General features: G+C 56.1%; 99 protein-coding genes, 2 tRNA genes and 1 riboswitch (2 of these 102 running past the window's edge). Of the genes, 48 read left to right on the forward strand and 53 right to left on the reverse strand.

Annotated elements, in window-relative coordinates; genetic code table 11:
* From ACZ5DH_RS03525 to ACZ5DH_RS03540, 4 genes are all read left to right on the forward strand, one after another.
* On the forward strand, positions 1–963 hold the 3' portion of the coding sequence (locus ACZ5DH_RS03525) for a protein-disulfide reductase DsbD family protein (protein ID WP_464255775.1). It extends 960 nt beyond the left edge of the window; the window shows 963 of its 1,923 coding nt (coding positions 961–1,923); the start codon falls outside the window, past its left edge; the stop codon is at positions 961–963.
* Between the two features lie 128 nt (positions 964–1,091).
* Entirely contained in the window at positions 1,092–1,568 is a 477-nt protein-coding gene (locus tag ACZ5DH_RS03530) for a chemotaxis protein CheW (RefSeq protein WP_464255776.1), read from the forward strand.
* Positions 1,569–2,004: 436 nt separating this feature from the next.
* Positions 2,005–2,241, forward strand: coding sequence for a hypothetical protein (locus ACZ5DH_RS03535; protein ID WP_464255777.1), 237 nt, complete (start codon positions 2,005–2,007; stop codon positions 2,239–2,241).
* The gene (locus ACZ5DH_RS03540) at positions 2,242–2,454 is read left to right on the forward strand and encodes a hypothetical protein (protein ID WP_464255778.1); all 213 of its coding nucleotides are present in this window, start codon (positions 2,242–2,244) and stop codon (positions 2,452–2,454) included.
* 48 nt (positions 2,455–2,502) lie between these two features.
* Here the strand turns inward: ACZ5DH_RS03540 and ACZ5DH_RS03545 are convergent, their stop codons facing one another.
* The 3 genes from ACZ5DH_RS03545 to ACZ5DH_RS03555 form a co-directional block, all read right to left on the reverse strand.
* Complete coding sequence (locus ACZ5DH_RS03545) at positions 2,503–2,733, reverse strand: hypothetical protein (protein ID WP_320351197.1); 231 nt, start codon at positions 2,731–2,733, stop codon at positions 2,503–2,505.
* Between the two features lie 80 nt (positions 2,734–2,813).
* Positions 2,814–5,642: a TIGR03960 family B12-binding radical SAM protein gene (locus ACZ5DH_RS03550; RefSeq protein ID WP_464255779.1), complete on the reverse strand. Its 2,829-nt coding sequence runs from the start codon at positions 5,640–5,642 to the stop codon at positions 2,814–2,816.
* A gap of 87 nt (positions 5,643–5,729) precedes the next feature.
* A complete protein-coding gene (locus ACZ5DH_RS03555; RefSeq protein ID WP_464255780.1) occupies positions 5,730–6,071 on the reverse strand; it encodes a hypothetical protein in 342 nt (113 codons plus the stop codon).
* Positions 6,072–6,171: 100 nt separating this feature from the next.
* On the opposite strand from ACZ5DH_RS03555, the gene rnc reads away from it, so the two are divergent.
* Entirely contained in the window at positions 6,172–6,903 is a 732-nt protein-coding gene (gene rnc, locus ACZ5DH_RS03560) for a ribonuclease III (protein ID WP_464255781.1), read from the forward strand.
* Positions 6,904–7,029: 126 nt separating this feature from the next.
* Here the strand turns inward: rnc and ACZ5DH_RS03565 are convergent, their stop codons facing one another.
* On the reverse strand, positions 7,030–7,935 hold the full coding sequence (locus ACZ5DH_RS03565; RefSeq protein WP_464255782.1) for a flagellin N-terminal helical domain-containing protein: 906 nt from the start codon (positions 7,933–7,935) through the stop codon (positions 7,030–7,032).
* 1,257 nt (positions 7,936–9,192) lie between these two features.
* Here ACZ5DH_RS03565 and ACZ5DH_RS03570 point away from each other — a divergent pair.
* From ACZ5DH_RS03570 to ACZ5DH_RS03585, 4 genes are all read left to right on the forward strand, one after another.
* Positions 9,193–10,635 (forward strand): putative sulfate exporter family transporter, encoded by a 1,443-nt coding sequence (locus ACZ5DH_RS03570; RefSeq protein WP_464255783.1) that lies wholly within the window; start codon positions 9,193–9,195, stop codon positions 10,633–10,635.
* Between the two features lie 17 nt (positions 10,636–10,652).
* Positions 10,653–10,817 (forward strand): bacteriocin-type signal sequence, encoded by a 165-nt coding sequence (locus tag ACZ5DH_RS03575; protein ID WP_464255784.1) that lies wholly within the window; start codon positions 10,653–10,655, stop codon positions 10,815–10,817.
* A 76-nt stretch (positions 10,818–10,893) separates the two neighbouring features.
* Positions 10,894–11,124 (forward strand): hypothetical protein, encoded by a 231-nt coding sequence (locus tag ACZ5DH_RS03580; protein WP_179979402.1) that lies wholly within the window; start codon positions 10,894–10,896, stop codon positions 11,122–11,124.
* Positions 11,121–11,564, forward strand: a complete 444-nt coding sequence (locus ACZ5DH_RS03585; protein ID WP_464255785.1) for a 2-thiouracil desulfurase family protein — start codon at positions 11,121–11,123, stop codon at positions 11,562–11,564. Before ACZ5DH_RS03580 ends, ACZ5DH_RS03585 begins: the two co-directional genes overlap by 4 nt.
* Positions 11,565–11,843: 279 nt before the next feature.
* Here the strand turns inward: ACZ5DH_RS03585 and ACZ5DH_RS03590 are convergent, their stop codons facing one another.
* The 3 genes from ACZ5DH_RS03590 to ACZ5DH_RS03600 all read right to left on the reverse strand — a co-directional run bounded on the left by ACZ5DH_RS03590 (position 11,844) and on the right by ACZ5DH_RS03600 (position 15,050).
* On the reverse strand, positions 11,844–12,329 hold the full coding sequence (locus ACZ5DH_RS03590) for a HyaD/HybD family hydrogenase maturation endopeptidase (protein ID WP_464255786.1): 486 nt from the start codon (positions 12,327–12,329) through the stop codon (positions 11,844–11,846).
* A 76-nt stretch (positions 12,330–12,405) separates the two neighbouring features.
* The gene (locus tag ACZ5DH_RS03595) at positions 12,406–14,082 is read right to left on the reverse strand and encodes a nickel-dependent hydrogenase large subunit (protein WP_464255787.1); all 1,677 of its coding nucleotides are present in this window, start codon (positions 14,080–14,082) and stop codon (positions 12,406–12,408) included.
* Between the two features lie 11 nt (positions 14,083–14,093).
* Entirely contained in the window at positions 14,094–15,050 is a 957-nt protein-coding gene (locus ACZ5DH_RS03600; protein WP_464255788.1) for a hydrogenase small subunit, read from the reverse strand.
* A gap of 819 nt (positions 15,051–15,869) precedes the next feature.
* Between ACZ5DH_RS03600 and ACZ5DH_RS03605 the strand changes: the two genes are divergently transcribed.
* Entirely contained in the window at positions 15,870–17,135 is a 1,266-nt protein-coding gene (locus ACZ5DH_RS03605) for an O-acetylhomoserine aminocarboxypropyltransferase/cysteine synthase family protein (protein WP_464255789.1), read from the forward strand.
* A 188-nt stretch (positions 17,136–17,323) separates the two neighbouring features.
* On the opposite strand, the gene ACZ5DH_RS03610 is transcribed toward ACZ5DH_RS03605, so the two are convergent.
* The 3 genes from ACZ5DH_RS03610 to ACZ5DH_RS03620 all read right to left on the reverse strand — a co-directional run bounded on the left by ACZ5DH_RS03610 (position 17,324) and on the right by ACZ5DH_RS03620 (position 20,645).
* A complete protein-coding gene (locus ACZ5DH_RS03610; protein ID WP_464255790.1) occupies positions 17,324–18,286 on the reverse strand; it encodes a D-alanyl-D-alanine carboxypeptidase family protein in 963 nt (320 codons plus the stop codon).
* Complete coding sequence (locus tag ACZ5DH_RS03615) at positions 18,279–19,385, reverse strand: AI-2E family transporter (protein WP_464255791.1); 1,107 nt, start codon at positions 19,383–19,385, stop codon at positions 18,279–18,281. The genes ACZ5DH_RS03610 and ACZ5DH_RS03615 overlap by 8 nt, the downstream gene beginning before the upstream one ends.
* Positions 19,386–19,529: 144 nt before the next feature.
* The gene (locus ACZ5DH_RS03620) at positions 19,530–20,645 is read right to left on the reverse strand and encodes a glycosyltransferase family 2 protein (RefSeq protein WP_464255792.1); all 1,116 of its coding nucleotides are present in this window, start codon (positions 20,643–20,645) and stop codon (positions 19,530–19,532) included.
* Positions 20,646–20,789: 144 nt separating this feature from the next.
* On the opposite strand from ACZ5DH_RS03620, the gene ACZ5DH_RS03625 reads away from it, so the two are divergent.
* Positions 20,790–23,810 (forward strand): glycosyltransferase, encoded by a 3,021-nt coding sequence (locus ACZ5DH_RS03625; RefSeq protein ID WP_464255793.1) that lies wholly within the window; start codon positions 20,790–20,792, stop codon positions 23,808–23,810.
* A gap of 347 nt (positions 23,811–24,157) precedes the next feature.
* Here the strand turns inward: ACZ5DH_RS03625 and greA are convergent, their stop codons facing one another.
* On the reverse strand, positions 24,158–24,646 hold the full coding sequence (gene greA, locus ACZ5DH_RS03630) for a transcription elongation factor GreA (RefSeq protein WP_464255794.1): 489 nt from the start codon (positions 24,644–24,646) through the stop codon (positions 24,158–24,160).
* Positions 24,647–25,102: 456 nt separating this feature from the next.
* Here greA and ACZ5DH_RS03635 point away from each other — a divergent pair, with 456 nt between their 5' ends.
* Positions 25,103–26,656: a putative bifunctional lysylphosphatidylglycerol flippase/synthetase gene (locus ACZ5DH_RS03635; RefSeq protein WP_464255795.1), complete on the forward strand. Its 1,554-nt coding sequence runs from the start codon at positions 25,103–25,105 to the stop codon at positions 26,654–26,656.
* An 876-nt stretch (positions 26,657–27,532) separates the two neighbouring features.
* Here ACZ5DH_RS03635 and ACZ5DH_RS03640 read toward each other — a convergent pair.
* Positions 27,533–28,318, reverse strand: coding sequence for a DeoR/GlpR family DNA-binding transcription regulator (locus tag ACZ5DH_RS03640; protein WP_464255796.1), 786 nt, complete (start codon positions 28,316–28,318; stop codon positions 27,533–27,535).
* Between the two features lie 309 nt (positions 28,319–28,627).
* Between ACZ5DH_RS03640 and ACZ5DH_RS03645 the strand changes: the two genes are divergently transcribed.
* The 3 genes from ACZ5DH_RS03645 to ACZ5DH_RS03655 all read left to right on the forward strand — a co-directional run bounded on the left by ACZ5DH_RS03645 (position 28,628) and on the right by ACZ5DH_RS03655 (position 29,476).
* Positions 28,628–29,077, forward strand: a complete 450-nt coding sequence (locus ACZ5DH_RS03645) for a 2-keto-3-deoxygluconate permease (RefSeq protein ID WP_464255797.1) — start codon at positions 28,628–28,630, stop codon at positions 29,075–29,077.
* Between the two features lie 79 nt (positions 29,078–29,156).
* On the forward strand, positions 29,157–29,348 hold the full coding sequence (locus ACZ5DH_RS03650) for a hypothetical protein (RefSeq protein WP_464255798.1): 192 nt from the start codon (positions 29,157–29,159) through the stop codon (positions 29,346–29,348).
* Between the two features lie 11 nt (positions 29,349–29,359).
* Complete coding sequence (locus ACZ5DH_RS03655; protein WP_464255799.1) at positions 29,360–29,476, forward strand: 4-hydroxythreonine-4-phosphate dehydrogenase PdxA; 117 nt, start codon at positions 29,360–29,362, stop codon at positions 29,474–29,476.
* A gap of 451 nt (positions 29,477–29,927) precedes the next feature.
* Here ACZ5DH_RS03655 and ACZ5DH_RS03660 read toward each other — a convergent pair whose 3' ends face one another.
* The 7 genes from ACZ5DH_RS03660 to ACZ5DH_RS03690 form a co-directional block, all read right to left on the reverse strand.
* Complete coding sequence (locus ACZ5DH_RS03660) at positions 29,928–30,329, reverse strand: hypothetical protein (protein WP_464255800.1); 402 nt, start codon at positions 30,327–30,329, stop codon at positions 29,928–29,930.
* Between the two features lie 882 nt (positions 30,330–31,211).
* Positions 31,212–31,303: transfer RNA gene (locus tag ACZ5DH_RS03665), tRNA-Ser, on the reverse strand.
* Positions 31,304–31,584: 281 nt separating this feature from the next.
* Positions 31,585–31,725 carry a hypothetical protein gene (locus ACZ5DH_RS03670; protein WP_464255801.1) on the reverse strand — a complete coding sequence of 47 codons (141 nt, stop codon included), beginning with the start codon at positions 31,723–31,725 and terminating at the stop codon, positions 31,585–31,587.
* An 11-nt stretch (positions 31,726–31,736) separates the two neighbouring features.
* Positions 31,737–32,507 (reverse strand): enoyl-ACP reductase FabI, encoded by a 771-nt coding sequence (locus ACZ5DH_RS03675; protein WP_464255802.1) that lies wholly within the window; start codon positions 32,505–32,507, stop codon positions 31,737–31,739.
* Positions 32,508–32,866: 359 nt separating this feature from the next.
* A complete protein-coding gene (locus tag ACZ5DH_RS03680) occupies positions 32,867–33,748 on the reverse strand; it encodes a phosphoribosylaminoimidazolesuccinocarboxamide synthase (RefSeq protein WP_464255803.1) in 882 nt (293 codons plus the stop codon).
* 27 nt (positions 33,749–33,775) lie between these two features.
* The gene (gene hisD, locus ACZ5DH_RS03685; protein ID WP_464255804.1) at positions 33,776–35,080 is read right to left on the reverse strand and encodes a histidinol dehydrogenase; all 1,305 of its coding nucleotides are present in this window, start codon (positions 35,078–35,080) and stop codon (positions 33,776–33,778) included.
* A 146-nt stretch (positions 35,081–35,226) separates the two neighbouring features.
* Positions 35,227–36,510, reverse strand: a complete 1,284-nt coding sequence (locus tag ACZ5DH_RS03690; RefSeq protein ID WP_464255805.1) for a hypothetical protein — start codon at positions 36,508–36,510, stop codon at positions 35,227–35,229.
* 336 nt (positions 36,511–36,846) lie between these two features.
* Between ACZ5DH_RS03690 and grpE the strand changes: the two genes are divergently transcribed.
* Positions 36,847–37,470 carry a nucleotide exchange factor GrpE gene (grpE, locus tag ACZ5DH_RS03695; RefSeq protein ID WP_464255806.1) on the forward strand — a complete coding sequence of 208 codons (624 nt, stop codon included), beginning with the start codon at positions 36,847–36,849 and terminating at the stop codon, positions 37,468–37,470.
* Positions 37,471–37,725: 255 nt separating this feature from the next.
* On the opposite strand, the gene ACZ5DH_RS03700 is transcribed toward grpE, so the two are convergent.
* The 6 genes from ACZ5DH_RS03700 to ACZ5DH_RS03725 all read right to left on the reverse strand — a co-directional run bounded on the left by ACZ5DH_RS03700 (position 37,726) and on the right by ACZ5DH_RS03725 (position 42,714).
* Positions 37,726–37,860 (reverse strand): hypothetical protein, encoded by a 135-nt coding sequence (locus tag ACZ5DH_RS03700; RefSeq protein ID WP_464255807.1) that lies wholly within the window; start codon positions 37,858–37,860, stop codon positions 37,726–37,728.
* A 182-nt stretch (positions 37,861–38,042) separates the two neighbouring features.
* Positions 38,043–39,116, reverse strand: coding sequence for an HD domain-containing phosphohydrolase (locus ACZ5DH_RS03705; RefSeq protein ID WP_464255808.1), 1,074 nt, complete (start codon positions 39,114–39,116; stop codon positions 38,043–38,045).
* Positions 39,113–39,709: a PqiC family protein gene (locus tag ACZ5DH_RS03710; RefSeq protein ID WP_464255809.1), complete on the reverse strand. Its 597-nt coding sequence runs from the start codon at positions 39,707–39,709 to the stop codon at positions 39,113–39,115. Before ACZ5DH_RS03710 ends, ACZ5DH_RS03705 begins: the two co-directional genes overlap by 4 nt.
* Positions 39,709–40,677, reverse strand: a complete 969-nt coding sequence (locus tag ACZ5DH_RS03715; RefSeq protein ID WP_464255810.1) for an MlaD family protein — start codon at positions 40,675–40,677, stop codon at positions 39,709–39,711. The genes ACZ5DH_RS03710 and ACZ5DH_RS03715 overlap by 1 nt, the downstream gene beginning before the upstream one ends.
* On the reverse strand, positions 40,674–41,432 hold the full coding sequence (locus ACZ5DH_RS03720; RefSeq protein ID WP_464256496.1) for an ABC transporter ATP-binding protein: 759 nt from the start codon (positions 41,430–41,432) through the stop codon (positions 40,674–40,676). The genes ACZ5DH_RS03715 and ACZ5DH_RS03720 overlap by 4 nt, the downstream gene beginning before the upstream one ends.
* Before the next feature lie 172 nt (positions 41,433–41,604).
* The gene (locus tag ACZ5DH_RS03725; protein ID WP_464255811.1) at positions 41,605–42,714 is read right to left on the reverse strand and encodes an MlaE family ABC transporter permease; all 1,110 of its coding nucleotides are present in this window, start codon (positions 42,712–42,714) and stop codon (positions 41,605–41,607) included.
* 108 nt (positions 42,715–42,822) lie between these two features.
* Here ACZ5DH_RS03725 and ACZ5DH_RS03730 point away from each other — a divergent pair, with 108 nt between their 5' ends.
* Positions 42,823–45,591 carry a DNA polymerase I gene (locus ACZ5DH_RS03730; protein ID WP_464255812.1) on the forward strand — a complete coding sequence of 923 codons (2,769 nt, stop codon included), beginning with the start codon at positions 42,823–42,825 and terminating at the stop codon, positions 45,589–45,591.
* Positions 45,592–45,849: 258 nt separating this feature from the next.
* Here ACZ5DH_RS03730 and ACZ5DH_RS03735 read toward each other — a convergent pair whose 3' ends face one another.
* The gene (locus tag ACZ5DH_RS03735; RefSeq protein ID WP_464255813.1) at positions 45,850–46,131 is read right to left on the reverse strand and encodes a hypothetical protein; all 282 of its coding nucleotides are present in this window, start codon (positions 46,129–46,131) and stop codon (positions 45,850–45,852) included.
* Between ACZ5DH_RS03735 and ACZ5DH_RS03740 the strand changes: the two genes are divergently transcribed.
* Together ACZ5DH_RS03740 and ACZ5DH_RS03745 are read left to right on the forward strand one after the other, a co-directional pair.
* The gene (locus tag ACZ5DH_RS03740; RefSeq protein ID WP_464255814.1) at positions 46,123–46,956 is read left to right on the forward strand and encodes an AraC family transcriptional regulator; all 834 of its coding nucleotides are present in this window, start codon (positions 46,123–46,125) and stop codon (positions 46,954–46,956) included. The genes ACZ5DH_RS03735 and ACZ5DH_RS03740 overlap by 9 nt on opposite strands.
* Positions 46,957–46,996: 40 nt before the next feature.
* Positions 46,997–47,638, forward strand: a complete 642-nt coding sequence (locus ACZ5DH_RS03745) for a LysE family translocator (RefSeq protein WP_464255815.1) — start codon at positions 46,997–46,999, stop codon at positions 47,636–47,638.
* Between the two features lie 609 nt (positions 47,639–48,247).
* Here the strand turns inward: ACZ5DH_RS03745 and ACZ5DH_RS03750 are convergent.
* Complete coding sequence (locus ACZ5DH_RS03750; protein ID WP_464255816.1) at positions 48,248–49,033, reverse strand: translation initiation factor 2; 786 nt, start codon at positions 49,031–49,033, stop codon at positions 48,248–48,250.
* A gap of 20 nt (positions 49,034–49,053) precedes the next feature.
* On the reverse strand, positions 49,054–50,295 hold the full coding sequence (locus tag ACZ5DH_RS03755) for an HD domain-containing protein (RefSeq protein WP_464255817.1): 1,242 nt from the start codon (positions 50,293–50,295) through the stop codon (positions 49,054–49,056).
* 263 nt (positions 50,296–50,558) lie between these two features.
* Between ACZ5DH_RS03755 and rplM the strand changes: the two genes are divergently transcribed.
* The 11 genes from rplM (at position 50,559) to ACZ5DH_RS03810 (ending at position 64,183) form a co-directional block, all read left to right on the forward strand.
* Positions 50,559–50,993 (forward strand): 50S ribosomal protein L13, encoded by a 435-nt coding sequence (gene rplM / locus ACZ5DH_RS03760; RefSeq protein WP_464255818.1) that lies wholly within the window; start codon positions 50,559–50,561, stop codon positions 50,991–50,993.
* Positions 50,994–51,006: 13 nt separating this feature from the next.
* The gene (gene rpsI / locus ACZ5DH_RS03765) at positions 51,007–51,399 is read left to right on the forward strand and encodes a 30S ribosomal protein S9 (protein WP_183718183.1); all 393 of its coding nucleotides are present in this window, start codon (positions 51,007–51,009) and stop codon (positions 51,397–51,399) included.
* 314 nt (positions 51,400–51,713) lie between these two features.
* Entirely contained in the window at positions 51,714–53,507 is a 1,794-nt protein-coding gene (locus ACZ5DH_RS03770) for a YcaO-like family protein (RefSeq protein ID WP_464255819.1), read from the forward strand.
* Positions 53,508–53,626: 119 nt separating this feature from the next.
* Positions 53,627–54,772 carry an ABC transporter substrate-binding protein gene (locus ACZ5DH_RS03775; RefSeq protein ID WP_464255820.1) on the forward strand — a complete coding sequence of 382 codons (1,146 nt, stop codon included), beginning with the start codon at positions 53,627–53,629 and terminating at the stop codon, positions 54,770–54,772.
* Between the two features lie 130 nt (positions 54,773–54,902).
* On the forward strand, positions 54,903–55,796 hold the full coding sequence (locus ACZ5DH_RS03780; RefSeq protein ID WP_464255821.1) for a branched-chain amino acid ABC transporter permease: 894 nt from the start codon (positions 54,903–54,905) through the stop codon (positions 55,794–55,796).
* On the forward strand, positions 55,796–56,836 hold the full coding sequence (locus tag ACZ5DH_RS03785; protein ID WP_291301406.1) for a branched-chain amino acid ABC transporter permease: 1,041 nt from the start codon (positions 55,796–55,798) through the stop codon (positions 56,834–56,836). Before ACZ5DH_RS03780 ends, ACZ5DH_RS03785 begins: the two co-directional genes overlap by 1 nt.
* On the forward strand, positions 56,833–57,654 hold the full coding sequence (locus ACZ5DH_RS03790; protein ID WP_464255822.1) for an ABC transporter ATP-binding protein: 822 nt from the start codon (positions 56,833–56,835) through the stop codon (positions 57,652–57,654). Before ACZ5DH_RS03785 ends, ACZ5DH_RS03790 begins: the two co-directional genes overlap by 4 nt.
* Positions 57,655–57,708: 54 nt before the next feature.
* Positions 57,709–58,431, forward strand: a complete 723-nt coding sequence (locus tag ACZ5DH_RS03795) for an ABC transporter ATP-binding protein (protein WP_464255823.1) — start codon at positions 57,709–57,711, stop codon at positions 58,429–58,431.
* Between the two features lie 382 nt (positions 58,432–58,813).
* Entirely contained in the window at positions 58,814–59,545 is a 732-nt protein-coding gene (locus ACZ5DH_RS03800) for a sulfite exporter TauE/SafE family protein (RefSeq protein ID WP_464255824.1), read from the forward strand.
* 143 nt (positions 59,546–59,688) lie between these two features.
* Positions 59,689–60,996 carry a lactate racemase domain-containing protein gene (locus tag ACZ5DH_RS03805; protein ID WP_464255825.1) on the forward strand — a complete coding sequence of 436 codons (1,308 nt, stop codon included), beginning with the start codon at positions 59,689–59,691 and terminating at the stop codon, positions 60,994–60,996.
* A gap of 553 nt (positions 60,997–61,549) precedes the next feature.
* Positions 61,550–64,183, forward strand: coding sequence for a M16 family metallopeptidase (locus tag ACZ5DH_RS03810; RefSeq protein ID WP_464255826.1), 2,634 nt, complete (start codon positions 61,550–61,552; stop codon positions 64,181–64,183).
* A 412-nt stretch (positions 64,184–64,595) separates the two neighbouring features.
* Here the strand turns inward: ACZ5DH_RS03810 and ACZ5DH_RS03815 are convergent, their stop codons facing one another.
* The 3 genes from ACZ5DH_RS03815 to ACZ5DH_RS03825 are packed head-to-tail and all read right to left on the reverse strand — an operon-like array spanning position 64,596 to position 67,307.
* Complete coding sequence (locus ACZ5DH_RS03815; RefSeq protein WP_464255827.1) at positions 64,596–65,471, reverse strand: DMT family transporter; 876 nt, start codon at positions 65,469–65,471, stop codon at positions 64,596–64,598.
* 40 nt (positions 65,472–65,511) lie between these two features.
* Positions 65,512–66,297: an alkaline phosphatase family protein gene (locus tag ACZ5DH_RS03820; protein ID WP_464255828.1), complete on the reverse strand. Its 786-nt coding sequence runs from the start codon at positions 66,295–66,297 to the stop codon at positions 65,512–65,514.
* Positions 66,297–67,307 carry a polysaccharide deacetylase family protein gene (locus ACZ5DH_RS03825; RefSeq protein WP_464255829.1) on the reverse strand — a complete coding sequence of 337 codons (1,011 nt, stop codon included), beginning with the start codon at positions 67,305–67,307 and terminating at the stop codon, positions 66,297–66,299. The genes ACZ5DH_RS03820 and ACZ5DH_RS03825 overlap by 1 nt, the downstream gene beginning before the upstream one ends.
* Before the next feature lie 213 nt (positions 67,308–67,520).
* On the opposite strand from ACZ5DH_RS03825, the gene ACZ5DH_RS03830 reads away from it, so the two are divergent.
* The 10 genes from ACZ5DH_RS03830 to ACZ5DH_RS03875 all read left to right on the forward strand — a co-directional run bounded on the left by ACZ5DH_RS03830 (position 67,521) and on the right by ACZ5DH_RS03875 (position 79,395).
* Positions 67,521–68,618, forward strand: coding sequence for a glycosyltransferase family 4 protein (locus ACZ5DH_RS03830; protein ID WP_464255830.1), 1,098 nt, complete (start codon positions 67,521–67,523; stop codon positions 68,616–68,618).
* Between the two features lie 185 nt (positions 68,619–68,803).
* Positions 68,804–69,322 (forward strand): hypothetical protein, encoded by a 519-nt coding sequence (locus ACZ5DH_RS03835; protein ID WP_464255831.1) that lies wholly within the window; start codon positions 68,804–68,806, stop codon positions 69,320–69,322.
* A gap of 329 nt (positions 69,323–69,651) precedes the next feature.
* Positions 69,652–70,833, forward strand: a complete 1,182-nt coding sequence (locus tag ACZ5DH_RS03840) for a glycosyltransferase family 21 protein (protein ID WP_464255832.1) — start codon at positions 69,652–69,654, stop codon at positions 70,831–70,833.
* A 258-nt stretch (positions 70,834–71,091) separates the two neighbouring features.
* Complete coding sequence (locus ACZ5DH_RS03845; protein WP_464255833.1) at positions 71,092–72,282, forward strand: ABC transporter permease; 1,191 nt, start codon at positions 71,092–71,094, stop codon at positions 72,280–72,282.
* A gap of 66 nt (positions 72,283–72,348) precedes the next feature.
* Positions 72,349–74,319 (forward strand): glycosyltransferase, encoded by a 1,971-nt coding sequence (locus ACZ5DH_RS03850; protein WP_464255834.1) that lies wholly within the window; start codon positions 72,349–72,351, stop codon positions 74,317–74,319.
* A 38-nt stretch (positions 74,320–74,357) separates the two neighbouring features.
* A complete protein-coding gene (gene rfaE1, locus ACZ5DH_RS03855) occupies positions 74,358–75,824 on the forward strand; it encodes a D-glycero-beta-D-manno-heptose-7-phosphate kinase (protein ID WP_464255835.1) in 1,467 nt (488 codons plus the stop codon).
* A 12-nt stretch (positions 75,825–75,836) separates the two neighbouring features.
* On the forward strand, positions 75,837–76,880 hold the full coding sequence (locus ACZ5DH_RS03860) for a glucokinase (protein WP_464255836.1): 1,044 nt from the start codon (positions 75,837–75,839) through the stop codon (positions 76,878–76,880).
* Between the two features lie 1,114 nt (positions 76,881–77,994).
* Positions 77,995–78,405, forward strand: coding sequence for a Fur family transcriptional regulator (locus tag ACZ5DH_RS03865; protein WP_464256497.1), 411 nt, complete (start codon positions 77,995–77,997; stop codon positions 78,403–78,405).
* A 241-nt stretch (positions 78,406–78,646) separates the two neighbouring features.
* Positions 78,647–79,183 carry a bacterioferritin gene (locus tag ACZ5DH_RS03870; RefSeq protein ID WP_464255837.1) on the forward strand — a complete coding sequence of 179 codons (537 nt, stop codon included), beginning with the start codon at positions 78,647–78,649 and terminating at the stop codon, positions 79,181–79,183.
* Positions 79,184–79,206: 23 nt separating this feature from the next.
* Positions 79,207–79,395, forward strand: a complete 189-nt coding sequence (locus tag ACZ5DH_RS03875) for a rubredoxin (protein WP_179981591.1) — start codon at positions 79,207–79,209, stop codon at positions 79,393–79,395.
* A gap of 238 nt (positions 79,396–79,633) precedes the next feature.
* Here the strand turns inward: ACZ5DH_RS03875 and ACZ5DH_RS03880 are convergent, their stop codons facing one another.
* The 9 genes from ACZ5DH_RS03880 to ACZ5DH_RS03920 form a co-directional block, all read right to left on the reverse strand.
* Positions 79,634–80,539 (reverse strand): rhomboid family intramembrane serine protease, encoded by a 906-nt coding sequence (locus tag ACZ5DH_RS03880; protein ID WP_464255838.1) that lies wholly within the window; start codon positions 80,537–80,539, stop codon positions 79,634–79,636.
* A gap of 128 nt (positions 80,540–80,667) precedes the next feature.
* Entirely contained in the window at positions 80,668–80,877 is a 210-nt protein-coding gene (gene rpmB / locus ACZ5DH_RS03885) for a 50S ribosomal protein L28 (RefSeq protein WP_179981593.1), read from the reverse strand.
* A gap of 211 nt (positions 80,878–81,088) precedes the next feature.
* Positions 81,089–84,166: a chemotaxis protein CheA gene (locus ACZ5DH_RS03890; protein WP_464255839.1), complete on the reverse strand. Its 3,078-nt coding sequence runs from the start codon at positions 84,164–84,166 to the stop codon at positions 81,089–81,091.
* Positions 84,167–84,232: 66 nt separating this feature from the next.
* Positions 84,233–84,601, reverse strand: a complete 369-nt coding sequence (locus ACZ5DH_RS03895; RefSeq protein WP_012625008.1) for a response regulator — start codon at positions 84,599–84,601, stop codon at positions 84,233–84,235.
* 232 nt (positions 84,602–84,833) lie between these two features.
* Entirely contained in the window at positions 84,834–85,553 is a 720-nt protein-coding gene (locus ACZ5DH_RS03900) for a chemotaxis protein CheW (RefSeq protein WP_464255840.1), read from the reverse strand.
* Complete coding sequence (locus tag ACZ5DH_RS03905) at positions 85,547–86,323, reverse strand: ParA family protein (RefSeq protein ID WP_464255841.1); 777 nt, start codon at positions 86,321–86,323, stop codon at positions 85,547–85,549. Before ACZ5DH_RS03905 ends, ACZ5DH_RS03900 begins: the two co-directional genes overlap by 7 nt.
* Positions 86,324–86,330: 7 nt before the next feature.
* On the reverse strand, positions 86,331–87,203 hold the full coding sequence (locus ACZ5DH_RS03910) for a CheR family methyltransferase (protein ID WP_464256498.1): 873 nt from the start codon (positions 87,201–87,203) through the stop codon (positions 86,331–86,333).
* Positions 87,204–87,916: 713 nt separating this feature from the next.
* Positions 87,917–89,848 (reverse strand): HEAT repeat domain-containing protein, encoded by a 1,932-nt coding sequence (locus ACZ5DH_RS03915; protein WP_464255842.1) that lies wholly within the window; start codon positions 89,846–89,848, stop codon positions 87,917–87,919.
* Positions 89,849–89,874: 26 nt separating this feature from the next.
* The gene (locus ACZ5DH_RS03920; protein ID WP_464255843.1) at positions 89,875–90,948 is read right to left on the reverse strand and encodes a protein-glutamate methylesterase/protein-glutamine glutaminase; all 1,074 of its coding nucleotides are present in this window, start codon (positions 90,946–90,948) and stop codon (positions 89,875–89,877) included.
* A gap of 129 nt (positions 90,949–91,077) precedes the next feature.
* Between ACZ5DH_RS03920 and ACZ5DH_RS03925 the strand changes: the two genes are divergently transcribed.
* Positions 91,078–91,155 (forward strand) — tRNA-Pro (locus ACZ5DH_RS03925).
* A 409-nt stretch (positions 91,156–91,564) separates the two neighbouring features.
* Here the strand turns inward: ACZ5DH_RS03925 and ACZ5DH_RS03930 are convergent.
* Entirely contained in the window at positions 91,565–92,398 is an 834-nt protein-coding gene (locus tag ACZ5DH_RS03930) for a hypothetical protein (RefSeq protein WP_464255844.1), read from the reverse strand.
* Between the two features lie 811 nt (positions 92,399–93,209).
* Here ACZ5DH_RS03930 and ACZ5DH_RS03935 point away from each other — a divergent pair.
* Entirely contained in the window at positions 93,210–94,508 is a 1,299-nt protein-coding gene (locus ACZ5DH_RS03935) for an SLC13 family permease (RefSeq protein ID WP_464255845.1), read from the forward strand.
* A gap of 243 nt (positions 94,509–94,751) precedes the next feature.
* On the opposite strand, the gene ACZ5DH_RS03940 is transcribed toward ACZ5DH_RS03935, so the two are convergent.
* The gene (locus tag ACZ5DH_RS03940) at positions 94,752–94,973 is read right to left on the reverse strand and encodes a hypothetical protein (RefSeq protein WP_464255846.1); all 222 of its coding nucleotides are present in this window, start codon (positions 94,971–94,973) and stop codon (positions 94,752–94,754) included.
* A 175-nt stretch (positions 94,974–95,148) separates the two neighbouring features.
* Between ACZ5DH_RS03940 and ACZ5DH_RS03945 the strand changes: the two genes are divergently transcribed.
* From ACZ5DH_RS03945 to ACZ5DH_RS03955, 3 genes are all read left to right on the forward strand, one after another.
* Positions 95,149–95,829, forward strand: coding sequence for a GGDEF domain-containing protein (locus ACZ5DH_RS03945; protein ID WP_464255847.1), 681 nt, complete (start codon positions 95,149–95,151; stop codon positions 95,827–95,829).
* Between the two features lie 876 nt (positions 95,830–96,705).
* Positions 96,706–98,364 (forward strand): hypothetical protein, encoded by a 1,659-nt coding sequence (locus tag ACZ5DH_RS03950; protein ID WP_464255848.1) that lies wholly within the window; start codon positions 96,706–96,708, stop codon positions 98,362–98,364.
* On the forward strand, positions 98,361–99,860 hold the full coding sequence (locus ACZ5DH_RS03955) for a hypothetical protein (RefSeq protein WP_464255849.1): 1,500 nt from the start codon (positions 98,361–98,363) through the stop codon (positions 99,858–99,860). The genes ACZ5DH_RS03950 and ACZ5DH_RS03955 overlap by 4 nt, the downstream gene beginning before the upstream one ends.
* A 273-nt stretch (positions 99,861–100,133) precedes the next feature.
* Here the strand turns inward: ACZ5DH_RS03955 and ACZ5DH_RS03960 are convergent, their stop codons facing one another.
* From ACZ5DH_RS03960 to ACZ5DH_RS03975, 4 genes are all read right to left on the reverse strand, one after another.
* The gene (locus ACZ5DH_RS03960; RefSeq protein WP_464255850.1) at positions 100,134–101,132 is read right to left on the reverse strand and encodes a helix-turn-helix transcriptional regulator; all 999 of its coding nucleotides are present in this window, start codon (positions 101,130–101,132) and stop codon (positions 100,134–100,136) included.
* Positions 101,133–101,163: 31 nt separating this feature from the next.
* Positions 101,164–103,173, reverse strand: a complete 2,010-nt coding sequence (locus ACZ5DH_RS03965) for an AAA family ATPase (RefSeq protein WP_464255851.1) — start codon at positions 103,171–103,173, stop codon at positions 101,164–101,166.
* Between the two features lie 778 nt (positions 103,174–103,951).
* Positions 103,952–104,173 (reverse strand): hypothetical protein, encoded by a 222-nt coding sequence (locus tag ACZ5DH_RS03970; RefSeq protein WP_464255852.1) that lies wholly within the window; start codon positions 104,171–104,173, stop codon positions 103,952–103,954.
* A gap of 20 nt (positions 104,174–104,193) precedes the next feature.
* The gene (locus ACZ5DH_RS03975; RefSeq protein WP_464255853.1) at positions 104,194–104,403 is read right to left on the reverse strand and encodes a hypothetical protein; all 210 of its coding nucleotides are present in this window, start codon (positions 104,401–104,403) and stop codon (positions 104,194–104,196) included.
* A 207-nt stretch (positions 104,404–104,610) separates the two neighbouring features.
* Positions 104,611–104,792: riboswitch (cobalamin riboswitch) on the forward strand.
* Between the two features lie 211 nt (positions 104,793–105,003).
* Between ACZ5DH_RS03975 and ACZ5DH_RS03980 the strand changes: the two genes are divergently transcribed.
* The 3 genes from ACZ5DH_RS03980 (at position 105,004) to nrdG (ending at position 108,162) form a co-directional block, all read left to right on the forward strand.
* Positions 105,004–107,259: an anaerobic ribonucleoside triphosphate reductase gene (locus ACZ5DH_RS03980; protein WP_464255854.1), complete on the forward strand. Its 2,256-nt coding sequence runs from the start codon at positions 105,004–105,006 to the stop codon at positions 107,257–107,259.
* Positions 107,260–107,462: 203 nt separating this feature from the next.
* Positions 107,463–107,633, forward strand: coding sequence for an anaerobic ribonucleoside-triphosphate reductase (gene nrdD / locus ACZ5DH_RS03985; protein WP_183718192.1), 171 nt, complete (start codon positions 107,463–107,465; stop codon positions 107,631–107,633).
* Positions 107,626–108,162, forward strand: a complete 537-nt coding sequence (nrdG, locus tag ACZ5DH_RS03990) for an anaerobic ribonucleoside-triphosphate reductase activating protein (RefSeq protein ID WP_464255855.1) — start codon at positions 107,626–107,628, stop codon at positions 108,160–108,162. The genes nrdD and nrdG overlap by 8 nt, the downstream gene beginning before the upstream one ends.
* 553 nt (positions 108,163–108,715) lie before the next feature.
* On the opposite strand, the gene ACZ5DH_RS03995 is transcribed toward nrdG, so the two are convergent.
* The 7 genes from ACZ5DH_RS03995 to ACZ5DH_RS04025 all read right to left on the reverse strand — a co-directional run.
* Entirely contained in the window at positions 108,716–109,783 is a 1,068-nt protein-coding gene (locus ACZ5DH_RS03995) for a bacteriohemerythrin (protein WP_464255856.1), read from the reverse strand.
* Positions 109,784–110,166: 383 nt separating this feature from the next.
* A complete protein-coding gene (gene nifS / locus ACZ5DH_RS04000; protein ID WP_464255857.1) occupies positions 110,167–111,321 on the reverse strand; it encodes a cysteine desulfurase NifS in 1,155 nt (384 codons plus the stop codon).
* 3 nt (positions 111,322–111,324) lie between these two features.
* Positions 111,325–112,161, reverse strand: a complete 837-nt coding sequence (gene nifU / locus ACZ5DH_RS04005) for a Fe-S cluster assembly protein NifU (protein WP_464255858.1) — start codon at positions 112,159–112,161, stop codon at positions 111,325–111,327.
* On the reverse strand, positions 112,145–112,588 hold the full coding sequence (locus ACZ5DH_RS04010; RefSeq protein WP_464255859.1) for an RrF2 family transcriptional regulator: 444 nt from the start codon (positions 112,586–112,588) through the stop codon (positions 112,145–112,147). Before ACZ5DH_RS04010 ends, nifU begins: the two co-directional genes overlap by 17 nt.
* 36 nt (positions 112,589–112,624) lie before the next feature.
* On the reverse strand, positions 112,625–113,566 hold the full coding sequence (gene metA, locus ACZ5DH_RS04015) for a homoserine O-acetyltransferase MetA (RefSeq protein WP_464255860.1): 942 nt from the start codon (positions 113,564–113,566) through the stop codon (positions 112,625–112,627).
* 192 nt (positions 113,567–113,758) lie between these two features.
* Positions 113,759–114,490, reverse strand: coding sequence for an ATP-binding protein (locus ACZ5DH_RS04020; protein ID WP_464255861.1), 732 nt, complete (start codon positions 114,488–114,490; stop codon positions 113,759–113,761).
* A 3-nt stretch (positions 114,491–114,493) separates the two neighbouring features.
* Positions 114,494–114,608, reverse strand: partial view of an HAD family hydrolase gene (locus ACZ5DH_RS04025; RefSeq protein ID WP_464255862.1) — the 3' portion only. It continues 542 nt past the right edge of the window; only the last 115 of its 657 coding nucleotides appear in the window; the start codon falls outside the window, past its right edge; the stop codon is at positions 114,494–114,496.

Below are 114,608 nucleotides of genomic sequence, written 5' to 3' on the forward strand. Positions count from 1 at the left end.
GATCTCATGTGGGGGCAACTGTACCAGAATCAGGCCGTGCTCCTGGTCATGCTGCTGCTCGTTTTTCTGATGGGTCTGTCCATGCTGGGAGTTTTCACCCTGCCTGTCATTGACCTCAAAACTGGGGCAAACACAAAAAATCCCTGCCTTCAGGCGTATTTCACCGGGCTTGTGTCCACGTTTCTGGCAACGCCCTGCAGCGGGCCGCTTTTGGGCGGCGTGCTCGGCTGGGCCTTTACACAGCCCCTTATGGTGGTCATGGTCGTTTTTTGGGCAGTGGGCCTGGGTATGGCCCTGCCGTATGTGCTTTTCAGCATCTGGCCCGCGCTGGCGCGCATTTTGCCCAAACCGGGAGCCTGGATGCATATTTTTGAGCGCGTGGTGGGCTTTTTTCTGATGGGCACTGCGTTGTACCTGCTTTCCATCCTGCCGGTGGAAAAACACATGCAGGTGTTAAGCGTTCTGCTGGTTGTGGCCCTGTGCGCCTGGCTCTGGGGGCGGTACTGCGGCATATCCGCACCGCCTTTGCGCCGCAGGATTGTGGGGCTTGCCTGCCTGGGACTTTTGCTGGCTTCCTTCATGTGGGTATTGCGCCCTGTGGCGCCCCTGCCGCAATGGCGCGATTTCAGCCCGCAGACGTTTGAGGCTGGCCTGGGCAAAAAACCCATGCTGCTGGAGTTCACCGCCGACTGGTGCCCCAACTGCAAATTTATGGAGGCTACCGTTCTGACGGACGAACGCTTGCGCCGTTTGCAGGCCCGTTACAATATGGAGCTTGTTCGCGTGGACCTCACCAATGCCAATGCCTACGCCGTGCGCCTGTTGGAGGCCCTGGGCAGCAAGAGCATTCCCCTCACGGCGCTTTTTCCCGGAGGCGACATGGCCACAGCCCCTCTGGTGCTGCGTGATGTCTACGGGAGTGAGAGTCTGGAGCAGGCCATGCGCGACGCATTTGGCAGATAGCGATTTTGGGGGCAGACCTATGGAGCTTTACCAATTTGTCGATAAGCCCTATAGTAAACATCGGCAGGCCTAAGGCTGAGGCTGGCGGCCTTTACAGGTTGAGCGGCTGGTTGCAACAAGGAGCGCACATGGATGTAAATCAGAGAAAACAGGAAGACGAACTTCTGCAACTGGTGACTTTCAGCATCGGCGAGGAGGAGTTCGGGGTTAACATCCTGAAAGTGCAGGAAATTATCCGCACTATGGAGATCACCAGGGTACCCCGCGCTCCGGAATTTGTTGAAGGCGTCATCAATTTGCGTGGAAAGGTGATTCCCATCATTGATCTGCGCCGTCGTTTCGGTCTTGCGTCAAAAACGCACGACAAGAACACGCGGATCATTGTTATTGAAATCAACAATATCATCGTAGGCTTTGTGGTCGACGCGGTTTCCGAAGTGCTGCGCATTCCCGCCAGCACGGTTGAGCCGCCGCCGCCCGTGGTGGCCGGAGTGGATTCGGACTATATCAGCGGCGTTGGCAAGCTTCAGGATCGTTTGCTCATCATGCTTGATCTGGACAAGCTGCTTTCCAACGACGATATGGAAAGGCTCGGCGGCATCTAACCGCGCCGGGATAGCAAGCTTTTTTCAGGGCGAAAGCTGATGGCTTTCGCCCTTTTTACATGCACAAGCCTTTTACGCTGCAGGCTCGCTGTTGTCCGCCGGTTCCGGCAAACCCTTTGGGACGAAGCCGGGCAGTGCGTCGCCGCCCTGTGTAGGGCAGTTTACGAATGAAATGAGTTAACTGGTCTGCAAGGATTTTCTTGAAAATCCTTGCCACGAAATGTGAGCAGGCAGGCTTTTGCCTGCCGTACGCGGGTATTTCAAGTCACCGCTCTAGAGCAGATTAACTTTGAAATGTTTCACATTTCAAAGTGTTCATTCAGCCGAAAAATGCGATTTTCGGCTGAATCCACGCCACGTTGTGGCGCGCTGCACTTTCGTGCAGCGTTAGAGCATTTACACTTTTTCAAAGTTGAAATGCTCTAGTAGAGAAATTATGTCCGTATCTATCTCAATTATAAAAACGAACAAGAAGGAATTTCTGGCGCTTCTTTTGTTGGGTGACGAACAGGAAGACATGATTGACCGCTACCTTGAACGTGGCGACCTTTTTGTGCTGCGCAATGGCGAGGTCAGAAGCGTATGCGTGGTCACTCAGGAAGGCGAAGGGGTATTTGAAATAAAAAATCTGGCCACGGATGCCAGATATCAGGGACAGGGCTACGGAGCCTGAATGGTGCGGCACGTATGCGGGTTTTATGGGAACAAAGGGCGCACCATGCTGGTGGGCACGGACGAAAACCCGCGGGTGCTGCGTTTTTATGGGCGGTGCGGATTTGCATATTCGCACCGCCTCAAGGATTTTTTCGTGAAAAATTACCGCCATCCCATTGTGGAAGACGGCATTCTTCTGCGAGGCATGGTCTATCTGAAAAAGAAGCTGTGAGCTTTTTTCCATTGCCATGGCTGCGCCGGTTTTTCCGGCTGGCCCCGCCTATTTGGCTTCGGGCCGGGTATTTATGCGGCGGCTGGAACGCAGGGTCAATTCTTCCACAATGACTTTCTCATAGTCCGGCGCCAGAGAAAAATCGGCATGCAGTTCCGCACAGATCATGTTTTCAATTTGCTGCGTTTCTTCCCATATTTCAAGCAGCTCGTCGTCAGCCAGAGTTTTGACGCGCTGTGCAAAGGGTTCTTCGTCAGCAAAGGGGATACAGGAAGCCATATGTTTTCTCCCGTGGGCAAAGACAAAAAGCCGACACAATGGTAGCCAGCGGACGTTGCATCCCCTTGGAGGGGCCGTTCCTACGGATACAGTTTTTCGTCAGCGAATATTTGCGCAGTTTTTACCAGCTTCAGCCTGGGGCGCAAGGTATCAGGCATTCCCATGGGCTGCAATATAGCCATGACGAAAAGCAGGGGCGACAGATAACCACTACTCCAGTCAGCTACAAATGTCACGGACTCAATGGCATTTTCCTGCTGCTCTGGCGCAGGGGTTTCCCACTGCCGCAACATTGCCCTGATATTGGCGGTGCGGGGGCCTTTTTTTGTGTCGCGCGTAAAATTCAGTTCAGGCAATGCGGCAAAGTCTTCAAAGCACCGGACAACCTGCCCGTATTCTTCGGGGGTTGGCAGGGACAGGCAAAAAGCCTCGGCTATGGCCTGTTCGGTGCGGTGGCTTTTGTCCACGTATTCAACACGCAGGATTTCCATGCCGGGCGGCAGAAGAGGGTTCAGGCGGTCGGCAACTTCCTGCGGCGGAAGAATTTTGTGCAGGGTCAGGGCAAACCATTCCGCCCGGCTTTCCACGCCAACCGGCAGGGCCCGTCCAAAGGACATGAGCGGCATGGGATGAAAACCCTGAGAAAAAGCCATGGGCAGACCTGCCCGGCGCAGGGCGCGGTCAAGAACGGCTTGCAGCTCCAGTTGGCTCAGGTAGGCGCAGCCGCCAGCCTTGCTGTGCCATATCCGGTATTGCGCCGCCTTGACTGTCAGTTCCGCGGTTATTTTTGGGGGGCGGCTGGCGGGCGGTCGGCACACAAGGCGGCCCTCTTCGTCCCGGCTGGGCTGATGGGCGCGCTGGTCGCGCTGCGAAAAAATGAGCCTGTTGCGGTGCTGATGGCTGTCCGGCAGGGGCGTGTCGTGCCGGGCGCCGGCAGACGCGGAATTTTTTTGCGCGTTGTGCGCAAGGGAACCGCAGTCAGTGTCAGCGCTGGTTTGTGCGCCCGCCGGAGCTTCGTTTAGAGGGGCCTCGTTCTGGGGGGCCGCATCACATGATGCCTCGTCCAGAGGAGCGACACAGTTGGGCGAAGGCGTGTGCGGCATGCGCGACGGCCCGGCCTTGGTGTCACAGGCCCCGCACTGGCGGCAGGCCCCGTAGCGGCAGTCATCGGTAACTTTTTCCCCAAGAGCGCGTTGCCATTCACGCAGCAAAAATTCTTCGGAAATGCCCGCCTCAAGATGTCCCCAGGGCAGGGGGCTGCCCGGCTGGCGTTCACCCGTGCATTCCTGCGCGCTCAAGCCGCATTCTTCCAGCGCTTCCAGCCAGGGAGCAAGCGCAAAGTGCTCCATCCAGCTGGTGAAGATGGAACCCTTGCGGTAGGCCTTTTCCACCACATCGGCCATGCGGCGGTCCGCGCGGGACAAAATGCCTTCCAGATGGCTCATGGCGGGTTCGTGCCAGCGCAGTTTAAGGAATTTTTGCCCCTTGAACTGCTGTCGCACCAAATGGACACGCCGCTGGATCTCTTCCTGGCTGATCTGGGGCACCCACTGAAACGGCGTAAAGGGCTTTGGCACAAAGGGTGAAAGGGCCGCCGTGACTTGCAGGCGCGGGCTGCCGCGTCCTGCGGCGTCACGCACCTTGAGGCACGTTTCGGTTATGGCGGCCAGATCTTCGTCCGTTTCGGTCGGAAGGCCGATCATGAAATAGAGCTTTACCTGCCGCCAGCCATGCTCAAGCAGCTTCTGGGCATGCAACAGCAGGTCTTCTTCAGTCACGCCCTTGTTGATGACGTCACGCAGTCGCTGGCTGCCGGCCTCCGGGGCCAGGGTGCAGCCGGTACGGCGCAGGTCGGCCATGCGCTCGATGATTTCGTCGTCAATGGAGCCCACCCGCAACGAAGGCAGGGAAAGGCCGATCTGTTCACGGGCGCAACGGTCCAGCGCGCTGAAGCACAGGGTCTTCAGGGCTGAAAAATCGCCTGTGCTGAGCGACAGAAAAGAAATTTCGTCAAAGCCGGTTTCACTGAGGCAATCGTCCATCAGGGTCTGGATGGTTTCCAGCGAACGCTCGCGCACCGGGCGGTAGACCATGCCCGCGTGGCAAAAGCGGCAGCCGCGCGTACAGCCGCGCGCGATTTCCAGTGACAGCCTGTTATGTACGGCCCCCACAGGTACCACCTGTTTGGCGGGATAGGGGGTGTTGTTGATGTCCGCCACGATGCGGCGGGCTGGCCGCGTATAGTCGGCCATCAGGGGCACGGGCGGGGCGGTCGGCGCTTCAGGCCGGGCCGTGAAGAGAGAGGGCACGTATACGCCGGGAATATGCCGGGCCTCGAGCAGCAGACGTTCACGAGTCCAGCCGGAATCCAGCGCTTTTTCAAGCAGTTCCAGAACGTCAGGCAGGCTTTCTTCGCCATCGCCCAGCACCATGACGTCAATAAAGGGCGTCAGCGGCTCCGCGCTGAGCAGCGCGCCGCCCCCGGCAATGACAAGGGGGCAGGCCGTAAGATCCTGCGGCCGGTCAGCCGTGCGCAGGGGAATGCCAGCCAGATCAAGCATGTAGAGGACGTTGGTATAACAAAGTTCATGCGTGATGGAAAAGCTCAGGCAATGGGTCTGGCCCAGCGGGGTGTCTGATTCCAGCGTGGCCAGTGGCGTATGGTGGGCGCGCAGGATATCACCTGCTTCGCGCTCGGGAGCCATAACCCGTTCAGCCCACCAGTGCGGGCGGCTGTTGACGATATTGTACAGAATCTTTTGCCCCAGATAGGACATGCCGACGTCATAGGTATCAGGAAAGGCCAGGGCCACACGCAGGCGCACGTTCCGGGGGTCTTTTCGGCAGACGTTGTCTTCAATGCCGGCATAGCGGCTGGGTTTGGGCAAAAGCGGCAGCAGGGAACGCATGGTCTTCCTTATGGGGGCAAAAGGCGGAGGGTGCGAAAAGGGCGGCCTTGCGCGCCGCCCTTGAAAAAAGCCAGAACAGGAAACGGACTACTTGATCAGGCCGCTGCCTGAACCACCGAGAGGATCGGAGCTGAACTGCATCCTGCCCAGGCCGCCAGCCACGGTGAGGTTGGTGCAGGCTTCGATGTACTTGTCCTGAAGTTCCTTGGGGGTGCTGGCGTAGCGGTAGAGGAAATTTTTGCCGTCAAGGCTGCCGCTGAACTCGGGTTCAAAGGGGTATCCGTAAGGCAGCATCATCATTTGCACGCCCTGTTGCGTGGGAATGCTCTGGATGGCGGCCACATCATTGAGGCAATCTTTTTCGGCATCGTACTTGCCAATGACAAGTTCGCCCGTTACCAGCTTCATTAAACGAATATCATAAGCCATGCTTTGCTCCTGAGTGTTAATGGCTTTAGGTAGGCACTGGAGCAGCGCATGTCAAGGCATTTTCTGTTGCCTTGGCCGCCGAAAACGCTAAAATAACGCCATGCAGAATTTTGACGTTACACCAGAAAGAACTTCGGATACGGCTTTTGAACTTGTCAAAAAGCGGCTTGGGCACAGTTTTGCCCGGCGGGAATTGCTGGAACTGGCCCTGACGCACAGTTCGTGGGCCAATGAGTGCGCTTGTGGTCAGGAGCACAATGAGCGGCAGGAATTTCTCGGCGATGCCGTGCTTGAACTTTGCGTCTCGTGGGAGCTCTACAAGCGTTTTCCCACCGCGCGTGAAGGCGAGCTCACCAAGATGCGTTCAAACCTTGTGAGCGCCGTGAGCCTTGCTGAAAGAGCGCGCGATCTTGGCCTTGATGTCCTCCTCAAGCTGGGCAGAGGAGAAGAAAATCAGGGAGGCCGCAAGCGCGATGCCGTGCTCAGCGATGCGCTGGAGGCTGTATTGGCGGCTGTTTATGAAGATGGCGGCTTTGAGGCTGCCCAAAAAGCCGTGGCGCGTATATTCGCCGTGCAGTGGCCCGACAGGGCCGGGGACGGAAAAGCCTCAAAAGACTATAAAACCCGGCTACAGGAAGCCTCGCAGCAGCGTTTTGGCCAGGCGCCGCTCTATACGCGCTTGGCCAGTCACGGCCCCGAGCACTCCAAGGTTTTTGAAGTTTCTCTTCGTCTGCCTGACGGCAACCAGTTTGTGGCAAGCGGCAGCAGCTGCAAAAAAGCTGAACAGCAAGCAGCGCGCGACGCGTTGGAAACGCTCGGACACACGGAATAAGCCCTGCGACGGCTGTGTGGGCAAAAACAGTGATTTGGCGGAAGCGCCAGTTGTTTGGCCCGGTCCGGGAGCACGGCCCCCGGACCTCTCATATCTTTGGTCTTCCACAACCTACAGCACGATGACCTAGCCGCCGATGAGCTTCATGGCCATCTGTGGCAGCGAGTTCGCCTGCGAGAGCATGGCCACCGCAGACTGGCTCAGGATCTGATTGCGCACAAACTGCGTCATTTCCGTGGCGACGTCCACATCCGAAATGCGCGATTCGGCAGCCTGCAGATTTTCCGCCTGAGTATTCAGGTTGGTAATGGTATTTTCCAGGCGGTTCTGCATGGCGCCCAGATGCGCGCGGATCTTATCCTTGGAAACAATGGCGTCGGTGATGGCTTCCAAAGCCCGCTGTGCGGCCTGCTGCGTGGAGACGGTGCCGCCATTGCGCAGGTTACCGTTTTCGTCAAGGGCCTGGTTGCCGACGCCAAGGGCCGATGCCGTGCTGGTGCCGATCTTGATGTAGTAATAGTCTTCGGCCGAGTCGTTGCCCGTGCCAAAGTGGATCTTCATCTTGCCCGTGGCCGTCATGCCGCTGCCGTCATGAGTGTCGCCGGACAGAGAGCCGTTGAGCAGATGTATGCCGTTAAAGTCAGTGGCATTGGCGATACGGGTGATTTCCGAGGCCATGGCCTGATATTCGGATTCGATCATCAGGCGCTGGGTGGAATCGTACGTGCCCGTGGCCGCCTGTTCGGCCAGTTCCTTCATACGGGTGAGCTTTTCGTCAATAACGCCCAGAGCACCGTCGGCGGTCTGAATCATTGATATGGCGTCGTTGGCGTTGCGCGCGCCCTGTTGCAAGGTGGCGATGTCGGCCCGCTGCAGTTCGCGAATAGCCAGACCTGCGGCGTCGTCCGCAGCGCTGTTGACGCGCAAACCTGTTGAAAGGCGCTGTACCGACTTGCTCAACTGGGAATAGTGAGCATTCAAATTTCTGGCCGTGTTTGCGGCCATCATGTTGTGGTTAATAACCAAAGACATGGGGCACCTCCTGGTGGTTGCTAAGCTGCTGGGCATTTTGCAATCTGTGTGCCACAAAAAAATATTTTTTTATATCAGCATGTTGTATGTCTGATTTGCCCCTGGGAATTTTTTTCCGCCCTGCGGTGCGAAAATTTTGACGCTCTGGAGCGGGTAATGGCACGGCAAACGGGCAAATTGCGGCCGTTGCGGTAACAACATTTTTCAGCGCAGTCACGCGACATGGCTGTAGAAGCCAAGGCCTCACGGGGCGGGGTCTTTGCTGGAGCATGCCCGGCCCGTACATCAGGTGTGGCCAAGGCCGGGTATGGTGGTGCGCAGACCGGACAACAGAAAGCCGGACATCCAGACGTGCGCGCGGACTTTGGAGCCAACCAGCGCCATGGCTGCTTCGCATGCCGTGCATCCAGGCGCGCGTGGCACTTGGGTTCGACACGTTACGCCGTGCGTCCTGGCATGCGGGCGTGGCGGTGTCGCCTGCGAAAGGCCATGGCCGCAACAGCCAGCCATAATGGACACGCCAGGTCAGAATGGAGGAGGGGGCATCGCCGTCGCAGGAGCTCTGGGAAGATTCGCTGTGGCGATGCGCAATGTGTCGGAGCATTCACGCCAACGTGGGGCCAGGCTGTGACCGGGAATGGGCTGCCTGCCTGTGTCGGTATGTATCATAATCGGATATGCGGAGCAGGGCAGGATGGGTAGCGACAGAACTTGCTTCGTGCAACCCTCTGTCAGCAGGGGCAAGTTTCACGGGCTCGTCGCTGTGTTATAATAACGTGCGACGGTTGTTATCATGAACGGCCCGGTAAAATGGACAGGTCTGGTATTATCTGATCTGTTCCAATGTCGCATGTCCTTTTTTGCGCGTAGGGCGCAATTTTGTGATATTTGTTCGGATTTTTTATGCCTCAAATGAATTGGATAGTTGTTTAAATTTTGTAAAATACACAGTTTCTCCCACAAAAATGGCAGTTGTGGCAGGTAGAAACGCAAGGCGATTCGGTTATAAGTACGTATTGTTAAACTTTGAACTTGTACTTGACAATCTTGATCAGACGGGTAATTTTACGCAGGGTGTCGCCAATTCTTTGTAAAGCGACACCCTTTGGTATTGGTATTCCTCATCTGATGCTGCGGCAAATTTTGCCTTTTTTGCGCAATAGTGCCAGTTGGTACAAGCGCGCAAAAGGGCATTAGGCATTGGTGGGGAAGGTGTGTCAGTGATTACTTGCATCATTCGCATGGAGGACTATGGGTATGGCATCACCAAAGGCAGCATTTAACGAGGATAAAGTAGCTCTGCTTATAGGCTGCCTCGTCTTCGTTTTAGCGCTCGGAAAAATGGTTGGCCTGGACATTATGGGCTGGGTCGTGGGCGTTGGCATGTGGGTCGACAACCCGCTTAACGCCTGGAAAGCGGCAACCTGGAAGTGGCTGCCCGGTTGGGCCTCGCTGCTGGTAAGCTATGCGGTCATTACCGCCCTGATGGCTATGGGCATCAAGCTTATCAAGGGCAATGTGGCCAACTTCGTGCGTGGCTTCACCATCATCTTCTTTATTGCCATTGCTTGCTACACGCTCGGGGCCAATGCCTACATTGCGGCCAACCCCACGCAGCTGGCCAAGCAGGGCATTCCCTGGGCGCTGGGCCTCAGCACTGAGGCAGGCCTTATCGTGGCTCTTGTCGTGGGTATTCTTGTGGGCAACATTACCCCCAAGTTTGCCGAGAGCCTGCGCGAAGCCTGCCGCCCCGAACTTTTTGTTAAAATCGCCATCGTCATCATGGGCGCCGAACTGGGCGTGAAAGCCGCCGATGCCGCCGGTTTTGCCGGTCACATCATTTTCCGCGGTCTCTGCGCCATTGTTGAAGCGTATCTGCTTTACTGGTGCGTCGTTTACTACGTTGCCCGCAGGTACTTCAAGTTCAATAAAGAATGGGCCGCTCCTCTTGCCTCCGGCATCTCCATCTGCGGCGTTTCCGCTGCCATCGCCACGGGCGGCGCCATCCGCGCTCGGCCTGTGGTGCCCATCATGGTTTCCTCGCTGGTTGTGGTGTTCACCTGCATCGAAATGCTCGTGCTGCCCTTTGTGGCGCAGCACTTCCTTTCCAGCGAGCCCCTGGTGGCTGGCGCCTGGATGGGCCTTGCCGTCAAGTCTGACGGCGGCGCCATTGCCAGCGGCGCCATCACCGAATCCCTCATTCTCGCCAAGATGGCCGGTCAGGGCATCAACTGGGAACCGGGCTGGATCGTGATGGTTACCACCACCGTCAAAATCTTCATTGACGTGTTCATCGGCGTGTGGGCTCTGGTGCTCGCTTACGTGTGGACGGCCAAGTTCGACAAGACCCGTGGTGAACGCACCATGACCTGGGGCGATGTTATGGACCGCTTCCCCCGCTTCGTGCTGGGGTACATCGCCACCTTCCTGATCCTGCTGCTCATGTGCCTGTCCTCGCCCGAACTGCACAAGCTCGGCAAGAGCCTGTCCGGCACCATCAACGGATTCCGTGTACTGTTCTTCCTCATGACCTTCTTCACCATTGGTGTTGTGTCCAACTTCCGCAAGCTGCGTGAAGAAGGCATCGGTCGTCTGGCTGTTGTGTATGTGGTGTGCCTGTTCGGCTTCATCATCTGGGTGGGCCTGTTCATTTCCTACGCCTTCTTCCACGGCATGACCCCGCCTGTTATCGGCGGCTAGCATATACGGAGTGAGATATGGAAAATAGCAATGAAGTAAAACTCCATGAAGAAATTGAAAAAATGGAGTATGAACCCCTGGACCCCGTGGAAATGAAGCTCATCAAGGGCGGCGTGGGTCTTGGCATCTTTCTGCTGGTGGCCCTGTTCCTCGTCAGCAAGTTTGTAATGACCACGCACTAGGCACTGCCGTCGCGTAATACATAACACACCGGGAAGAGCCTGCTCTTCCCGGTGTTCGCGTTAATGAGGATCTGCTATGCCGCGCTACCATCTGCGCTTTATGAAGGGGCCCAACTACACGCTTAATCTCGAATATGAAGCTGTGGTTGAAGCGCCTTCCTTTGAACAAGCACTGGCCCCGCATACTGACTGGCCCATCACTGAAAGTTACGACCATGCCACGGCCACGGCCTGGAACCCCGGCACCTGCGTGTATTATCAGGAAATGTGGGAAGCTGCGCTCCTGCCGGAGAACACGCCGGAATGACGCGGCCACGCTTTATCGTCAGCGCCTGCCTTGCTGGTATAGCCTGCCGGTATGATGGCCGTGCCAACACGTGTAATGCGGTTCTGCAAATGGTGGCGGAGGGCAGGGCGGTTCCGGCCTGCCCGGAATGCCTTGGTGGATTGCCCACGCCCCGTAGGCCGAGCGAAATTGTGCACGGCAAGGTTATGACCAGGGACGGGCATGATGTGACCCGGTTCTTCCGGCTTGGAGCACAGGCGGCTACCGAGCTTGCCAGGCAACATGGCTGTACTGCCGCCATACTGAAAAATCGTTCGCCTTCCTGTGGGTATGGGCAGGTTTATGACGGCACCTTCAGCAAATGTCTGTGTGAAGGGGACGGAATATGGGCCGCGCAGTTGCGCGAAGCGGGGTTTGCACTGTTCAGCGAAGAGTGTTTGCCGCCGGAAGAGCAGGGGTAGGGAAAACTGGATTCAGAAACTGCGCAGGCAGATCAGCACACTAGAGCATTTTCACTTTGAAATTGCTCTGGCGACTGCGTGAGCAGGCGCCCGCAGCGAAGGCGTAAGCGCAATTTATTTGCGCTGTTAAGCGCCGAAGCATGCGTGTCTTAAACTTTGAGAATGTCCATTCTCAAAGTTAATCTGGTCTAGGCTGGAAGAAATGCAGTTTCTATGAATAAAAGCCCGGATCAGCACAGTGTCGCCGATCCGGGCTTTCTTGTAAAAATTGGTTTGCCGTCAGATTTTTTCAGCGCTGATGCCCTGAAGCGCTAACTCTGCTACCACCTTCTCACAGAATTCCGGCAGCTTGGCCTGAATTTCGGCAGTGAGGTTCAAGTCCATACTTTTGTAGTCGAGAGGTTGTATGCCGAAAACCACAGCGTTGGGGCGATGGCCCGCCAGTTCGCAGGTCGCAAGGGTGTCCAGCAGGTCGGTCTGGTGCATTGAATCCCTGAAGCTCAGGCTTTGCCGCAAATTTTCGCCTTCAAGCCTGTAGATGGTGCCTGGCTTCTTGGGGCCGAGCACGACATCCAGCACAACCAGAAAATCGCAGTCCATCAGCTCGCTCATGAGCATGAGCCCCTGCGTGCCGCCATCCATAAGGGTCACGTTGTCGGGCCAGCGATAGTGCGCTTCAAGATATTCCACGGCGCGTACGCCGAAGCCTTCGTCGGTCAACAGGATATTGCCTACCCCAAGGATAAGCACGTTCTGCTCGCTCATGTGTCAGCTCGTTTGCTTGAAGAGAAAAAGGGCGGGGGATTTGGCCCCCGCCCTTTTACGTCATGATTATCGTATCTTACAGTACTTTGAATTCATTGACTTCGTTGGTTTCGCCGTCAATGACATGCACCGAGCAGGCGATGCAGGGGTCGAAGGAGTGGATGGTGCGCAGAATTTCCACCGGGCGCTTGGGGTCGGCCACAGGCGTTCCCACAAGGGCTGTTTCGGCGGCGCTGGGCACGTCCTTGTCATCCCGCGGTCCCAGGTTCCATGTGGTGGGCACCACAAGCTGGAAGTTGTCGATCTTGCTGTCCTTGATGGTCATCCAATGCGACAGACCGCCACGGGGGGCGTCCACAAAGCCCACGCCACGACCGGAGACCGGCACGGCGTAGTCTTCAACGATCTGCTTGTCCTTGCCGATGTTGTTTTCATACTCGTTGAGCCAGTTTTCCATCTGCTGGGCGATAACCAGGGTCTGGATACCGCGGGCGGCAGTACGGCCAAGGGTGGAGAACAGGGCTTCGGGGCCCACGTTCAGCTTGGCAAGTACGGCATCAATGGTGGGCTTGATGGTCTTGTGATTGTGACCATACGCCACGAGCATCTGGGCAAGGGGGCCGGTTTCCACGGCATGGTTGTCGTAGCGCGGGGCCTTGTTCCAGGAGTACTTGTCCTTGTCGCCCATAAAGGTGAAGTGCGGATTGGTCTCGCCTTCATAGGGCGCGCGGGTCTGGCCTTCGTACCAGCTGTGCTTGAGCTGCTCGTTGATCTTGTTGGGATCAAAGGGCTGGACGGAACCGACCTTGCGGTCATAGATGACGCCGGGCTTGTACCAGCGGCTGTTGAGGTCGCGTTCGCCGCCGACAGCGGGGAATTCGCCGAAAGCCATGAAGTTGCTGGTGCCGCCGATGCCGGCCCAATCCTTGTAGTAACTGGCCACAAGCAGCAGGTCGGGAATGTACACTTCTTCAATGAACGCGCGGGACTTGGCGTAAATGTCGCGGAATTCCTTGATGCGTTTGGGGGTCAGGGCATCGTAGCAGGTCACGCCGCCAGCCACAGTGAACTGGGTGTGCGGGTTTTTGGCGCCGAAAACGGCCATGCCCTTGGCCACTTCAACCTGCGCGCGCAGGGCCTGCAGATAGTGGGCCGTGCATACGAGGTTGGCTTCGGGGTCCATGTAATAGCCCTGATGCCCGCCAAGGAAGTAGGCGTTGGTGAAGGGGCCGAGCTGGCCGCTGTTCACGAAGGTCTTCAGTTTGGCCTGCACGGCGGCAAAGTCTTCAGCAGTGGCCTTGCGGGGCGAAATGGAAGAAGCCAGTTTGGCGGCCTTGGCCGGGTCGGCCTGAAGGGCGTTGGTTACATCCACAAAGTCCAGGGCGTGCAGGTGATAGAAATGCACCAGATGGTCATGCATGAACTGGTTGGCAAGCACGAGGTTGCGGATATAGGTGGCGTTGGCCGGAATGGGCTTGTTGATGGCGTCTTCAAGGCAGCGCGTGGAAGCAAGGGCGTGGGTGTAGGTACAGACGCCACAGGTGCGCTGTGTGAAGTGCTGGGCGTCGCGCGGATCGCGTCCCTTGAGGATGGTTTCAAGACCGCGGAAAAGGGTGGCGCTGCTGCGGGCTTCCTTGATCTTACCGCCTTCAACTTCAACTTCAATGCGCAGATGCCCTTCGATACGGGTCAACGGGTCCACAACAATGGGGCCAGTGAAGTTGCTCTGGGGCGTTTTGGTGACTTGGCTCATTTTTTATCCCCTTAGTTCTGGTAGAACGGCGTCATATCGTCCCAGAAATTGGGCTCACTGCAACCAATGCAGGGGTGCCCAGCACCAACAGGCCAGTTGGTCTCGTTGAAAAGAACCTTGGGACAGTTGTTGTAGGTCTCCGGTCCTTTGCAGCCCACATCATACAGGCACCAGCCCTTGCGCGCTTCTTCAGAGTTGAAGGAAGGCGCAAATTCGCCAGCGTCGAAATGTTTGCGGCGCTCGCAAAGGTCATGCACGGTCTGGCCGTAGAACATGACGGGGCGGCCCACTTCGTCAAGCTCGATCTTCTGGCCCTTCAGGAAGGCCACGAGGGCTCCAACCATATTGATGGGGTTGGGGGGGCAGCCAGGCACGTTGATGGCTTTGATGCCAATGTTGCCATAGCAGTCGTTGACGCCCTTGGCGCTGGTGGGATTGGGCTTGGCGGCCTGAATGCCGCCGTAGCAGGCACAGGTGCCCACGCTGACCACGGCCTTGGCCTTGGGCAGAATGTCCTTGCAGATGTCATACATGGTGTGGCCGGCAATGTAGCCGTACTTGCCGTCCATGCCAGTGGGAATGGCCCCTTCGACAAGACAGACAAAACCTTCGGGGCTGTTGACGGCGGCATGAAGCGCTTCTTCAGCGGCTTCACCGGCGGCGGCCATAATGGTTTCGTGGTAGTCGAGAGAAATGGTGTCGAGAATGAGGGTATCGATGAAGGGTTGATAGGTGCGCAGCAGCGCTTCAGAACAGCCCGTGCATTCTGCGCCATGCAGATAGACCACAGAGGGGCGACGCCCGGTAAGAGCGGCTGCCACCTCGGAGGCGAAAGCCGGGCCCATGCCCATGGCTACGGCCACCGCTGTGCAGAATTTCATGAAATCGCGGCGGCTGATGCCCTGGCGCTCCAAACGCTCCAAACGCTCTTCTCCGCCTTCTTTGCCCAGACCCACGGCAATACGCATAATAGCCTCCTGGCAAGAGTGAATGAACAACTGCGGCGCAGTCCCCCTGCCACCGGGGCCTGCTGTGCGGCGCGAAAAAAATCACGCCGTTCCGTGTCAGGACAGCGGCGTAGCAACGTCCGGCTCAGGGCCGTGCGCCCGGCGGCGCTGTCAGTGCATAATTCAAGAACAAACTTGATGCGGGAGGGCCGTTGACCTTGGCACGTGCGACATTCATGCCCCTCATGTTTTCGCACAATCAACTGGCCGTCATTTGCAAAAAATTATACGCCGTAACCTGTGCGCGGTCAATAGGGTTGTGGTTTTTTGCGTGCGTATGAACCATGCGACACCCATGCGAAATCTGGCAGGATTTTCGTTCATGCCGCAGCCTGAAAGCGCTTGCGGGCAGATGCCCGTAACGGTGCATGCCAATAAAAAAATAGCCCATGCGCGTATGTTGCAACAGATATTGTATACAGTAGAACAGACAATTGTTGGTTCTAGAGCATTTCAACTTTGAAAAAGTGCAAATGCTCTGACGCTGCGCGAAAGTGCAGCGCGCCACAACGTGGCGTGGATTCAGCCGAGCTTTAGCCGTTGCGACGAAGGAAGCTACGGATAAAGACCCGCTAACGGCTACCGCAAATCGTATTTTTCGGCTGAATGACAACTTTGAAATGCTTCACGTTTCAAAGCTAAGCTCTATAGATAAATTGCGTAGCGGCCCTGCAAAAAGTGCGGTTGCCACCAGCAAGGGCTTGCGCTATTTTTCAAAACCGCGCGGCTTTGGCCCCGGGTAAAAACAATTTCCTTACCACCGCATACTTCGAGGATGGCATGAAAACGGAATCCCTTTGTCTGCACGCCGGATACGAGCCCAAAAACGGCGAACCCCGCGTTGTGCCCATAGCACAGAGCACCACATTCAGATACGAATCCACAGCGGCTGTTGCGAGACTTTTTGATCTTGAGGACGCAGGCTTTTTTTACACCCGTCTTGGCAACCCCACCGTGGACGCGGTGGAACGCAAAATCGCGGCTCTTGAAGGCGGGGTAGGCGCGCTGTGTACTTCGTCCGGCCAGGCCGCCAGCATGCTCTCCCTGCTCAATATCGCGCAAAGCGGCGACCATGTGGTCAGCGCGTCCAGCATATACGGGGGCACCTTCAATCTTTTTGCCGTCACGCTGAAAAAACTGGGCATCGAAGTTACCTTTGTAGACCAGAACGCCTCGGATGAGGAGCTTGAAAAGGCTTTTCGGCCCAATACCCGTGCGGTTTTTGGCGAAACACTGACCAATCCGTCCATGGACGTGCTGGACATCGAGCGCTTCGCGCGGCTGGCGCACCGCCATCGCCTGCCATTGATCATCGACAACACCTTTGCCACGCCCATTTTGTGCCGTCCCTTTGAATACGGCGCGGACATTGTTGTGCATTCCACCACAAAATATATGGATGGGCATGCCCTGCAGATGGGCGGCGTTATCGTGGACAGCGGCAATTTCGACTGGACGAGCGGCAAATTCCCCGAATTTATCGAGCCAGACCCCTCATATCACGGGCTTGTGTATACCAAGACCTTCGGCAAAGCGGCCTATATCGTCAAGGCCCGGGTGCAGCTCATGCGCGACATGGGCTGCTGCCAAAGCCCGCAGGGCGCTTTTTACATCAATCAGGGGCTTGAAACCCTGCCGCTACGCATGGAAAAGCACTGTCGCAATGCCGAAAAGGTGGCCGTCTTTCTTCAGGGGCACGACAAGGTAGAATCCGTCAGTTATCCGCGCCTGCCGGGCAATGCCAACAAGGCGCTGGCCGACAAGTATCTGCCCGAAGGATGCAGCGGCGTCATTTCTTTTGCGCTCAAGGGCGGGCGGGATGCCGGCGCGCGTTTTATCGACAGTCTGAAGATGATTTCTCTTGAGGTGCACGTGGCGGACATCCGTTCCTGCGTTCTGCATCCGGCCAGTTCCACGCACCGGCAGCTGACCGACGAGCAGTTGCGCGATGCCGGCATAGCCCCCGGCACCATCCGTCTGTCTGTGGGGCTTGAGCATGTGGACGACATCCTCGCCGACCTTGGGCAGGCTCTGGAACAGGCGTAACGCTGGAGCATCTGACCTTGAAATGCTCGCTTACGGCAGGCAAAAGCCCGCCTGCTCGCATTTCGTAACAAGGATTTTCCTGAAAAGCCTTGCAGAGCAGTTAGCCCATTTCATTCGTAAACTGCTCTACATACAATAAAGGCGGCGGAAGAAATTCCGCCGCCTTTTATGGTGATGCCGAACCCGCGTCAGCGCTTTCTTTTGCCCGCGAAGATCTGCTGCACCTTTTTGGGGGACGTGGGATACCGGAATCCGGCCTCAATGAGCCTGCGCGCCGCGTTGTCGCGCCCCACCCTGCTGGTGCCGCCCATAACCACGGCCAGCATGCGGGTTTTTCCCCTTTGGGCCGTTACGATAAGATTGTAGCCCGAGGCCACGGTCCATCCGGTTTTGAGTCCGTTGACGCCCGGAACCTGCCCCAGCAAGGCGTTGGTATTGCGCGTCATTCTGCCGCGATAGGTGAACAGGGGCACGTTGTGATAGCGCAGGGCCGAGGGATGCGCGCGAAGATAGGCGCGCGCCAGGGTGGACATGTCCCTGGCCGTGGTTTTTTGCCCGGCGGCCGGCAGACCTGTGGGATTTTTGAATGTGGTGCGCTGCATGCCGACGGCCTTGGCCTTCTGGTTCATGGCCCGGACAAACTGGCGCTCATTGCCGCCCACACGGCGGCTCACAGCCGTGGCCGCGTCATTGCCCGAAACAACGGCCATGCCGGTAAGTAGCTGCGACAGAGGCACCCGTTCGCCTGCGCGCAAATACATGGATGAACCGCCAACAGAGGCTATCTCGGGCGTAATCCTGATTTTTTCCTCAACCTTGATTTTTCCGGCCCGTATCTGATCCATGGCAAGAAACATGCTCATGACCTTGGTGAGTGACGCCGGCGGTATGGCCATATCCGCATTCTTGGCATAGAGCACCGCGCCCGTGTCCATATTGATAAGTATGGCGGATCGGACGGGCATGGCCGCCAAAGATCGGCAGGGCAGGGCGCAGAGCAGGATCAAGCAGACCAGAAACGCGCTGGTCATGTGTATGAGGCTGCGGCGCTGCGTGGCGGAGCCGTGCCCTTCGTCGTCTGCAACATGCCTGATGCCCCGGTGAAGCGTGGCGGCAACCGGGGGGATGGCGCAATAATCTGTTTTAAACATTATACCTGTACGCGCGGTTGGCTTCCTCCACCGCCTGCATGGCAAAAGCCAGCAGAACAGGGCCGACGATAAGTCCTACCGGGCCAAAGCTGGAAAGTCCGCAGAGAATGGAGATAATCAGTACAAAGAACGGGGCCTTGATGCCCTGGCGCAAAAACAGCGGGCGCAGCACGTTGTCCACGCCAGCAACAGCCAGTAAGCCCCACAGCGCCAGGCCGACAGCAGCCATGGTCTTGCCTGTGAACCAGAGTGAAATGCAAAGGGGAACCCACACCAGGGCTGTGCCCACCATGGGTATGGGAGCCACAAGGGTGGCAAGCAATCCCCAGAACGCGGGCTGATTGACGCCAGCCACGGCAAAGGCGATGCCGCACATAAGCCCCTGGGCAAGAGCCACCAGAACGATGCCAAGCATGATGCCGCGCAAAGCTTTGTGGATGGCTGCGATAAAACGCCGGAGCAAGGGCTGGGAAATGTGGAATATCCTGCCGGTAATTTTGCGGATGTGGCGGGAATAGGCCGTGAAGATCACCGTCAGGCTTATGAAAAGAAAGCTGGTCCAGAGCACGGTCATGGTGCCGCCCAGAAAATCCACGCCGCGCGACAGCAGTACGCTCATGGCGCTGTCAAAAAAATTGTCCAGTTTCAGAAGCAGGTCGTTGAAAACGCGTTCCAGGCTGGGGTGTTCCGTCAGGCTTTGCCGCCAGTCCTGTATGTAGGCCACCCATTCCAGCGGCAACTGAAAGTTGTTGGCCTGCAGTTCACGCAGGCGCGTGAACCCGGCCGCCGCCTGAGGCGACACCAGAAGCACCAGCACGGCCACAGGCACCACAAGCGATGCCACCAGCATACTGATATATGCGTAAAGTGGCGCGGAGTGCGAAAGGGAAAGCAGGGTGCGGCGTTTGCGGGAGTCTGGCGTGTTTCTTTCCAGCTTCATGCGCCAGGCCCGCGCTTTTTGGCGAAGCCTGCGGTACTGCGGCAGGGTCAGGCAAGACAGGCAGGCAGCCATGAAAATCGTGACAGGATTGGGCATCAGCAACAGATAGCAGGCCAGTACAGCCAGCAGATAGAGCGAACGGGGCAGTGTCTGTGTCATGCAATAAGCCTTGAGTTGCGTGCGCCTTGGCGGATATGGCCGAAAATCGGCCAAGCGGCGTAAGCCTAGCAAATAGATGTGGGGTCTGCCAAGCTTTCTGTGACGCAAGGAGTACGGTTTGTTGCCCCGAGCCGCCGTCATGGCTCAGAGTGCGGGTATGACGAGGTCGGCTGGCTCAAAATGCGCGCGCAGTGTCTGCGCCATGGTGGAGGGCGGCACCGCCGTACGGGCAAAGGCTTCGCGCCACGCGGTGTGCAACTGTTCGCCGTCAGTGAAATCATTTATGCCGGAGCAGATACACTGGCCGAGAGCGCGGATGCCCCGTGTCAGGTCTGTAGTTTCATCGGACAAGCCGCAGGCGAGGGCACAGGCCTGAAGCATGTGGCACTGTTCCGCCACCCCCGGCTGGTGGGCGGAGTCTTTGCTCTCCAGGGCGAGCGCCAGTGTGAGTTCGGCTTCCTCAAGCAACTGGCGCACATTGTCGGCATGGTGCTGCATCGGGTTTGAGGCGCAGGTGAGCACTCCTGCAAGATGCGCCACCGCGGCGGCGAACAGTCCTTCCGGGGGCAGGCCGTCGGCCTGACGCAAATGGCGGCCTATGGCAAGGTGCACGCGCATATCTGTGCGCTGCCCGCCCACGGTTTGCGCAAGACCTTCCCGCCTATGGATGTATACGGCCATGCCTTCTGTATTACAGGTAAAGCGAAAACCGGCCTGACCGCATTGGAACCAGAAAAACCAGTCCTCGCAGGCGGGAAGGGGGGTGAATCGCAGGCTGGCGAACACGGCGCGCTTGCACATGAAGGTGTGGACAGGTGAAACATTGGAATGCCACAGATGCAGAGGGTATTGCGCGAAGCGCAGGGGCCAGAAGTGCCCTTCGTCCTTTCCTTCCACATAGTTGAGGCACAGGCACACGCTGATGTCCGCATCGTCGCGGGCAAGGGCTTCGATCCCCGAACGCAGGCAGCCCCGGCACAGAAGGTCGTCCGCATCAAGAAATACAATATAGTCGCCTGTGGCGGCATCAATACCCCCATTGCGGGCTCCTGTCTGTCCGGCATGGTCTTGCGTGATGCACCGCACCAGGGGAAAATGGGAGCGCACAAAATCTGCAGTTCCGTCCGTGGAGCCGTCATCCACTACAATGGCTTCCACCTCAAGGTTTTTTTCTCTCTGTCTTTCAAGGCTGGTCAGGGCGCGGGCCACATGGGCGCGGCTGTTGTAGGCGGGGATGATCACTGAAACAAGCGGCGGCATGGTTGGGCTCCGGCGGTGCAATGGCATTCCTCGCGGCAGTAGAGCAGAGTTGCAGCACAGGGTCAAGAAGGTCGGGCCCATGCAAGGCCTTGTCTGGCGGCATGCCGCGTTGCGCCGCATCAGGCTCTGTTATAGGGTGGCCCCATGAGTGCAGTGTGTGAAAACAGGCCATGGCTGACCATTTTGCTCCAGGTATGCCCACCGTTTTTGCCGGAGGCGTGCTGCGCCGCTCTTGAGGCGGCCGGTGCGGGCGGGCAGAACCTTGTGGCGCTTTGCCACGAAAGTGAGCGCGAGCGCGTCCTGGCGGCGGGGCGTGATCTGGTGCGCCGTGGAGCCTTGCACGCCTTTCGCTGCCACAGCCCGCAGGCCGGTGAACATCTGCTGGAAGAAGTCAACCGCGCCGCGCAGCAGGCGCGAACCCCCTATCTTCTGTTTCTCTCGTCAGCTGTATTGCTTGCGCCCGGCAGCCTGCCGCCATTACTGCAAAGGCTGGATGCAGAGCCCGACCTTGCAGGGGTGAATCCGCTCTTCCTCTATGGCCGAAAGGCTTTCAGTTTTTCTGCCGCGTCTTGCTCACCTGAGTGCGACCAGCCGGGCCAGGGCGCGCGCATCGCCCATATGGGCTGCGTGGCCGACTATTTCGGCCAGTTGCAGTATCTTTATGAAGGGCTACCCCTGGATCATCCCCTGGCCGGAAAGCGTCGCCGCTTTCAGGTGGGGCACGCGGGGGCCCTGCTGCTGCGGCGTGAAGACTTTCTGACAGCCGGTGGTTTCAATACCGCGCTGGACAGCCTTTCCCACATGGATTTGTGCCTGAAACTGGCGGCCCCTGTTCCGGATAAACCCTTGCGGGCTTTCAGCAGCGAGCCTTCGTCGGTGGCTGTTCTGAGCGATGACTTTGACGCGTGGAAGGCCTGTGGACTCTGGAACAGCCTGCTTCAGCGTGAACGCCTGAGGGATGACTTGCTGCGTCCTGACCATGCGGCCCTTGCGCGGGCAGACGGTGTGGAATACCGTTGTTCACACTGGTTGTGGGGCCAGGCATACCCGTCCACAGAAACAATGGACGAAAACGCGCCGGATGGGGAAGATGCCGCTCTGGCGATCTGGCTGCGCTGGCGGCACGACCCGCAACCCCGCACCCTGCTGTCTCTGCTCCATATTCTGCCGCCACGGCAGCGCGCCTTTGCCGTGCAGCTTTGCCGCGATCTTCCCTCCAGTCTGCCTTCCACTTTGTCCTGGTATCATTTTGCTGCTGAAAAGCTGCTGGGCTGCGCCAAAAAAGACGGCCTGCCTCTGCTTGCGGCCGGCGCGGCGGAGTGGCTGGCCCATGCAGAAGATTTTCGACGTCATGACCTGCAACCGGGATTGAAGTCCTTACTGGCTGAAGGAATATACAACATTGGGCTGGACAATTGTCCTGCCGCTTTTGACGCCTGGATAGAACTGGTAGAATTGGCAGAACTGGCAGAAAAAGAAAAGGCGGAAGAATCGTGCCGGGCATTGGAGGACATTGCCCACCTGGACGTGGGAGGAACCTGGCCTTCCGTTGCCGTGGTGATGCCTGTTTATAATCCCCGACCAGAACATCTGCGTGCGGCCCTGGATTCAGTGCTGGCTCAGGAATACCCGCACTGGCAGCTCTGCGTGGCCGACGACGCGTCAACTAATTATGAAATTCCTGAAATGCTGCGGGAATATGCTGCGCAGGAAGGGCGAATGCGGCTGACCGTGCGGGAGCAGAACGGGCACATCTCCAGAGCATCCAATACGGCCCTGGAACTGGTGGACGCCCCCTGGACGGGATTTCTGGACCATGACGACCTGCTGTCTTCGCACGCGCTGAGGGAGGTTGCGGCCCTTGTGCGGCAAAAGCCTGAGTTGGTGCTGGTATATTCCGATGAAGATAAGGTGGACGCCAGAGGCGCGCGGCGCACGCCCATTCTCAAGGCGGATTTCGACCCCTGGGTCTGTGCCGTATGGCATTTTTCTGTTTATGCCACAGAAAGGCTGCGTCAGGTCAACGGCCTGAGAGTGGGATTTGAAGGCTCGCAGGATTTTGACCTCAGCCTGCGGGTGGCTGAAAATCTTCGGCCCGAGTGTGTGGCCCATATTCCCCGGGTTCTCTATCATTGGCGCGTTCACGCCCAGAGCGCCAGTGGTTCTTTGGGGGCCAAGCCTTATGTTCTTGAAGCCACGCGACGCGCGCTTGATGAAAGTGCTTGCAGAAGAGGGCTGCGGGCTACGGCTGTGCCCACCATCCGCAACAATTTTTTTGTGCTGCGGCATGAGATTGATCCACGCATGCGGTGCAGCGTTGTTCTGCTCGCTGTGGACAGTCGTCCCGTACAGGCGGTGCTGCGGGAACAACTGGAAAAACTCGCAGGTACCCTTGATCTGGAAGTTCTCTGCCAACCCCTGAGCTCTGGGGCCGCAGAAGCTTTCAGAACCATGCCCGCCACAGTTTCCTTGAACGCGCGTCTTCTGCCCCCGCCTGGGGGAAAGGAGGAAGGGAACTGGCACGCAGCCTGCAATCTGGCCGCACGAGCCGCCTCAGGTCAGGTGCTGTTTTTCCTTGATGCCCATTTGACCCCCCTGCCGGGCAGCCTGCCCGAACAGCTTGCCGTACTGACCCTGCAGGAAACTGCGGGCGCTGTGGGCGGAACCCTGTGGCGTGGTAATGGCCTCTGGCATGCCGGGCTCATGCCGGATGTGACAGGCCTGCCTTTTGCCCTGCACAGGGGTGCTGACAAAGATATGCTTTCGTCCATCTGCTGGGGACAGCTTTTGCTGACACGGCGTACGCTCGCCGCGCCGGAGCAGGCCATGGCCGTGCGCCGCGCCGTTTTTCTTGAGCACGGGGGCTTTGATACTGCCATGGGGCCCTGGGCTGGAGCCGATCTGGGGTTACGGCTGGCCGCAGCTGGAATGCAGAGTCTGATCTGTCCGTGGGGGCAGTGGCGCGTTCCGGCGGAATCCGGAACCGCGCTTGTAGGTGTTGATTGCGCCGGAGATGTGACCGGGCGGCAACGCATTACGCCCCAGACGCGTGAGAGTTTTCTCGCGCGCTGGGGCGGGATCGTGCGCGGGAGCGGCCTGCGTAATGCACTGTTGTACGCGGCTCCCGATCAGGGCTGGGCCCTGAAGCTGAAAAATTTTCTTTAGCGCATTTTGCCTTTGAAAAAGGGTGTACGCCCTAACGCTGCACGAGAGTGCGGCGCACCGTAACATAGCGCGGATTCAGGCAAACATAGTACTTTTCGGCTGAATGGCAAATTGAAATGTGAAGCATTTCAATTTGATCTGATCCAGAGCGATTTGTATTCCACACGGCTCAAACCACGGCACTGTCAGGCGCCCGCCGTGGAGACGTAAGCGCGGTTTCAGCCGCTGCCCTTGGGGCTTGCGGCGTAAACAGCACGCTGGTTGTTCGCGCTGGTGGGCCGAGGTCATGGCTGCAAACCAAACGTTGCGGAGTCTGTTCGCAACGTTGTCCGCGTCAGGCCCGCTGGTTACTTGAGGGCCTCGCTGCCCTTGAAGCTGATGCCGGTGATTTCATAGGTGACGCGGCCGCGCGGAATATCCACGGAAACTTCATCGCCCACTTCCCTGCCCAGCAGGGCTTGCCCCACAGGCGAAAGAAAAGAGATGGAACCCTTGGTGGGGTCGGCCTCATCGGGTCCAAGAATGGTGTAGGTCTTGGCTTCGCCGCTGTCCACGTCTTCCATTTCAACGGTTGCGCCAAAAATGACCTTGTCGCCGCGAAGCTTATCGAGGTCGATAACCTGATAGAGGGCCATGCGCGATTCAATGTACTTGATGCGCGCTTCGGCCATGCCCTGACGCTCGCGCGCGGCGTCATAGCCGGCGTTTTCGCGCAGGTCGCCTTCTTCTCTGGCTTCCTTGATGGCCTGAATAATGGCCGGGCGCTCGCTCTTCAGGCGGGCCAGTTCGTCTTCCAGTGCCTTGTAGCCTTGTACGGAAATGGGGATGCTAGTCATGTCGAACCTCACAACGCAAAAAAAGCGCCGCTGCCCAGGCAGCGGAGCATGCGTTATCCAATAAATGTTTTTTACGAGTAAAATCTGGCTGCCCGGCAAAACTCAGCTGTGCCCGCATGAGCGTTTAGAGCGCTTGAGTTGCCGCCTTGAGGCAAAATATCTGGCCTTGCGACAATCTCGCGGCGTGAATTTTGCCGAAAAATTCACGCCGAGCAGCTAACGTATATAGCGAAACCACTCTGGCCAAGGCGGGAGGGAAAAACCCCTTACCCGGCTTCCACATTACCCTCTGCTCAGATTTCGGTCAAGCCCTGAGAAAAAATTCCAGCCCTGTAAGTAAGATAACGATGTTAATGGTATGCAGTTGACACTTGCGCGGTACTGGCACAGCGTATATGCTAAAAAAATGTTTTCAAAACACTCCGGGCATCAGCCGCAATTCAGCAATAGCAGATTATGAAAAAATACTTACGATATCTCGGGCCTTTATTGATCTCCGCCGTTTTTCTGCTGGCGGTATATCTTTTGTATCACAAGCTCAAAAGCTACAGCGTTGCCCAGATCCGTGAAAGTCTCAACCAGATATCCAGTGCGCGCATTGCCTTGTCGCTCGGGTTGATGGTGATCAACTACATAATTCTGGTGGGGTATGACTGGCTGGCCCTCAAAGCCATCCACAAAAGTCTGCCCTTGCCGCGCGTTGGCCTTGTGTCCTTTGTGGGACAGGCCGTGAGCTACAACTTTGGCGCCCTCTTGGGCGGTACCAGCGTGCGCTACCGGTTTTATTCGGCATGGGGTTTTTCGCTCACGGATATTGTGCGCCTTGTGCTCATGCTGGCCGTAACCTTCTGGGTAGGGGCGCTGGGGCTGTGCGGGGTGATCTTCATGGTTGCGCCGCCCATCATCCCCGATGAGCTGCTGGTCAGGATGCCCCTGAAAGACGTGCGCATTCTTGGCGTGATTCTTTTTGCCATCGCCTGCTCCTATCTGGCCCTCTGTTTCTTCATCCGCAAGCCTGTGCATATTTTCGGCAAGGAATTCGTCTTCCCGCCGCCACGCATAGCCATTGCGCAGGCTCTGGTGGCTGGCGTTGACATTGTGGCCGCGGCTGCCTGCATGTACGTGCTTTTGCCCGGCGACATGGGCATCAGCTTCATCGACTTTTTGCCAAGCTATCTCATGGCCCAGGTGGCAGTGGTGCTGACGCACATTCCTGGCGGGGTGGGCGTGTTTGAACTGGTTATCCTGCACCTTACCCACACATCTCACGAGCAGATGGTTTTTGCCGCCGTGCTGCTGTTCAGGCTCATCTATTTCATTATTCCCCTGCTGGCAGCGGCCCTGCTGCTGGCTGTCTACGAGGTGCGCCAGCGGCGTGACATGCTGCGCAGCACGGGCCGCTGGCTTTCGGTGCTTTCACACACGATTTCGGCCTATATGTGTTTTTCGGCAGGTGTTATTCTGCTGGTGTCGTCCACCTTGCCCCTGGGGCGTCATACCCTTGCCATGCTGCATATCATGGGGCCCTATCATGTAACGACCATAGGGCATTTTGTCAGTTGCCTTTCGGGCGCGGCTTTGCTGTTTGTCTCCTACGGTCTGGAGCGCAGGCAGGCGCGCGCTTTTCGCATGGCTGTCGTCTTGTTGAGCCTGGGCATTGTCGGCGCGCTGCTCAACGGCTTTTCCTGGCTCACGGCGGCAATGGTGTGCGTGGTGCTGCTGGCCCTGTGCATGGCCAAGAGGCGCTTTTACAGAACGTCCTTTTTCTGGCAGGAACCCATACCCCTGTTCTGGCTTGGAGGCGCGTTTGCCGTGCTTGTGCTGGTTGGCGCTCTGGGGTGGACGTTATACCATACGGCATGGAGCCATGCCGCCAACTGGTGGGCCAACGCCGCTCCCAATGCCACGCGCAACACCTATGCCTTTATCGGCATTGCGGTGGGGCTGGTGCTTTCATGGATGTGGCGCTCGGCTTTGCGCGCCCGCGCGCGTCGGCATAAAAAAGCGTGATCAGCAGGCGTTCTGGCTTGTGTGCTGCTGAAAGGCCCGTGGCAAAAGCCACGGGCCTTTTGCTTTGCAATGGAGGGCGGAGCAGACAACCCCTGAGATGATGTGATGGCCGGAAGCCGCTGCCTCTGGAACTCCCGCTTCAGCCCAGAAAAACTTTGCATCAGAGAAGATTAATTTTGAATTACTTCATATTTCAAAGTTTTCATTCAGCCGAAAATGCGATTTGCGGTAGCCGTTAGCGGGTCTTTACCGCTTACGGATAAAGACGGCAATGAGTTACGCAAAATCTTACCCAAAGAGTCGCTGTCGTTATCCGTAAGCCGCTGACGCTGCAACGGCTAACGCGCCCGCAGAGGGCTTGCCTGAACCGTTGACGGAACCGTCTTACGGGGCAGGACAGCATCGCTATGGATGGCGACAGCGATTGTATGGGACAAGCCGTGTCGTTACGCATGCTGTCTTCGCGGCAGTCGTTGGCGAGTCTACGAGCCTTACGAATGGCGACAGCGATTACACAGAACAAGATGTATGGTTACTCATGCTGTCTTTATCCGTAGTTTCCTGCGTCGCAACGGCTGAAGCAAGCGTAGTTTCCTGCGTCACAACGCTTTAAGCATCCGTAGCTTCCTTCGTCGCAACGGCCAAAGCTCGGCTGAATCCACGCCACGTTGTGGCGCTCTGCACCTTCGTGCAGCGTTAGAGCATTTACATTTTTTCAAAGTTAAAATGCTCTATTGTATGATACAATAAGAGTTTGGGGAGGCGTGGGGAGGAGACCCTTTTGCAAAAGAGTCCCTCTCTCACAAGATAGCCCCCACAAAGCACTACAAAGTGAAATTGCGCGATTGCGTCACCGGGGGCGAGGCTGCTGGCGTGTCATTCTTCCCTGGTTTCGTTGTCTGCGCCGGAAGCGTTGACGCACATCAGACTCGCCCCGGCCTGCGCGAAGGGCTGGCAAAGAGCTTCATCCGCGTCAGTGACAAGGGTCCAGGTCAGTGGCAGTTGCGCCCAGACCGGCTGTGGAGCACAGCCCAGTTTGGAGGCGTCAACCAGCACGAATGTGTCCTTGGCCTGGCGCATCATGAGCAGCTTGAGCGATATCTGCTCCAGCGTGGCTTCACACAGGCCACGTTCGGCCAGAAGGCCGTTGCCGCTGGTAAAAGCCTTATCGGCCGTAAGGCAGCGCAGGGCGTCTTCGGCGAAAGGCCCATATGCGCTCATGCTGATCGGCCGGATGGAGCCGCCCAGAAAGATGGTTTTTATGTTGGGCGCATCCGCAAGAATGGCGGTGAGCTTGATATTGTTCGTGATGACGGTGAGTTCTTTGTCATACAGAAAACGGGCCATGGAGGTAATGGTGGAGCCGCCGTCAAGGATGATGGTTTCGCCGTTTTCAACCAGTGCCGCCGCCGCCTGGGCTATGGCCTGTTTGGCAGCGCGGTGCTGCCACTCGCGAACGGGATAGTTTTCTTCCTGAATACAGGGCGCAAGCATTGCGCCGCCGTAGGTGCGGGCCACGGCTTTTTCTTTGGAGAGCCTTTGCAAATCGCGCCGTACAGTGGAAAAAGAAACTCCAAATTTTTCAGCCAATAATTTTATGTCGTTGGCTCCGCTCGCGATGGCTTCGAGCATGGCCGTACGCCGTTCTCTGCTTCGCCGCATAGTTATCCTTCCTGTACGTGATTAGCCGATATATACCTTGAAGTGGGAATAAATGTAAGACTTCTTGGTGTATATAATATGCGCGAATTACGCAAAAATTTTATAAAAACCGCATTTTTCTGGTACAACTAAAAATTATTGCGCATTTTACTCACTCTGCCATGAATTCCTGAGTGTGCCAGAAAACGGGGCATTTTGTATTTTTTGCATGTTCCTTCGGGTTTATTGTGCCATTTTGTTGCGCAAATCAATCATTTTTTTTCTTGCCCCGATATGCGGGATGCGGTTACGCGGCTGGAGGGTGCAGCCATGCAGATCAAAAAGACTATGGAACGGGTTCCTGGTGGGCTGTATATGGCCCTCATGGGGCAATACGGCAGGCCCAGGGATGTTGCCTCATATTCCATTATGTGTCTTGAATCCGGCCTCTTTCTTACCATGGTAACGCTGGGTGTGGCCGGGCTTTCGGTCTTTCCCTGGCAGATGATGGTTGGCGCCGTCTTCCCCCTGGCTCTGGGCATGATTCTAGGCTACTTCGACAAAGATATGAGGGATTTTTTCAAGGCCGCTCCTGCGGGACTCATTCCGTTTTTCGCCTTTGCGCCCGGTACCGGGCTTGATCTTTCCAAGGTCTGGAATGCGGGCCTGCTTGGCGTTGAGCTTGGCATTTGTGTTGTGATAGTCACCGGCGTGGTTCTTTTTGTGGGCGACCGTCTGACCGGAGGCACGGGGGTTCCGCCATGGGCTGACCGCGCATGAGGGAATCAAGTTTTTTGTAAAGCCGCATGAAGCCACGGAGGTTTGGGCAAGAGACCACATCTGCCCCAGCGGCAATCGGGTGGAAAACCTCCATCAGGTCGGAGTAAAAACGTACAGCATCACCCTGGATGTGGTGCGGGGCGGCGCTGACGGGATCATGTCTCTGGTGCGCGACTGCATGGATAAAGGCTTTGACGGCGTTGTTTACGATGCGGAAACGCCAGATGACCTTGCAATCTATTGCCCAGGCTACCTGTCCTTTGGCGGATAACGTTTTTTTCCGTGATCCGGACTTCCGTGGGTCACGGAACAGCCTTTGACATAGCCGGAAAGGGCATAGCCAGTGAATACAGCCTTATTGAGGCTGTGCATCAGGCGGCATTGCTGAGCGCACGATAGAAGCCACCGCCCGCAAGGCGGCAGCGAAAAGATACCCTGATCCCGGCGCTGGCCGAGAGCAGGGTATCTTTGTTTTTGCAGGCGTCTGTTGCCGCAGCCTGTGCGCACAGGCTGACTGACGTGAAAAAAACTTCTTCAGACCGTATGCAACGCCTGTAAAGACCGCCCGGTAATACACGGCCATTTTGAGCATCCACTCTGAGCATCCACCTTGAGCTACGCGGGCGGGCTGCGTCGAGCGCCATCTGCGCCGCCCGGACTTTGCGCCATAAAACCTGAAGATAAAATAGTCTTGCAGGGGCAGAAAGGGGCTGCCGTTTTTGAGCCGGGTAAGCACAGAACATGTTTTCAGGGGTAAAATGTCCTGGCTGTGTGCATGCAGAATTTTTCCGCATGTCGGCGTGCCCGGCAGGTCCGTTTCTTTACAAGCACACGCGTGAGATGCCGTCAGTTACGTGCAAGAAGCCTGTACCGGACGGATGCCTTCGCCTACCGTAATGCCAAGCTTTTTGTTCTTTACTGGGTCAAACACAAAATGGACGGGCTTGTCCCATGTCTGGTCACAATAGAGATACAGCGCCTTGACAAAAAGCTTGTCTGCTCCGCAACGGACTTCCACCCATTGCCCGCACGTAAAGAGCGTTGCTTCATCAGCAGGGGGAACAAAGTCCTCTGTTGCGCCCAGAAGGTGGCTGGTCATATCATCATATGGAAGAATGTTACCTTCTGTCCACAGTGCGCGCCTGTCCAGCGTAACATGCCCACCACGTTCGGCATGCGAATAAAATGTTGCCGTCCATGGTTCTGATTTGGCAGAGCGCACCAGCACCTTGTCGAAAGGCTTCAGTTTCATCGTAGCGCCTTTTGTCAAAAGATAGTGTTTGTAGGGCGATCCATTGCGTATTCAATGGCAAGGCGGACCACCTTTGACGATCCACATACACAATGGTTCCGACAGGCCCGCTTCAACGCATAACTTCGCAAATGCCTGCATTTGTTCCCCCACTGTGAACGCCACGTACCAGTCGCCCACCAGTCGCCAATACGGTTTTACGGTGAAAATGCTCTGGCCCGGGGAAAGGCTGCCCGTTCACGGGCAATCGCCAATAAAAGCAGTCGCCATTATGGGCAGCTTCATAGGAAGACCTGTCCGTTTTTCCGCAACCTGCTGGTTAGAGAGTGCCTTCTGCAAGGTCTTCGCTGTGTATGCGACTGTCATGCTGACTATCAGGCTGTAAATAAACACGCAATTGTTTAACATTATTTATAAACAATTCGAAATTCTGATGCGGATACAGTATTTCGTGCCGGGCCGAGTCCCATCCTGAGTGGCAACGTAAACGGGCCTCTCCGGATGCCTCTGGCAAGATTTCATAACCTGTCCAACAAGTGCTGTGTGCTACAGTGGTTTTCAATGGGTCAGGCAGGGGGATATGGAGTCTCGCATTAAGACAGCATTTCAAGGGTACCCCGTGCTGTATGAGGAAACCAGAGAAGCAGCGAGCCCTCAGGATGTTACGCGGATGCTCTTTGCGAATGAAAAGGGTAAGCCACGCCCGTTACAACGCGTACCAGAGTGGGTAACCCGCGCTTGGCTTTCACAATAAGCGCCTGCCACGCAACCGCCAGAGCAATAGCAAAGTGAAATTGCTCCGGGCACCACGAATGACATCACGAATAGCTGGGATGAGATAAAGAAAAAGGGGCTACTGTTATCCAGTAACCCCTTGAAATATGGCGGAGAGGGAGAGATTCGAACTCTCGGTACGCTATTAACGTACACACGATTTCCAATCGTGCTCCTTAGACCAGCTCGGACACCTCTCCGCATTGCTTCGTCGTGCAAAGCCGAACCTGTATATGGCATATGCACAAAGAAGGCAAGAAAAAAATGCTAAAAATTATGGGCTACTGCCGTTCAACCCTATGCCAGCCGCCTAAGGTTTGCTCTCGGGCGGCGTTTTTTCGTTCTCAGATTTTTTTTCATCCCTCCGCCGGAGGGGTGGCGGGCGAAAGCCCATTCAGCAGATGCCGCCGCCAGTTTTGGTCAGCATCCAGAACAGGCCCCCCACAATGGCCACAGTCAGCAGGATTTTTATAAGCATTGCCTATTCCTGCCCAGGAGTCTTTTTCTTTTTGCGCTCTTCATCCGCCCGCTTTTTTTCAATTTTGGCCGAGCGGTAAAAAACCCAAAGCGCCAGGGCCGACAGCACCGTAATGGCCAAGGCGTTGAGCGTCAGGTTGCCCATAGTTTTTATCCTCAGGCGGTCGCGCCCACCTTGCTGAAGCCGCTGTCCACGTAAATAACCTGCCCCGTAACGGCGTGGGCCAGATCTGAAGCCAGAAAGGCCGCCACACCGCCGACATCGGCGGTAGTCACATTGCGGCGCAGGGGAGAGTTGCTCTCCACCATGTTGAAAATATCCTTGAGGCTGGACACGGCCGAGGCGGCCAGCGTTTTGATGGGCCCGGCGCTGATGGCGTTGACGCGCACGCCCTTGGGGCCGAGATCATACGCCAGGTAGCGCACGGAGGCCTCAAGCGCGGCCTTGGCGACGCCCATGACGTTGTAACCGGGGATGACCTGCGTGGACCCGTGGTAAGTCATGCTGAGCACAGAGGCGTTTTCGGTAAGGAGCGGTTCAAATGCGCGGCACAGCCCGGTAAGGGAATAGGCCGAAACTTCGAGCGCAAGCTTGAAACCATCACGCGACGTGTCCACAAAGCGGCCGCAAAGGTCATCCCGGTTGGCAAAAGCCACGGAATGCACCAGAATGTCCAGATCGCCCCATTTTTCTTTGACAAGGGCCGCAGCGTCGTCAATCTGCCCATCGTCGCACACGTCACACTGGAAGGTAAATTCGCCGCCCAGTTCTTCACTCAGAGGTTCCACGCGCTTTTTAATGGCGTCGCCCACATAGTTGAAAGCAAGGCGCGCGCCCTGAGCTTTGAGGGCAGCGGCGATGCCGTATGCGATGCTTCTATTGTTGGCCAGTCCCATTATCAGGGCTTTCTTTCCTTGCAGCAGCATGAGTCCTCCTAAGAGAATACAGTCCGGCCATGGCCGGCAATGGTTGTTTTTCACCGCTGCCGTCTGTGACGGCGCGGCTGTAATAAAAATCTGTCGGAAGCGCCTGCGGTGTGATTATCCGCTGCGCGGCCCTCGGGGGTGGCCCTGGCTTGCGCGCATGGCAAACCGCCACGGCAGGCCTGAAGCGCCTGGCATACTGCAAGCACGCCTTAAGTCTGCCAGTCGTCGGGCCGCGTTGCGGCAAAAGCCGACGTATGCTCCCCGGCCTTTGCCAGTGCTCGGCGCAATCTGCAGATACGCACAAGCAAAGGCCGGGTCAGCCGATGCGCCGCAACAAGGCGGCGCGTTGGCTGAAGGAATTATTTTGTAAGAATTTCGTAAGCTTCTTTGTATTTATTGGCAGTTGCCGTGATAATTTCTTCAGGCAGCGGCGGAGGCGGAGGCTGCATGTTCCAGGGCTGCTTTTTCAGCCAGTCGCGCAGGTACTGCTTGTCAAAACTGGGCTGACCCTGTCCGGGCTTGTACTGGTCCGCAGGCCAGAAGCGTGAAGAGTCGGGCGTGAGCACTTCATCAATAAGATGCAGCTTGCCGTCAATCATGCCGAATTCAAATTTGGTGTCGGCCACGATGATTCCACGGCCAGCAGCATACGCGCGGCCTGCCTCATAGATGGCCAAAGACGTTTCTTCAACCTTGCGGGCCAGGTCTTCACCCATAAGCTGCGCAGCCTGGGCCACGCTGATGTTTTCGTCATGCTGCCCCAGCTCCGCCTTGGTGGAAGGCGTGAAGATGGCGGGCTCCAACTTGTCGGACTCGCGCAGGTTGGCAGGCAGGGCGTAGCCGCACAGAGAGCCGGTGGCCTGGTAATCCTTCCAGCCGGACCCGGTGATGTAGCCCCGCACGATGCACTCCACAGGCAACGGGCTGGCTTTGCGCACCAGCACAGAACGGCCTTCAAGCTCGTCCTTCCACGGGGCCAGTTCCGCCGGGAAGCGGTTGACGTCGCTTTCAACCAGGTGGTTGGGGATGATGTGCCTGAATTTTTCCATCCAGAACAGGGTGATCTGATTCAGGATCACGCCCTTGTACGGGATGGGCTCGTTCATGATCACGTCAAAGGCCGACATGCGGTCTGTGGTGACAATGAGCAGGGTTTTTTCGTCCACGTTGTAGATGTCGCGAACCTTCCCGCGAGAGAGCAGGGGATAGGCGCTGATGTCTGTCTTGACAACAACTTTCATGAGGGCTCCTGATACTTGTCAGCCTGATTATTTTTTTGCGCGTGCTTCCACGCTGCGGGCGTGCGCTTCAAGCCCTTCCATACGGGCGAGAGCGGCTATGGCCTGCATATTTTGCTGTATAAAAGTCGATGACGCGGCCACAATGCTGGTTTTTTTGCAGAATGTCTGTACCGAAAGGGCTGAGGAAAAGCGCGCCGTGCCCAGGGTGGGCAGCACGTGGTTGGGCCCTGCAAAGTAGTCGCCCACGGCTTCGGGGCTGTGTTGTCCCATAAAGACGGCCCCTGCGTGGCGGATATGCGGCAACACGCCCCAGGGGTCGCGCGTGCAGATTTCCAGATGTTCCGGGGCCACCATATTTGCCACGGCCACGGCCACGCTCAGATTGGGCGTAACCACAATGGCTCCCCACTCTTCAAGCGACCGGGCGGCGGTGGTGGCTCTGGGCAGGGCCATGCACTGCTTGTCCAGTTCCTGCCGGATGCTTTCGGCCAGACGCGGGTCGTCAGTGACGCAGATGGCGGAGGCAAGCGTGTCGTGCTCTGCCTGCGAAAGCATGTCCGCCGCCACCCACGCGGGATTGGCGGAGGAATCAGCCAGGATGAGAACTTCGCTCGGGCCAGCGATCATGTCGATGCCGACCATGCCCTGCACCAGGCGTTTGGCGGTGGTGACGAAAATATTGCCCGGCCCGGCAATGACATCAACGGGCGCGATGCTTTCCGTGCCGTGGGCCATGGCCGCAATGGACCACGCCCCGCCCACACGGTAGACTTCTTCGATATCCAGCAGATGGGCGGCGGCGAGAATGTGCGGGTTGACGCTGCCGTCCTTGCGCGGCGGAGTGCAGATGGCAAGGCGCGGAACCCCGGCCACCTGCGCGGGGATGGCGCACATGAGCAGGCTGGAGATGAGCGGCGTATTGCCGCCCTGTCCGCCGGGTACATAAAGCCCCGCAGCGTCCATAGGCAGAACGTGCTGCCCGAGAATGCTGCCGTCAGGCCTTGTGGTGAACCACGATTTTTCCAGTTGGGCTTCGTGAAAAGCACGGATATGGATGGCAGCCTGACTGATGACTTCCCTGTTTTCGGCGGGAACGGCAGCGGCGGCGCGCGCTATTTCCTGCTCGCTCACACGAAGCGGTGGCGCGAAATCCGGGCAGTCAAAATTGCGGGTATACTCCACCAGGGCTTCATCGCCTTTTTCGCGTACCGCGGCGATAATATCACGCACGGCGCTTTCCACCCCGTCACCGGGGTTGTGGCGCCCTTGCAGCCATTGGGCGAGCTTGGGCCATTCCTGCTCGCTATGCAGTGTCAATGTCCGGCATGTCATAGTATTTTCCTCACCTCAGTTGGGGGGAATATACAGAAGGGCCGGAGGAATGTCGAGGCTCCCCTGATCCAGCGCGGCAACGTCAGAATGGGGTCAGTGGCGAGCAAAAACGGGCAGGGGTTTGAGTGCCGACGTGGGACTGTCGGCTATCTGCCTATGGCGAAATCGGGTGCGGCGAATCGGGACATTCCGGTGGTGGTGACGGGACCGCCATAGGGGCTGCCCTTCCCGATGGGTGGGTCCGGCAGGGTGGCAAGGTAGTCAATTGCCGGAAGGCATACCTCGCGCAGGCGGGCGGTGAGCGCGCCCCTGCGAGCGCGTTCAGCGGCCATATCCGCTTCTAGCCGCGTCTGGAAGGCGCGCAGCCAGGCAACGGCGCTGATTGTGGCTTCAACCTGATCTTGCGGATCAATTTGCTGTAATCCTTTGGCAAATTTTGCAATCTGACTAAACTGCGTTTCTGCGTTGCGCAAGGGGGAATGTGGGGGCATGAGCTCGTACCGGGCATACCCAAGCACATCGTCAAGGCATATGGGTTTGACAAAGGGCAGGGGCCTGCCGACCAGCAGAAGCCCGTTATCCGACTCCTCAAGGGCACGGCCTATCTGCGTGTACATGTAGGCGTCTTTCAGGCGGGCCTGGGCATCATCCGAGGTAAGTATTTCATAAACAGCATCGCCGAAGGCAGGGGCATGTCCTTTGTTCATGGCAATGGTGAGGTATTTGTGGGCCAGGGACTGGTCAGGGGAATTGGGCAGGGTATAGCCGGACTTTTCTCCCCCAAAGCGGTACCAGCGTGATATCTCATGTGCGGCAGGGGCATAGCCTGCATCGGCAGCCAAAAGCAGCCATTGCAGGTTTGAGCCCGTGTTCCAGCGGGTCGCATAGGCGTGCATGGATTTGGGATCGCCAAGAAAGGCTCCTCTGGTGAAGGCGCTGCGTGTATGGCCGATGCCTTCGTCGTAAAGAGCCAGTCGTGCGTAGACCCAGCCTGGCGAGGTGTACTGGGCCGCCCAGTCAAGCCAGAAGGCTGTGGAGTGCATGAAGTCGGGAATGTCGGGATGGGTTGGGGGCAGGGAGGAGGAAGTGCATTGTATCCGTATGATGAGGTCGGCCATGGCCACAGGATTGCCCTGCAGGGCCTCCTTGAGAACGAACAGATACTGTGTTTCCCCCCAGCAGCCCATATAGCGGGGTTTGGGCCTGTTGCATCCAGGCGGCGAAAAATACCAGTCCGGGTCTTCAATAACGGGCGCAGTGACCTGAAGCTGATGCGGTGATATCTGGCCGCAGTATTTGAAATCCTTATTGGTACAAACGAGTTCCGGCAGGGATTGGACTCCAATTTTTGGCGTGAAGGTGGACTCTTCAGCCATGGCTGGTAGAGAGAATAGCAGAAAGCAGATAATAAAACCGTTGCGCCATGACATTATATTAGCCTCCAGGGCAGAAGAAGAACAGATTTGGAGTACGCTAACTCAGGGACATGTCGGCAATGTGTTCGCAATAGTAACTAATAGCATGGCATGAAACGGAATTGCGTAATTGAAGGGCAAAATCAATCAGCAGGCATAGTAAAGGATTGGCAGGAAGGTTGGTCGGTCACGATTTTATTGAATTTTTAAATACCATAATATCTATTTATAAACTTATATTTGAAATTGTAAAAACGTCAAGTGCCTTTGCAGCCTTGACAGTCAAGGAGGGGGAACTTAGTTACATCAGATGAACGCGCCGCTGCTGGCGGGGCGACTTTGGGAGGAATCATGCAGCGTCATAAAATGCAGAAAATTTATGGAGAGACAGAGCCGACGGAAGACCAGTTTTCTGAAGACGGCCTGAATTTTAACAATCCTGGGGACCCGCAGGATTTGGATGGCGTGGTGGATCCTGTCTCGCTGGACGATATGCCTGAAGTTCATTGGGGGCAATCATCTGAGCCCTCCGCCGCTGAAATAGAAGCGCGTTGCAAGGCTGAGCAGGAAGAAATGCGCCTGCGCATGGCCGCTGAAATGGACAATTTTAAAAAACGCCTCAAGCGGGAACATGAAGAACAGGTGCGCTACGCCGCTGAAAACGTTTTGAGCGATTTGCTGCCGAGCCTCGATAACCTCGATCTGGCGTTGCAGTATGGCAGCACCAATGAAGTGTGCAAGGATATGATGCAAGGGATCGCCATGACGCGCAAGCTTTTGCTTGAAGCTACAGGCAAGCACGGCCTGTGTCCTATCGGCGAAGAAGGGGAGGAGTTCAATCCTGCTCTGCACGAAGCTGTGGGATTTGACGCGCGGCCTGAACTGGCTCCCGGATCTGTCGCACGCGTATTGCAGCGCGGGTATAAATTGGGCGACCGTCTTCTGCGCCCGGCAAAGGTTATGGTTAATCCCTGAGCTCACTGACCCGCGCGCGAATTTTTTACGGGTGTACTCCCTGGTTTGCGCAGATTTTTTTGTGGGGCAGGCATGCCCGTTCTGATGTGGAGATACATAAAAAGTGCCCGCCGGACATGTCCAGCGGGCACTTTTTATGTAATGTGGGAGGGAGCAGGTTCGGCCTTGTAGCGCCTGGAAAAAACTGACTTCTTTAGACCAGATTAACTTTGAGAATGGACATTCTCAAAGTTTAAGACACGCATGCTTCGGCGCTTAACAGCGCAAATAAATAGCGGTGCTGTCTTCGCGGCAGCCGTTGCCCGCAGGGCTTACGGATGGCGACAGCGATTGTATGGGGCAAGCCGTGTCGTTACGCGTGCTGTCTTCAAGCGTAGTTTCCTGCGTCACAACGCTTGAAGCATCCGTAAGCCCTGCGGGCAACGGCTGAAGCTGCGCTTACGCCTTCGCTACGGGCGCCTGCTCACGCAGTCGCCAGAGCAATTTCAAAGTGAAAATGCTCTAACCCCAAGCCGATAACGTTTTTAGAGGGTGGGGTCCCTCCTCACAGAGCATTTCAACGTGACATGGCCCTAATCGCTGTACCGTTCGGCAATGGCCTTGAATTCATCCTGAATCGCAAGAAATGCCTCCACCACCTCAGGGTCGAACTGCGTGCCCTTGCCGTCAAGAATAATGTCGGCCGAAGTTTCGTGCGGCATGGCCGGCTTGTATACCCGCTGGCTGCGCAGGGCGTCGTACACGTCGGCCAGACTCATAAGCCGGGCCGACAATGGAATTGCGTCTTCTCCGAGGCCGCGGGGATAGCCACGACCGTCCCACCTTTCGTGATGGCAGTAGGCAATGTCGCTGGCAACCTTCAAAAAAGAGTCTTCACCCAAAAATTTGTCCGCAGCGGCGAGAACGGCTCTGCCATACGTGGTGTGCTCCTTCATTGACTCGTATTCTTGATCGGTAAGCGGGCCGGGTTTGTGCAATACGGTGTCGGCTATGGCGACCTTGCCCACGTCGTGCAGTGGGGCAGAAAGGTACAGCCAGGAAATGGCGTCGGCATTCAGCGTGTCGCGGTATTTGGGCAGATTTGCCATATGCAGGGCAAGCGCTTTTACGTAGTTTTGCGTACGCTTGATGTGCGCCCCGGTTTCTGTGTCGCGCCATTCCGCCAGAGTGGCCATGGCGTGAATGGTGGCTTCCTGCGTGAGGACCAGCTGACGGGTGCGCTCGTGCACCAGTTCGTTGAGATGGTCGCGGTAGCGCTTGTACGTAAGCTGGTTTGCAACGCGGTTGCGAACCAGAGATACGCGGAAGGGTTTGACGATATAGTCCTGCGCCCCGAGAGAGAGCCCGGTGGCCTCGTCTGTTTCTTCATTCTGCGCCGTGATGAACATGACGGGAATGTCGCGCGTGGCCGGTTCTTGCTTGAGGCGGCGGCATACTTCGTAACCATCCATGCCGGGCATTATGACGTCCAGCAGGATGAGGTCCGGTTGCGGCGTACTGTTGGCCAGACGTAGCGCGTCCGGCCCGTTTTTGGCAAACATGATGGTGTAGTCCGCGCGCAGGTTTTCGCTCAGGATGCGCAGATTTTCCGGAGCGTCGTCAACCAGCAGTATACAACTGCGTTGCGCTGTCGCGGCCATGCTCATCGTTTGCCGCCCGTGAGGGTGGGAAGTCGCCCGGCCAGGTGTTCCGCCATTTTCTGCACCAGGCGGCTCTCTGTGGCGGTCAGCACGTCGTAGCCCTTGCCCGGCACGGGCTCTTCGTCGACAAAAATGCCGCGCGCCAGAACGTCATTGAATTTGTTGCGCAGGGTCCAGCGCACGTCCAGCACGGCTTTTTGATCAAAATTGCCGTCAAGGCGCTGCACATCAAGGTACAGAACATAGTCTGCGGTGGATTCGTCACCGGCGGGCAAAACATTGATTCCGGCTTCCAGCATGGGCCGGGTCAGCACTTCGCGCGTAACGCGGCGCACGCCGTGACTCAGGGGTTCGCCCCAGCTGTGAAACTGGGCCACGATAAGTTGTGTTGATTCGCCCACCCGGCTCACTATGCCCTCGCGATCCAGATACTCCGGTACGCTCACAGGGGCCACGCGCAGGCTTTTGGCGGGCAGGCTGTCTGCGGAGACGGGGGTGAGGCGACTTTCGAGCAGGTAAAAGTTGGTGGGCGTGCTGCGCGCGCAAGCGGCCAGCAAAACCGTGAGCGCCAGAAAAATAAACAAGGCTTGGCGTTGCATCAGCGTTTTCCTTGTCTGCCCATGATCAGGGCTTCAGGGTTGCGTTCAAGCATTTGCGCAACATTGCGGATGGCCCGCAAGGTTTCTATGCTGTCCTTGATCAACCGGCGAACGTCGTTGACGGTGGGCGAATCCCGACCGAGCAGGCTCTGGGCCGAGGCCGTGACCACGCGCAACTGGTCCGCCGCAAGGCTCATGCTTTCAAGGGCGGAACGCAGGGTGGCGAGGGTGGCAGGCAGCTGACTGTCCACGGTGGCCACTGTCTTGTTGAGACTTTGCAGGATGGTTTCGGCATTTTGGCGCAGTGCGCTGTTCTTGAGAATACCATCAAGTTCTTCAAACGTCTGCGTAAAGGCTCTGAGGCCCCGCCCGAGACTGTCGTCGGCGAGGCCCTGGGCCAGATTTTGCAATATGTTGTCCAGGGCTCTGGCCATGGACTCCAGCGGCAACTGTGAGAGCGTGGTCTGCAGGGTGTCGATGGGGGAAGGTATGGTGGGAATTTCCGAGTCCGGCGTGCCGGAACGGAAGACCGCCGGGGTGCCGGGAAAAAAGTCCAACTCAATGCGGTACTGCCCCGTGATAAGACTTTGCAGTTGCAGGCGGGCGCGCAGGCCGCGCTGCACCATCCGGCGCACGATTTCTTCGCGCACGGATTCTGAAATGGGGGCCGAGCCTCTGGCGCGCACGAAGCTTTGTTCGTCAATGCGGATGTAAACGGGGATGGTGACGTTGGAGTCCCGCGTGTTGGCCACAAGGTTGATGCGTGTCACGCTGCCCATGGGAACCCCGCGAAACACAACCGGAGCGCCAGTGGAAAGGCCGCTGACGGAGCCGTCGAAGTAGAGCACGTACTGCATGTCGTTGCTGAACAGACGGCCCCCGCCCAGCACGATGAATCCCAGAGCCAGAAGGGCCAGCCCCCCCAGCACAAAGGCGCCTACCGTGGTTTTGTATTTTTGTGAACTCATAGGGCCGTTCCTTTGTCCGGCTCGGAGTCGCCGGAGGTTTCCGTCTGATCGGTTTCGGCGTGACTGCGTTCACCCCTGGTCAGAAAAAGCATGGCGCTGGGCGCTGTGTCGGGGGCGTGCAGCAACTGGTGCGGATTGCCGCAGGCGGCCACCTGGCGGGTCTGGGCATCCAGAAAGATAAGATTGCTGGCAATGGCGTAAATGCTGGCCAGTTCGTGTGAAACGATAACAAAGGTCGTGCCAAGGCTTGCACGCAGCTCCAGAAGGAGATCGTCCAGAAGACGGGAACTGACGGGGTCAAGCCCGGCCGAGGGTTCGTCAAGAAAAAGAATTTTGGGGTCAAGGGCCAGAGCGCGGGCGAGTCCAGCGCGTTTGCACATGCCGCCGCTGATTTCAGACGGGTAGTAGTCCTCAAAACCCGCAAGGCCAGCCAGAGCCAGCTTGAGCTTGGCCTGTTCGCGTATGGCCTCGTCGCTGAGGTCGGTATACTGCTGCAGGGGCAGGCCCACGTTCTCCGCCAGGGTCATTGAACTCCACAGCGCGCCGCTTTGAAAAAGCACGCCTGTTTCACGCACCAACTGGTGACGCTGGTCTTCATTGCCGGCCCAGAAGTCGGTTTTGCCATACAGGACGTTTCCGGACTGCGGGGGCTTCAGCCCCATGAGTACCCGCAAAAGCGTGCTTTTGCCGCATCCGGAACCGCCGGTGATAAAAAAGATGTCTCCGGCATGCACGTCAAATGTCACGTCGCGCATGAGGACGTAAGAACCATACCCGACCTGCAACTGGTTTACGCTGATGCGCACTTCCCGCTGATCCGGCTGGACGGGCTGCCCCTGTTCCCCATCCGGGGATGGGCGGGCATTTTCGGCGATTCCGGTGGGCAGGGGGGATGGGGATGATGTCATGGTGTTGCTGCTGGGCATGTCAGATGTTTATCACGTTGCAGATGACTGTTATTATGGCTGTGGACACGATAATGCCCACAATGGCGTGCACCACGGCAGTGGTTGTGGCCTGCCCCACGGCCTGGGCGCTGCGCCCGCAGCGCATGCCCTGAAAGCAGCCTGTCATGGCGATGATAACGCCGAAAACCGTGCCGTAGGTGAGGCCGATGAAGACGTGTTTGTAGGGGACCATCTGCATGGTGGCGTTGACATATTCCATAGGGTTGATTTTCAGCATGGTGATCGCCACAACATAGCCGCCTATAACGCCCATAAGGTCGGCGTACAGCGTCAGCAGGGGAATCATGGCCGTCAGCGCCACCACCCGGGGCAACACCAGAAAATCAATGGGGGAAATGCCCAGGGTGGCCAGGGCGTCCACCTCTTCATTAACCTGCATGGTGCCGATGAGGGCGGCATAGGCGGCGCCGACCCTGCCCGCCATGACCACGCCCACCATGACGGCTCCCATAACGCGCAGCATGCCTATGCCCACAAGCCCCGCCACGTAGATTTGCGCGCCGAACTGCGTTAGCTGCACCGCGCCCACAAAGGCCAGAATAAGGCCGAAAAGCATGCTGGTTATGGAAATGATGGGCAGCGCCTGCACGCCGCATTCCTGCATGGCTGACAGCAGGTCTTGCGGTCGCATTTGCGAGCGGCCAACTATAAGACGGCCCACGGCCAGCGTCACATCACCCACAAAGCTCACAAAATCTGTTACTCGTGGCGGCAGGTCGAGGGTAGCCTGGCCCACACGCTGCACGAAACTGAGTTTTTCTTTTTTGCGGTCAGATCCTGCCTTGGCGGGCACGGCAAAAGCCAGTTTGAGAAGACGCTCGAGACCCTCGGGCAGATGGTTCTGGATGCGCAGCTTGCGATCCTCGGCCGCCTTGGTAAGTTGCACGAGAAAGACCAGCAGGCTGCTGTCCCAGGTTTCGAGACCGTCGCTCTCAAGGCATAGTTCGTGGATGCTCTGATCGGCCAGAGAGTTGAGGGCGGCTTCGGCTTCAGGGGGCCATGCCGTATCGATATTCCAGCCGCCCCCCACGCTCACGCGAAGAAGCGGACCCTGAATGGAAGCTGTCACTTGCGGACTTGTTTCCATCACTATAGTATACGCATGGCTTGATTTATCCGCAAGGGCCACGTGCGCAAAAAGCGTGCGGGCTTTTTCACCTTCAACCCACGGTCTGCCATGTCTTTAAAAAACCGCCTTGATCTTGCCGCCGAGCCCGTTTTTCTGATGGATGGCTCCGCCTTTATTTACCGGGGTTTTTTCGCCAACAGAAACATGCAGCGCTCTGACGGTTTTCCCACCAATGCCCTGGTGGTGGTGACCCGGGTGCTTCTGCGCATTCTGCGCGAGGAAAGGCCGCGGTATTTTCTGTTCGTCAAGGACGGCAGGGGCAAGAACTTCAGGCATGACATCTATCCCCTGTACAAGGCGAACCGTGACGCCACCCCCGAAGACCTGATCCGGCAGATGGAGCCCATCGAACGCATGGTCGCCGCCCTGGGCATGAACCTTGAGGTTTCCGACGGCTGCGAGGCCGACGATTGCATAGCCTCATTGGCCGCGCGCCTCTCAAAGGAGCGCCCGGTGGTCATTGTCAGCGGCGACAAGGACCTCAAGCAATGCCTTGGCCCCAATATTTTCATGTGGGATCCTGCTTTCAAGGACGAAAAACTGCTTACTTCAGAGCAGTTTACGAAAGAAAGCGGCCTGACCCCAGCTCAATGGCCCGATGTGCAGGCCCTTGTGGGCGACACCAGCGACAACATCCCCGGCGTGCCCGGCATCGGCCCCAAAACCGCCGCCAAGATTTTTGAGATATGCCCGACCCTTGAGGATATTCGCGACCATTTCGCCCTGCTGCCCCCCAAACTTCAGGCCAAGCTGCGCGACCATCTGGATGACATGTTCACCTGGCGCGAACTGACCACTCTGTCGCTGGATGTCTGCACCGGCGTTGAACTGAGCGACCTTCAGGTGCGGCCCATCGACGCGGCCGGTTGCGCGGCCCTGGCCGAAGAATTCGAACTGCACGCCCTGCGCCGCGAAATGGCTTCGCTGGAGCGGATGCAGCTTTCCGCCCAGTCTGGTGTTGCCGCGGAAGGGGCAAAGCCCCGCGCGCAAAACGGCGCTTCATCTGCCGCATCCGCCGCATCCCCCGCATCCGGCGCGCCTTCGGCAGAAAAAAACGGCGGGGCCGGCCCTGCCTCCCGGGGGCAGGGGCCGCAGCCTCAGCCGCCCAAGGGTGCTGGCGCGCAGATGAGCCTTCTTGATGTGGCCGAAGAAAAGGCTGCTCCGCAAGCGTATGCTGTCGCGGATCTGCCTGACTGCAATGGGGTCGACGTGGCTCTGGTATGGCCCAAGGGCGCGGGGGCCGCGCCCCATGCTGCTGTGACGGGCGGCGAGGATGTCTGCTGGATGGGCAGCGCGGGCGAGCTTTGCGCCTGGGCCTCTCACGCGCGGCGCATAATCACGCCTGACCTCAAAGGCTTGCTGGCCGCGGCCTCTTGCTGGCGTGAGCTCGCGCGAAAAAAATCCCCGGATTTCTTTATGGATATTGGTCTGGCCGCCTACCTTATAAATCCTGAAGAAAGTGATTACGGCTGGCCGCGCCTTGCCGTGCACTGGGGCGCGCCACTGCGCGACGACGGCCCCGGCCCGGCTCTGCTGGCCCTGCGCATGGCGGCGGTGCTTGAAGCGCGCATGCGACAGGATGACCTGCTGCGGCTCTATAATGATCTTGAACTGCCCCTCACCCCGGTGCTGGCGGATATGGAAGGACGGGGCATAGCCATTGACGTCGCCGCGTTCGAGACCTTTCTTGCCGATGTGCAGGCCGAACTCGACAAACTGACGGCCGCGGTTTACGCGGCGGCGGGCAAGGAGTTCAATATCCGCTCGGCGCAGCAGCTTGGCGACGTGCTTTTCAGCACGCTTGATCTTCCCTCGCCGCGCAAAACCAGGGGCGGGCAGGCGTCCACCAGCCAGGAAACCCTTGAAAAGCTGGCGGGTCGCCACCCTGTGGTAGAAAGTATCCTGCAATTCCGCAAGCTTGAAAAGATGCGTTCCACCTATCTTGATCCCCTGCCGCGCCTGATGGACAGTCAGGGGCGCATCCACACGACCTTTAACCAGAAAGCCACAGCCACTGGGCGTCTTTCATCCAGCAACCCGAATTTGCAGAATATTCCTGTCCGTGGCGAACTTGGCAAGCGCATGCGCTCCTGCTTTATCGCCAGGGCGGATCACGCCCTGGTGTCCGCAGATTACTCGCAGGTGGAACTGCGCGTTCTGGCTCATATGTCGCAGGACGCGGCCCTGCTTGAAGCTTTTCGCAAGGGCGAGGACATTCACGCCCGCACGGCCGCCCTGGTCTATGACCTGCCCGCTGACCAAGTGACCCCTGACCAGCGTCGTAATGCCAAGACCATCAACTTTGGCCTCATTTACGGGATGGGCGCGCAAAAATTGGCCCAGGAACTTAAAATCACCACCAATGAGGCCAAGGAATTCATTGCCCGCTATTTCGCGCGCCTCACGGGCCTCAAGGAATTTTACGAGTCGGTTGAAGCCACGGCCAAGCGGCAAGGATACGTGGTCACGCTTGGCGGCCGCCGCCGTCTTCTGCCCGACATCCATTCGGCCAACGGACAGGCTTATGCCCTGGCGCGACGTCAGGCCATCAACACGGTTATTCAGGGGTCAGCCGCCGACATCATCAAGCTGGCCATGCTGGCCGTGGCCAGGGACGCGCGACTGCGGGACAGCAGAGCCAGCCTGCTGCTTCAGGTGCATGACGAACTGCTGCTGGAAGTGCCGCAGGCAGACGCCAAGGCGGCCGGCGCGCGCGTCGCCGAGCTTATGAGCGCGGTTATGCCGGGCAACGAATCCCTTTCAGTGCCGCTGGTGGTCGATTGGGGTGTGGGCAACGACTGGGGTTCCGCGCATTAGCGCCATGGCATTTTGAAGTGCTTTGTTGGGGGAAAAATGCTTTGTGGGGGAGGGACCCTTTTGTAAAAGGGTCTCCGCCCCCACCCCCTAAAACTTTTATTGTGGTTATCTAGAGCATTTTTACTTTGAAAAAGTGTAAATGCTCTAACGCTGCACGAAAGTGCAGCGCGCCACAACGTGGCGTGGATTCAGCCGGAAATCGCATTTTTCGGCTGAATGAAAACTTTGAAATGTGAAGCATTTCAAAGTTAATCTGCTCTAGAGCGCCAAGGGTTTTCTGATCCGGAGCGAGGGGCCAGAGACAGCGTCTTCGGGCATCACACCGATTGAAGTTGGCCCGCTCCAGATGCCACAGAAGATGTTGATGCCGTCGTTTTCGGCTTTCCGGCTGTGCGCTTTCGCGTTTCTGGCAATGAGCGCAGCCGTTTCGGTCGTCAGCGTCTGGCCGCAAGCATTAGCAAAGGTCGTTGAAGTCTGACGGGGCGCTGCATCAAAAAAACCGGTCCGTTTTCCTTTATTATTGGTGCAGCCATGCCGCATGAATCACATCTTGCCGTACAGAAGTTCGCCGTTCCGCAGTCCCTACCCTTTGTGGAGGTGCGGACAACCCTGAACAGTGTGCAGCCCTACGCGGAGCATTTTCATTCCAGTTGGTCACTTGGGGCTATTCTTGAAGGGCGCACGCAGTTTCGGCTTCACGGTCAGGCGCACGAGGCGCAGAAGGGCGACCTTGTGCTTATCGGGCCGGGCGTCGCCCACAGTTGCAATCCTGTGGACGGGCAGTCCAGAAGCTACCACATGGCGCACGTGGATTGCCGCTGGTTCGCGCAGCGTGTTTGCCCGGTTTTGTGCCTGCCGGAAAACTGCGAGGCGGCGCTTCCCCTGATTCGGGATAGCGAGCTTTTTGCGGGTGCCCTTGAAGTCATACAGGCAATGCTGGCTGGTCAGGCGCACAGCGAACAGGCGCTGCTGGATCTGCTGGTTCGATTGCAGCTTGCTCACGGCTGCTTCAGGCCCGCCGCCGGGGACTGCGCCAGCACCGCGCGGTTTTTGCCCGTCGGGGAGGAGGGCAGCCTGTCCACTGAGCGTCACGCTGTGTCACAACTGGCTGAAATATCCGGTCTGCGCCGCGAAAGCTATTCCCGCGCCTTCAGGCGTGGCACAGGGCTGCCTCCGGCAAGCTATCTGCACTGTCTGCGCCTTGAAAAGGTCCGTCGCCTGCTGCGCCAGGGCAAAAGCATCGCGGAAGCCGCCGCCGCTGCCGGATACGCGGATCAGAGTCACCTGCACCGCATGTTTGTGAAGTTCTATTCTGTGACGCCAGGCTGCTATCGCAAGGGCGCGTCACATTCGTACAAGAAATAATCCGGCAGGGGAGTAAGGTCTGTGCAGGAGGCATCATCTCATGGCACAGATTCTCGCGGAGTTCATAGCTCCCACATTTCCCGCGCTGGCGCTGGCGCATTTTATGGCCTTGCTCAGCCCCGGCCCGGATTTTTTTCTGGTGGTGGGGCATGCGGCACGGCGTGGTTTGCGCGGGGCCGCGTTCATCTGCCTTGGCATAGCGCTGGGCAATGCCCTGTATATTGGCCTTGCCATTTCGGGCTGGTCGTTCATCCGGCAGTGGCCGTGGCTTTATCGCTGCATGGAACTGGCTGGCGCGGGATATCTGCTGTGGGTGGGCTGGGCTCTTGTGCGCTCCGGGCGGCAACCGGCGAGTTTTCACCTTGGCGCGGCCGCGCCCCTTGCGGCTGGCAGGCAGCTGCTTACCGGGCTGGCATCGGCCCTGCTCAATCCCAAGAATGCCATTTTCTATCTCACGCTCATGACCACCATAATGGGATCAGCCGCCAGCTTGAAACAGCAACTTTTTGCCGGCGCGTGGATGGCGGGACTCGTTTTTGCCTGGGACGCCGGGCTTGCCGCCGCCATTGGACACCCGGCGGTGCGGAACCTTTTGAGCAGACGTCTGGCGCTTGTTGAAACCCTGGCCGGGGCCTGCCTCATGATAATGGCGGGCCTGCTTGTGGCAGTGCCCTTGCTGTGAGCGACGTATGATTGAAAATTTTTTCCGGCAGTGCCCAATCAGGCATGCGCTGCAGTAAGGACTCCACAACACCGCATGGCGGAAAAGCACCGCGTACAACGGTATGGCGCATGGGCAGGAAGGGGGAAACTTTGATGGGCGCGGCGAGCGCGAGAGCAGATAACTTTGAGATGGAGTGATGGCTGGAAGCCCCTGTCTCTGAAACCCCGCTCCAGATCAGAAAACTCTTGGCGCGTTACGTAACTACACCAGGAGTTTTAGGGGGTGGGGGCGTGGGGGAGGAGACCCTTTTTTAGGGCATTTAAACTTTGAAAAAAGTTAAATGCCCTAACGCTGCATGAGAGTGCAGCGCGCCACAACGTGGCGTGGATTCTGCCGAGCCTTAGCCGTTGCGACGAAGGAAGCTACGGATAAAGACAGCGATTGGTTAATCGAACGGACAGCCTACTGATGGCTGTCGCTATCCGTAAGCGGCAAAGAGCCGCTAACGGCTACCGCAAATCGCATTTTCGGCAGAATGACAACTTTGAAATGTGAAGCATTTCAAAGTTAATCTGATCTAAAGGGGGTCCCTCCCCCACAGAGCCTTTCTTCCCCCCAACTCTTACTCTATTTCCGCAAAATGGTTCGCAGGGTTTCCGCCCTTGTGCCTGAAAGTCCCTTGAGTTTTTGCTGCACGCGCTCTTGGACGGCTTCATGGCGCGGGCTCATTTCGTACAGGGAGGCGGCGGCTGTCTGGCTTACGGAAAAAGCCGGATCATTCTGCCTGCCGCTGGAATTGAGGTCGGCGTAGCGAAGGGCCGCGTCAATGATGGCGTCCAGATAGGCGACATCGCCCGAAGCTGTATACGCGGCCCAATACATTTGCAGGACGGTTTTTTCGCTGGTGATGTCCCATTGCAGCAGAGGCGTGGGATTATGGCGGATCTGCTGCAAGAGTATGGCGTCCTGTTTGTCCAGCAACTGGTCCATAAGGGCGGCTTCATCCGTCAGCTGGGCCAGGTGTACGGCCCAGGCAAGGGTGCGTTTGCCGTCTCTGCTCAGCGTGGGAACCTGCGCCAGCAGCGTCTGGCGGGCTGTGGGCTCAGACTTGAGGGCCTCGGCAAGAAACGCGGCCAGGGTGAGCTGTTTTTGCCGGTCATACAGGACGTTCTGCGCGTCAAACGTGCGGAGAATGCCCGGCAGGGTTTCAGGCCGTTTTTCCTTGTAATAGTACTCCATATCCCGTGCGTAAAAAGAAAGTCCCTTGGAGGCGGTGAGGGCCAAAGCTTCTGTGGAGGGCACAAGCCATACCGTCAGTGCGAGCAGCAGGACGAGCAGGGCTGTCCGGCCATGCGTTGCCGCGCCGGGAAAAGGGGTGGGCAGAGTGGTAGAAAGGCGTGTGATGGTGTGCATGGCGGTGGTATGCCTGGCGGCTAGTCAAAGTCTGCCAGAAGGGAGTCCAGCTTGAGGCAGGTGAGGGGGCTTTGGCGCAACAGGGTCAGCAGGCGAACGCGGGCTTCAAGCAGGTGCGGTGATGAAACGCCGTTGCGGATGGAACTCTGGGCCTCAAGAAAGGCCGCGAGGTTGTCGCAATCCTTGATGAGGCGGCCATCCTTGGGGTCAAGCGCATCTGAGTTGCAGCCGTGCTGCAATGCGGCGAAGTCGTCAATTTTTTCAATCTTGCCGTTGCGTCGCACGCATTCCTGAAATTCAGACTGTACCTCAAGCCCGAGGTAGTAGGATATGCGTTCCACCAGCGCGGTGAAGCCCTGCTGGCGAAGAGGGGTGAAAATGCGGCGCTCCAGCTCTTTTTCTTCATATTCTTTAATAATCTTGGGTAGATCTGCCACGGATCGCTTGACCGGCGAGATAATGTCGCGGGTGAGCACCTCGGGCAGGTCATGAAAAAGCCCACAGAAAAAATTATTGTTGGCCCGTGCGGGGCAGGCGTTTACAGACAGGCTGAAAAAATAGGCGAAGCTGGCCACAATGAACATGTGCCCGAGAACGGAGGTGGCCGGAATGCGCGGCGCTTGCGTCCAGCGTATCTGAAAGCGCAACTGTCCGCAAAGGTTGGCCAGGCGGATAAGCGCCGTGCCCTGTTGGCGCATCTGGTCAAGGCCCTTCAGTTCGCTGAAGCTGTCCAGCCTGTCCACAAAGGACTGGCCGATATCGTCCATCTCTTCGTCAAAAGGGCTGTTGAGCGGCTTGATGAGGTTGAATTCCCATTGTGAGGCGTAGAGGTGGGCGGCGGTGAGTATGCGGCGGGGCAGGCTGTCTTCGTCGGGACTGTGGTGCCAGCGGCACATGCGCTGCCAGAAGTCCCCAAGAGGCGACAGGGCCGGTTGCAGCCGTTCCAGCACGTGTTTGGTTAACTGGCGGTGCTGGTCGGGATTCTCTTTGATCTTGTAAAAGATGGGGGGCTTGATGTCGGTGATGATGAGGCGGTAAAAATAGTCGAACAGCCCGCCTTCAATGATGTCGTTGGCAAGGCGAACCCGCTTTTCTTCAGGCATACCGAGAGAATTTTCATGCCACAGCACGCAGGCCAGCAGCATCTTGTGTGCCTGCTTGTCGGTTTCAAGCAGTTCCACGGGACGGAGCTTGTCGTTCCAGCGCAAAAGATACGCGCCTGAAAAAATCAGCTGAAGCAGGCTCTTGCGAATATCCGCCATACTTTCTCCGGGTACGGGTCGGAAAAACAGTTGGCAGTATAGGGGCAGATGGGGTAAAGCTCAAGGGCTTCATGTCATTGCCTGAGGTTACGGCCTGTGAGAGGATAATGGCGCGGTTGCTCTTGACAGTTTCTGGAGTTTGCCGTATTGAAGCCATCTTTACTGCGATAAATGTCGTCACCCCCGTTCGACGGCGCATCGCGCAATGAACTTTTTTGCAGCCCGAGGGCTGCTGATATTTGCAGATGTGAGGAGTCACTCCGATGAAGACGTTCAGCCCCACCCCCAAAGACATCAATCGCGAATGGTTCGTGGTTGACGCTCAGGATCAGGTGCTCGGTCGTCTGGCCAGCCAGATCGCCCACCGCCTGCGCGGCAAGCACAAGCCTGAATTCGCCCCGCATATGGATAACGGGGACTTTATCGTGGTAGTTAACTGCGAAAAGATCAAAGTTACCGGCAAAAAAATGACCGATAAAAAATACTACCGGCACTCCGGCTGGGTCGGCGGTCTCAAGACCTCCATTCTCGGCGATGTGCTGGCCGACAAGCCCTCCCGCGTCCTCATGACCGCCGTGAAGGGCATGCTGCCCAAGAATCGCCTGGGCCGCGCCATGCTGAAAAAACTCAAGATTTACGCCGGGACCGAACATCCCCATACGGCCCAGAATCCCCAGCCGCTGACGCTGCCGCATTAAGGAGTAGAATGCCATGAGCGAGAAATTTGAATACGGCACCGGCCGTCGCAAGACCGCCACGGCGCGTACCCGCATCTATGCCGGTTCCGGCGGCATCACGGTCAACGGGCGTTCTTTCGAGGACTACTTTCCCCGCAAGACCCTGCAGATGATCATTCGTCAGCCCCTGGTGCTCTCCAAGCTTGCCGACAAGCTTGATGTGCGCATCAACGTGGCTGGCGGCGGCGTGACCGGTCAGGCCGAAGCTGTGCGTCACGGTATTTCCCGTGCCCTGCTGATGGTTGATCCGGCCCTGCGTCCCATGCTCAAGAAAGCCGGCTTCCTCACCCGGGATGCCCGCAAGAAAGAACGTAAAAAGTACGGCCTGCGCGCTGCCCGCGCCCGGTACCAGTACTCCAAGCGTTAATCGCTTTGCGAAAGCCCTGCATGTCAGGGCTTTCGTTTTTTATGGCGGGCCGCTTGCGGCCCGCTTTTTTGTGCATCACAGGGGCGCTGCTTTTGGTCTGGTATTTTCCCAGCAAAAATGTAGGTTGGTCTGGGCGCATCCCGCCCCAACAGCCTGAAGCAGGTTCTTTTTGAAATTGTTCTGGCGGCTGCGGGAGCAGACGCCCGCCGCGGAGGCGTAAGCGCAGTTTATCTGCGCTGTTAAACGCCGGAGCGGGCGTCTTGGAAGCATTGCGATAGATATTCTCAATGCGAAAAAACTTTGAGAGAGTTGACATGATCAGGGACGATTCTCCTTCCACCGACCACTTGCCAATGCTCGACTACGCCTATACGCACGAACAGACCGAGGCTACCACAGGATATTTTTCCTGTGTGCCGCCGTCAGATCTTGATTTTGCCGCCGCTCTGGCGCGCCTTGAAGCCGCGCCCATGGACGATTTTTTGCACCAGCATCTTTTGCGTTTGCTGAGCGCCGAAAAAACAGAGGAACTGGCCCGTCTGGCGGCCACCTGCTATGATGCGGCCAACGACGCCTTCGTACGGCCTGTTCTGGCGGCCCTGCTGCTGGAATGCGGCATTTTGCTGCCCCGGCATGCGCAGGCCTGCGCCGGATTTCCCGCCGATGCGGGCAGTCGGCTGGCTCACGCCAGTCCTGCGCTGTACCTGCGCGCGGCAAGCCGGCACGATGCGGAAGCCGGCGCCGCCTGGAGCGAGCTTTTTCGCGGCAATATCTGCGAGCATCATGCCTTGCCGCATCCATCTGAAACGGGCATTGCCCCGCTGTTCCCGGATGAAGAAATTAAAAAAACTGCCCTTGCCATGGCGGCCCACGCGGGCAGCATGACGGAACATCATGCGCGCCTGCGCGCTGACCCTGCGCCCGCCTGGGAACGTCCGCCAGCGCAGAAGACCTTTTTGAGTGCGCTGGATGCCCTTATGGAGTCGGGAACCATCGCCGGGCCAGAAATGCGGCATGAAGCTTCACTTTCGCCCATTGCCTTGTTGCGGTCCTGGCAGGTGGACATTGAGGTGTGCAGCGGCGCTGTACGCCATCGGCTGCGCGGTCAGGCCACGGCCTACGGGCGGGGGATGTCTCTGGCAGCGGCTCGGGCTTCCTACGCAATGGAAATTGTTGAAAGGGCCAGTGCCTATGTGAGCGTTGGCCCTGCCGAGGCCGGCGCAAAGGGCGAAGCAGGGCAGGTGCTTGGACGCAGGCAGGCCATGCCTCTCTACAAGGCCCGTTTTTCTGATTTGCAGGCGCAGGGCAGGGCGGCCCTTGATCCCAATCTTTTGCCGCTTGAAGCGCCGTATATGGACGCGCCCTTGCACTGGCTCACCGCCGTGGGGGCCGATGGCCGCCCGGTGCTGGTTCCGGCCCAGGCGGTGTTTCTGTTCTGCAATCTCGATGAGCCGGCCCTGTTTCTGGCAGGCGGTTCAACGGGGCTCGCTTCGGGCAACACGATGGATGAGGCCAGGCAGGCTGCGCTGACGGAAATCTTTGAGCGCGACGCCGAAGCTACCACGCCCTTCAGCCGCTCGCGGTGTTTCCGCCTTAAAAGCCGTGATGCCCGCATACAGTCCTTGCTGGATGACTATGCGGCCTGCGGCATCAGCGTGCAGTTTCAGGATATCACCACCGAGTTCGGCCTTCCCGCGTATCAGTGCTTTGTTATGGGGCGTGACGGCGGCATTGCCCGCGCCACGGGAGCCAGCCTCAATGGGCAGCGGGCGGTCCTGGCGGCGCTTACCGAAACGCCCTGGCCATATTCGACGTCTCAAAGCACGCGGCCCCGGCCTTCCGGCCCCGGCCTTGCGGGCCTGCCCGTGCGCTTTCTTGAAGACCTGCCGGACTACAGCCTCGCGTCGCCCGCAGACAACTGCCGTCTGCTTGAAGCCGTACTGGCCGACCATGGCAGAAATCCGCTTTACGTGGACATCAGCCGGAAGGATTTTGACCTGCCTGTGGTGCGGGCCATTGTTCCCGGCTTGGCCCTTACGGGTGAATGGGACCGTTTCTCACGCCCCGGCAAGCGGCTTTTCGCCCGCTATGCCGGTCTTTTTACCTGATTTTTATGAGTTCATGGGATTTTCTGAATTGCAGGCTTCGTCCAAATTGTTTAGTATACGGGTCTAGTAGCCCGCCCTTTGGCGTGGCCCTGCGAACACAAAAAACCTGGAGGGAAAGGATGAAACTGGGAAAACTTTTTGCAGCGCTGGCCGGGCTGGCGCTCACCCTTGGTTTTGCCGGCCAGGCGCCTGCCGCTGATGCCGCTCCTATCAAAATCGGCGTATACCTTCCCCTGACCGGGCAGAATGCCTTTGGCGGCCAGCTTGAGCTTGAAGGCGTTCGTCTGGCTCACAAAGAAATGCCCACCGTGCTGGGTCGTCCCGTGGATCTGGTTGTTGTGGACAACAAGTCCGACAAGGTTGAAGCGGCCAACGCCGTGAAGCGCCTTGTGGAACGTGACAAGGTCGTGGCCCTTATCGGCACCTACGGTTCTTCCCTTGCCATGGCCGGCGCTGAAATCGCCGAAAAGGCCAAGGTTCCCGGCGTGGGCACCTCCTGCACCAACCCCCTTGTGACCCAGGGCAAAAAGTACTACTTCCGCGCCTGCTTTATTGACCCCTACCAGGGCGCCGCTGCGGCCACCTATGCCCGCGAAAACCTGGGCTTCAAGAAGGCCGCCGTTCTTATGGACATGACCAACGACTATGCCGTGGGCCTGTCCAACTTTTTTTCCAAGTCCTTCAAAAAACAGGGCGGCGATGTGGTCGCTACCCTCAAGTACAGCTCCGGCGACCAGGACTTCACTGCCCAGCTGACCGAGCTGATTTCCAAAAATCCCGACATCGTGTTTATGCCCGCCTATTTTGCTGAAGGCGCCATCATCATGAAACAGGCCCGTGAACTGGGCGCCAAGTTCCGCCTCATGGGCGCGGACGCCATGGACAACCCCGACACGCTCAAGCTCGGCGGCAAGGCTGCCGAAGGCTTCCTACACACCACCTTCCCTTACGACCCCGCCATGCCCAACATGAGCGAAGCCGCCAAACGCTTCACCGAAGCCTGGAAGGCCACCTATCCTGACAAGGAAACCAACGTTAACGGCGCTCTTGGCTACAACACCTACTTCCTTATTCTTGACGCCATCAAGCGCGCCAATTCCGCCGAGCCCCAGGCCATTGCCAAGGCTCTGAGCGAAACCAAGGATCTGCCCACCGCTCTCGGCCTGCTTTCCATCAATGCCACCCACGACGCTGAAATGCCCGTGGGCATCATTGAATACAAAGACGGCAAGCGCGTTTACGTGGGTGAAGTAACACCCAAGTAAGCTGGTTGTTTTTTTCGGCCCCGCGGCGCAAGCGCCGCGGGGCGCTTTTCCTCTTTTTTGCTGCCGTCCGCGGAGGGGGTTTTGCGGCCTTTGATCCGCCGCTACCGTGAACGGCTGCCGAGGTGGCTACATGAGCCTTGACATGTTTCTGCAGCATTGTTTTAACGCCCTTACCCTGGGATCGCTCTATGCGTTGATAGCCATCGGCTACACCATGGTATACGGCATTTTGCGACTTATTAACTTTGCCCACGGCGACATTCTGATGGTTGGCGCCTATTTTGTTTTTTTTGGCACCTTTGCCTTCGGCTGGCCCTGGGCTGTGGCCGCTGTGGTTTCCGTTGCGGGTGCAAGCCTGCTGGGTGTCATCATTGAAAGGGTGGCCTACCGGCCCCTGCGTGACGCACCACGAATTTCGGCGCTTATCAGCGCCATTGCCGTGTCCTTTTTTATCGAAAGCCTGGCTGTGGTGATTTTTACCGGTCAGCCGCGTCCCGTGCTGCAACCCGACTGGCTCGTGTCTGAATGGCTGATCGGTGGATTGCGCATCCTGCCGCTCACCGCGTTTGTGCCCTGTATGACTATCGTGCTTGTGGGCATTCTGCTGTATGTGGTCTACCGTACCAAGCCGGGCCTGGCCATGCGCGCCATATCAAAGGATATCGAAACCACGCGTCTGCTCGGGGTCAAGGTGGACAACATCATTGCCCTGACCTTCTGCATCGGCTCGGCGCTGGCTGCGGCTTCGGGCATCATGTGGGCTCTGCGGTATCCCCAGGTGCATCCCTACATGGGCATCATGCCTGGCCTTAAAGCCTTCATTGCCGCCGTTTTCGGGGGCATCGGCTCCATCCAGGGGGCGGTTATCGGCGGCGTGGCTCTGGGCTTTGTAGAGATCATGACCGTGGCCTTCATGCCGGAGCTTTCTGGCTACCGTGACGCCTTTGCCTTTGTGCTGCTTGTGCTTGTGCTCTTCTACAAGCCCACGGGCCTGCTTGGCGAACGCACGGAGGAGAAAATCTGATGCGCCTGAACAGCAGCACGATCTTGAGCATACTGGCCATGGCCCTGGTGGGCTGCGCGGTATGGCAGGCGGAGTTTTTCCTTGGCGACTACCAGATTTACATCGCCAAGCTCATTTTCATCAACGCCATCCTGGCGCTTTCGCTCAACCTCATCTATGGGTTCACAGGTCTTTTCTCCCTGGGGCATGCCGGTTTCATTGCCGTGGGGGCCTATGTTTCGGCTTTGTGCATTCTGCCGCCGGAACAGAAGGAAATGATGTGGATTCTTGAACCCATAATCTGGCCCTTCTCCGAACTGTTCACGCCCTTTTGGGCCTCGGTGCTGGCCGGCGGAGTGGTCGCCACCATATTTGCCTTTTTTATCGCCGTCCCTGTGCTGCGGCTCGGGGATGACTACCTCGGCATAGCCACGCTTGGCTTCGCCGAGATCATCCGGGTGCTCATCGTCAACGCCACCCCCATCACCAACGGCTCCCTGGGCATCAAGGGCATACCCTCGCACGCCACACTTCTGGTGTGCTATGGATGGATGCTTCTTACGCTCATTGTGCTGGTGCGGCTTGTTTTCAGCAACTACGGCAATGTATTGCGCTGTATACGCGACAATGAAATCGCCGCCAGCGTCATGGGCATCAACGTGTTCTGGAACAAGGTGCTTTCGTTCTGCATCGGCGCGTTTTTTGCCGGGGTGGGCGGGGCGCTTCTTGGCAGCCATCTTTCCACCATTGACCCCAAGATGTTCAACTTTCTGCTGACCTTCAACGTGCTCATGTTTGTGGTCGCTGGCGGCCTTGGCTCGCTGACGGGCAGCCTTCTTGGCGCTACGATCATCACCATTCTTCTGGAATGGCTGCGCGCCATTGAAGAACCCATTGATATCTTTGGCCTGTTTGAAATACCGGGCATCCCCGGCATGCGAATGGTGGTCTTTTCGCTTGTGCTGCTGGGTATCATTCTGTTCAGGCGGGAAGGCATCATGGGCACAAGGGAATTGACCTGGAAACGCATAGGCGCGTTTTTGAGGAGGCAAAAGGCATGAGCGAATTTCATCTGCCCCGTCCCCCTCATTACGAAGGAGCGCTGCTGGTCGCCAAGGACGTGACCATGCGTTTTGGCGGCGTGACCGCGGTGAGCGAGCTTTCTCTGGCCCTGCCCAATGGGGGCATTGCGGGAATTATTGGCCCCAACGGCGCGGGAAAAACCACCGCGTTCAACGTTCTGAGTGGTTTTTACACGCCTCAGGAAGGCGAAGTCATCCTTGACGGACAGAGCATCAAGGGATTGAAACCTTATGACATCTGTCGGCGCGGCATGGCCCGTACCTTTCAGAATATCCGCCTTTCGCAGCATATGACCGTGCTCGAAAACATCATGGTCGGCTGCCATGTGCGGCGGCATTGCCCCTGGTGGATGGCCCCCCTGGGATTACCGTCCTTTTACCGCGAAGAGGCCGAAATCAGGGAAAAAAGCCGCCAGCTGGCCGAAAGGGTCAACCTTGGCGCGCACCTTGATGATCTTGCGGGCAGTCTGCCCTACGGCGCGCAACGCCGCCTTGAAATAGCGCGGGCCCTGGCCACGGAGCCGCGCCTGTTGCTGCTGGACGAGCCCGCCGCAGGCATGAACCCCCAGGAAAGCCTCGATCTCATGCATTTTATTGGTCATATCCGTGACGAATTTGACCTGACCATTCTGCTTATCGAGCACGACATGAAGGTTGTCATGGGCGTATGCCAGTATATCTGGGTTATGGAATACGGCGCCCTTATCGCTGAAGGCGGCCCGGATGAAATCCGCAACAATCCGGTGGTTGTCCGCGCCTATCTTGGCGAGGACATGGGTGCGGGCGGCATGTTCTGATGTGCGGCTCAAAAGTTGCCACACGGGTTGGAGATATAATGGATATGGTGCAGTATGCTTGAAATTCGTGACCTTCATGTGCGCTATGGCGGCATTCAGGCCGTGCAGGGTGTGAGCCTCAAGATTCCGCGCGGCAGTATAGTGACGCTCATTGGAGCCAACGGCGCGGGCAAGAGCAGTATTATCCGTTCCATTGCGGGGCTGAACAAAAACGTGTCCGGCGAGATCTTGCTCACCAGGCACGAGGGCGAAGCCCCGGCCTCTCTCATGGGCCTCAAGCCCGAGGATATGGTACGGCGGGGCATCTCGCTCTCACCCGAGGGTCGGCGCATTCTGCCTCACCTGACGGTGGAGGAAAACCTGATGCTCGGCGCGTACTCCCGCAGTGACCACAAGGAAATCGCGGACGACATCGAGTGGGTGTATACGCTTTTTCCACGGCTTAAAGAACGCAGCTGGCAGAAGGGCGGCACCCTTTCCGGCGGCGAACAGCAGATGCTGGCGGTGGGGCGGGCGCTCATGAGCCGTCCCGATTTGCTGATGCTTGACGAGCCTTCTCTTGGTCTGGCTCCTCTGCTGGTGCGCGAGATTTTTGAAATAATCAGGCGCATCAATGCCGATGGCAAAACCGTGCTTCTGGTTGAACAGAACGCCTATGCGGCACTTTCGGTAGCGCACTACGCCTACATTCTGGAAGTGGGGCGGGTGGTGCTGGAAGGGCCGGGCCGGAGCCTGCTGGAAAACCCCAAGGTCAAGGAAGCTTACCTGGGCGGCTAGAGCGACGTCACTTTGAAATGCTTTGTTGGGGAGGAGACCTTTTGCAAAAGGTCTCCTCCCCAACGCACCACCACTCAAAAATTTTATTGTATTTTAGAGCATTTTAACTTTGAAAAAGTGTAAATGCTCTAACGCTGCACGAAAGTGCAGCGCGCCACAACGTGGCGTGGATTCAGCCGAAAATCGCATTTTTGGCTGAATGAAGACTTTGAAATGTGAAGCATTTCAAAGTTAATCTGCTCTAGTATGGTATAAAGAATCTTCTGATCTGAAGCGGGGGGCCAGAGATTGCGCCTCCTGACACCGCTCCATCCCTAAGTTTATCTGCCCTGTAATGGGCGGATTACTCCCCTCTAATATTGCGCAGAACCTGGGGCAGACCGTGATATATGCGCTCATCGCCTTATGCGGCATCGCGGCCGGAACCGTGAGCGGAGTTGTGGGCACCGGGTCATCCATAATCCTGCTGCCGGTACTGAGTCTGGCCTTCGGTCCCAAGGCGGCCATTCCCATCATGGCCATTGCTTCAATTGCGGGCAATGCCTCACGGGTGGTAGCCTGGCGGCGGCAGATAAACCTCAAGGCCTTTGTCTGCTATTCGCTGACGGCCGTGCCTGCGGCGGTGCTGGGCGTGCGTACGCTCTGGATTATGCCTGTGGACATTTCCAACCTGTGCATCGGCCTTTTCTTTTTTGCTCTCATCGGGTTGCGGAGGGCCAGTCGTACGCGCGGCATGCGACTGGGGCCTCGACAAATGGCGCTGGCTGGCGGCTTTGTGGGCTACCTCACGGGAGTCGTGTATTCCACCGGGCCGCTGACCATTCCCATTTTTGCCGGATTCGGTCTGGTGAAGGGCGCGCTGCTTGCCACTGAGGCGGCCGCCTCCATAGCCGTGTATCTTGCCAAGGCCCTGGCTTTTGGGGCTGTGGGCGGGTTGCCTCTGCCAGTGCTGGGCAATGGCCTTGCGGTGGGGGCGGCGCTGGCGGTGGGTACCCTTCTGGGTAAACGCTTTGTACTTGGCCTGTCTGAAGCGACCTTTCGTCTTCTTATTGATATCATGCTGGCCTGCGCGGGCCTTGTGATGACGGGCAATGCGCTGTTTGCGCAGCACTGATGCCGCGCGTGACCGGAATTTTTACCACTTCACAAAACCCGGTATGAGGCATAACAGTCCCTGAACGAACTGGCGCGACGGCAGAATCATCTCGAACAAGCCACGCGCCGTATTTGCGTACAGCAACAAACAGGACACGACCCATGGCGCAGCATTACATGAAATACGGCGACAGGGAATTTTCAGTGGAGCTTGGTAGCGGCCTTATAGCGGCTGAACTGCATTCCAATACGGTTGCGCTGCCCGCAAAGAGTGCACTGGAGCATATCAACGATGCTCTGGATAACCCCATTGGTTCACTCAGGCTTGAGGAAATGCTCAAACCCGGACAGACCGTATGTATTGTCGTGCCCGATTCCACGCGCCTCTGGCAGTCGCCCGATGTCTTTGTTCCTGCCGTGGTGGCCCGCCTGAGCAAGTGTGGCATCCGCGATGCGGACATCCGCATCCTCACGGCCACCGGCACGCACCGCCCCATGTCTCGTGAGGAACACATTGCCATTGTGTCCGAAGATATCTACAACCGCATTGGGGTTGTTGACCACAAGTGCCGGGAATCGGCGGATATGGTCAAGGCTGGCGTCACCAGCCATGGCACCGGGGTGTGGTTCAACCGCATTGCCCTGGAAAGCGACCATATTATTCTGACCGGCGGCGTAGTGTACCACTTTCTGGCCGGATACGGCGGCGGCCCCAAATACCTGCTGCCCGGCATAGCCAGTTATGAGACCATTCAGAGGCACCACAATCTGGCCCTGAACAAAGGATTTGGCAGTGGCTCCAATGCCGCCGTGCGCAGCGCCAATATGGAAAGCAGCAATATTTTCCACACCGACCTTGAAGAAGCCGCGCTGCTGGCCAAACCCAGTTTTCTGCTCAACGTGGTGGTGGACGACAACTACAACATCATCAAGGCCGTGGCTGGCGACATGGTGCAGGCCCACCGCGAGGCCTGTGCCCTGGTTGACGCCATCGACGGCGTCAATGTGGCCGAGCGCACGCCTCTGGTCATTGCCAGCGCGGGCGGCGCACCCAAGGACATCAATTTTTACCAGACCATCAAAACCCTGGCCAACGCCCTTGCGGTGGTAAGCGAGGGCGGCACCATCATCATCCTGTCAGCCTGCACCGAAGGTTTCGGCAGCCCGGACACCGAGCGCCAGATTCGCGATTTTGACAATATGGAAGCGCGCGAAAAAGACCTGCGCGAGAATTTTTCCATCGGCAGCTATGTGGGTTTTCTGTTCGCGGAATCTGCGGAAAAGCACAACCTCATCATGGTCTGTTCTATGGCTGCGGCGGACTTTGCCAAAACAAAGATCCATATTGTCACAACCTTGGACGACGCTCTTGCGTTGGCAAAAAAGCTCAACGGCGGCAAAGACGTGCGCGCGACACTGCTGCCTCACGGGGCCAATACCCTGCCCAAACTTCAGGCGGCCAATCACTAGAGCCGTTTCACCTCGAAATGTTTTGTGGGGGAGGGACGTTTTGTGAAGCAGGAATGCTTTGTGGAGGAGGGAGCTTTTGCGAAACAAGAATGCTTTGTGGGGGAGGGACCCTTTTGTAAAAGGGTCTCCTCCCCCACGCCCCCACCCCCTAAAACTTTTATTGTAACTTTTTGTGGTTCAAAGATCTTTTTGTGTGAGGGGCGGGCAGCGCCTTCCGAGTATCACGTCATGCAGACCAATCACGAAAAAGTGTTTCTGCTCCGCGCAGGCTTTTGTAAAAAACGCGCAAGACATGTGCTTGGCCTGGATGTGCGCTGGGGGGACCTTTACGGCGGGGCGCAACAGGCCCGGCGGTTCGTTGTCTTGGGTGCGCGCAGGAGGGCCTTGGCGCTTGCTTCATGACGCGTTGAGAACTATTATAAAAAACGGGGCTGTGAAGTCCCGTTTTTTTTCATCCCTGCAAGGCTGTTCCTTCATGCCGCCCACAACAGGCAGCATGACGCTGAAAAGCCTGACATCAACAAGCGGCTGCGGCCGCAGCGCAGGAGGTTTCATGCGGCGCTTTTTCTCATTGGTGGTTCTGGCCCTCGTGCTGGTTCTGTCATCAACGGCCCAGGCGGCCAGTGGCGAGACGGTTCGCAAAGACGACCGTATGCTCACACGTCTGCCCAACGGGCTTACAGTCTATATTGTCAAGGATGCGCGTTTCCCCCTTGTGGCCACGCGCCTTTATGTCCGTACCGGATCGGCCAATGAAAAGCCGGAACAGGCGGGCATAAGCCATATGCTCGAGCATATGGTTTTCAAGGGAACCGAGCACAGGCCCAAAGGCCAGGTTGCACGCGACGTGGAGGCTTTTGGCGGTTATCTCAACGCTGCGACCAGCTTTGACAAAACCTGGTATATGACCGACATGCCCGCCGCGCACTGGCGCACAGGCATGGATGTGGTCAAGGAAATGGCCTTCCAGCCTTCCCTTGATCCCAAGGAGCTGGAGTCGGAAAAAGAAGTGGTCATTTCCGAACTGGAGCGCGATCAGGATTCGCCCATGAGCAGGCTGTTTGAAAGCCTGCAGACATCGGCTCTGCAAAACACGGTTTACGGCCGTCCCATCATCGGCTTCAAGGACACCATACGCGCCGTGACGGCCGAAGACCTGCGCGCCTATGTGCGGCACTGGTACCAGCCGCAGAATATGCTGCTTCTTGTGGCGGGCGATATTGAGCCGGAAGCGGTGCTGGCTTACAGCCAGAAACTTTTTGGCGGGCTGACCAACAGCGGCGACCTTGCCGAAGTGCAGCCCATAAACCTGACAGATGCTGCGGGCGGCCCCCGCGTGGAGGTCGTCCACGGCCCCTGGAACAAGGTGTATATGGGAATGGCCTTTCCGGCGCCCGGCCTGCGCGACTTGCGGTCTGTCGACCTTGACGTGCTTTGCTATCTTTTGGGCGGTGACGGCACTTCAGAACTGTACCGCAAGTTCAAGTATGAAAAGCAGATGGTGGACAGCATCGGCATGGGCAACATGAGTCTGGCGCGGGCCGGGCTTGTGTACCTGAGCGCTCAGCTTGATGTGGAAAAGGTGGAGCCTTTCTGGCGTGAACTGACCAGGGATATGGCGGCGCTCAAGGCGGACCGCTTCAAGCCCGAAGCCGTCGCGCGCGCAAGGTTCAACCTTGAGGACAATATGGACCGTGCCGGTGAAACGCTTAACGGACTGGCCTCGTGGCTTGGCACCGTGCAGTTTGAGCTGGGCGGCGAACAGGCCGAGATGAACCTGCGTTTTGCTCAGCACAATGTGGATACGGCCCAGTTGGCGCAAGCCCTGCAACAGTGGCTCAATCCCCGGCAGGCCCGTGTGCGCGTACTGGCCCCCGAGGGAGCGAAGTTGCCTGACCTTGAGGCCATATTGCAGCAGAACTGGCCAGGGGCCGATGGCGACCATGCGCAAAAGGCCCGGGCCATGAAGGCGGGCGAGCGCGAGGTGGTGCAACTGGGCGAAGGACGTACCCTTATTCTTCTGCCTGACGCAACCGTGCCCTATGTGGCCATGGATATGATGCTGCCCGGTGGAAACGCGCTCCTCAAGCCCAGCCAGCAAGGGCTTGCCGGTCTCACGGCCCGCGCCCTGACAACGGGCAGCGGCAAACTGGACGCCCAGGCTATGGAACGATTTTTTGCTGACCGGGCGGCAGCCATCGACGCCAGCGCCGGGCTGCAAAGCTTCACCCTGTCCATCACTGGTCCGGCGCGTTTCAATACGGACTATTTTTCCATGCTGGCAGAAGTGCTGCGCAGCCCGCGCTTTGAAGAAAAAGAAATACGCCGTGAGGCCGACAGTATGAAAGCCGCCATCAGGCAGCGTGCCGACAGGCCCACGGCATACCTGTTTTCCCGACTCAGCGGCTTTCTTTTCCCTGGGGGGCAGCCCTATGGCTATGACGGCCTCGGTAGCCCGGAAATTCTGGACCGTCTGACAGGAAAGGAAGTACGCGCTTTCTGGCAGGAACAGCTGGGGCAGCCGTGGGTTCTTTCCGTCGCAGGCGATTTTGACCGCGAAGCGGTGCTGGCCTTTGCCCGCTCCCTGCCTGTGCCGAAAACGCATATTCCCGCGCCCGGCGCTCCAGTGTGGGGCCAGGACAAAAAGCTTGATCTGCATTTGCCCGGCCGCAACCAGGCCCATGTGCTTCAGGCCTTCAAGGCCGTGCCGCCAACCCATGAGGACGCGCCGGCCCTCATGCTTCTCCAGTCCGTGCTTTCAGGCCAGAGCGGCCTGCTGTTCAGCCAGATGCGTGATGTGGAAGGGCTCGGCTACACGGTGACGGCTTTTTATCGCAGCATGCCCGAGGCGGGTATGATGGCTTTTTATATTGGCACCACACCGGACAAGGTGGAGCAGGCCCAAAAGGGCTTTGCCAAGATAATTGGCGACATCAGGGAAAAACCTTTGTCCGCGACGCTGCTGGAGGCCGGGGCCAACCGGCTGCTGGGCGCGTACTACCGTGACCGGCAGAGCCTTGGATCACGGGCGGGGGATGCCGCCAGCGACGCCTTGCTGGGGCGGCCTTATGATTTTGAGCGGCAGCTCATCGAAAAGGCCGCAAAGCTGACTCCGGCCCAGGTGCAAGCAGTGGCGAAAAAGTATCTGGATGAGGCCGATGCCTACAACCTTGTACTGTTGCCCTGACAGCGACCCTGACGGCGTCGATAGTACACACTGATAAAAATCCTCCGGCCTCTGGCCGGAGGATTTTTATATGATGGCAAGGCGCAACCGGTGGAGCAACGTATCTTTTACGCTGTTCTGGCCGCCGGTGGCAGGTGCTTGTCGTGAAGGTGTACGCGCCGAAGCGGGAGTCTTGGAAGCATTGGGAATAGATATTCTCAATGCGAAAATGCTATAGGGTGCGCTAGATCTGACTCTCATGCGCAATTGCAGATGATTCATGGCTCTTGTGCTGGATTTTCCGGTGACATGTTACAATAATGTCACGGCTGTAGGGACGTACAGCGCCTCCCTTACAGCAACAGAGAAGGAAGGGCGTAACGCGGATCATAAACGCACCGGAATAGGCGTATGCTTGTAGCCCGTAAGTGCGCTATTCTTTGCTCTTGTCCGTTGTCAGTAAAAGCACGGCCCCGAGTACGAGTGCGCAGCCCAACCAGCCGAGGGGAGTAAAGTTTTCATTCCAAAACAACCAGACCCACAGAGTTCCGAGTACTGGCTCCAAATGGCAGGTAACAGCGGCGCGGACGAGGCTGATGCGCTTTAGCCCCATACCATAACAGAAATATGCCGCGTAGCAGGTAAAAAAACCAAGAATTATGAGCCAGGCCCATATATCAAGGCTGTGGTTCACATGAATGGGTTCAGAAAGGCCCAGGGCAACGCAGCCGCCAAGAAGCATGTACGCATAGATAGCCGCTGTCGAATAGCGCGTCTGCCACCAACGATAAAACGGGTAGTGCGTCGCATAGCAGAAGCCAGCCAGCAGCCCGAAAAATATTCCCATAACGGATGCCTCACCGGGAATGCTGCCCCCAGTGAAGCAAACCAGTGCAGTGCCGCATAGAGCTATGCCAATGGCCAGTATTTTACGTTTTGTGATCCGTTCTTTAAAAAGAAGGCGGGAAAAAAAGGCAACCCATACAGGGGCAGTGTATAAAAGCACTACTGCTGTGCCACCACCACTGAGTTTGATGGAAATCTGCATGGCAGCGAAAAAGACTGCCGTTCCCCATAGTCCAAAAAACATGAAAACAAGCGCATCACGAACATTGACGCGCCATGAGCCTGTTATTGCCGCGTGGATTATAAAGCACAAGCACCCGATAGCCGCCCGCCAGAAAGCTGTTTCAAGAGGCAACAAGCCGCCGGCAATGCAAAATTTGGATGCGACGCCAAGCAAAGACCAGAAAAACGCCGCAAACAAAATCCACACATAGCCGCTGCCTTGTGGATTTACCTGCAACATGGGGCCTCCGGCCATGTTGTCTTTCTGCATCATCCGCTCCTTACGTTGACTGCACGCCTACTGTCAGCCCGAGCGCACGCAGGGCAAGATCGGCTATTTCGGTCTGTCGGGAAGGCATGCTCAGGTTTTTCCAGGCTGTACCCAACAGCCACATTGGAACACGACGGGTCGCTTCTGTATTATCGTTGTGCCCGTGGTCCGCATCCATGCCATGGTCACTGGTTACCAGAACAGAATATCCGTGGCTCAGCCACAGCGGGAGCCACCTGGCCAACAGGCCGTCAGCGTGGCGGGCGGCATCGCGATATTCACGGCTGTGGGCTCCGTAACAGTGCCCTGCATGGTCAATGCCCATAGAATGCACCAGTAAAAGATCCGGGGCAAAGCACTGGCAAAGCGCGGCAGCATCGTGAAAAAGTTCGTCGTCAGGGTAGGCGTCGTTACTGTAAAACAGGCCATGTTCAATGGGCATGCCTGGGGTGTTGGTCAAGCGATGCAGCGCCGGATCAAAGGGGGAGGTGTTGCACAGCTCGCTCATCCAGTAGTAGGCGGCAGCGGCGGTCACAAGCCCGGCATTTTGCGCCCTGAAAAAAATGGTGGGCGCAGGGCAGGGCCCAGAACCGCCATTATGAAAAATACCGCTTCGCGCAGGCGGCAGCCCGCAGAGCAGCGTTGCGTAGGCAGGCCGGGAAAGCGGAGGAAGAAAGCACATGAGTTCGGCGTATTGAGCTTCGCCGGCCTCCTCAAGGGCTTGCGGATAGGAAAGGCATTGCCGGGCTGTGGCAGCGGCGAGTCCGTCCAGCAGGACCATGATTACGCGGGGCATTACCAGTCTCCATCTCCCGTTGGGCGTGTTCCGAAATGCAGCGAAGGCGCAACATCTCGGAGCTGCGCCGCAGTAACTCCCATGACGTCATGATTATCACGCAGCCAGCGCAAATAGTCATATATTTTTTGGTACAAGGCGTCGGCTGCGGCTTTATCCGGTATATTGGGTGAACCGCCTGGCAACATTTCGGAGGAATGCCAGAAAAGACTGAGTACCCGTCCCCCGCGCCGCAACAACATCTTGGCCGCCGCACGCATGATGGTCTGGCTGTGCCATACCGGGTTGGGACTTAACGCTCCCCAGAAATGGAAAGAGTCCGCCACAGGCCGCTTGCGGGTCAAACCGTACCATAGGCGAGCCAGAAGCGGATGCAACGGCAACTGCGTAACCGGAGATTCCAGAAGGCCTGGAGCATCGTCGACCCAGTACGGGTCAGTCGGCGCAAGAAAATGGTCAGGCCCGCCACGAAAAACCCGTAATGGGCAGACGGAACTGTCAAAGGTAATGCCTTCCTCCGCCAGCAACGGGCGCACAGTGGATTTCAGGTCCCATCGCCCCATGCGAAAACTGGTCAGGGGCGCGCCTTGAAAATCATGACCGGCGTCCAGCAGGGTTCTCAGGCGTTGGCGCAGCAGTTCGCGCGGCAGTACGTCCGTGCGGATCGGGGAGCCTTCCGCGCAGTCGGAAGATCCCTCGCACGAAAGAAGCGGGGGCGTACTCCAATGATGGAGGTGAGCGGCAATTTCAGCCTGACATTTGTCACGCATCCAGGCCAGATGAGGGCGGGCTTCATTGCTGCTGAAAACAGTATGGGCGCAAAAGAGCGTCAAGGGGAAGCCCAGGTCGCGGGTGAGGGGGGCAAGTCGTGGAAGCAGACCCACATTGCGCACGCCGCATCCCGAAGACGCATACCGCCCAGAAAAAAGCCCTTCTTCTTCCACATCAAGACTGACAATGACATAAAGAGGCTGGCTGGCGTTCTGCTGTGCAGATGATGGCTTGGTCATTGGGGCATAGTAAACTCAACTTCCTGATATGGCAATGCAACAGAGTCGCAACAAAGGAGAAACGCTGGCGAAAGCCGGGCAGGACGTCGCTTGCAAATAGCTCTGGAATACATAAAAATGGGCGCAATCGTTCACCTGGCGTTGGTTGTCCTGCCGGGCGAATGCTTTGCGTCAAAAGATTCAGTCACGACTTTTGGCGCCATAAGGAGAATCATGCCCACACCTCTGCGCGTTCTTTTTTTGATGGAAGACCTCTGCTTCGGCGGAACACAACGTCAAACTCTGGAATTGGCCCGCCGCCTCGACAGAAAAAAATTCACTCCGGTCATGCTTACCCTTACAGGGCCGACTGATCTCGACGCTTCCGCCCATGAGGCTGAAATTGAGCTGCATCATATAGGTATGGGGCGTCGGGTGCCTTTTTTCTTTTTTGTGCAATTGGCAGCCAGCCTGAAGAGGCTGGCCCCGGATATTATCGTGCCCTGCACGGCCCTGCCCAATATTTGGGGCCGTATATGGGGGCGCGTGCTGCGCCTTTTTGATGGGACCGGGCGTCCCCTGATAGTTGGCACCTGTCGTGGCGGGGGAGCCCCGGCACGACAGCATGAACGGTACTTTTGGCGTTTGGCTGACCATATGATATGCAATTCTGAAGCCCTGATTCAGGTATTACAGGGCATTGGCGTTTCATCTGGCCGGCTCAGCTATATTCCCAACGGTGTGGATACAGAGTTCTTTGTTCCCGCAGAACCTGCACCTTCGCTACGGGAACAGCTCATACTTTGCGTTGCTCGCCTGGCGGGCGACAAGGATCATCTGACGCTGCTGCGCGCTTTTGAACTTGTGTTGCAGCGTTATCCCGCTGCCCGTTTACGTCTTGTGGGCGATGGGCCGGAAGAAGCCGTTCTCAAACGTTGGGCCGCGGAAAATCCTGCGGGCGGCAGTGTTGACTTTATTCCCGGAGGGCTGGACATGCGGCCCCATTACGCCGCCGCGCGCATTTTTGCCTTGTCCTCGGCGCGGGAAGGGCAACCGAATGTTATTCTTGAAGCCATGTCCTGCGGACTGCCTGTATGCGCCACTTCTGTGGGTGGGATTCCGCGCCTGGTTGAGCATGATAATAGCGGATTGCTTTCGCCCGCGGGAGATGCCGCCACCTTGGCGCGCCATTGCTGCCGCCTTCTTGATGACAGCGCCTTGTGTGATTCAATGGGGGCTGTTGGCAGGCACAAGGTTGAGAGGGATTTTTCCTTTGCGGCAATGGTAACGGCACATGAAAAAATATTCAGCCATCTTGGTATGTTGATTTGATTTTGTGCAGAAGAGAGTCGTGTATGAAATGTATGGATAGAGTTCAAGAAAAACTTGAAGCGTTGCGTGGGCCAGAATCCGCGCCTGGTACGGGGATGGCAGGTCCTTCCCCAGGAATAAAATATATTTTAGGTCGTTGCGCGCCTGATGCCTGTGCCGAGGCCGTTTTGCGGCACAGGGGGTATTTGCTGATCGGCTGTCTGCTGTTGGGCAGCCTGATGGTTCTTTGCCAGGGAGGCTTTCATGAGTCCCAGGCTCAGGAAAATGCATCCACAGTCTCCACAGACGCCACAGCGGACGTTGGCGGCGCAAACAAGCCCCACGCTGAGACTGCCAAGGAAGAGGCCGTGACAGCCGAGCCTGCGGGGGGGCCTGTAGAGGTGCGGGAGCTTTGGACGGGCTCGCTCTATTCCTCAACCTACAGGGTTGGCGTATGCTTTTCGGCCGACGGAAATGTGCGTGGTGTCGTGCGGTTGCGTCTGTACAACGGCCAGGTAGACGTGTACCACATTGTCGGCAGCGTCCAGAACAATGAAGTCCGGGCGCGTCATTCTTCAGGTCATGCCTTTAAAGGGCGTCTTGTTTCCAATGATAAGGTTGAAGGCACTATCACGTTGAAAAACGGCATGAAGGTGCAGCTTGAAGGCAAGCGCACTCTTGACGTTCCCCTTGCACCCGAAAATTGTGCGCCCTTGCCGGAATAGTGCGGAAACTGCGTTAAAGGTAGAAAAGGTTTGGTCCGCAAGGCTAGAGCATTTTAACTTTGAAAAAGTGTAACTGCTCCAACGCTGCACATGAGCGCAGCGCGCCGCAACGTGGCGTGGATTCAGCCGAGCTTCAGCCGTCGCGACGCAGGCTTAAAGCGTTGTGACGCGGGAAACTATGGATAAAGACAGCATTGATTATCCGTAAGCGGCAAAGATCCGCTAACGGCTACCGCAAATCGCATTTTTCGGCTGAATGACAAATTGAAATGTGAAGCATTTCAAAGGTAATCTGCTCTAGGGGCCTGTGCTGTAGCGAAGGAGTGGCTATGTTTTGGCTTTGGTTTGTGCTGGCAAGCTTCAAATCTTTGTTGCTTTATATTCTGGCAAAGACGGGTGAATCCCTGCCGCGCCGTGCACGCCTTGACGAGGCGGCCAACCGCGCCCTGCCGGAAAACCGGTGGCCTGCCGTGGGGATGATCGTGCCCATGGCCGGAACGGACAGGCGCATGTCTGCGGCGGTGCGAAGCTTGCTTATTCAGAACTACCCGGAATATATTCCTGTCCTCGTTACGGCGAAGAATGAAGAACCCGCGGCGGATCTCGTCCGCAGTATACAGAAAGACTATCCCCATGTGCGGCATGTGGTCGCTGGAGCCGCACAACATTGCGGCCAAAAAAATCATAACAGCCTTCGCGGTGTGGCCGCTGTTAAGGACGAAGTAGACGTTTTTGTCTTTTGCGACAGCACGCACACGGCCAAGCCAGATTTTTTGCGTCACCTTGTGGGCCCCATTGCCATTGGGGAGGCAGAGTTTTCCACTGGCTATCATGTCGTGGACCCGCGTGATCACCGGCCGGTAACGCTTGCCTATGCCTTGTGCGTTCTGCTTATGCGGCTTTTGCAGGCTGTATCGACCTTTACCCAGCTCTGGGGCGGGGCCATGGCAATGACGCGCGAAGCCTTCGGCAGGTTCGCTGTTGAAGAACTGTGGGCAAGTAACGTTGTTGACGACTGCTCTCTTTCAGCTCGTCTGCAAAGCTTGCGGGTGCCGGTGCGGTTATGCCCCGGCGCGCTTCTGCACACGGAGGCCACAAAGCATGAACGCCATGTCTGGCGTGCCTGGATGGAGCGGCAGGTTCTTTTTCTCAAATTTTGCATGCCCTTGCAGTGGGGCCTCCTGGGCTTCATGTGCATGGCCATGGTTTTGCCTCCCTTGCTTGCGGTCTTCATGCTGCTGGGTTGGCTTTTTGCCACGGTCAGTGGGCTGACCGTGGTATTGGTGCTGCTGTGGGTGGTGCTGATGGCCAACGTTCTGCATTTGTGGCGGAATCTCTTGAGGCGCTCCATTTCACTTGCGCGTTGGTGCCTGAGTTTTTTGGACGCTGTGGCGATGTTTACACTGGTCTATGTTCGCAGTCTGCCTGCCAGAAGCATTGTCTGGCACGGTCAGCGTTATGTGGTTGGGCACTGCGGCAAGGTGTTGCGGATAGAACGGCGTTTTGAATGAGGCTGGCAAAGCTTTATGGTTTACAAGACGACGACCTGTGCGGTTGGCAACCGTCAGGGCAGCGGCCTTGCTGGCGGATAGCCTTTGACATGTGGCTGTTCTGACATATATACTATTTTGCCCATTTTGAGCAAAATGAAAATTCTCCCGTACTTTTTGGAGAATGATTGATACGGCACGTATGCGGCGACTGATTACGCTTTGTTTAGATTACGCGCGTTACAGTTTGTTCAATGATATTTTTACAGTGGTTTTGTCATGATTGCCATGTCCGACCTTTTTCGCGTCAGCCTGCGCCAGGTTGTACGCCAGCGCGGCTTCGGGGTGATATTGTCTATCGCCCTGGGCATCACGGCTTTTATTGTCCTGTCGGTGCTTGGGCGAGAAATTCGCTATAAAGTCGGCCAGGATATGGTGCTGATGGGGGGGGTAAACGTTATCCGCGTATATATGGATGACGCCCAGTACCCTGGTCAGCCCATGCGGGGTTTTTACCCCGACTCCGTTGAAGCCCTGCGCCGTCTGCCCGGTGTGGGCATGGTCAGCCAGAATATCCGCGAGGGCAAAGGGTTTGCCTTGCGCGGAGAGGGTGAACGCACGCTCAATGTGTACTTTATTGGCATTGACCAGTATTTTTCTGATGTCTATTCTTTGTCGCTGGTTGCCGGGCGCTTTATGGACACTGAGGATGTGGTTGCCCATAAGCGTGTGTGCATGCTTGGCCGTGAAGCCGCCCAGGACCTTTACGGCGATCCTGCAAATGCCGTGGGGAAACTGCTGTTTCTCCAGCAGGATGTTTTTGAGGTGGTAGGCGTGGTCAGCGGCGTGATGCTTGGCAGCTGGTCTCAAGGGGGCTTTTTGCCCTATACGACCATGCTTGACCGGAACTGGGCCGGCGACAAGGTGACGCGGCTTTTTGTCCGCGCCGTCGGCTGGCAGGATGTACCCCCTCTGGTTAAAAAAATTCCCACTGTTGTCAGGGACTATCAGGCTGCTCCCTACCTTGTAGTGCATACCCAGGAGGACCAGCTGGCCCGAATCCAGGATACATTCCTGTGGGTTGAAGTGCTGCTCTGGCTTGGTATTGCCGCGTCTCTTATGCTCGGCGGCTTCGGCATCTGGTATGGCACATTTGCCGCTGTGCGCGCGCGGACACGTGAAGTGGGCCTCAAGAAGGCCATGGGCGGTTCGGATACGGATATTCTGGCCCAGTTTCTGGCCGAAGCCCTGTGTAAATCTGTGGCTGGCGGCGTGTTGGGCATTGCCGTGGGCATTGCGCTGGTTGAGGTGGGAGCTTGGTCTTTGGGCACAGGCATTTCCTACCCGCTGCTGCTTGCCAGCAGTTTGGGCAGTATTGTTTTTTCCGCCGTTATCGGCGTGGCTGGCGGCCTGTACCCGGCTGTTCAGGCAAGCCGGATGGATGTCGTTACGGCTCTGCGCTTTGAGTAAAAAATTCTGGCGGCCTGTTTTGTTCATCGAGATGGCGGAACCGGCTGCTTATGGACAGGGTGATTCATGGCTCCTGTGATCGTCGCCAAAGATTTGTACAAATGCTACGCTGGTTTCGCGCCGGTCTTGCGTGGCGTCAATATTGAGGTGGAGCCGGGTGAAATGGTCGCCATTATGGGGCCGTCCGGTTGTGGCAAGTCCACCATGCTGCACGTGCTTGGCATGCTGCACGCGCCGGATTCCGGTTCGTTGGAAATCCTCGGCAAGGATGTGCTGCATCTTGACAGAGAACAGACCGCCGCCTTCAGACGTGGCACCATGGGCTTTGTCATGCAGTCCAGCAACCTTTTCGACCATTCCACTGTTTTTGAAAACGTGGAATTTCCACTCATCTACGAAAAGCTGCCCCCGCAGGAACGTTGGGAAAGGGTTATCCGGGCACTGGAACTGGTGCGCCTCTCGACCCGGGTGCACTACCGCAGCAACAGGCTTTCGGGCGGCGAGCAGCAGCGTGTGGCCATCGCGCGCGCCATGGTCAACAATCCCCGTATTCTTCTTGCCGACGAACCCACTGGCGCGCTGGATGCCAAAACCAGCCGCCTTATTATGGATAATTTCCGTACGCTCTGCCACACCGGCGGCGTGGCAATGGTCGTAGTGACGCATGACCCCAAGATGGCTGAGTTTTGCGACAGCGTGTACACCCTTGAAGACGGTATTTTGCATTGCCGCAAGCGTGAGATTCCTCGAATTGCCGTTCAGGAGGCGTATAACCTTCTTGCCGGCCCCAAGCCCGTTGTGCGCGGCGCTCTGGTGGCGGAGCGGTTTCCTGAGCCGTCTGGCCAGAGTCTCATGTGCGAAGCGCATCAAATGCACGCCGCCGGCCTGCTTACCCGCATTTACGCCATCCGCGACAACGGCCTGCTAGGCAGCCCCGAAGGTTACGCCTTGCCGCTTGCTGTGCGCCGCATCGGCGCATGGCGCATACTCGGCGCATTTATGACCATGTTCCGCCATATGCGCGGCTCTTCGGCAAGCTTGTGGGGGCTTTGGCGCTCTCTGCCCGGTCGCGGGCGCTGGGGGCTCTGGCTGTGGGACCATCTGCGCTCTTTTGGTTCCGGCGCATTGCTGGCACGCTGGGGGCTGGAAGAACATATTGAAATATTTTATGCCGCTGGCGCGCATGGGCCAGCCACGTCTGCCTGGGTTGCCTCGCGTCTGCTGGAAGTGCCCTATGCCTTTGCCGTAAAATCGCACGACCTGGCCAGCCCTGGTCTGAATTGGACCGCCAAGGTCAAGGATGCGGTTTTTGTGCGCTGCGACACCGAAGCAACGCGCAGGACCATGTGTGAACTGTTGCCAGAAATGTCTGGGAACAAATTTGTGGTGTTGCGGGATCCCCTGACGCTGACGCCCGTCCTTTCCGAAGACGATGCGGGGCCGGGAGGGGCTGGCGGCAAGGCAGAGAGCGATCTGAGTATTCTGGCTGTGGGCTCCATTTGCCGCCGCAAAGGATACGATATCCTCCTGCAAGCCTGCGCTGCCCTGAAAAATAAAGGAATTAAGTTCAAGCTCAAGATAGTCGGACGCGGGCCTGAACGCTTGCGTTTGCGCTGGTTGGTCCTGCGTTTGGGCCTGCGCGACAGCGTGCAGTTTATGGGGCAGGTGCCTCATGAAAATATGCCGGATATTTACAGTAAGGCGGATATTTTTGTAGCCCCCGGGCGCAGGACACGGCAGGGCGATATGGACGGTCTGCCGTCGGCGCTGATAGAGGCGCTGGCTTTCGGGGTGGCTGTAGTTGTGAGCGATCTTCCTGGTCAGACAGAAGCTGTGACTGATGGGCGCAATGGACGTGTGGTGCCGCAAAATGACGTGGCCAGTCTGGTCTCCGTACTTGAAGAACTGGCCGCGGCCCCTCATGAACGCCATCGCCTGGGCGAAGCTGCACGACGTGCTCTGCCCGACTTTCTTGATGAAGAGGGCGTTGAGGCCAAGATGAGCGCTTTTTTCAAAGAAGCATGCCATAAACCGTGAGGCTGCATCGGCGCGTTCACGGCGTAAACGGAATTGCCATGAATTTTGACAAGGTACGTGTGCTGGTTGTGGGCGATGTCATGCTGGACCGCTATATAACCGGTAAGGTGGGTCGCATTTCTCCCGAAGCTCCTGTACCGGTGCTTGGTGTGAAAAAGCGCTGGGTTGCGCCAGGCGGAGCGGCCAACGTCGCTCGAAACCTGGTGCATCTTGGAGCGCAGGCCGCTCTGGTCGGGCTCACCGGGTCCGATGCCGATGCTGCGGACCTTTGCCAATGTCTTGAGCAGGCAGGCATCGCGCATCGTCTCGTGCCGTCGTTGACGCGCGCTACTACCTGCAAAACCAGGGTGCTCGCTCAGGGCCAGCAATTACTGCGTCTGGACGAAGAACAGTGCCGCTGTCCCTCGGCACAAGAACTTGAAGCCTTGTGGCAGGCTGCGCAGGACTTGTTGCCTGCCTGCCAGGCAGTAGTTCTTTCCGACTATGGCAAAGGGGTTTTGCTGGACGCTGAACAGGGCCGCAATTTATGCCGCCTTGTCATAGAAGAGGCGCGCCGTCTTGGCGTCAAGGTGCTGGTTGACCCCAAGGGCGTACGGTGGGAGCGCTATGCGGGCGCGCACTGTGTCACGCCAAACAGGGCAGAGTTCGAAATTGTTTGCGGCTGGGACGCCAATATGCCCCTTGACCGTGAAACGCGCGAAAAGCTTGCGTCTCGTGTGCGCAGCGACTACGCCATTGAAAGAGTGCTCATAACCCGCGGATCCAAGGGAATGGCCTTGTTTGCGCCAGAGATGCCGCCGCGCTACACTCCGTCTGTGGTGCGGGAGGTGTCGGATGTTTCGGGAGCGGGAGACACCGTCATCGCTACCCTGGCGGTCTGCATAGGCAGTGGCCTGACCTGGGAAGAAAGTATGGATGTGGCCAACACCGCTGCCGGTGTGGCCGTGGGCAAAATGGGCACGGCCCCCGTGAGCCTCAGCGAGTTACGCCAGGCTCTGCGGCAGGGGGCAGACAACCCCAAACTCTACGCCTTGCCGGATCTGCTTGAAAAAGTGGAAGACTGGCGCCGTAAGAACGAAAGCATTGTCTTCACAAACGGCTGCTTTGATTTGTTGCATCCTGGTCATATTTCTCTCATTCGCCAAAGCGCCTCTCAGGGAACCCGGCTTGTGGTGGGCCTGAACTCTGACGCCTCTGTACGTCGCCTCAAGGGGCCCAGCCGCCCGGTTCAAGACGAACAAAGCCGGGCTCTGCTGTTGGCTGCTTTAAACGGGGTAGACGCGGTGGTGCTTTTTGACGAAGACACTCCCCTGAATCTCATTACGGCCATACGCCCTGATGTGCTGGTCAAAGGCAGCGACTACACTGTGGATACCGTTGTGGGGGCGGATGTCGTTCTCGCCTCCGGCGGACGGGTATACCTGGCTGACCTGGTGCAGGGATGCAGCACTACCAGCATTGTGCGCAAAATTGACGCATCAGGCGTAAGCGCTCCTTCACGGTAAGAGAACGCAGCCATGCAGAGGATACTCGTAGCTGATGTTGGCGGTACAAACTGTCGGTTTGCCAGTTTCAGCCTTGAGAACGACAGGCTTTCCCTGGAAGCTGCAGCACGTATTGATTCCAAAACGTTGACCAGCGGGCAGTCGCTGTTTGTCGCATTGGCAGAAACGCTATCTCGGCCAGTTGAAAGCGCCGACGCCGTTGTGGTGGGATTGGCCGGGCCTGTGGACAGGCAGCAGGGACGCCTTACCAATGGCAGTTTGTACGTAAACATTGCGGAAGTGTCGGCTTGCCCGGCCGGACGGTGCCTGCTTCTTAATGATTTCACTCTTCAAGCTTACGCCACACTGACTCCGCCGGGGATTACCGCGTTACATGTGGCTGGTCCTGCCAAAGAGCGGGGCGGCGATGTGGAAGCCTCTTCAAAAGCCACTGGGGGCAGAGGCGCTGCAGAGCGGGTCTGCATGGAGGCCCGGGCTATTGTGGGGGCAGGAACAGGGCTCGGCGCCGCCAGCCTCCTGCCTGTCGGCACTGACGCGTGGCTGCCTGTTTCCAGCGAGGCCGGACATGCCGCCTTTGCCTTTATTGAGGACGAAGAACAAGAGTTCAGGCGTTTTTTGTGCAGAGAGCTGGGGCGGCCTTTTGCCAGCGCTGAAAATGTTCTTTGCGGCGATGGGCTTTCCATTCTGCATTACTATCTTACCGGACAATTTTTCCCTCCACGGCAAGTCAGCAAATGCGCATTGTCGCGCGATACGCCAACTTTGCGGTGGTATGCCCGCTTTTTAGGCCGCTTTTGCAGAGGCTGGATGCTGTCAACTCTTTGCAGGGGCGGGCTGTGGATAGCGGGCGGGGTAGCCGCCGCCAATCCGCTCTGTGTCACCAGCCCTGCATTTATTGAAAGCCTGTACGCGTCTTCTGACGCCACACGATCGCTTTTGCAGCGTATTCCTGTGTATCTTGTTACAGATACAGACAGTGGGCTCTGGGGTGCGGCCTTTGCCGGACAGACCCTGTTGCGGAAATATGGGCATACACATGCAAGTGTACCGCTGTAGCAGTATGTATTTTACAGCATATGAAGCAGTTATGCGCATATGATCAAAAATAAAATTCCAAATAATACGCATTATTGCCCTGAAAATTGCGACTACTGCAGTTTATTTGGCGCTTGATGCTTGACCTCATGATGGAAGTTTTATAACTTACCATACTCCTTTGATTCGCAAGCAGCAGTGGAAGTGCAGGACGAAGCAGCAATGCCGGATTTTGTGGCTCGTATTTGACGTCGCCATCACGGTAAGAGCAACGTCCAGACTGAGTATTGTTGCGTTATTTATCGCTTGACTCGGAGTTGTTTTAGGTGAACACCCAAAATTAACTATGGTCAAGTGATTGGTATGGCGTGTGGACGACAGGCCGTCAGCCCTTTCTTTCGGGGGCGACGGGATTGTCTTGTGGGCAGAAAACGGCCGGGGGCAACCGACGTATTCTGCCAGAAATCCAGGTGGGAGAAGCGTAGAGCCGCACCGGCCTATGCCGCCCAGGCATCCGTACGCCTCTGGCAAGGGCTCGTTTGCCCAGCGTCTCACCGGATGAATGAAAGGAAACCTGGCAAGCTTTCCAGCGGGCAATGCTGACCTCGGCTGTGGCAGCCTATGACCAAGGCTGACAGCTGGTGCGTACGCCCTGATTGGCCGACAGCTTGCTGGTGCAGCTTCGGGATGTTGATGGGGGAAACGGGGCGCTATGCGGCAACATCGCGTCTTTGTTAAGGGTTCTGTGCCCAGATTTAAACAATACCACTGCAGGTTCACTAGGGTAAAAACATCAGACCGTCATGTAGGCGTTCGTGCGGTACAATATTTTATTGGGTTGTGAATTATCTCCCTTTTTAAATGTTGGCAGTCGCATGATGCGGGTGTTGCGTAAAGGCGCGGCTCCATACGGTATACGGTCACATGGTGTACGACTCAGGCTTTTTCGCTCAAGACAACCGCGCAGCGGCGTGACCGTGTCCAGGATTTTTGATTGTGGGGCAGTATTCAAGCCACGGATCCGGCCATTCTGCTGATTGAGCCCAGGCAGCGTAAAAAAAACCGCTTTCTGGTTGAAATGGGCTTGACAGCATCCTGCAGTAACAGTAATTTTTACTATCAAATGGAGACTGATATGGCTCAAATTCAAACAAGAATGACCCGGCAGCGCGCGGTGATTTTGGAAGAGCTGCGTAAAACCAAAACGCACCCGACTGCGGATGAGCTCTATAGTATCGTGCGCGAACGCTTGCCCCGGATTAGCTTGGGAACCGTTTACCGCAATCTGGATTTTTTGGCGGATAGCGGAGAGATTCGTCGCCTGGAAGCGGCTGGTTCCACAAAGCGCTTTGATGGCGATATTTCTCGGCATCAGCATGTGCGTTGTATCCAGTGCGGCCGTATCGGCGATGTAATGGACCCACGTGAGGCGCCTTCAGTTGCGGGCATGAGCGTTGAAGGCTTTTCTTCCATTCTGAGTTCGCGAATCGAATACGATGGGATTTGCAAAGAATGCGCTGGCCGCATACGCAGCACTAGCCATTAGGCAACCTTCGCTGTTTTTTCGCCGTTCGGGCGAATAAATTTGCCCGTCTTTGAGGAGTTGCCTCAAGGCGGGCAAATTTTGTATAATACCATGCGGGATCATTGAATATGTACCGTAACAGGCTCTTTTTTCGTCCTTATCTCTTTGCTTTGTTGCGCGTTCCATGTCCCGTCCGGCTTGTGTGTTTATTCGAATCGGTTTATAGATGAACTATACCTGCTTAACACCAAGGAGTTTCGGAATGGCAGAAAATAGAGAAAACCGTAAGGCCAAGGTGGTTGAGGTTCTTAACAAAGCTCGCGCCATGGAGCTGCACGCCATTCACCAATACATGAACCAGCATTACAGCCTGGACGACATGGATTATGGTGAACTGGCCGCCAATATGAAACTTATAGCCATTGATGAAATGCGCCACGCTGAAAACTTTGCCGAGCGCATCAAAGAGCTGGGTGGCGAGCCCACCACGCAAAAAGAGGGTAAAGTCGTTACCGGACAGGATGTGCCCGCAATCTATGAAAGTGACGTAGATCAAGAAGATGCGACCATTGAGGCATACAGCCAGTATCTTACTGTCTGTAAGGAACAGGGCGACATCGTCTCGGCGCGCCTGTTTGAACGTATTATTGAGGAAGAGCAGGCCCACCTGACGTACTATGAAAATATTGGCAGCCACATAGCCAAGCTGGGCGACACGTACCTTGCCAAGATCGCCGGCACGCCCTCAACGACCGGAACCGCCAGCAAGGGATTTGTTACAGGGACTCCGGCTGCCTAGTAATTGCTTACAAGGGAGACACCATGGCTGATCCTCATGACATGTGGCGTTGCCAGATGGTGAATTGTGGTTACGTATATGACCCAGATCGTGGCGACAAGCGCCACAAGATTCCGGCGGGAACAAAGTTTGAAGATTTGCCGGATGATTGGCATTGCCCGGTTTGTGGTGCGGGTAAGAAAAGCTTTCGCAGGTTGAGTGACGAAGCCTAGGCATCACCTATTGACCTGTGCAAGCCCACTGATTGTAAAATAATAGTCCCGGGCCTATGGCCTGCCCCCTCAAACCGGCAGGTAAAATGACCCTGAGGCCATGAGTTCGCGGCCAGCTTTTCTTGATGGAGAAAAGCTGGCCGCATCTCGTTTAGAGCATTTTAACTTTGAAAAAGTGTAAATGCTCTAACGCTGCACGAAAGTAAAGTTAATCTACTCTAGAGCCTTTTACCTTAAATCAGCCCCGAAGCACGGCAAAAGCCCAGTACCAGGCCAGGACGGGAACCGCTACGGCAAGTGCTCCGGCCAGCAGTTGCGGTAGGGCGGGCCAGTTTTTACCCAAGCGCCATGCTTCCCACGCGCCCAAAGCCATGCCGCTGCAGAGGCCCGCAATATGCGCAGCGTAGTCAGTGCGTTCGCCTTCCGTACCGAGCATGGCCAGGATGGCGATTCCCGCCGCGACGGGCAGGATGGCCTTGTTGCGCTGGCTGTGTTGCAGGGCCATAAATCCGGCCAACGCCCCCACAGCGGCAAAGAGTGCGGTGGAAAAGCCCATGCTTGTGACCAGGCGCGGGCGAAAAAGCACAGTAAGCCCGTTGCCCAGGATGCCACCGGCCACAGTGAGCCACAGGGCGCGCCCCACCCCGGTGAGCCGGGCAAGCAGGGGAAGGAAGATGGCGCCAAAGGCCAGGTTGCCGCACAAATGCGTTAACCCTGCATGCAGAGTTAGTGCGGTGGCCAATCGGTACCATTGTCCGTAGATGCGTACTAGAACATTATCAAGCATGCCCGCCCCTGACCAGGCTTCTGGCGGGGGTAAAAAACCGGGTGCTGGCCACCAGTCCACACGCCAGCCGTGCCATACAAGCAGGGGCAAAAGAAAAAGCGCGGCAAAGGCATAATGCCTGTGCATACGCAAGGGAGTGGAAACTGGCGCTGGTCTGCTGCTCTCAGCTGAAAATTCGTCAAGCTCTGCCAGGGCAATGCCTTCAAGCAGGGGAGGAACATAAATCTGTTCCCTGCCTGACAGTGAGACTGTTTTGTGGGCAATGGCGCGGGCATTAAGCACCAGCAGCCAGTCGCGAAAGCGCACGTAATTGTCCGCTCCACTGGCCTGGCTGATGTTTCGCCAGAACCGTGGCAAGCTGTTGGGCCTTCTGCGAATTAGCCAGCGCCCGCTGGTGGGCTTTGAAGCGCGCGAAAAAGTCGGCGGCATATAGCAAAAAAGGCCCCGACAGAAAACTGGCGGGGCCTAAAATGCGAAAAACTGTGCTAACCCTGCTTGCGAACCAGGGGCTTGGACACCACGCCGGAACGAATGCAACGAGTGCAAACGGTCAGGGTCCGCACGCTGCCATCGGCGAACTGGTGCCGAACGCGCTGGAGGTTGGGGTTGAAGCGACGCTTGGTCTTGATGTTGGAATGGCTGACGAGATTACCAACCTGGGGCTTTTTGCCGCAGAAAATGCATTCCTTGCTCATACTATCCTCCGTATATGCAAAAAAGTTGTTCACTTCACATGCGGCAAAAACGAGGCCCTGCGCCGGAAGATGTTCAGCGTATGAGTGGGCGTAACCGCGCGAAGAAGTGCTATAGCTGATGCAGCACTAAAAGGCAAGAAATTTTCTCAAAACTGATACGTAGAACGGTGTGGTTACGCTATCAGAAAAAATTCTCCGCACCATATACCTGTCAAACTCTGGCTGATGAAGCGGACTGTTTGTTTTCTCCTGCCGGAGGAGCCATGGACGCTGCCTTGGATGTGGCCATAAGATAGATTTCATGCGGATCCAGAATCAGGATAACAGACCCGTCACCCATAATGGTTGCGCCGGAAATGCCCTTCAGATCCCCAAGATAGGCTCCAAGGGGTTTGATGACGATTTCCTGCCTTTCCAGCAACCTGTCCACGACCAGACCAAGGCGGCGGTCATTATCATGAATGACCACAACGGAAAGCACATCGGGGAGGGGATCATTGGCTCGGGGCAGACCAAGCATTTCCGCCATTTCAACAATACCAAGCACCTCGCCGCGCAATGTGACGGCCTTACGGCCTTTCACGTCGGTAAGGCGCTGGGCCTCAATTTTTGTCGTTTCAGATACCGCGTCAAGGGGGATGGCGTACATCTGGCCTGAAACATTAACCATAAGGGCGTCAATAATGGCCAGGGTCAGCGGCAGGCTGAGGGTGAAGCGCGTTCCCTTGCCGACCTCGGAGTGGGTGCTGACACTGCCCTTGAGGTTTTTGATATTGGTACGCACAACATCCATCCCCACGCCTCGGCCGGAAATGTCCGTGATCTGGTCGGCGGAGGAGAAGCCGGGCGCGAAGATGAGTTCCACTGCTTCCCGGTCGTCAAGCTGGGCGGCTTCTTCTGCAGTAATCAGGCCTTTGCGTACGGCGATTTCGCGCATTTTGACCGGGTCTATGCCCTTGCCGTCATCTTCAATTTCAATGGCAACGGAATTCCCCTTGTGGAAGGCGCGCAACGTCACCTTGCCCTTGGCGGGCTTGCCTGCGGCAATGCGCACATCTTCGGGTTCAATGCCGTGGTCCACAGAGTTGCGGATAAGGTGAACCAGAGGGTCCCCTATGACTTCCACAACGCTTTTGTCCAGTTCTGTTTCCTCGCCTTCCATGACCAGGTCCACTTCTTTTCCGCTTTTGCGCGAAAGGTCGCGCACAAGGCGGGGGAACCGTGAAAACACCGAAGAAACAGGTACCATACGCACCTTCATGATGGTGTCTTGCAAATCGTCAGAAATGCGCGCCATGGCATAGGTGGTTTCAGAGAGGCTTTGCGCCACGTGGGAGATGTCCACCTTTTCGCTGTTGTCTTCAAGAGAACGGGCAATGAGGGTGTACCGGTTACGATTGATAATCAGTTCGCCGATAAGGTTCATGAGGTGGTCAAGGCGCTCGTGATCCACTCGTATGGTCGAGGAACTTTTGTGATTTTCAGCAGCAGGCGCAGCACCCTTGGTCTGGGGCGCTGCGGGACGCGCCGGAGCAGTCGCGGGCGCAGGCTGCGCGGCTGGAGCGGCAGTTCTGCCTGGAGCGGCAGGCGCCACGGGGGCTGAGGCCGCTGCGGGTTTTGTTGCAACGTTTTGCTCTTCCCGACTTGCCGCGGGCTGAGAGGCCTGAACCGGGGGAGCGCTGGCTGCTGCTGCGGAAGTTTTGGGCTGGGCATCACCAGTGACAGATGCCTGGGCCGGGCTGACGTCTTCGTCATTTTCATCCACCGCTTTTTCAGCGCTGGAGCAGATATCCGCCGCAACTTTTCCCTCAGCCAGCGCCTGACGTATCATATCTTCAATGATACTGACTTCCTGACTGAGCAGATCGACCATAAGACCAAAATCTATGTCGCTGGTGCGTCCCTGGTCAACGATGCCAGCGGTGCGTTCCGCGTAAGTTTTAATGTCGGCAAGCCCCACAAAGGCGCAGGCGTTCTTTATTGCCACAAGGCAACGATACAGGGCGTCGATGGAATCTTTGTGGCTGCCGTTTTTTTTGAGTGTTTCCAGCGCGGCGTGTATGATTTCAATCTGCTGCTGCACGGTAACGCGGAAAGCTTCCGTATCGTCACTTTCGGAACCGACCGGGATGATTGTGGGGTTGACCACCTCGACAGACGATGCCTGCGCTGCCGCCTCTGCTTCGGAATCCCGAGGCTCTTCGGAAGGTATCTGGGTGCGGCCTTGCGCCGCCAGCAGCTCTTCCGGCAAGGCAATGGGGCCGCCTGCCAGGGCAGCCTGGAGCTGCCGTACCACGGCATCGGTTTCAAAGGGGGTGGTCTGGCCGGAAGCGATATCAATATTGCGAACCAGGGCTTCCATTACATCCACAACCAGCAGGAGCAGGTCGATAAGGTCATGGGTCGGAGTTATCTTGCCCTGCCGTACATTGTTAAGCAGGGTTTCCGCTTCATGGGTCAGCGCATTGAGCTCATTATAGCCAATAATACCGCTGTTGCCCTTCATATTGTGGAAAAAGCGGAAAAGGTCATTGACCAGCTCATTCTGGCCTGTGGGATTTTCTTCAAGCTCCAGAAGCCCATTGGTGAGATTTTCTATGATCTCGATGGATTCATCGATGAAATCTTTAAGGTGCCCTTCGCCGAAGGCAGTGAGGGCATAGGACTCGTGCGCAGGCAACGTGCCCACCCATTCTTTGCCGGACATGCCGTTGGCACTGTCAGGCGCGGAAGCGGGTTCAGCCTGGACTCCCTGAGGCAATTCCGATGCGGAATCCCCGTCAGTGCTGGTTGCAGCCGGAAGGTCATCTTGTGTCTGAACATCCGTGACCGCAGGAGCGGAAACGGCTTCGGCAACGGGCGTGGCGGCAACAGGTGGGTTCAGAGCGGGGCTGTCGCCGGCCATTATGGCATCGATTTGCGCCATGATATGTCCGGTTTCCACATCCCCTTCAGAGTTGTTGGCCTCAAGATTGTCGATCATCTGGCGCAAGGCGTCGGTGGAGGCCAGAATGACATCCATAATTTCCGATGTGACAACCATGCTGCCTTTGCGCAGTTCGTCAAGAATATTTTCGGCCTTGTGGGCAAGCTGATTGATGCGGTTCAGCCCAAGAAAGCCTGAAGCACCCTTGAGGGAATGCATGGGGCGAAAAATATCATTGAGCAGAGCCAAGTTTCCTGGGGCCTTTTCAAGCTCCAAAAGATTGGGCTCGATGGTCTCAAGATGTTCTTTGGCTTCTGCAATGAAGTCGGCAAATAATTCTGGGTCAAAAAAATCCTGGCTCATACCCCATACCCTTGCTTGACTGAAAGCGCTGTACCCTGAGACGGGTAATGTTGTCTTTCTTATCGGCTAACCCAGGAGCATCTTTATATTCCGGACCATCTTTTCAGGCTGGGCAGGCTTAACCATGTAAAGATTGGCCCCGAGGCTCATGCCAGTCTGTATATCTTTTTCCTGCCCTTCCGTTGAGAGGACAATGATGGGGATGTCCTTGTATGCGTCCTGGGCGCGGATGGTTTTAATAAACGTGAATCCATCCATGCGAGGCATATTGACATCGGAAACGATCAAATCAACGGGGTCCAGGCTGTACAGCTTTTCAATGGCATCAAGGCCGTCTTCAGCGGTACTGACCTTAAAGCCTTCTCCTTTAAGCACAAAAGCCACCAGATTACGGATGGTCTTTGAGTCATCGACGACCATGATATGTTTTTTCATAATATCCGTTCCTGTGCGTCAGATGTTGACTGCCGCCTTATCGGGAAAACCTGCGTGTTCGATTGTCCGATTATATTGAAAGCAGCCGCGCACACAAAGAATGCGCGCCATTTATATGTGGCCGAGCCCTGAAAAAACATTCGAAAGCTTGCCACACATCATGTTGATGCGAAATGTTTAGAGGTTATTTATTCTTTTTGCAACAGCGGTATCTAACAGTAATTTAAGTATATTAAGCTTCCAGCAGTTTTTCCACGATCATTTGTGGGTCAACAATGCCGTGCAAGTGGTCATTCACTTCGGCAAGCCCGCAAAGCAGGTCTGCGCTGGCTCCCAGTTGGGCTTCGGCATTCCAGTTTATCTTGGCCTGATCCAGCATATACATAGTATGAATCTTATCAACGATAAGGCCAAGCTGCATTTCTTCACTGCCGCACACCACAATGAAGCTTTCGGGTGTGTAGCGATGCTGCTGATCGAGAGTCAGCAGGGCATCAAGATGCAGCAGGGGAGTGACACGCCCCCGCAGATTGACGACGCCGGCTACAAAGGATGGGGCCATGGGCAGTCGTGTGAGCGGCATATGTCGTAACACTTCAATGATCACGCAAACCGGCAGAAGAAAAATCTGTTCGCGCACATAGAACGATACCATCTGCACTGTGGGCAGTGTGGTCAATCGCGTCTTTAAACTTACCGCGACATGCGCTGCGGGTGCACTATGGTTCTCGCGTTCCTCAACGCCTGGGGCGGATGCAATGCCCGGGGCGGCGCCCGGCGCTGCGCCTATTGCGTCAGTGGGGGTGTGTATGGACAGATCCGCCAGCGCATCAACACCAAGATACTTTTGAACAAAAGCCTGCTCGGCGGCGCTGAGTGCAGACGGTGCCCCTGTTACGCCCGGCGGGGTAAAGCTCTGACCAGAGAAATATTCTTCAGGAGTTTTTACCATAGTTGCAACACTTCCTGCGCAAGGGCTTCATAGCAGCGCGCTCCTCGCGAATGCTGGTCAATATCATAAATACTGCATCCTTGCGCGCTGGCTTCACGAAAACGTGTGTCAATGCCAATAATGGAGTTGAACATGGCGTGCTCCATTTTTCGCTGCAAAAGCTCCAGTACCCTGGTGCAGGCCTTGGCACGCTTGTCATACATGGTGGGAAGGGCCCGATACAAAATGGGTCTGCCCAGCGCCTTGTTCAGTGTATGCAGCGTATCAAACAGAAGCTTCAAACCATGCAGCGCCAAAAAATCTGTCTGTATCGGGATTATCAGCAAGTCCGCCGCCACCAGTGCATTAACAAGAAGTATGCCGACATGGGGCGGGCAATCCAGAATAATGAAGTCATAGTCCTTGTGCACGGCCTCCAGGCTTCTGCCCAGTATGCTGCCTTTGGCGCTTCTGTCTTTAAAGTCAACTTCAAGCTCCGACAGGCGTATGCTGCCAGGGGCCATATCCATGCCGTGCAAGGCCTGGGAACGCAGCAGAAGTGGCCACAGTGCGGGCCAGCTTTCTTCGGAGGCCAAAAAAAGGTCATGCAGACTGTAGCGCACGTCCTCTGGATATATTCTGGCATGCAGGGTCGCACAGGCGTGCGGGTCAAGGTCCAGCAGCAGGACTTTTTTTTCTGCCCGCACCAGCGCGCAACCCAGGTTCACAGCGGTTGTGGTTTTTCCCACTCCTCCTTTCTGATTGGCGACAGCCAGGATTTTGGCGCACATGTCGTGCCTAGGCCAGCTTGCGGTAGACGATGGTTCCTTTGAAATGCTCAAGCTGGAACGCTCTGCTGATATTGTGCAGCGACTCTGAGTGGCCGATGAGCAATGCACCATTGACCTCCAGGTTGTCATAGAATGCATTGATGACTTTGCGCTTCATTTCATCGTCAAAGTAAATGATAACATTGCGGCAAAAGACGATCTGCGATTTTTCAACACGCCTCAACTGTTCTTTGTCGCTAAGATTTATCTGCCCAAAAGAAATGATGTTTTTCAGTTCGGGCTTGATCTTGTATATGTTGTCCTCTTTAACGAAGTAGGTGTCCACTATGGATTTTGGCGTGGTGCGCAATGCGTACTCGCTGTAGATGCCACGCCTTGCGGCAGCAAGCACGGCTTCGGAAAGGTCGTTGGCCGTTATTTTTATGTCCCAGCTATGGATTTCACTTCTGAGAACTTCGTGGAGAATGATAGCCAGGGTATACGGCTCTTCACCTGTGGAACAACCGGCCGACCAGATACGTAATTTTTTTTGACCTTTTTGACGGCATTGATCCAGTATCTCAGGCAGCACGTTTTTTTGAAAGACTTCCAGCTGCGGCGGATTACGGAAAAAACTGGTTTCGTTGGTGGTAACAACTTCAAAAAGCTTGTTTAATTCAGTTTTTCGACTGGCATCAAACCGAAGGAAATTGTAATACTCATTATAGCTTTTGAGGTTCAGATCCTTGATGCGGTTGGAAAGACGGTTTTCAACCAGATACTTGCGGTTTTCGGCGATAAAAATCCCGCATTGCTGGTAAATAAAGTCGCGGAGCTGCAAAAATTCCTCGTCCGAAATCTGCAGGTCCTTGCGAAAGGGCGAAGTCGCCTTTGTGTTCACAACCGCAGGGGTAGGCGTTCGAAAGGCCGCACTTGGGGTGAGGGGTTGGCGTAACGCTCCGCCTGGCTGCGTGCTGCGGAAAAGAGGAGTCTTTGGCGGCACTGCCGTCTGCGGTGTCGCGTTGGCCCCAGGTTCAAACGCGCCGGTTCTGTTGCCCGCCGCGCCCGTTGAGGGAAAAAGGCTTGAGCCGGTAGCGCCGAAAGGGGACGCCTGCTGTGCCCCGGCGGGAGATCTTTGTGCCGCGGCGTCTTTTGCTGCAAAGGGGCTGGAAACGGAAGTTCCTGGCGGCGTTTGGGTTGCCTGGCGCAAGGGAGATGTCCAGGTGGACTGCCCCAGATTGGGTTGCCCCAGACCGGACTGACCAACATACGGAGAAGTGGCGCCACCAAATGCGGAAGGCTGGCTTGGGGTAGTGCCCCCGGAACTGAAGGGACTGCTTCCAGTGTTGTTGCCAAATGCGGGGCGTGCTGGAGACGTCGCGGGGTCTGTCGGGCGCTGATCAAATCCGGAGGGTTTGAATGCCGATGTCTGGCGCGGCGGCTGCGTCATACCTGCGCCCAGGCGTGACGTTTGGTCATCAGTCGGACGAGAGAAAGCCCCTGGCTGGCTGGGAGGCTTGCCCGCCTCAGATGGAGCCGTGCCGCGATTTTCTGCATCGTTGGCGTTTTTATTCTGCACGCCGTGGGGAAACAAGGTCGGAGGCTGTGACATGGCTACTCCTGTTCGGCCTGAATGGCTGCCACCGCTTCAGCCGCAGCGTGCTGTATTTCCTGGTCTTCACTGTTCATCAAGCCAAGAAGCACACTGAAGGCCACATTGCCGCCGATCATGCCCAAGGACTCAATAATCTTGAATGAAACCATGGGATTGGCTGTTTCAAACAGTTGGGTCAGGTAAGGAACAGCATCGGCAATCTTGTGTACGCCCAGGGCTTCGATCGCTCTGATTTTGACCCAGTCATTATCGTCAGCAAGGGCAGAGATGATGTGCGGCATGACTGCTGGCGTGCCTATCTGGCCAAGCAGATCCACCAGGGCTATCCGCACGTCCTTGTCTTCATCAATCAGGCGGGGCAACAGGTGGGGCAAAAAGTCTTCAGCCTGTGGCCCCAGATTTTGAAAGGCCTCGATGGCAACCTGTCGCACGCGTGGCGAAGGGTCTTCAAGTGCCTGCAATATTTCATCAAGATTATCAGTGACGCTATAGCGGCCAAGAGCGTAGATGGCCATCATACGCTGCATGGGGTCTTCGCTGCGCGCCCTGTTTTTAAACTGGCTGTTGAGTTTGGGGCTGTGCAGATTGATGCATGCCTCAAGAGCCATTTCCTGCACATCAATGTACCGGTGGTCAAGCTGGGCAAAAACGATGTCTTCAACTTCGGGGCAACCATGCTGATTGCCGAAAAACACCAGGGCGCTCTTCAAAACTTCCGCATCGTCAGATTGTTCTATAATGGAGAGAAAGAACGGGGTATCCGTGCAGCCGCCCATCTGCGCAAGTTCGGCCACAGCCGCCCGGCGCAGTTCGGGGCTCACCCTCCAGAAGATTTTTTTCAGCTCTTCAACCGGACTTTGATCCTTCAAAAGGCGGCAGGCTTCCATTGCCACGGCAATACGCTTTTCATCGTCGCTGCGCAGGGCGTCGCGGAGCATGTTGTTATACCCAAGGGAGGCAATGGCATGTATGGCAACTTCGTAGAGTTCGGGCTGCCGCTCCGCATCAAGACCCACGGCCAGATTGACGATGGCCTCGGTGGCGTCTTCGTTGCCAATGGCGCTCAAGCCTTGCAGAGCGGCCAGCAGGATGTCTTCGTCATTGTCGGAGAGCGCCTCAAGCAGGTAAACGCGTAAGCGTTCTTGTGATTTGGCCGACAGCAGCGACAGGGAACGCACACTCAGAATCTGTACAATGGCTTTGACGATTTTATGCCGCAGAGGCACGCGGACATTTTCAAGAGAGCTGAAAAGAAGTGGTATGGCTTTTACATCCCCCATATCGCCCAGCGCGTCAATAATGGCGGAGCATACCAGAGGGGAGGCCTGGGGAAGCAGCTTTACAAGACCATTGGCAGCGGAAGGGTCCTTGATTTTTGCCAGGGCTTCCACTACCGCGAACTGCACCCACTCTTCATCATGCATGGCCTGGCATAGAGAGGGGACGGCTTCGGGAAAGGCAAGGTTGCCCAAACTTACGGCCGCCTGATAGCGAACATTAACTTCCGGATCTTTAAGAAGGGCCTTTGCGAGAAGCAGGACCGCCTGGTGCGTCGGGCTGTACCCGAGAATGTCGGCTATGAAAATGCGCAGATCCGTATCTTCATCCTGAAGATACGGCTGTATGCTTTCGATGCTGTCGCCGCCGATTTCGCGTAAAATATCCATGGCCACATTGCGTACAGGGGCCTCATCGCTACGCAGCAGGGGCAGCAGGGCAGCCACCACCTGAGGCCCCCGGATTTTGCGCAGGGCGTATTCTGCCGCTTCCTGTATGCCGATATTGCTGCTTTTGACAAGCGAGCAGAGCGTAGGGATAGCTTCATGCAAGGCCATGTCGCCAGCATTGAAAGCGGCGTTGCGAACAGTGGCGCTGTCATCTGACTGCAGTGCTTCAATTACTTGCGGAGCCGTGTCGAGCGAATTTTCCATAATAGTGCTTCCTGCTGCGCTACTGGTCAGCCCTTGACAATTGTCATGATGGCTTGGGCGATATCATCTGCATCAAGAATCTGATTGGCCAATTTGGCATCAATGACAGCCTTGGGCATGCCATATACCACGCACGAAGCCTCATTTTGGGCAATGAGGCAGCCGCCTTTTTCTTTCAAAACCTTTGCGCCCTCACATCCGTCCGCACCCATGCCGGTCAGCATGACGCCCAGGGTGCGGCGCCCCATATTTTTTCCGGCGCTTTCCATAAGCAGGTTAACCGTGGGCTTGTACAGAGCGTCACGGGGTTCGTCGGTGATGGCGACTTCGGGCAGGGGGCCACGCATGCGCACGCTTATATGTTTGCCGCCAGGGCATACATAGGCATGCCCATTTTTTATGCGATCTCCATCCACTGCCTCGCTGACGCTTATGTTGCAAACACTGTCCAGCCTTTTGGCAAATGGGCCTGTAAAGGCCGCGGGCATGTGTTGCGCTACAAGGATGCAGGCTGGCAGATCTGAGGGCAGGGCTGACAGGATTTTCTGAACCACTGGCGGCCCCCCCGTGGAAACGCCCACAACAACAAGGTCGCGCGGGCCATGGCAGGGCGTCTGTACATAGTCCGCCGGTTGTGACGGCTGCATCCGCGGCAGGGGAGAAGCCGGCATGGCAATATTGTTGATACGGCGGTATTTGAGGCGGATGATGGCCTTACGTCGGGCCAGAGCGGTTACCTTGCGTCGCAGCTCCGACCCGAAAGAGTCACGGTCATTGGACATGTTCTTGGGGATAAAGTCCAGCGCACCGTATTCCATCGCCTTGAGGGTGCTCTCGGCGCCGCTCTCCGTCAGCGAACTGATCATGAGCACTGGCATAGGCGTGGTTTTCATAAGGCGCTGCAACGTACCAAGGCCGTCGAGGCGCGGCATTTCCACATCAAGCGTCATGACATCCGCATCAAGCTCTTCCGCTTTTTGCAGAGCTTCCAGCCCATCTCTGGCAGTACCGACAACCTTGATTTCCGGGTCCTGCTCCAAAAGAGAGACAATAGCGTTGCGCATGAAGGTTGAATCGTCCACCACTAGAACACGGGTCATACAGGTCGTTCGCTCCGCAAAGAATTTGTCCTTCTAAGGACGGATGTTATGTTACGTCAGCCCAAATTTTTTTACAAATAAAAAATGGCTTGCCAAAATTAAGCGTCTCGCATATCTTCCCTTTCTCAACGGGATGTGGCTCAGCTTGGCTAGAGCGCAGCGTTCGGGACGCTGAGGCCGCGCGTTCAAATCGCGCCATCCCGACCAGAAAGATCAAGGGGTTACAGATAACATCTGTAGCCCCTTTTTTTATCGGGGTACAGGGTGGTTTTTTATCCTGGCGTGCAATGCCAACGTTCATTTTGAAGGCTGTTCATAAACTGGTGTACTATGTTGACATTGATGCCGCTATCCTGCATAGTGCCTCAACAACTGCTTAATACATCCCCAGATTGCCCCGGTATCCCCCGGGGCTTTCCATTTTGTGCTATTGGCAACTAACTGTTTTATTGCGTAAATTTTAAAAATGGTGTTGGGAATTGTCGTAAAAAATCACCACGACGCTGCGGTTTATTACTTTTGAAGCAGAAATTATTTTCTTTGTTGAGTGCGGGCGTCTGGGCCAAGCCTGGAGGTGATGCGGGTATTTTTAGCTCCAGGGCTGTTTCGCGTCTGGCTAGAGCAGCTTGGCTTTGATTTCGTCAAAGCTGTCGAGCAATTTCATTGCCTGCGGGTTTTGCGGGGTTTGAGCTCCGTGACGTGCGACAAAACAAAGGAACAGCAAGGCTTCTTCCGGATCAGACATGCTGTTGCAAACAATATCGTAATACTCGCCCCTGTTGGCGGAATCGAATTTTTTTACGCTTTCCGCAGCCTGGTGAAAAGTTTTAATGAAAACTTCACACAACTCGTGCCGAAAAACCCGGCGCGATAAGGTTTGCAGCAGGGGCGTTTCAGACCGGGTGCCCGCAAGTACGTCTTCCACCTCATCAATCAGCGCTGGCACGGGTGAGTCTTGATCCGGGCTGGTAGCATCATAAGCAAGACAGTCATGAATAACGCGGCGTACATCGGCAACAGTGTACCGATGCTCCCGTGATTTTTTGAATTCATCCATCAACAGAAGAAACATTCTTTCCCTGTGATAGAGCAAAGCATTTTTCTTCTGCTTATGCAGCTCCTTGCGTTGTTCACGCATTTCATCATTCTGCATTTTTATTGAAACAATAATCCCAGCGAATGCCAGACCGGAAAACAGAGTGTTCAGCACTCCAAAAGAGTCGCCGAATGTACCGGATTTACTGAAATCCGACGTGAACAAATATAAACCCAGGGCAGAAGCAGACCAAATTCCCACCACAAGCAAGGCCGCTTTCATAAATAGCGACCATGTCACCCGGTCCTGAGACGTTTCCGGGGTCTGCGAACGTGAATGAGGAGTGGCGGTATGCTCTGAGGCCCGCCGGGGTTCCGAGGTGGAGACGGCTTTGTCTTGTGTGCGTGTACTCATGATGTCGTCGTGTCTCTCCCTTATCAGGTGGCATTATTGTTTCAACCATAGCCTTTCGTCATATGGTCTGCAATCCTGGTGGTTCCTCTTGCATTTTTGTCAGTTTGTCTTGCTGCCCGCTCCGGTGAAATTGCGCCTGCCTTGTCTGCACACGCCATGCCACTATGATCCATATTTCCCCAGAAACACTCTCCAGAATCTGAAAAGGGTGAGCTGTATTCCGCTCATGCCAAGGAACTTTGTGCGGTATGGTGAAGTGAATATATTGCCATCCGCTGGCTGGGCGGTGTGGTGGCGCAAGAAACACGTTGACATTGATCCGTTATTTGTCTGCTGCATCTATTCCCACCTTGCGCATTTGCTGATATGATTTCTCCCGCTCTACGCACCAGCCGCCCAAAACATAATTGCCTGTATAACTAGGGCAGCCGTACTTTTCGGTACTGTTCCGCATCCACACGGCAAGCATTGGGGCACCATCATTGCCGTGGGTGCGCATGCGCACGTGCCGGCAGATTGCGGGCGTGGGCAGCAAGGGCATACCCGGCGGGCGTCAACGCAGCAACACGGGTGTCCCGGATAGGCTCCATGCCGCGCACCTGTGGGCGGGCCGCAGCCAATGCCGTATGCGCGAACCGCCCGCCCGTGATGCTGTCCGCCCCGGTGATGTGAAGAAACAGGCTGAGGTGGCAATATCCAGTCTGGGCATGGCAACCCTTTGTTTTTTTGAAAGGCCCCATAAAAATTTAAGGAGTCATCTGAAGAAATTCGTTAGTTATCCTTTATAAATATATAACAACAAGGAAACGCAATGGTGGCAGAAGCATGGATAGGCGCGGGCATCGTCACCGTCACGATCGGGCTTTGGGCCACGGCGAGGTTGCCGGAATACCTCGTCGCCTTGCTGTTTTTTGCAACCGCCGCCATCTTGCGTCTGGCTCCGCCCGACGTGCTGTTCTCGGGCTTTTCTTCGGGTGCGTTCTGGCTGGTGCTCAGTGGCTTTGTCCTTGGCGTTACTATCCGCAAGGTCGGTTTGGCGGACCGCATCGCCCGTAGTTTGGCGAGCCGGTTGACTGGCTCATGGCCCCATATGGTCGGGGGCGTGGTACTGCTCACCTATGCTCTGGCCTTCATCATGCCTTCCAACATGGGGCGCATCGCCTTGCTGATGCCCATCGTCCTGGCGCTGGCCGACCGCGCGGGACTGGCCGTGGGCAGTCGCGGCCGCACGGCACTGGCCTTGGCGGTCGGCTTTGGCACCTTCCAACTGTCCGCCAGCATCCTGCCCGCCAATGTGCCCAACCTCATCATGGCCGGCGCAGCCGAAAGCGCATATGGCATCCACCTTTCCTACGTACCCTACCTGCTGCTGCATGCGCCCATACTCGGCCTGCTTAAAGGGCTCGCGCTAGTGGGCTTGCTGTGCCTGCTGTTCCCCGCAAAGCCGCAAAAAATTGCTGCACCTGGGCCTTCTCAACCGCTGAATCCTGCCGAAAAGCGCCTGAGCGTCTTGCTGCTTGCGACGCTGCTGCTGTGGATAACCGATGCCGTGCACGGCATCTCACCAGCTTGGATAGGCTTGGCGGCCGCCTGCGTTTGCGTGTTGCCCCGCATTGGCTTCCTGACCGGCGACGAGTTTGCCGCTGGCGTCAACATTCGCACCTGTCTCTACATTGCCGGCATCCTGGGGCTGGCAGCGTTCGTGAACCATTCCGGGCTGGGAGCCACCATGGGCACGTGGTTGCTGCACAGGCTTCCGCTTGATCCGTCCAGCCCGGCCAGCAACTTCGGAGCCCTGGTCGCGCTGACCAGCGCATTAAACTTCACTGTTACTGCCAATGGCGTACCAGCCTTGTTCACACCCCTCGCGCAGTCCCTGTCAGAAGCCTCCGGTCTGCCCCTGCTGACCGTGCTCATGGTGCAGGTCATCGGCTATGCCACGCCGCTGCTTCCTTACCAGGCATCCCCCATCGTTGTCGCGATGGGTATGGCCCAGGTGCCCGCCAGGGACGGCATTCGACTTTGTCTGGCGCTGGCAGCGATCACCTTTCTGATGCTGGTGCCGCTCGACTATGTTTGGTTCAAGCTGTTGGGCCAGATTACGCACTGAACGGCCGCCTGGATGGGGCCAACGTTCCTTTCACACGGGGCAGTTCCGGCATGATAGTGTTCCGGTTGTTCGGGGGAAGCGCAAAGGTCGGTCTGCTGAACTTCAATGCCTCGCGCAGGCGCTTGATGCCAGCAGCGCCAGATTCCCGCACCAACGGCGGACAGATTGGCATCGAGATCGCGCATCGTCACCCTGCTGCTCGCGCCAGCGTCATGAAGCGTAGCCAGGCCGCCACGCGGCGATTCAATGATTTTGCGCGCAGCGCACCTCCAATACACCCGACTGCAATGCTTTCGGCAAGACTTGGACGGACAATTCAAGAAACACCTTGTCGGCGGTTGCAGCGCCTTCTTCCCGTCCTGCGTGATGTTCACCTTCAAAAACACCTGACATAACAACAATCGCGGGATCAGGGTTTGCCTTGCACCGCGGTTTCGCCTTCATTCTGTCTGTCACAATTATCATGCCTCACGCCGGGTGAAATTACACCGGCGCTAGCTCTGCCTTCCATCACTCGTCCAATATTTTCCGTAAACACTCTTCAGAATCTGAAACGGCTGAGCTGTATTTCATTCATATCAAGGCATTTTGTGCTGTATGGTGGAGTGAATATGTCGTCATCCAGTGAAATGAGGAGTGCATGATGATTTCAGGCAGCCCTGATCTGCAAAAGCTTGTGCTTGGGGTGATGAGCCACAGCTGTGATGTGCCTGTGTGGGGAATCCTGCTGACGTTGTTGTTTGTATTGTGCGTGGTTGCTTTCTTGGTCAAGGCGGTCAGCCAGTGCAAAAAAACAATGGCTGCTTGCAACAGGGCGCGCATCCAGGCCGATACGGATGATCTTACCGGGCTTTGGAGCAGGCATGCAATAAACCATGCGCTTAAGGAGGGACAGTTTGTTCATGGTAAGAATACTCTGCGTTGGAGCGTGGTATTTATTGATATAGACGGGTTGAAGTCGATCAACGATGGGTGCGGGCATCTTGTGGGGGACTGTGTGCTGAAAATATTTGCACAAAGTGTGTCGTACTCAATTCGTTGCAGCGACTACGCCGGAAGGTGGGGTGGGGACGAATTTATTGTGCTGGTATCCGGCATGCGCTCTAACACTGATCTCGCAGCCTTTTGCGATAAGCTTCAGCGGGAAACATCGCAAGTAATCACGATTGATGAAAAGCAGATCAAGATCAAAGCCAGTTTTGGTTATGCGCTTGCAAATACAGATGGCGATAATGTACGTGATCTCATCAGGGTTGCTGACGCAAGAATGTACAGAAATAAGCAGAACAAATGCAACAGTACAGAAGAAGTTGGTCATTAAATAGGATGCTATTGAGTGATGCAAAAGAAACAAAAGGCTACAGAACAGACTAATAAAATCCAGTGTAATGAGGCAGTCTGCTATATTCCTTTTTTATGATTTTTGTAATGTGGGACAACTCCGTTTTTTTGCGACAAGTTAAAAAACAGAGGATCAACCCTTGAGGTCTCTCATGCGCTGGCGTGACGAACAAAAATTCAGGTAGAAGCAAGAGCGCTCTCATTGTTGATTTCATCAAAGGGGCAAAATTTGTCAGAGACGCTTGCAGACTGATTCGCCAAGAACGATACACTTACGTTGGTTGTCATGTCTGCGCCAGTTCTCGATAATTATTTCAGTTTATTGCTACGCCACAAGTATCTCGTCATCCAGGAGGCTTTCCCAACGTCCGCCACTAGAACTTTCTCCACCCATTCTTCCAAGGGCTAACATCTATATGTATAGCGCCTGGTGGCATGTCATCTAACAATTATTAAAGGGTAAAGTTACTTTTACCCTACCTTGTAAGGACGTTAATTGTGAAAAATTCAAGCTGGCTTGCTTGTTGCCGAATGTTGCACGCGCCATCTGATGCTCGAAGTTTTTCAATATTATACACTCTTTTGGGGTGAATAATTTTTTTAGAGAACATTTGCAAGGTAACGTTTGAATTTTCTGGGTAGTATTTCTAAAATTATTACCGCGATGATTTTGTTGTGAGTTATTTGAGTAGCATATGGGAATTACTATTGAATATGTTCAACGGTTAAACTATTTTCTTTTTGAGAGAGAGTCGGGGAACCGAGGCTAGCTGGTTTTTTATCTATTTTTCTCAGTCTGTGACAGGAACCCTGTGACGTTGGACAAAAACTGAAAGCTACAAACAGGAGGCAATACATGTCCGTATACCAAATTTTGAGTGATAATTATGAAGCGGCACTTCCCAAGGACTCATTTATCGCACCCAAGATACCGGAGAAGAAACTCAACGGCGCCATCAAGGGCATGAATAAAGATCTTGATCCTGACGCAGTCATTGTCATTTATGATTCTACGCTTTTTGGTGGCGCGGAAGATGGTATTATGTTCACAAATGATACGTTCTATTACCATCCAGCGTTCAACAACGTTTTTTCAGTTAAATATACGGATATCATCTCGGCAGAATATAAAAAGGATGTGAGTAAGAACAAGAAAGGTAATGATGTCGTAAAAGAATCTGTTGTAGTTGAAACTTCAGATAAGTCTTGTACTATTGAAGAGTCTGGCGTAAATGCAAAAATGCTGGCAAAGCTTATTAATTTACTAAAAAATGGATCTGGACACCAAGATGTTGAAGAAATTAGAAATATTCCATTGGAAGACTTGCCTTCTGAAGTAAAGATTGCCTATCTTAAAATTATTGTAAATTTTACATACAGTGATGATGATGTCATTGATGAAGAAGAAGTAAAAGAAATTTATTCGCTGATGCAGCGGTTAAAATTCACACAAGAAGACCGCTTCGAGATCATGAGTTACATAGAGAAGCATGATGTCAGCGAGGACATGTTGCTGGAAATTATTTTTTCACAGCTGAATGAAGTAACTAAAAAAAGCTTTTCACCTTCTTTACTCAAAGATTTGATTGCAATTTTAACAAGTTCAAAAAAGGGCACAGTGGTTTATTTGGATTCGCCGTTCATTATGAACATGGCCAAAAAATTGAATGTGGCGGAAGATGTACTAGAGATTCTGAAAAAATCCATTGATAATGATAGAAGGATCTATGATCCATCAATTGATGACAAGGGACTGTCTACAGGTTTTTCAGAAGTCATAGCAGGGGCTGGTTCCGTGGGCATCCCAGTAGCGGCCTTGTATTTTTCTGGAGCTGTAACAGGGCTCGGTGCTACGGGAATTACCAGCGGCCTGGCATCACTTGGATTTGGCGGTGTGCTGGGATTTTCGAGCATGGCCACTGGCCTGGGGGTGCTTTTGCTGTTGGGATATGGCGCGCACCGGGGCATCAAGGTTCTAACCGGCAGCAGTGAAGTTGACGCCCGCATGCAGAAAGAAAAAATGCTGATGGAGGTGGGTAAGCACCAACAGCGGACCATGAATTCGCTCATACAAGATATACAATTGATAGTGGGTAAAATTGAAGTCGCATTTAAGGAAACAGCACGACTCGTTAGTGACAACGCCAAGCAGGAACAAGTCTTAAGAACTCTTCTGGCCCGCCTTGGACAGATGACGGCCGCCAACTCTGCCATGAGTAAAGATTTCAGGCTCACTGAAAATTGCGCTATGCGAACAAAATTGCCTCACACTTTGGACGTGAAAAGACTGGAGGCAATTACAGACTCCCCTACAACGAAAAAGTTTTATCAGTTGGTGCTGGATTGCTATGAAGAAAAAAGTATGGAAGTTGGAACCAAAGAAAAACCGGAAACAAAAGTAGTGTGGCTGGTGAAAGCGGACTTGGATAATGAAACTGTGGCGAATTTGAATGCTCTTCTCTCACAGTTGGGCTATTTTTCGACCGCTGGTACCCTGAAAGGGATTTTTAAATGAAAAATCCCTTGAAAGACTATAATGGGGTTAGTCTTGTACAGGATCATCAGGCCAAAACGGCGTCGTCTGCGCTTTTTGATGCTAGAACAGCTCTTGACGATTTAGCAAAAATACATGGGCAGATGAATGAATCTGGTCAAAAATTTTCTGACATGGCGGCCCAGGCCCAGAACATGCTCGAAGGCCTTGCCCACAGCCAGAAAGCCGGGGATTCTCTGCGGTTGGACATGATAGATGTGGACTCTTTCCATTTTGCACTTTCCGAAATGAATATTGAACCAGTGCAGCCTGTAATGCCCCGCATTGCAAGGGTGCAGACCATCGAGCTCGGTGAAGACGATGAGGATTTTTTGCGCAATGTCAGCGTGTATGCCGAGCTCTTTCAGGTGGACATGTCAAAGTCGGCCTTTATGGCGGTTTTGTCGGGGGAGGAAAGAGAAAATGTCCTCCGTCAGCTTGATGAAGAGTTTACCTGCAAAGGGGCACAATGTGATTGCTACGACTACATGATCGCTGGCACTTGCGGGCTCATCGGAGGGCTTGTGGATGCCTTCTTTGTGGGCATGCCCGGAGCAAGTCAGTTGTCCAGCATCGCCGATGGCATGGTGGACAATGCTGTAGAGAAAATCGCTGCTTTTTTTGGCTGGAAGGGAGAAAAAACTAAAGGTAGTGCCGGAGCGATTAAATTTCTCGAAGACAAGTTCAAGGTCAACTATGATCAGCAATACGGTGCAGCGGCGGGGCATTTGCTTGGCATGAGCACGAGAAACCACCATGTGAAGAGTATTGGCCACTGGCCTGATTTGGTGGGTCTGCTTTTTTCCATATTGGATCAATTTTGCTCCACTTCGCATTTTTTGGACAATGGCCGCCTGATTACCTTTGACACCGCCTCTGGATCGCTACGTGGCAATACGTTTTTGTCCAAGGTGTTTTTTGGCTTTGTTAACTGGTTTGGGCACCTTGCTTCGGACGTGGCGGGTTCTTCCACTGCTTCGGGACGCGGTTCAGGAATTCCCATCCCTTTTTATGGATTGTTACAGGCTATGAATTTCGGTTCGTTGGGGGTTGACAAAAAAACTCTGGCGGACATTGCCGTGGAAGTTTTTGAAAAAGGGTATGATTTTCGTCACGGTCTTGCCATGTGTATCCCTGTGGCCATTACCGAGTTGCTTATCAGGTTCATGTGGGGCATCAAGGGACGATTTTATCATCATAGGGACTGGAAACAATGTATCCCTTCCGCAAGTATTCCAGAAGTGCGGCGAATGCTGTTTGTTGGGCACGGCACTCTGTGCGCTGTGGATTTTACAGACGCGGTTTTGCGCTCAGGTGGAGATGTTGTCTTTACACTTTTACGAATGAATTATGTTGCGTGGGTGCGTTTTGGCCTGCTCGGCGTGCGTGAATTGCGGGCTTTTCTGCGTAGCGGACATCTGGACGAAGAAAAACTAGACGCTCATTTGCGCGAGGAATACAAACGGCTATTGGCCTGAAAATTTCGAGCTGTGCAGATCCCCATGGTAAAGCTCTGCCTGCATGTTGCTGACAGAGCTTTAAAAGATCTTCAGGTAATTTCTGTGCTACTGTTCATGAGCACAATTTTTCAATCGATACGTCTGGGGGGGGAGGGCAGGGGCTCTGCACAAACCAGGTCGCTGTAACTGCCGCTGAACTATCTGCATTTTCTTGTCCATAACAGTCGTAAGACTCGTCATCCCTGTTGGCATGGCCCCCAAGAATGGATTTGTCACGTCTCTTCGCGTTGCTTATGGCGTGTAACATCTGGAGAGGTGTTGTATTGTCTCCCCGACCTCATCCCGCAACCAGTCGGGCGAAAGCACTTCTGCGGTTTTTCCAAAACTCAGCACCCACGACAGAAACTCTGGCACGCTCTGCCCCTGCACGTGCAGTGTTACCGAACCATCAGCGTGGAATTCTATGGATTGTTGCGCGCTCCACTGGCGTTCTGCCACGTAGGTGGCAGCGGCAGCGGCGAACCGCACCATGGCTGTAAAGGGCTCACCTTCCATAATGCCAAAGGTTGCGTTGTCGGGTTCCGGGATGTCTGGCACGCGGGCTTCGCGTCGGGTGGCAGTGCATGCCTTGATGCGGTGCAGGGCCAGGGTTGTGTACCTTTCATATAAAGGTGTGGCAGTGCCTTTGTCTGTTACAATAAACCCCTGTACCAGCAGGCTTTCTCTGAATCCGATCATGAGTTTGGGAGCAAAATCGAAAGACTTTTCCTTTGCAAGGGCCGCGCCCTTGTACTGGATTTCGCAGACCTTGCGCTCGCGTATGGCCTGCAGAACGATGCCCAGCGTATTTTGAAAGGGCCTGTAGTCAATGCGCCCCTTGGATAAACTTGTGCCAACATGGTCTGGCAAATCCTGTTCTCCCTGGGGTAAAAAAGCCACGGCTTGCCGCAGACTTATCTCCATTTCTTTGTGCATTGTTTCGGGCAGCAGGTTGGTCAGCAGTTCACGGCAGAGGGCCAGCTGGTACAGCCCTTCGGCATTGAGGCAGACAGTGGGGAGCCTTGGGGGCTTTTCAAGCTGGTACAGAGCTTCGCGCCCTTGCTTTGAGCGTTGCACTTTGCCAAAGTGGGAGCCCTCAAGCTGCTCAAGCAGCCGTGTTAATGCAGGCTTGGAGCAGCCGAGCATTTCCGATAGCTCGGTATGGCTATGGGGACGGGTGGCAACCAGCAGTATGGTGTAAAGGCCAAGCAGCTTTTCTGCCGGCTTGGCGTCACTCCATTTTTTGCCCATCACGGCCTCCTTGAAATATATAGACAGCTTGTTACGCAAAACCGATGCGTTGTGCAACTGATTCGAGCTTGATTGCCTGCTCGTGAAGCAGTGCCGCCAACAAAACATCGTGGGTAACTGAGCCCGGGTCATTCAGCCAAAACTGCATGCGCACGGCATGAAAATCACCTGGGGTAAGCCTTTGTTGCAGGCCCAGCTTTTTTTTGAGCTCAATGGGCAAAGGCGTGCCAACCAGCGGCGCGAGCAGGCTGGCATACAAGGCTTCAAGCTGCATTGGCCCGGCATACCCAAAAGGAATTTTAAAGCTGAAACGCCGCATGGCTGCCGGGTCCATGCCATCGCGCCTGTTGGTTGTGCAGATGCAAATGCCGGAAAATGATTCCAGGGCCGTTAAAAACTCGTTTATTTGGGTTTTTTCCCAACCCTGGCGCACATTGTCCCGGTTATTCAAAAAGCTGTCCGCTTCATCGATAAGCAAAATATCGCCATCACGCTGGGCATTTGCGAAGGCAGCGGCAATATTCATTTCTGCAACGCCAACGTAGGGAGACAAAAGATCGCTGGCTCGCCGTATGGAGAGTTCTCTGCCAAGCAGATGGGCAAGGTGCTTGGCCAGTGCAGTTTTGCCTGTTCCGGGCGGGCCGTAAAACAGGATTGTGCCCATGCCCGGGCAACTATTTTTGTTGGAGCGCAGGTGCCTGTTCAAGTTGTGTAGCCGCTCCAATTGCGGCTCAAATGGCTGGGCGGTACACACGCCATCGAGGTCGTATATGGCGTTGCCGTTGTGGCGGTTTTTGGGTTTTTCTCCACCATGGGTCAAGGTTACATGGGCCCGTAAGGTGCGCTCCACGCAGGCGGCGAAACCCTTGCGCGGGGCAATCGCCTTGGCCTCGCGCAGGGCATGCTCTATAACGGCAACCTGCGTAGGGTATTGCTCGGATAATGCCTGAACAGTTTCGGGGGGGATGCGGCCTTCAACCTGGAGACGCCGCATGGTTCTGAACCAGATGCGCCGGCGCTCGGTCTTGCCCAGCTCTTCAAAATGGATGCTGAAACTGAAGCGTCGCCGCACGGCCTGATCAATCTGGTAAACATCATTGCTTATCCAAATGACACGCTGGTTGGGGCGCTCCAAAAATGCGTTCAGCCAGGCCTTTGTTGAGGTACTTCTGTCAACGCTGATAGATGTGTCCAGAAGCCGCTCCGCCTCATCCACAAGAACAAAGCTGTTTTTGTGCGAATCGGCCATACGCAGGCAGGCGGCAAGGGCCGTTCGCCTGTCTTGGGAAGAATCATCCTCCCTGCAGGGCACGGCCCAGGCCTTCATATTCAGCTCGCTGGCAAGGGCGTGGGCAAAGCTGGTTTTGCCAGTGCCAGGAGCGCCATAGAGCAAAATGTGCACTGGCCTGTTGCTCCGTCGGCGTAACAAGCGCAGTACATGACTTTTATCTTCATCTGCAATATTGAATTCATGAATTGGCAGTGATTTGCCGCGTAAAGGCTGGCAAAATACCTTTTTCAATGAAACTTCGTCACATTTTTGCCATATTGCATTAATGTTGTCACAAAGCCTTATACTTGAAGAGTTGACATCAAGTATGCCCATGTCTGAAAGCTGTGATATTGTGTCTTTGCAAACAGTTGCCGTAATATCCAACATGTAGCTTAGTGTGCGCCGAGCATCGAAAGACTGAATATGCAGGGTGTCTTCAAAATAGTTTTCTGCTGCCCTGAAATTTCCTGTCAAAAATGCAAGGGAGCACAGTTTCATGGCATCGTTGCTCAAACCAAAAAACTTTTGGATTTTTTGCAGCGGTCTGGCACATGATTTCAGCGAATCATCACTGGGAAAATGGTCAGAAATAAACGACTGCAGGCACAGTTTGAACTGCGCTTGAAACCATGCGTTGTCTTCTGCAAATTCTTCCAGCGTGTCATCAAGGCGTTTTTCAGGAACAGTTTGTAGCTCCGCCACAGCGTGACGGAGGCTGGTATGCATACGACTGCGGTTAGTGTAGGCAGCCATCTGTTTTTGAAGCATGGGGGGCAGGCCTTTCAGGCCATTGGCGCACCAGCGCAGGCAGGAGAAAAAATGGCTGTCCAGCGAAATGGGAAGCTCAAGAAGCCTGAAAAGCCATTGACTGGCCTGAGCCTTGCCCAAAGCTGCTTCGGGAGACACCAGAACGCTGGGAGCTGGGCGTCCTATTCTAAACGGTCTGCGCATAATTCTCTCCTTGATTTCCCTCATTATGCGCTTTTACCGTTTCAGATTTTATAAACTGTTTTCAGGTTATTTTTTGTGGCTCCAAAAACAGGCCATGGCTTTTGACGTGCGTGCCCTATACTGCCCCCAGTAACAAGGCAGCCAAGGTGGTTTTCTTCCAGCCCTGAAGGAAAATTGAAACGCCGGACCTGGGGCCGTAAAAGTAAAGCCCGCATTGTGCTTGAAGGGGCGCAGGGTCGCTCTGTGGCAAGCCTTTGCAGTGAGTATCAAACCACTCAGAGCATGTACTACCGCTGACGAATTACGTTTTTGGCCAATGCGCGACAGCAGGCATCGCACGGGCATTCACCATAGAATAATCCGAAAGGAAACGCGGTCACTGAACGGACAATGCGCACGATTAAGGAAGAACTTTTCTGGCTGTGCGAATGGCGCAGCCTGGAGCATCCTGACAACGCGTTTTCTGACGGGGCAGAACTCGTCACACCACGTACCTGCACTCGGCGCCTGGTGGAAGACCTCACAATGCGTGCATCGGCAGGCTGGTGAAAACCGGAAGGATTCTCCCTCAAAAGCCGTTTGATTTATGGGGGCATTACAGGGTGGCGTGACCTGCGGCCTCGGGTTGGGAGAGAGGCATGGAGACTCTTTGCGCGGGGTGGGCGTGGGCGTTCGTCCTGCTTGGTTCCGGGCGTGTGGATGTGGAGGCGTCGCGCACAGGGGCGGGCGTGACCTGCGGGTACGCGCCGGGTGGGGGCGGGCGTCCGTCCTCGACAAGTGCGGACATGCCCATGTTTATGCGGTAGGGCAGGATCATTTTTTGCCTGTAAATTTCATTTATTCTGCTGAATTAATTGAGTAGTGGAAATTGATTTTTTGCTTCTTGGTAATATTTCTTAAAAAAATATGGCCCGGTAAAAATGGCAAATGGTGCGGTTTTCCAGAGGTCGCATCTGCAAATCCGCAGTTGCCAAGGGTTTGATCAGCCTTGAAATCATCAGGGCAGTGCGCTAGATTGTAGCCCGCACCAAGGGAGTCATCAGCCAAACATGTAAGGCTGCGGAACTTTCAATGGCGGTTCCGGCAGTGTATTTTTCGGGCAGGGTATAGCTCGCGCCCAACACTTTTTTGCGGCCTTTTTTTGGACCTGAGCGAACACTTTATAATAAAATTTATCAATAAAAATTGAACTGTTCCTACGAGACTAGGAAGTCTTTTTTGCTTACCCCGATTGACATGATGCAGTTCTTTTGAGATTTTCTAGACATTGAAAGCGCCCTATGGGCTTAATAGAGAATCCCGTGAAAAACGGGAGCGGACCCGCCGCCGTAAGCCGTACAAACGCCGCCTTTCTTCATGCGCCACTGGGGCAATGCCCTGGGAAGGCCGAAAGGCGGTCGGCAAGCCGGAAGACCTGCTTTCAACAAAACACCCAACGGCTGTCGGGTATACCCCTGTACAGTCAAGATACGGATTGTCGGCACGGGGCCTTTGCCGGCCAATCCTTTGCGGGAACGATCTGTTCCCGGCTACAGGCTTGCCCCTGGGTTTACTTACCGCCCCATATGTTACCGGTGTCCCCTTCGTTCGTTTTGCGAACGGACTTTTTCACAGTTGTTTTCACAGTTCTTATGGGAGTCTTTCTCCATGCCCGCCAGCATCACCAAGCGCGATGGCACGGCAGTGCCTTTCGATTCCGTCAAGATTCTCAACGCCATTACCAAGGCCAATCAGGCCGTTGGCGGTGAGGATATGTCCCCTACAGACCTTTTGTTTGTCACTGAAAAAGTGTGCAAAAAACTGGATGCCCGCGGCCTCAAGCACGTTGAGGAAATTCAGGATCTTGTTGAAGAAACGCTGATCCAGTACGACTACGCCAAGACGGCCAAGGCCTACATCCTGTACCGCGCCGAGCATACGAAAATCCGCAACGCGGAATCGTATCTCATGGATATCTATAAAAAACTTACGTATTCCCCGGCCATTCACGAAGACATCAAGCGCGAAAACGCCAATATTGACGGCGACACCGCCATGGGCACCATGCTCAAGTACGGATCCGAGGGGTCCAAGTACTTTATTGACAACTACATTCTGCCCAAGGATGCCTCGGCCGCGCATATCAATGGCGACATCCATATCCATGATAAAGATTTCTACATGCTCACGGAAACGTGCTGCCAGATAGACCTTATCCCACTGTTTAAAAACGGTTTTTCCACCGGGCACGGGTATCTGCGCGAGCCCAACGCCATTGAAAGCTATTCGGCCCTGGCCTGCATAGCCATTCAGGCCAACCAGAATGAAATGCACGGCGGTCAGAGTGTGCCGCACTTCGACTTTGCCATGGCCGAGGGCGTCATTAAAACGTACCGCAAGGAATACGAAAGGGCCTTTACCTCCTTTGTACGTATTGCCATGCATATGAAAGCCCGGGATGCAGCGGTTTTTACCGAAAAACTGCTGGCCAGCGTTGACCTGTGCCCGCGCCTTGGCAATATGGAAGAATTTGGCCGCAAGCTGGATCAGGTCGCCTCTGCGGAACAGAAAGCCATGGTGGGCGAAGCCCATGCCTATGCCGCCGAAGAAGCCCTGAAATATACCGAGCGCCGCACCTATCAGGCCATGGAAGCTCTTATCCACAACCTGAACACCATGAACTCGCGCGCAGGGGCACAGGTGCCTTTCAGTTCCATCAACTATGGCACTGACACCTCCGCCGAAGGGCGCATGGTGGCCAAAAATCTGCTCAAGGCCACCAAGGCGGGCCTTGGTAACGGGGAAACATCCATCTTTCCCGTGCAGATTTTCAAGGTGAAGTCCGGGGTCAATTACAACAAGGAAGATCCCAACTACGACCTTTTTCAGTTGGCCATTGAGGTTTCAGCCATGCGGCTGTTCCCGAACTTCAGCTTCCTTGATGCTCCGTTCAACCTGCAGTACTACAAACCGGGCGACTACAACAGCGAAGTGGCCTATATGGGCTGCCGTACACGGGTTCTCGGCAACGTCTATGACAAGGACAGGCAGGTGACCTGCGGACGCGGCAACCTGAGCTTTACCTCGGTCAACCTCCCCCGGTTGGGCCTTGAGGCCCACGGCGACGTCAAAAAATTCTTTGCCCTGCTGGACGACAGGATCGATCTGGTTTTTCGCCAGCTTTTGCACCGGCTCAAAATTCAGAGCTCCAAAAAGGTGCGCAACTATCCCTTCCTCATGGGCGAGGGCATCTGGCTTGACTCCGAAAAGCTGGACTGGGACGACAGCATTGAAGAAGTCCTGAAGCACGGTACGCTCAGCATGGGCTTCATCGGCCTGGCTGAAGCCCTCATATCTCTGCTTGGCAAGCATCACGGCGAAAGTGAAGAGTCCCAGAAGCTCGGCCTTGAGATCATCAGCCATATGCGCAAGCGCTGCGATGACGAGTCGGAAAAGTCCGGCCTGAACTTCTCGCTTATCGCCACCCCGGCGGAAAGCCTCAGCGGTCGCTTTGTCTCTCTGGATAAAGCCAAGTTCGGCAGCATTCCCGGCATTACGGACAAGGATTACTATACCAACTCCTTCCATGTGCCTGTGTACTGCCCTATCAAGGCATTTAGAAAAATCGAGATTGAGGCCCCATACCATGCGCTGACCAACGCGGGGCATATCACCTATGTGGAACTGGATGGCGATACCTGCAAAAACCCTGAAGCCTTTGAAAGCATCATCCGCTTCATGCACGATCAGGGTGTGGGCTACGGATCGGTCAACCATCCGCTTGATCGTGACCCCCTGTGCGGATATGTGGGCGTCATCAATGACTGCTGCCCGCGCTGCGGCCGCAGGGAAGGCGAAGGCGTCAGCCCTGAGCGTCTTGATGAACTGCGCAAAAAGTATCCCCATATTCCCAAATGGAGCTAGGGCCATTCGCCCTGAAGCCGCTCCGGCGACTGCGCGTGTGAACGTCCGCCACTGGAATGCCCGAGTCGGAGCGCGGTCGCAAAACTTTGAGGGTGCATACTCTCAAAACTGAAAAGGTTCATGTTGTTTGCTGCTATGGCGGCCGCCCCGGCGGCCCGCCTGAACCTCATACTTATTATTCATTACGTGCAAGGAGAAAGTCTATGTTGATGAAATCGCGTTTGTTTGACGAAGTGAAACCCGCGCAGAAATTGGTGGGCCAGGGCATGACTTTTGAACGCACCCGCCGTATCACCGGCTATCTTGTGGGTACGCTGGACCGCTTCAACAATGCCAAACGCGCTGAGGAGCGTGACAGGGTCAAGCATGCCTAACGATGCGTCTTTGCAGCCCATGCGCCTGTCCGGCATTGTGGAGGAATCCATAGTGGACGGGCCGGGGTTGCGATACGTGCTGTTTACCCAGGGTTGCCCGCACCGCTGCAAGGGGTGCCACAATCCGCAGACCCACAGCTTTGAGGGCGGTTTTCTTTTTTCAGCAGAAGAGGCGCTCAGACAGTTTGACGAAAATCCCCTGCTTGCGGGGGTGACCCTTTCCGGCGGCGAACCATTTGCTCAGGCGGCCCCCTTGTGCTCAGTGGCACAGGGGGTGCGCGGCAAGGGCAAGACCGTGGTTACCTACACGGGGTATACCTTTGAAGAATTGTGGCGGCGCGGCAAGGATGACATCTGGACAGCACGCCTGCTGGATCTCACAGACCTCCTGATTGACGGCCCTTATATGGAAGAGCTGCGCGATCTGGAGCTGCTTTTCAGGGGAAGCTCCAATCAACGCCTTTTGAGCAAAAAAAGCCGTGAAATCATTGCGGCTGAGCTTGAAAGGCCTGAGAATCCTGCCCGCTAGAGCAGCGGTATTTCGGTTGCATTATTTGACCATGAATAAAGCCCGCCAATGGCGGGCTTTATTCATGGCGTCTTAGAGCAATTTCATAATGAAATTGCTCTAGCGGATGCGGGAGCAGACGCCCGCCACGGAGGCGTAAGCGCAATTTATTTGCGCTGTTAAACGCCGAAGTGAGCGTGCCTCAAACTTTGAAAATGTATATTTTCAAAGTTAATCTGCTCTAGAGCATTTTAACTTTGAAAAAGTGTAAATGCTCTAACGCTGCACGAAAGTGCAGCGCGCCACAACGTGGCGTGGATTCGGCCGAGCTTTATCCGTAGCTTCCTGCATCGCAACGGCTGAAGCCTGCGTCACAACGGCTAAAGCAACGGCTGCCGCAAAGACAGCAATTGGTTAAGTGAACGGACACCTACCGATGGCTGTGTTGCTATCCGTAAGCGGCAAAGAACCGCTAACGGCTACCGCAAATCGCATTTTCGGCTGAATGAAGACTTTGAAACGTGAAGCATTTCAAAGTTAATCTGCTCTATATGTTCCGGCAGGCAGTCAAGGTTCAGTCCTTGCCCTCTGCTGCGCTGTCGTCCGTTTTCAATGCTATGCCGTGATGCTGCGCCACATAAGGGGCAAAAGGCACATCCATGCCCTGAATATGCTCAATGAGCCATGTCTTTAAAAATTCCAGCAGGCTCTGGTCCACGTCAGCCTTGCCTTGCAGCAGCGCTTCGCGAAAGAGCACAATTTTATTTTTAAAGACTTGATGCTCCTCAATGTGTTCCTTGCAAAAAGGATAGTCGGAGTAGGCAAAGAAGATTTCTTCGGTGGTAAAGTGGGTAAAGGCGTAGCCAGCCAGGGAGTCGAGAATTTCCAGAAGAAGGGTGGAATCATTGCCTTGCCGAAGGCCATTGTGCAGCTTGTTTACGTATGAAAGCAGGAGTTTGTGTTGACCGTCAATAACGGGCACCCCGGTGGAATAGCTGGGTGTCCACTGAAAGAAATCTTCTTCCTGCGCGGTTTCCGTCTGAATGGGGACGGCAGGCGTATCGCCAAGAAATGCGTTCATCTGGGTCAGGTAGTTTTCGCAATATTCCAGTTCTGCCGCGACCTTGTCCAGCCATTGGGTGGTGAGCCCGCCGAAAAACGCCGTTCTGGCGAGTTCCGGGCAAACATCTGAAAGTCTTCGTTCCTGTTCGGCCTGATCGGTCGCCAGCAGGCGCAGTTTGCGCGCAGCCTCGTGCAGGCTGTCCTTGGTCATGGTCTGACCGGACATGGCGAGTGTGTATTTTTCTTGGCATTCGGCGGCATCCTGACGCATTTTGTCCAGGTCGCGGCGGGCGGACGCGAGCTCACGTGTATGGGCTTCGCCGTGTGCGGCCATAAGCTCGGTCATATGGCACAAAGACCCACAATCAGAGGCATGAGGAAGGTGGAGCGCGCCGGGTTTCCTGAGGCTGCTGCAAATGTTTTTAAAGGGTTTGAGCAGGTTCCGGTAGAGAAGAAAAAGCCCGCCAAAACCGCAGACAAGTCCTGCCGTGCCCGCGGCATATGAAAGGGGAGGGGAGAGGAGCAGCCCCAGTGCGCTGATGGCTGGCGAAATGGCTAATAGAATAAAAAAAACGGGCATGCTCTGTCCTTGATTCATGGCGGTTTTTGGCTGCGAACGAATTTCTGAAAGGCATTTGGGGCAATGGTTCCCAAAAACAGCCAGCCCTGTAGCGCGATGGGCGGAATGCCCTGTTGTTCCCGGCTTGGGCTTTGGGACTGCCCGCCGTGGTCAGTGAGATTTCACTGGCCACGGCGAGTGAGTGGAAAGAGACAGGCCGGGCGAATCCAGCTGGTACAGTCTTGGCAGGATATCATTGAGAGCATGCATTCTCAACGGTTTTGGCCGCCCGTTACGGCTTCGTCGCAACGGCTAAAGCTTCGGCTTAATCCACGCCACGTTGTGGCGCGCTGCGCTCTCGCGCGGCGTCAGAGCGATGCAATTTTTTTCAAGGTTACATCGCTCTAGTTCTTGAATGGCGAAATGGCTCTGAGTGTTTCAATGACCTGCGGAAAATGCTCAATCACAAAATTCACATCATCTTCGGTGGTGTAACGTGACAGGGAGAGACGGATTGAACCGTGCGCGTAGTTGAAGGGAACGCCCATGGCGCGCAGCACATGTGAAGGCTCCAGGCTGCCGGACGTGCAGGCCGACCCGGAACTGGCACAAATGCCCAGCCTGTCGAGCATGAGCAGTATGGCTTCCCCCTCGACATTCTTGAAAGAAATGTTGGAGGTGTTGGGCAGGCGGTTTTCCACATCGCCATTGACCATGCAGTCCGGGATGCGCTCAAGGAGGCCTGCCTCCAGCTTGTCGCGCAGCATGGCCACCTGCACGCGTTCTTCCTGCATATGGTCCAGCGCCAGTTGCGCGGCAACGCCCATGCCCACGATGTAGGGCACGTTTTCCGTACCGGCCCGGCGTCCCCGCTCCTGATGCCCACCGCGCAGGAAGGGGCGGAAGCGCACGCCCTTGCGGATGTACAGGGCGCCGATGCCCTTGGGCGCGTGCAGCTTGTGCCCGGAAAGCGACAGCATGTCCGCGGGCAGATGGCTGAGGTCAATGGGGGTCTTGCCCACAGCCTGCACCGCGTCGGTATGAAAAAGTATGCCCTTTTCGTGGGCCATCTCGGCCATACGCTGGATGGGGTAGATATTGCCCACCTCATTGTTGGCAAACATGATGGAGACGAGAGCCGTGTCTTCAGACAGCGCCTGCGCGTACTCGTCCATATCAAGTCTGCCCTTGTTGTCAACAGCGAGATAGGTGACGCGATAACCGTGACGCTCCCAGTGCTGCATGACGTTGAGCACGGCAGGGTGTTCCACACGGGTGGTGATGAGGTGGCGTTTTTCCGGCTGGGTCTGAACCGCCGTCCAGATGGCGGAGTTGTCGCTTTCAGAGCCGCACGAGGTGAACAGGATTTCGTCCGCGCTGGCTCCCAGAAGCCCGGCCAGACTTTCTCTGGCGGTGTCCACGGCATCGGCTACCTGCCCGCCGAAGGTGTGCATGCTGGAGGGGTTGCCATAGAGGTCAGAAAGGTAGGGCAGCATGGCCTCCCGAACTTCGGGCGCCACCGCCGTAGTGGCATTGTTGTCCAGATAGATGGTTCTCATGGCTTATGCCTCCTCAACCACAAGGTCGGGTTCCACATGTTCACGCAAAAGGCGCTGTACCAGGTCGCGGATCGTCACCTCGCTGGAGCGGCATTGTGCACAACGTCCGCGCAGTGAAACCACCACGCGCAGACCGTCCACGTCCACCAGTTCAATGTCGCCGCCATCGGCCGCAAGGAGAGGCCGGATTTCTTCTTCAATGGTCTTGAGCACCAACTGCATGCGCTGCACATTGGTCATGCGTTGCTTGGGCTTCAGCTCCACCAGGGGCTTCTGCTTGAGTTCGGCCGCGAGAATCTCGCCGATTTCATCCAGGCATTCGCCGCATGCGCCGCCAGCCTTGGTGTAGTTTGTGACCTCTTCAACGGTCTTGAGCCCGTTTTCGCGGATGGCGCGGATGATCTGGGCATCGGTCACGCCAAAACACTTACAGACAAGCTTGCCTTCTTCATGGGCGTGCGGCACGGGGGGTTCGCCCTTCCACTGCCGGATGGCGGCCTCCAGCGCTTCCTGTCCCATGACCGAGCAATGCATCTTTTGCTTGGGCAACCCACCAAGAGCATTGGCGATATCTTTGTTGCTGATCTTGAGGGCATCTTCCACAGACATGCCCTTGATCATGTCAGTAAGTACGGAACTGGAGGCAATGGCGCTGGCGCAACCAAAGGTCTCAAAGGTCGCGTCCTCGATTATGCCCTGATCGTTGATCTTGAGATAGAGCTTGAGAGCGTCGCCGCAGGCCAGGCTGCCTACCTCGCCGACGGCGTTGGCCCCTTCCAGCGGGCCCACATTGTGGGGGCGCAGGAAATGGTCATGTACGGCTTCAGTGTAATTCCACATAATTACCTCCCGACGCGGAGTGTTTCTCTGTGTCTATGATTTCTTGCAGCGTTCGGTGTTGCAGAAAGCTGCGGATGTGTGCGTCCAGTTCACTCCAGAAGCCGCGTGTGGAACAGTGCTTTTCCCGCTGGCAGGAACGGCCCTTGCTCAGGCAGCGCACTGGAGATATCTCGCCTTCAAGATGCTGAAAAACTTCTTCCATATTAATGTCAGCCGGAGCTTTGGCCAGAGCGTAGCCGCCGCCGGAACCGCGTACCGCCCGCAGTATGCCCATGGGGCGCAACGCCCGGACAATCTGCTCCAGGTAGCCCGAAGAAATGTTTTCCTCGCGGGCGACCTGTCCCAGTTGCAAAAGGCTGCCCTGGGGCTGGGCTGCCAGCCGCAATAGAAAACGCAGTCCATAACGGGTTCTGGTGGAAAATCGCATAGGCTCCTCGTTTCCGGCAAGCGGGCGGTTTGGGTATTACATTGACCGCTGTTCGCGGTTCTGGGCAATGGCTGTAAGGCTGAACGGAGTTTCCTGATACACGTAATAGTTGAGCCAGTTACAATAAAACAAATGCGCGTGCGCCCGCCAGTTCATGTACGGCATGGCGGCAGCATCGTCGTTCGGATAGTAATGCTGCGGCACATCAGGTTTGAGGCCCCTGTCAACATCGCGGCGGTACTCTGCGTCAAGTGTTCCCCGATCATACTCCAGATGGCCGGTCATGAAAACTTGAGAGTGATCCGTGCTTTCCGCAAGGGTGACGCCTGCCTCATCCGACTGGGCCAAAAGGCGCAGACGCGGTTCTTCAAGAATGTTTTGCGCCCGCACTTCGGTATTGCGTGAGTGCGGCGCGGTAAAGATGTCGTCAAATCCCCTGAAAAGACGGCAGCCCGGATGCAGTATGTCGTGGCTGTAAATGCCCGAAAGTTTGCGCGGCAGATTGAACTTGGGGATGCCGTAAAAATGGTACAAGGCCGCCTGGGCTGCCCAGCAAATGTACAGGGTAGAGTAAACGCGACTGGAGGCGTAGTTCATGATGTCAAGCAGCTCGTGCCAGTAGTCCACATCCTCAAAGGGCAGGTGTTCCACAGGCGCGCCGGTGACTATCATGCCGTCAAAGCTGCCGTGCCGAATTTCGCTGAACGTCTTGTAAAAACGTTCGAGATGCTGGGCCGGGGTGTTCTTGGATTCGTGAGCCTCAGTACGCAACAGGGTAATATTGACCTGAAGAGGAGAGTTGCTCAAAAGCCGCAGCATCTGCGTTTCTGTGGCAATCTTGGTGGGCATCAGATTGACGATGGCTATTTCCAGCGGGCGGATGTCCTGCGCCACCGCGCGGTCTTCGGTCATGACGAAGATGTTTTCGTTTTCGAGATCTGCGCAGGCGGGTAAATCCGCGGGAATCTTGATGGGCATGGCCTCTTCCTTGACCCTGAAGTTATTACAAAGGCAGTGATTCTCTTGCCGAGTCGTGTTCATGCCTCGCGTCGGGTTCCCGCTTTTTACTCTTGCGGGAACCCTTGTTAAAACATAGCAATTAGATATGTTTTGTCAAGACGCTATAAAGGCTATTTGTTTGTACAGACAGTAAGAGCGTCGCTGTTCATGTTACACCGCAACTATATGGCATTCCACAGGAATATCGCTTTGCGCATCCTTAAGGGCTTGCTGCACCAGTCGTTCAAGTCCGCCACAGCACGGCACGCTCATGCGCAACACCGTGAGTCTGGCTATCTGCCCAGATTTTATGATGGCCGTGAGTTTTTCCAGCAAGGCCGCGTTGTCTTCAAGTTTGGGGCAGGCAATAATGGGAATGCGGCCCGCAATCCAGTCCTTGTGCAGGTTCGGCAGGGCAAAACCGGCGCAGTGGGCGGCCAGCAGCACATGCGCGCCCTTGAGAAAGGCGGCGGTGGGCGGCACAAGGCGCAACTGTATGGGCCACGAGGGCAACTCGGTGGCAAGACCGGGATTTGCGGCCACAACACCGAGGTTTAACGGTTTGAGGGCGCGCGCCATGCTTCCGGGGCAACCGCCGGTTTTATGCGGCATGCCGTGCGAAAGCCCGTGCGGGCCGTGCCCGGCAGGCTTGCCTGCCAGCCCTTCGCGTTCAGCCTTGGCGGCGAGGGCCTCCTCTTCATCAAACTCATCCGCCTCACGCTCAATAAGCTGTAAAGCGCCCTCAGGGCAGTTCAGACAGGCGCCCAGACCATCGCAGTAAGAGTCTTTTATGAGTTTGGCCTTGCCGTCAACAATGGCCAGAGCGCCCTCGGCGCAGTCCAGTATACACTGGCCGCAGCCAGTGCACTTTTCTTCATCAATCTGAATAATGAGACGTTTCATATGTTATTCCTCTTCCGCCAGTGTCGGCAGTTGGGAAGGACTGTTAATAATATGGTCGGCACCGGCACGGCGCAGTTCTTCTGCCCCCCGGAATCCCCAGGTCACGCCTACAGAAACC

The organism is Desulfovibrio simplex, assembly GCF_055387835.1.

What these genes read in the sequence shown, in the direction of transcription:
- ACZ5DH_RS03530 (WP_464255776.1), top strand. Translation starts at nt 1,092, where the DNA reads ATGGATGTAAATCAGAGAAAACAGGAAGACGAACTTCTGCAACTGGTG.
- ACZ5DH_RS03535 (WP_464255777.1), top strand. Translation starts at nt 2,005, where the DNA reads ATGTCCGTATCTATCTCAATTATAAAAACGAACAAGAAGGAATTTCTG.
- ACZ5DH_RS03540 (WP_464255778.1), top strand. Translation starts at nt 2,242, where the DNA reads ATGGTGCGGCACGTATGCGGGTTTTATGGGAACAAAGGGCGCACCATG.
- ACZ5DH_RS03545 (WP_320351197.1), bottom strand. Translation starts at nt 2,733, where the DNA reads ATGGCTTCCTGTATCCCCTTTGCTGACGAAGAACCCTTTGCACAGCGC.
- ACZ5DH_RS03550 (WP_464255779.1), bottom strand. Translation starts at nt 5,642, where the DNA reads ATGCGTTCCCTGCTGCCGCTTTTGCCCAAACCCAGCCGCTATGCCGGC.
- ACZ5DH_RS03555 (WP_464255780.1), bottom strand. Translation starts at nt 6,071, where the DNA reads ATGGCTTATGATATTCGTTTAATGAAGCTGGTAACGGGCGAACTTGTC.
- rnc (WP_464255781.1), top strand. Translation starts at nt 6,172, where the DNA reads ATGCAGAATTTTGACGTTACACCAGAAAGAACTTCGGATACGGCTTTT.
- ACZ5DH_RS03565 (WP_464255782.1), bottom strand. Translation starts at nt 7,935, where the DNA reads ATGTCTTTGGTTATTAACCACAACATGATGGCCGCAAACACGGCCAGA.
- ACZ5DH_RS03570 (WP_464255783.1), top strand. Translation starts at nt 9,193, where the DNA reads ATGGCATCACCAAAGGCAGCATTTAACGAGGATAAAGTAGCTCTGCTT.
- ACZ5DH_RS03575 (WP_464255784.1), top strand. Translation starts at nt 10,653, where the DNA reads ATGGAAAATAGCAATGAAGTAAAACTCCATGAAGAAATTGAAAAAATG.
- ACZ5DH_RS03580 (WP_179979402.1), top strand. Translation starts at nt 10,894, where the DNA reads ATGCCGCGCTACCATCTGCGCTTTATGAAGGGGCCCAACTACACGCTT.
- ACZ5DH_RS03585 (WP_464255785.1), top strand. Translation starts at nt 11,121, where the DNA reads ATGACGCGGCCACGCTTTATCGTCAGCGCCTGCCTTGCTGGTATAGCC.
- ACZ5DH_RS03590 (WP_464255786.1), bottom strand. Translation starts at nt 12,329, where the DNA reads ATGAGCGAGCAGAACGTGCTTATCCTTGGGGTAGGCAATATCCTGTTG.
- ACZ5DH_RS03595 (WP_464255787.1), bottom strand. Translation starts at nt 14,082, where the DNA reads ATGAGCCAAGTCACCAAAACGCCCCAGAGCAACTTCACTGGCCCCATT.
- ACZ5DH_RS03600 (WP_464255788.1), bottom strand. Translation starts at nt 15,050, where the DNA reads ATGCGTATTGCCGTGGGTCTGGGCAAAGAAGGCGGAGAAGAGCGTTTG.
- ACZ5DH_RS03605 (WP_464255789.1), top strand. Translation starts at nt 15,870, where the DNA reads ATGAAAACGGAATCCCTTTGTCTGCACGCCGGATACGAGCCCAAAAAC.
- ACZ5DH_RS03610 (WP_464255790.1), bottom strand. Translation starts at nt 18,286, where the DNA reads ATGTTTAAAACAGATTATTGCGCCATCCCCCCGGTTGCCGCCACGCTT.
- ACZ5DH_RS03615 (WP_464255791.1), bottom strand. Translation starts at nt 19,385, where the DNA reads ATGACACAGACACTGCCCCGTTCGCTCTATCTGCTGGCTGTACTGGCC.
- ACZ5DH_RS03620 (WP_464255792.1), bottom strand. Translation starts at nt 20,645, where the DNA reads ATGCCGCCGCTTGTTTCAGTGATCATCCCCGCCTACAACAGCCGCGCC.
- ACZ5DH_RS03625 (WP_464255793.1), top strand. Translation starts at nt 20,790, where the DNA reads ATGAGTGCAGTGTGTGAAAACAGGCCATGGCTGACCATTTTGCTCCAG.
- greA (WP_464255794.1), bottom strand. Translation starts at nt 24,646, where the DNA reads ATGACTAGCATCCCCATTTCCGTACAAGGCTACAAGGCACTGGAAGAC.
- ACZ5DH_RS03635 (WP_464255795.1), top strand. Translation starts at nt 25,103, where the DNA reads ATGAAAAAATACTTACGATATCTCGGGCCTTTATTGATCTCCGCCGTT.
- ACZ5DH_RS03640 (WP_464255796.1), bottom strand. Translation starts at nt 28,318, where the DNA reads ATGCGGCGAAGCAGAGAACGGCGTACGGCCATGCTCGAAGCCATCGCG.
- ACZ5DH_RS03645 (WP_464255797.1), top strand. Translation starts at nt 28,628, where the DNA reads ATGCAGATCAAAAAGACTATGGAACGGGTTCCTGGTGGGCTGTATATG.
- ACZ5DH_RS03660 (WP_464255800.1), bottom strand. Translation starts at nt 30,329, where the DNA reads ATGAAACTGAAGCCTTTCGACAAGGTGCTGGTGCGCTCTGCCAAATCA.
- ACZ5DH_RS03670 (WP_464255801.1), bottom strand. Translation starts at nt 31,725, where the DNA reads ATGGGCAACCTGACGCTCAACGCCTTGGCCATTACGGTGCTGTCGGCC.
- ACZ5DH_RS03675 (WP_464255802.1), bottom strand. Translation starts at nt 32,507, where the DNA reads ATGCTGCTGCAAGGAAAGAAAGCCCTGATAATGGGACTGGCCAACAAT.
- ACZ5DH_RS03680 (WP_464255803.1), bottom strand. Translation starts at nt 33,748, where the DNA reads ATGAAAGTTGTTGTCAAGACAGACATCAGCGCCTATCCCCTGCTCTCT.
- hisD (WP_464255804.1), bottom strand. Translation starts at nt 35,080, where the DNA reads ATGACATGCCGGACATTGACACTGCATAGCGAGCAGGAATGGCCCAAG.
- ACZ5DH_RS03690 (WP_464255805.1), bottom strand. Translation starts at nt 36,510, where the DNA reads ATGTCATGGCGCAACGGTTTTATTATCTGCTTTCTGCTATTCTCTCTA.
- grpE (WP_464255806.1), top strand. Translation starts at nt 36,847, where the DNA reads ATGCAGCGTCATAAAATGCAGAAAATTTATGGAGAGACAGAGCCGACG.
- ACZ5DH_RS03705 (WP_464255808.1), bottom strand. Translation starts at nt 39,116, where the DNA reads ATGAGCATGGCCGCGACAGCGCAACGCAGTTGTATACTGCTGGTTGAC.
- ACZ5DH_RS03710 (WP_464255809.1), bottom strand. Translation starts at nt 39,709, where the DNA reads ATGCAACGCCAAGCCTTGTTTATTTTTCTGGCGCTCACGGTTTTGCTG.
- ACZ5DH_RS03715 (WP_464255810.1), bottom strand. Translation starts at nt 40,677, where the DNA reads ATGAGTTCACAAAAATACAAAACCACGGTAGGCGCCTTTGTGCTGGGG.
- ACZ5DH_RS03720 (WP_464256496.1), bottom strand. Translation starts at nt 41,432, where the DNA reads ATGCGCGACGTGACATTTGACGTGCATGCCGGAGACATCTTTTTTATC.
- ACZ5DH_RS03730 (WP_464255812.1), top strand. Translation starts at nt 42,823, where the DNA reads ATGTCTTTAAAAAACCGCCTTGATCTTGCCGCCGAGCCCGTTTTTCTG.
- ACZ5DH_RS03740 (WP_464255814.1), top strand. Translation starts at nt 46,123, where the DNA reads ATGCCGCATGAATCACATCTTGCCGTACAGAAGTTCGCCGTTCCGCAG.
- ACZ5DH_RS03735 (WP_464255813.1), bottom strand. Translation starts at nt 46,131, where the DNA reads ATGCGGCATGGCTGCACCAATAATAAAGGAAAACGGACCGGTTTTTTT.
- ACZ5DH_RS03745 (WP_464255815.1), top strand. Translation starts at nt 46,997, where the DNA reads ATGGCACAGATTCTCGCGGAGTTCATAGCTCCCACATTTCCCGCGCTG.
- ACZ5DH_RS03750 (WP_464255816.1), bottom strand. Translation starts at nt 49,033, where the DNA reads ATGCACACCATCACACGCCTTTCTACCACTCTGCCCACCCCTTTTCCC.
- ACZ5DH_RS03755 (WP_464255817.1), bottom strand. Translation starts at nt 50,295, where the DNA reads ATGGCGGATATTCGCAAGAGCCTGCTTCAGCTGATTTTTTCAGGCGCG.
- rplM (WP_464255818.1), top strand. Translation starts at nt 50,559, where the DNA reads ATGAAGACGTTCAGCCCCACCCCCAAAGACATCAATCGCGAATGGTTC.
- rpsI (WP_183718183.1), top strand. Translation starts at nt 51,007, where the DNA reads ATGAGCGAGAAATTTGAATACGGCACCGGCCGTCGCAAGACCGCCACG.
- ACZ5DH_RS03770 (WP_464255819.1), top strand. Translation starts at nt 51,714, where the DNA reads ATGATCAGGGACGATTCTCCTTCCACCGACCACTTGCCAATGCTCGAC.
- ACZ5DH_RS03775 (WP_464255820.1), top strand. Translation starts at nt 53,627, where the DNA reads ATGAAACTGGGAAAACTTTTTGCAGCGCTGGCCGGGCTGGCGCTCACC.
- ACZ5DH_RS03780 (WP_464255821.1), top strand. Translation starts at nt 54,903, where the DNA reads ATGAGCCTTGACATGTTTCTGCAGCATTGTTTTAACGCCCTTACCCTG.
- ACZ5DH_RS03785 (WP_291301406.1), top strand. Translation starts at nt 55,796, where the DNA reads ATGCGCCTGAACAGCAGCACGATCTTGAGCATACTGGCCATGGCCCTG.
- ACZ5DH_RS03790 (WP_464255822.1), top strand. Translation starts at nt 56,833, where the DNA reads ATGAGCGAATTTCATCTGCCCCGTCCCCCTCATTACGAAGGAGCGCTG.
- ACZ5DH_RS03795 (WP_464255823.1), top strand. Translation starts at nt 57,709, where the DNA reads ATGCTTGAAATTCGTGACCTTCATGTGCGCTATGGCGGCATTCAGGCC.
- ACZ5DH_RS03805 (WP_464255825.1), top strand. Translation starts at nt 59,689, where the DNA reads ATGGCGCAGCATTACATGAAATACGGCGACAGGGAATTTTCAGTGGAG.
- ACZ5DH_RS03810 (WP_464255826.1), top strand. Translation starts at nt 61,550, where the DNA reads ATGCGGCGCTTTTTCTCATTGGTGGTTCTGGCCCTCGTGCTGGTTCTG.
- ACZ5DH_RS03815 (WP_464255827.1), bottom strand. Translation starts at nt 65,471, where the DNA reads ATGTTGCAGGTAAATCCACAAGGCAGCGGCTATGTGTGGATTTTGTTT.
- ACZ5DH_RS03820 (WP_464255828.1), bottom strand. Translation starts at nt 66,297, where the DNA reads ATGCCCCGCGTAATCATGGTCCTGCTGGACGGACTCGCCGCTGCCACA.
- ACZ5DH_RS03825 (WP_464255829.1), bottom strand. Translation starts at nt 67,307, where the DNA reads ATGACCAAGCCATCATCTGCACAGCAGAACGCCAGCCAGCCTCTTTAT.
- ACZ5DH_RS03830 (WP_464255830.1), top strand. Translation starts at nt 67,521, where the DNA reads ATGCCCACACCTCTGCGCGTTCTTTTTTTGATGGAAGACCTCTGCTTC.
- ACZ5DH_RS03840 (WP_464255832.1), top strand. Translation starts at nt 69,652, where the DNA reads ATGTTTTGGCTTTGGTTTGTGCTGGCAAGCTTCAAATCTTTGTTGCTT.
- ACZ5DH_RS03845 (WP_464255833.1), top strand. Translation starts at nt 71,092, where the DNA reads ATGATTGCCATGTCCGACCTTTTTCGCGTCAGCCTGCGCCAGGTTGTA.
- ACZ5DH_RS03850 (WP_464255834.1), top strand. Translation starts at nt 72,349, where the DNA reads ATGGCTCCTGTGATCGTCGCCAAAGATTTGTACAAATGCTACGCTGGT.
- rfaE1 (WP_464255835.1), top strand. Translation starts at nt 74,358, where the DNA reads ATGAATTTTGACAAGGTACGTGTGCTGGTTGTGGGCGATGTCATGCTG.
- ACZ5DH_RS03860 (WP_464255836.1), top strand. Translation starts at nt 75,837, where the DNA reads ATGCAGAGGATACTCGTAGCTGATGTTGGCGGTACAAACTGTCGGTTT.
- ACZ5DH_RS03865 (WP_464256497.1), top strand. Translation starts at nt 77,995, where the DNA reads ATGGCTCAAATTCAAACAAGAATGACCCGGCAGCGCGCGGTGATTTTG.
- ACZ5DH_RS03870 (WP_464255837.1), top strand. Translation starts at nt 78,647, where the DNA reads ATGGCAGAAAATAGAGAAAACCGTAAGGCCAAGGTGGTTGAGGTTCTT.
- ACZ5DH_RS03875 (WP_179981591.1), top strand. Translation starts at nt 79,207, where the DNA reads ATGGCTGATCCTCATGACATGTGGCGTTGCCAGATGGTGAATTGTGGT.
- rpmB (WP_179981593.1), bottom strand. Translation starts at nt 80,877, where the DNA reads ATGAGCAAGGAATGCATTTTCTGCGGCAAAAAGCCCCAGGTTGGTAAT.
- ACZ5DH_RS03890 (WP_464255839.1), bottom strand. Translation starts at nt 84,166, where the DNA reads ATGAGCCAGGATTTTTTTGACCCAGAATTATTTGCCGACTTCATTGCA.
- ACZ5DH_RS03895 (WP_012625008.1), bottom strand. Translation starts at nt 84,601, where the DNA reads ATGAAAAAACATATCATGGTCGTCGATGACTCAAAGACCATCCGTAAT.
- ACZ5DH_RS03900 (WP_464255840.1), bottom strand. Translation starts at nt 85,553, where the DNA reads ATGGTAAAAACTCCTGAAGAATATTTCTCTGGTCAGAGCTTTACCCCG.
- ACZ5DH_RS03905 (WP_464255841.1), bottom strand. Translation starts at nt 86,323, where the DNA reads ATGTGCGCCAAAATCCTGGCTGTCGCCAATCAGAAAGGAGGAGTGGGA.
- ACZ5DH_RS03915 (WP_464255842.1), bottom strand. Translation starts at nt 89,848, where the DNA reads ATGGAAAATTCGCTCGACACGGCTCCGCAAGTAATTGAAGCACTGCAG.
- ACZ5DH_RS03920 (WP_464255843.1), bottom strand. Translation starts at nt 90,948, where the DNA reads ATGACCCGTGTTCTAGTGGTGGACGATTCAACCTTCATGCGCAACGCT.
- ACZ5DH_RS03930 (WP_464255844.1), bottom strand. Translation starts at nt 92,398, where the DNA reads ATGAGTACACGCACACAAGACAAAGCCGTCTCCACCTCGGAACCCCGG.
- ACZ5DH_RS03935 (WP_464255845.1), top strand. Translation starts at nt 93,210, where the DNA reads ATGGTGGCAGAAGCATGGATAGGCGCGGGCATCGTCACCGTCACGATC.
- ACZ5DH_RS03940 (WP_464255846.1), bottom strand. Translation starts at nt 94,973, where the DNA reads ATGATAATTGTGACAGACAGAATGAAGGCGAAACCGCGGTGCAAGGCA.
- ACZ5DH_RS03945 (WP_464255847.1), top strand. Translation starts at nt 95,149, where the DNA reads ATGATGATTTCAGGCAGCCCTGATCTGCAAAAGCTTGTGCTTGGGGTG.
- ACZ5DH_RS03950 (WP_464255848.1), top strand. Translation starts at nt 96,706, where the DNA reads ATGTCCGTATACCAAATTTTGAGTGATAATTATGAAGCGGCACTTCCC.
- ACZ5DH_RS03955 (WP_464255849.1), top strand. Translation starts at nt 98,361, where the DNA reads ATGAAAAATCCCTTGAAAGACTATAATGGGGTTAGTCTTGTACAGGAT.
- ACZ5DH_RS03960 (WP_464255850.1), bottom strand. Translation starts at nt 101,132, where the DNA reads ATGGGCAAAAAATGGAGTGACGCCAAGCCGGCAGAAAAGCTGCTTGGC.
- ACZ5DH_RS03965 (WP_464255851.1), bottom strand. Translation starts at nt 103,173, where the DNA reads ATGCTTCAAAAACAGATGGCTGCCTACACTAACCGCAGTCGTATGCAT.
- ACZ5DH_RS03970 (WP_464255852.1), bottom strand. Translation starts at nt 104,173, where the DNA reads ATGATCCTGCCCTACCGCATAAACATGGGCATGTCCGCACTTGTCGAG.
- ACZ5DH_RS03980 (WP_464255854.1), top strand. Translation starts at nt 105,004, where the DNA reads ATGCCCGCCAGCATCACCAAGCGCGATGGCACGGCAGTGCCTTTCGAT.
- nrdD (WP_183718192.1), top strand. Translation starts at nt 107,463, where the DNA reads ATGTTGATGAAATCGCGTTTGTTTGACGAAGTGAAACCCGCGCAGAAA.
- nrdG (WP_464255855.1), top strand. Translation starts at nt 107,626, where the DNA reads ATGCCTAACGATGCGTCTTTGCAGCCCATGCGCCTGTCCGGCATTGTG.
- ACZ5DH_RS03995 (WP_464255856.1), bottom strand. Translation starts at nt 109,783, where the DNA reads ATGCCCGTTTTTTTTATTCTATTAGCCATTTCGCCAGCCATCAGCGCA.
- nifS (WP_464255857.1), bottom strand. Translation starts at nt 111,321, where the DNA reads ATGAGAACCATCTATCTGGACAACAATGCCACTACGGCGGTGGCGCCC.
- nifU (WP_464255858.1), bottom strand. Translation starts at nt 112,161, where the DNA reads ATGTGGAATTACACTGAAGCCGTACATGACCATTTCCTGCGCCCCCAC.
- ACZ5DH_RS04010 (WP_464255859.1), bottom strand. Translation starts at nt 112,588, where the DNA reads ATGCGATTTTCCACCAGAACCCGTTATGGACTGCGTTTTCTATTGCGG.
- metA (WP_464255860.1), bottom strand. Translation starts at nt 113,566, where the DNA reads ATGCCCATCAAGATTCCCGCGGATTTACCCGCCTGCGCAGATCTCGAA.
- ACZ5DH_RS04020 (WP_464255861.1), bottom strand. Translation starts at nt 114,490, where the DNA reads ATGAAACGTCTCATTATTCAGATTGATGAAGAAAAGTGCACTGGCTGC.